General features: G+C 40.9%; 126 protein-coding genes and 2 pseudogenes (2 of these 128 running past the window's edge). 106 read left to right on the forward strand and 22 right to left on the reverse strand.

Translation table 11 applies throughout. From position 1 onward, the window contains the following. The 7 genes from IEE86_RS12235 to IEE86_RS12265 form a co-directional block, all read left to right on the forward strand. Positions 1-281 carry the 3' end of a class I SAM-dependent DNA methyltransferase gene (locus IEE86_RS12235; protein ID WP_191097466.1) on the forward strand. 361 nt of this gene lie to the left of the window's left edge, so 281 of the gene's 642 nt are visible here — the last part of the coding sequence; its start codon lies off the left edge, out of view; its stop codon occupies positions 279-281. A gap of 16 nt (positions 282-297) precedes the next feature. Further along, positions 298-993 carry a 5'-methylthioadenosine/S-adenosylhomocysteine nucleosidase gene (gene mtnN / locus IEE86_RS12240; protein WP_191097467.1) on the forward strand — a complete coding sequence of 232 codons (696 nt, stop codon included), beginning with the start codon at positions 298-300 and terminating at the stop codon, positions 991-993. Between the two features lie 46 nt (positions 994-1039). Beyond that, positions 1040-1963, forward strand: a complete 924-nt coding sequence (locus tag IEE86_RS12245; RefSeq protein WP_191097468.1) for a PLP-dependent cysteine synthase family protein — start codon at positions 1040-1042, stop codon at positions 1961-1963. A 1-nt stretch (position 1964) separates the two neighbouring features. After that, on the forward strand, positions 1965-3107 hold the full coding sequence (locus IEE86_RS12250; RefSeq protein WP_191097469.1) for a bifunctional cystathionine gamma-lyase/homocysteine desulfhydrase: 1143 nt from the start codon (positions 1965-1967) through the stop codon (positions 3105-3107). A gap of 79 nt (positions 3108-3186) precedes the next feature. Further along, the gene (locus tag IEE86_RS12255; protein WP_191097470.1) at positions 3187-3417 is read left to right on the forward strand and encodes a YrhC family protein; all 231 of its coding nucleotides are present in this window, start codon (positions 3187-3189) and stop codon (positions 3415-3417) included. 442 nt (positions 3418-3859) lie between these two features. After that, positions 3860-3994 carry a YrzI family small protein gene (locus IEE86_RS12260; RefSeq protein ID WP_191097471.1) on the forward strand — a complete coding sequence of 45 codons (135 nt, stop codon included), beginning with the start codon at positions 3860-3862 and terminating at the stop codon, positions 3992-3994. Positions 3995-4160: 166 nt separating this feature from the next. Next, positions 4161-4322: a hypothetical protein gene (locus IEE86_RS12265; protein ID WP_224740973.1), complete on the forward strand. Its 162-nt coding sequence runs from the start codon at positions 4161-4163 to the stop codon at positions 4320-4322. 43 nt (positions 4323-4365) lie between these two features. On the opposite strand, the gene IEE86_RS19685 is transcribed toward IEE86_RS12265, so the two are convergent. Then, the gene (locus IEE86_RS19685) at positions 4366-4491 is read right to left on the reverse strand and encodes a YjcZ family sporulation protein (protein ID WP_008342643.1); all 126 of its coding nucleotides are present in this window, start codon (positions 4489-4491) and stop codon (positions 4366-4368) included. A gap of 267 nt (positions 4492-4758) precedes the next feature. On the opposite strand from IEE86_RS19685, the gene IEE86_RS12275 reads away from it, so the two are divergent. The 17 genes from IEE86_RS12275 to IEE86_RS12355 all read left to right on the forward strand — a co-directional run bounded on the left by IEE86_RS12275 (position 4759) and on the right by IEE86_RS12355 (position 21307). Continuing rightward, positions 4759-5361 (forward strand): class I SAM-dependent methyltransferase, encoded by a 603-nt coding sequence (locus IEE86_RS12275; protein ID WP_191097572.1) that lies wholly within the window; start codon positions 4759-4761, stop codon positions 5359-5361. 436 nt (positions 5362-5797) lie between these two features. Then, positions 5798-7015, forward strand: a complete 1218-nt coding sequence (gene fdhA / locus IEE86_RS12280) for a formaldehyde dehydrogenase, glutathione-independent (RefSeq protein WP_191097472.1) — start codon at positions 5798-5800, stop codon at positions 7013-7015. A gap of 445 nt (positions 7016-7460) precedes the next feature. Continuing rightward, positions 7461-8081 (forward strand): ABC transporter permease, encoded by a 621-nt coding sequence (locus IEE86_RS12285; protein WP_224740960.1) that lies wholly within the window; start codon positions 7461-7463, stop codon positions 8079-8081. A gap of 82 nt (positions 8082-8163) precedes the next feature. Then, the gene (locus IEE86_RS12290; RefSeq protein ID WP_191097573.1) at positions 8164-8913 is read left to right on the forward strand and encodes an SDR family oxidoreductase; all 750 of its coding nucleotides are present in this window, start codon (positions 8164-8166) and stop codon (positions 8911-8913) included. A gap of 371 nt (positions 8914-9284) precedes the next feature. Beyond that, positions 9285-10505, forward strand: a complete 1221-nt coding sequence (locus tag IEE86_RS12295) for an MFS transporter (RefSeq protein WP_191097473.1) — start codon at positions 9285-9287, stop codon at positions 10503-10505. 70 nt (positions 10506-10575) lie between these two features. Then, the gene (locus tag IEE86_RS12300) at positions 10576-11616 is read left to right on the forward strand and encodes a 2,3-butanediol dehydrogenase (RefSeq protein WP_191097474.1); all 1041 of its coding nucleotides are present in this window, start codon (positions 10576-10578) and stop codon (positions 11614-11616) included. 139 nt (positions 11617-11755) lie between these two features. Next, a complete protein-coding gene (locus tag IEE86_RS12305; RefSeq protein WP_191097475.1) occupies positions 11756-12586 on the forward strand; it encodes a manganese catalase in 831 nt (276 codons plus the stop codon). Positions 12587-13016: 430 nt separating this feature from the next. Beyond that, positions 13017-14186 (forward strand): acyl-CoA dehydrogenase family protein, encoded by a 1170-nt coding sequence (locus tag IEE86_RS12310; protein WP_191097476.1) that lies wholly within the window; start codon positions 13017-13019, stop codon positions 14184-14186. A 118-nt stretch (positions 14187-14304) separates the two neighbouring features. Then, positions 14305-15093: a BPU family class D beta-lactamase gene (blaBPU, locus tag IEE86_RS12315; RefSeq protein WP_224740961.1), complete on the forward strand. Its 789-nt coding sequence runs from the start codon at positions 14305-14307 to the stop codon at positions 15091-15093. A 308-nt stretch (positions 15094-15401) separates the two neighbouring features. Beyond that, the gene (locus tag IEE86_RS12320; protein WP_191097477.1) at positions 15402-15749 is read left to right on the forward strand and encodes a YxiJ family protein; all 348 of its coding nucleotides are present in this window, start codon (positions 15402-15404) and stop codon (positions 15747-15749) included. Positions 15750-16042: 293 nt separating this feature from the next. After that, entirely contained in the window at positions 16043-16912 is an 870-nt protein-coding gene (locus IEE86_RS12325) for an alpha/beta hydrolase (protein WP_191097478.1), read from the forward strand. Positions 16913-16987: 75 nt separating this feature from the next. Next, on the forward strand, positions 16988-17344 hold the full coding sequence (gene hxlR, locus IEE86_RS12330) for a transcriptional activator HxlR (RefSeq protein WP_012010675.1): 357 nt from the start codon (positions 16988-16990) through the stop codon (positions 17342-17344). A gap of 344 nt (positions 17345-17688) precedes the next feature. Next, positions 17689-18321, forward strand: coding sequence for a 3-hexulose-6-phosphate synthase (gene hxlA / locus IEE86_RS12335; RefSeq protein WP_191097479.1), 633 nt, complete (start codon positions 17689-17691; stop codon positions 18319-18321). Further along, complete coding sequence (gene hxlB / locus IEE86_RS12340) at positions 18318-18875, forward strand: 6-phospho-3-hexuloisomerase (RefSeq protein WP_191097480.1); 558 nt, start codon at positions 18318-18320, stop codon at positions 18873-18875. Before hxlA ends, hxlB begins: the two co-directional genes overlap by 4 nt. A 140-nt stretch (positions 18876-19015) precedes the next feature. Further along, a complete protein-coding gene (locus tag IEE86_RS12345) occupies positions 19016-19741 on the forward strand; it encodes a DsbA family oxidoreductase (RefSeq protein ID WP_191097481.1) in 726 nt (241 codons plus the stop codon). Positions 19742-19841: 100 nt separating this feature from the next. Continuing rightward, complete coding sequence (locus IEE86_RS12350) at positions 19842-20297, forward strand: MarR family winged helix-turn-helix transcriptional regulator (protein ID WP_191097482.1); 456 nt, start codon at positions 19842-19844, stop codon at positions 20295-20297. Then, positions 20297-21307 (forward strand): serine hydrolase domain-containing protein, encoded by a 1011-nt coding sequence (locus IEE86_RS12355; protein ID WP_191097483.1) that lies wholly within the window; start codon positions 20297-20299, stop codon positions 21305-21307. Before IEE86_RS12350 ends, IEE86_RS12355 begins: the two co-directional genes overlap by 1 nt. Positions 21308-21326: 19 nt before the next feature. Here IEE86_RS12355 and IEE86_RS12360 read toward each other — a convergent pair whose 3' ends face one another. After that, positions 21327-22427, reverse strand: a complete 1101-nt coding sequence (locus tag IEE86_RS12360; protein ID WP_191097484.1) for a GntR family transcriptional regulator — start codon at positions 22425-22427, stop codon at positions 21327-21329. Between the two features lie 274 nt (positions 22428-22701). Between IEE86_RS12360 and IEE86_RS12365 the strand changes: the two genes are divergently transcribed. From IEE86_RS12365 to IEE86_RS12380, 4 genes are all read left to right on the forward strand, one after another. Continuing rightward, positions 22702-24327, forward strand: coding sequence for a xylulokinase (locus IEE86_RS12365; protein ID WP_191097485.1), 1626 nt, complete (start codon positions 22702-22704; stop codon positions 24325-24327). Further along, a complete protein-coding gene (locus tag IEE86_RS12370; RefSeq protein WP_191097486.1) occupies positions 24321-25025 on the forward strand; it encodes an L-ribulose-5-phosphate 4-epimerase in 705 nt (234 codons plus the stop codon). Before IEE86_RS12365 ends, IEE86_RS12370 begins: the two co-directional genes overlap by 7 nt. Positions 25026-25042: 17 nt before the next feature. Next, positions 25043-26464, forward strand: coding sequence for an L-arabinose isomerase (gene araA / locus IEE86_RS12375; protein WP_191097487.1), 1422 nt, complete (start codon positions 25043-25045; stop codon positions 26462-26464). Between the two features lie 84 nt (positions 26465-26548). After that, positions 26549-27889 carry a sugar porter family MFS transporter gene (locus IEE86_RS12380; protein WP_191097488.1) on the forward strand — a complete coding sequence of 447 codons (1341 nt, stop codon included), beginning with the start codon at positions 26549-26551 and terminating at the stop codon, positions 27887-27889. A 36-nt stretch (positions 27890-27925) separates the two neighbouring features. On the opposite strand, the gene IEE86_RS12385 is transcribed toward IEE86_RS12380, so the two are convergent. The 3 genes and pseudogenes from IEE86_RS12385 to IEE86_RS12390 form a co-directional block, all read right to left on the reverse strand. Beyond that, positions 27926-28120: a hypothetical protein gene (locus IEE86_RS12385; protein ID WP_191097489.1), complete on the reverse strand. Its 195-nt coding sequence runs from the start codon at positions 28118-28120 to the stop codon at positions 27926-27928. Between the two features lie 35 nt (positions 28121-28155). Beyond that, positions 28156-28455, reverse strand: a pseudogene (locus IEE86_RS19360) (hypothetical protein). Positions 28456-28499: 44 nt separating this feature from the next. Next, positions 28500-28754 carry a hypothetical protein gene (locus IEE86_RS12390; protein WP_191097490.1) on the reverse strand — a complete coding sequence of 85 codons (255 nt, stop codon included), beginning with the start codon at positions 28752-28754 and terminating at the stop codon, positions 28500-28502. A 414-nt stretch (positions 28755-29168) separates the two neighbouring features. Between IEE86_RS12390 and IEE86_RS12395 the strand changes: the two genes are divergently transcribed. The 7 genes and pseudogenes from IEE86_RS12395 to IEE86_RS12425 form a co-directional block, all read left to right on the forward strand. Beyond that, complete coding sequence (locus tag IEE86_RS12395) at positions 29169-30086, forward strand: NAD-dependent epimerase/dehydratase family protein (protein ID WP_191097491.1); 918 nt, start codon at positions 29169-29171, stop codon at positions 30084-30086. A 294-nt stretch (positions 30087-30380) separates the two neighbouring features. Next, on the forward strand, positions 30381-31634 hold the full coding sequence (locus IEE86_RS12400; protein WP_191097492.1) for a glycosyltransferase family 4 protein: 1254 nt from the start codon (positions 30381-30383) through the stop codon (positions 31632-31634). After that, positions 31609-32529: a hypothetical protein gene (locus tag IEE86_RS12405; RefSeq protein ID WP_191097493.1), complete on the forward strand. Its 921-nt coding sequence runs from the start codon at positions 31609-31611 to the stop codon at positions 32527-32529. The genes IEE86_RS12400 and IEE86_RS12405 overlap by 26 nt, the downstream gene beginning before the upstream one ends. Before the next feature lie 223 nt (positions 32530-32752). Beyond that, on the forward strand, positions 32753-33391 hold the full coding sequence (locus IEE86_RS12410) for a DUF1796 family putative cysteine peptidase (protein WP_191097494.1): 639 nt from the start codon (positions 32753-32755) through the stop codon (positions 33389-33391). Positions 33392-33413: 22 nt separating this feature from the next. Further along, positions 33414-34394: a polysaccharide biosynthesis protein gene (locus IEE86_RS12415; RefSeq protein WP_191097495.1), complete on the forward strand. Its 981-nt coding sequence runs from the start codon at positions 33414-33416 to the stop codon at positions 34392-34394. Positions 34395-34437: 43 nt separating this feature from the next. Further along, positions 34438-35340 carry an NAD-dependent epimerase/dehydratase family protein gene (locus tag IEE86_RS12420; protein ID WP_191097496.1) on the forward strand — a complete coding sequence of 301 codons (903 nt, stop codon included), beginning with the start codon at positions 34438-34440 and terminating at the stop codon, positions 35338-35340. A gap of 979 nt (positions 35341-36319) precedes the next feature. Next, a pseudogene (locus tag IEE86_RS12425) lies at positions 36320-36511 on the forward strand (CotD family spore coat protein); the annotation flags it as partial. Between the two features lie 52 nt (positions 36512-36563). On the opposite strand, the gene IEE86_RS12430 reads toward IEE86_RS12425, so the two are convergent. The 5 genes from IEE86_RS12430 to IEE86_RS12450 all read right to left on the reverse strand — a co-directional run bounded on the left by IEE86_RS12430 (position 36564) and on the right by IEE86_RS12450 (position 40459). Then, positions 36564-37232 carry an ATP-binding cassette domain-containing protein gene (locus IEE86_RS12430; protein ID WP_191097497.1) on the reverse strand — a complete coding sequence of 223 codons (669 nt, stop codon included), beginning with the start codon at positions 37230-37232 and terminating at the stop codon, positions 36564-36566. Further along, entirely contained in the window at positions 37225-37770 is a 546-nt protein-coding gene (locus IEE86_RS12435) for a hypothetical protein (protein ID WP_191097498.1), read from the reverse strand. Before IEE86_RS12435 ends, IEE86_RS12430 begins: the two co-directional genes overlap by 8 nt. A gap of 21 nt (positions 37771-37791) precedes the next feature. After that, positions 37792-38292: a stage II sporulation protein M gene (locus tag IEE86_RS12440; protein WP_191097499.1), complete on the reverse strand. Its 501-nt coding sequence runs from the start codon at positions 38290-38292 to the stop codon at positions 37792-37794. Position 38293: 1 nt separating this feature from the next. Next, complete coding sequence (locus IEE86_RS12445; RefSeq protein WP_224740962.1) at positions 38294-39904, reverse strand: hypothetical protein; 1611 nt, start codon at positions 39902-39904, stop codon at positions 38294-38296. 228 nt (positions 39905-40132) lie between these two features. Then, positions 40133-40459, reverse strand: a complete 327-nt coding sequence (locus IEE86_RS12450; protein ID WP_191097501.1) for an uberolysin/carnocyclin family circular bacteriocin — start codon at positions 40457-40459, stop codon at positions 40133-40135. Positions 40460-40797: 338 nt separating this feature from the next. Between IEE86_RS12450 and IEE86_RS12455 the strand changes: the two genes are divergently transcribed. The 10 genes from IEE86_RS12455 (at position 40798) to IEE86_RS12500 (ending at position 48896) form a co-directional block, all read left to right on the forward strand. Then, complete coding sequence (locus IEE86_RS12455) at positions 40798-41337, forward strand: delta-aminolevulinic acid dehydratase (protein WP_191097575.1); 540 nt, start codon at positions 40798-40800, stop codon at positions 41335-41337. Between the two features lie 154 nt (positions 41338-41491). Next, positions 41492-42904: a polysaccharide deacetylase family protein gene (locus tag IEE86_RS12460; RefSeq protein WP_191097502.1), complete on the forward strand. Its 1413-nt coding sequence runs from the start codon at positions 41492-41494 to the stop codon at positions 42902-42904. A 291-nt stretch (positions 42905-43195) separates the two neighbouring features. Then, positions 43196-43618 carry an NUDIX hydrolase gene (locus tag IEE86_RS12465; RefSeq protein ID WP_191097503.1) on the forward strand — a complete coding sequence of 141 codons (423 nt, stop codon included), beginning with the start codon at positions 43196-43198 and terminating at the stop codon, positions 43616-43618. Between the two features lie 106 nt (positions 43619-43724). After that, positions 43725-44072 carry an Imm1 family immunity protein gene (locus IEE86_RS12470; protein ID WP_191097504.1) on the forward strand — a complete coding sequence of 116 codons (348 nt, stop codon included), beginning with the start codon at positions 43725-43727 and terminating at the stop codon, positions 44070-44072. A 67-nt stretch (positions 44073-44139) separates the two neighbouring features. Continuing rightward, positions 44140-44253 carry a hypothetical protein gene (locus IEE86_RS19690; RefSeq protein WP_411955700.1) on the forward strand — a complete coding sequence of 38 codons (114 nt, stop codon included), beginning with the start codon at positions 44140-44142 and terminating at the stop codon, positions 44251-44253. A 405-nt stretch (positions 44254-44658) separates the two neighbouring features. Further along, on the forward strand, positions 44659-45495 hold the full coding sequence (locus IEE86_RS12480) for a transketolase (RefSeq protein ID WP_191097505.1): 837 nt from the start codon (positions 44659-44661) through the stop codon (positions 45493-45495). Further along, positions 45492-46457, forward strand: a complete 966-nt coding sequence (locus IEE86_RS12485) for a transketolase family protein (protein WP_191097506.1) — start codon at positions 45492-45494, stop codon at positions 46455-46457. Before IEE86_RS12480 ends, IEE86_RS12485 begins: the two co-directional genes overlap by 4 nt. 9 nt (positions 46458-46466) lie before the next feature. Beyond that, on the forward strand, positions 46467-47225 hold the full coding sequence (locus IEE86_RS12490) for an SDR family NAD(P)-dependent oxidoreductase (RefSeq protein ID WP_191097507.1): 759 nt from the start codon (positions 46467-46469) through the stop codon (positions 47223-47225). 125 nt (positions 47226-47350) lie between these two features. Next, entirely contained in the window at positions 47351-48718 is a 1368-nt protein-coding gene (locus IEE86_RS12495; RefSeq protein WP_191097508.1) for an MFS transporter, read from the forward strand. A 37-nt stretch (positions 48719-48755) separates the two neighbouring features. Continuing rightward, positions 48756-48896, forward strand: a complete 141-nt coding sequence (locus tag IEE86_RS12500; RefSeq protein WP_191097509.1) for a GapA-binding peptide SR1P — start codon at positions 48756-48758, stop codon at positions 48894-48896. A gap of 91 nt (positions 48897-48987) precedes the next feature. On the opposite strand, the gene IEE86_RS12505 is transcribed toward IEE86_RS12500, so the two are convergent. Continuing rightward, entirely contained in the window at positions 48988-49689 is a 702-nt protein-coding gene (locus tag IEE86_RS12505) for a FadR/GntR family transcriptional regulator (protein ID WP_191097576.1), read from the reverse strand. A 201-nt stretch (positions 49690-49890) separates the two neighbouring features. Beyond that, positions 49891-50616: an RNA polymerase sporulation sigma factor SigK gene (gene sigK / locus IEE86_RS12510; RefSeq protein WP_318010285.1), complete on the reverse strand. Its 726-nt coding sequence runs from the start codon at positions 50614-50616 to the stop codon at positions 49891-49893. 234 nt (positions 50617-50850) lie between these two features. Here sigK and IEE86_RS12515 point away from each other — a divergent pair, with 234 nt between their 5' ends. The 4 genes from IEE86_RS12515 (at position 50851) to IEE86_RS12530 (ending at position 53931) form a co-directional block, all read left to right on the forward strand. Further along, positions 50851-51972 (forward strand): response regulator aspartate phosphatase, encoded by a 1122-nt coding sequence (locus IEE86_RS12515; protein ID WP_191097511.1) that lies wholly within the window; start codon positions 50851-50853, stop codon positions 51970-51972. 177 nt (positions 51973-52149) lie between these two features. Then, the gene (locus tag IEE86_RS12520) at positions 52150-52890 is read left to right on the forward strand and encodes a polysaccharide deacetylase family protein (protein ID WP_191097512.1); all 741 of its coding nucleotides are present in this window, start codon (positions 52150-52152) and stop codon (positions 52888-52890) included. Positions 52891-52974: 84 nt separating this feature from the next. Next, entirely contained in the window at positions 52975-53703 is a 729-nt protein-coding gene (locus IEE86_RS12525) for an SGNH/GDSL hydrolase family protein (protein ID WP_191097513.1), read from the forward strand. A gap of 78 nt (positions 53704-53781) precedes the next feature. Further along, positions 53782-53931: a hypothetical protein gene (locus IEE86_RS12530; protein ID WP_003217499.1), complete on the forward strand. Its 150-nt coding sequence runs from the start codon at positions 53782-53784 to the stop codon at positions 53929-53931. A gap of 135 nt (positions 53932-54066) precedes the next feature. Here IEE86_RS12530 and IEE86_RS12535 read toward each other — a convergent pair whose 3' ends face one another. Beyond that, on the reverse strand, positions 54067-54207 hold the full coding sequence (locus IEE86_RS12535; RefSeq protein ID WP_003217327.1) for a sporulation histidine kinase inhibitor Sda: 141 nt from the start codon (positions 54205-54207) through the stop codon (positions 54067-54069). A 361-nt stretch (positions 54208-54568) separates the two neighbouring features. On the opposite strand from IEE86_RS12535, the gene IEE86_RS12540 reads away from it, so the two are divergent. From IEE86_RS12540 to IEE86_RS12575, 8 genes are read left to right on the forward strand one after another with little or no spacing between them, the layout of a single operon-like run. Next, positions 54569-55090 carry a YqeG family HAD IIIA-type phosphatase gene (locus IEE86_RS12540; RefSeq protein WP_008356191.1) on the forward strand — a complete coding sequence of 174 codons (522 nt, stop codon included), beginning with the start codon at positions 54569-54571 and terminating at the stop codon, positions 55088-55090. Positions 55091-55092: 2 nt separating this feature from the next. Further along, a complete protein-coding gene (gene yqeH / locus IEE86_RS12545) occupies positions 55093-56193 on the forward strand; it encodes a ribosome biogenesis GTPase YqeH (RefSeq protein ID WP_034319417.1) in 1101 nt (366 codons plus the stop codon). A 21-nt stretch (positions 56194-56214) separates the two neighbouring features. Next, positions 56215-57057: a shikimate dehydrogenase gene (aroE, locus tag IEE86_RS12550; RefSeq protein WP_191097514.1), complete on the forward strand. Its 843-nt coding sequence runs from the start codon at positions 56215-56217 to the stop codon at positions 57055-57057. Further along, complete coding sequence (gene yhbY, locus IEE86_RS12555; RefSeq protein WP_191097515.1) at positions 57051-57341, forward strand: ribosome assembly RNA-binding protein YhbY; 291 nt, start codon at positions 57051-57053, stop codon at positions 57339-57341. The genes aroE and yhbY overlap by 7 nt, the downstream gene beginning before the upstream one ends. Positions 57342-57354: 13 nt before the next feature. Beyond that, a complete protein-coding gene (locus IEE86_RS12560) occupies positions 57355-57924 on the forward strand; it encodes a nicotinate-nucleotide adenylyltransferase (RefSeq protein ID WP_191097516.1) in 570 nt (189 codons plus the stop codon). Then, positions 57914-58477 (forward strand): bis(5'-nucleosyl)-tetraphosphatase (symmetrical) YqeK, encoded by a 564-nt coding sequence (yqeK, locus tag IEE86_RS12565; protein WP_191097517.1) that lies wholly within the window; start codon positions 57914-57916, stop codon positions 58475-58477. The genes IEE86_RS12560 and yqeK overlap by 11 nt, the downstream gene beginning before the upstream one ends. A 13-nt stretch (positions 58478-58490) precedes the next feature. Further along, complete coding sequence (gene rsfS, locus IEE86_RS12570; protein WP_191097518.1) at positions 58491-58847, forward strand: ribosome silencing factor; 357 nt, start codon at positions 58491-58493, stop codon at positions 58845-58847. After that, positions 58844-59587 (forward strand): class I SAM-dependent DNA methyltransferase, encoded by a 744-nt coding sequence (locus tag IEE86_RS12575; protein WP_191097519.1) that lies wholly within the window; start codon positions 58844-58846, stop codon positions 59585-59587. Before rsfS ends, IEE86_RS12575 begins: the two co-directional genes overlap by 4 nt. A 48-nt stretch (positions 59588-59635) precedes the next feature. On the opposite strand, the gene comER is transcribed toward IEE86_RS12575, so the two are convergent. Then, positions 59636-60484 carry a late competence protein ComER gene (gene comER / locus IEE86_RS12580; protein ID WP_191097520.1) on the reverse strand — a complete coding sequence of 283 codons (849 nt, stop codon included), beginning with the start codon at positions 60482-60484 and terminating at the stop codon, positions 59636-59638. A 90-nt stretch (positions 60485-60574) separates the two neighbouring features. Here comER and IEE86_RS12585 point away from each other — a divergent pair, with 90 nt between their 5' ends. The 3 genes from IEE86_RS12585 to IEE86_RS12595 all read left to right on the forward strand — a co-directional run bounded on the left by IEE86_RS12585 (position 60575) and on the right by IEE86_RS12595 (position 64158). Next, on the forward strand, positions 60575-61204 hold the full coding sequence (locus IEE86_RS12585) for a helix-hairpin-helix domain-containing protein (protein ID WP_191097521.1): 630 nt from the start codon (positions 60575-60577) through the stop codon (positions 61202-61204). 64 nt (positions 61205-61268) lie between these two features. Further along, positions 61269-61838: a ComE operon protein 2 gene (locus tag IEE86_RS12590; RefSeq protein ID WP_024423045.1), complete on the forward strand. Its 570-nt coding sequence runs from the start codon at positions 61269-61271 to the stop codon at positions 61836-61838. Then, positions 61831-64158, forward strand: coding sequence for a DNA internalization-related competence protein ComEC/Rec2 (locus IEE86_RS12595; RefSeq protein ID WP_191097577.1), 2328 nt, complete (start codon positions 61831-61833; stop codon positions 64156-64158). Before IEE86_RS12590 ends, IEE86_RS12595 begins: the two co-directional genes overlap by 8 nt. A 39-nt stretch (positions 64159-64197) precedes the next feature. Here the strand turns inward: IEE86_RS12595 and IEE86_RS12600 are convergent, their stop codons facing one another. Further along, complete coding sequence (locus tag IEE86_RS12600; protein ID WP_012010638.1) at positions 64198-64332, reverse strand: YqzM family protein; 135 nt, start codon at positions 64330-64332, stop codon at positions 64198-64200. A gap of 237 nt (positions 64333-64569) precedes the next feature. On the opposite strand from IEE86_RS12600, the gene holA reads away from it, so the two are divergent. After that, on the forward strand, positions 64570-65589 hold the full coding sequence (holA, locus tag IEE86_RS12605) for a DNA polymerase III subunit delta (protein WP_191097522.1): 1020 nt from the start codon (positions 64570-64572) through the stop codon (positions 65587-65589). Positions 65590-65723: 134 nt separating this feature from the next. On the opposite strand, the gene rpsT is transcribed toward holA, so the two are convergent. Next, positions 65724-65990, reverse strand: coding sequence for a 30S ribosomal protein S20 (gene rpsT / locus IEE86_RS12610; protein ID WP_008342485.1), 267 nt, complete (start codon positions 65988-65990; stop codon positions 65724-65726). 198 nt (positions 65991-66188) lie between these two features. On the opposite strand from rpsT, the gene gpr reads away from it, so the two are divergent. From gpr to mtaB, 12 genes are all read left to right on the forward strand, one after another. Beyond that, positions 66189-67304: a GPR endopeptidase gene (gene gpr / locus IEE86_RS12615; protein WP_191097523.1), complete on the forward strand. Its 1116-nt coding sequence runs from the start codon at positions 66189-66191 to the stop codon at positions 67302-67304. Between the two features lie 66 nt (positions 67305-67370). Beyond that, the gene (locus tag IEE86_RS12620; protein ID WP_191097524.1) at positions 67371-68579 is read left to right on the forward strand and encodes a stage II sporulation protein P; all 1209 of its coding nucleotides are present in this window, start codon (positions 67371-67373) and stop codon (positions 68577-68579) included. A gap of 13 nt (positions 68580-68592) precedes the next feature. Then, positions 68593-68925, forward strand: coding sequence for a YqxA family protein (locus IEE86_RS12625; RefSeq protein ID WP_191097525.1), 333 nt, complete (start codon positions 68593-68595; stop codon positions 68923-68925). Positions 68926-69078: 153 nt separating this feature from the next. Next, positions 69079-70917, forward strand: a complete 1839-nt coding sequence (gene lepA / locus IEE86_RS12630; protein ID WP_191097526.1) for a translation elongation factor 4 — start codon at positions 69079-69081, stop codon at positions 70915-70917. Between the two features lie 114 nt (positions 70918-71031). After that, positions 71032-72171: a radical SAM family heme chaperone HemW gene (hemW, locus tag IEE86_RS12635; RefSeq protein ID WP_191097527.1), complete on the forward strand. Its 1140-nt coding sequence runs from the start codon at positions 71032-71034 to the stop codon at positions 72169-72171. Between the two features lie 81 nt (positions 72172-72252). Beyond that, positions 72253-73284, forward strand: coding sequence for a heat-inducible transcriptional repressor HrcA (gene hrcA / locus IEE86_RS12640; protein ID WP_003217350.1), 1032 nt, complete (start codon positions 72253-72255; stop codon positions 73282-73284). A gap of 63 nt (positions 73285-73347) precedes the next feature. After that, the gene (gene grpE / locus IEE86_RS12645; protein ID WP_191097528.1) at positions 73348-73905 is read left to right on the forward strand and encodes a nucleotide exchange factor GrpE; all 558 of its coding nucleotides are present in this window, start codon (positions 73348-73350) and stop codon (positions 73903-73905) included. 29 nt (positions 73906-73934) lie between these two features. Further along, entirely contained in the window at positions 73935-75773 is a 1839-nt protein-coding gene (gene dnaK / locus IEE86_RS12650; protein WP_191097529.1) for a molecular chaperone DnaK, read from the forward strand. A 165-nt stretch (positions 75774-75938) separates the two neighbouring features. Next, positions 75939-77072, forward strand: a complete 1134-nt coding sequence (dnaJ, locus tag IEE86_RS12655) for a molecular chaperone DnaJ (protein WP_191097530.1) — start codon at positions 75939-75941, stop codon at positions 77070-77072. Positions 77073-77094: 22 nt separating this feature from the next. Continuing rightward, on the forward strand, positions 77095-78030 hold the full coding sequence (gene prmA / locus IEE86_RS12660; RefSeq protein ID WP_191097531.1) for a 50S ribosomal protein L11 methyltransferase: 936 nt from the start codon (positions 77095-77097) through the stop codon (positions 78028-78030). Positions 78031-78053: 23 nt separating this feature from the next. After that, complete coding sequence (locus tag IEE86_RS12665) at positions 78054-78824, forward strand: 16S rRNA (uracil(1498)-N(3))-methyltransferase (RefSeq protein ID WP_191097532.1); 771 nt, start codon at positions 78054-78056, stop codon at positions 78822-78824. Then, positions 78824-80182 (forward strand): tRNA (N(6)-L-threonylcarbamoyladenosine(37)-C(2))-methylthiotransferase MtaB, encoded by a 1359-nt coding sequence (gene mtaB / locus IEE86_RS12670; RefSeq protein WP_191097578.1) that lies wholly within the window; start codon positions 78824-78826, stop codon positions 80180-80182. Before IEE86_RS12665 ends, mtaB begins: the two co-directional genes overlap by 1 nt. 41 nt (positions 80183-80223) lie before the next feature. Here mtaB and IEE86_RS12675 read toward each other — a convergent pair whose 3' ends face one another. Continuing rightward, a complete protein-coding gene (locus IEE86_RS12675) occupies positions 80224-81153 on the reverse strand; it encodes a Na/Pi symporter (RefSeq protein ID WP_191097533.1) in 930 nt (309 codons plus the stop codon). A 181-nt stretch (positions 81154-81334) separates the two neighbouring features. Here IEE86_RS12675 and rpsU point away from each other — a divergent pair, with 181 nt between their 5' ends. The 25 genes from rpsU (at position 81335) to IEE86_RS12800 (ending at position 104688) form a co-directional block, all read left to right on the forward strand. Then, positions 81335-81508 carry a 30S ribosomal protein S21 gene (gene rpsU / locus IEE86_RS12680; RefSeq protein WP_003152957.1) on the forward strand — a complete coding sequence of 58 codons (174 nt, stop codon included), beginning with the start codon at positions 81335-81337 and terminating at the stop codon, positions 81506-81508. Positions 81509-81522: 14 nt separating this feature from the next. Continuing rightward, positions 81523-81972 (forward strand): GatB/YqeY domain-containing protein, encoded by a 450-nt coding sequence (locus IEE86_RS12685; RefSeq protein WP_191097534.1) that lies wholly within the window; start codon positions 81523-81525, stop codon positions 81970-81972. Positions 81973-82113: 141 nt separating this feature from the next. Next, complete coding sequence (locus IEE86_RS12690; RefSeq protein ID WP_191097535.1) at positions 82114-83427, forward strand: NfeD family protein; 1314 nt, start codon at positions 82114-82116, stop codon at positions 83425-83427. A 27-nt stretch (positions 83428-83454) separates the two neighbouring features. Beyond that, the gene (gene floA / locus IEE86_RS12695; protein WP_034661354.1) at positions 83455-84447 is read left to right on the forward strand and encodes a flotillin-like protein FloA; all 993 of its coding nucleotides are present in this window, start codon (positions 83455-83457) and stop codon (positions 84445-84447) included. A gap of 31 nt (positions 84448-84478) precedes the next feature. Next, positions 84479-84979, forward strand: a complete 501-nt coding sequence (locus tag IEE86_RS12700; protein ID WP_191097536.1) for a hypothetical protein — start codon at positions 84479-84481, stop codon at positions 84977-84979. Positions 84980-85187: 208 nt separating this feature from the next. Then, a complete protein-coding gene (gene yqfC, locus IEE86_RS12705) occupies positions 85188-85469 on the forward strand; it encodes a sporulation protein YqfC (RefSeq protein WP_191097537.1) in 282 nt (93 codons plus the stop codon). 18 nt (positions 85470-85487) lie between these two features. Beyond that, complete coding sequence (gene yqfD, locus IEE86_RS12710) at positions 85488-86678, forward strand: sporulation protein YqfD (RefSeq protein WP_191097538.1); 1191 nt, start codon at positions 85488-85490, stop codon at positions 86676-86678. Positions 86679-86681: 3 nt separating this feature from the next. Further along, positions 86682-87641, forward strand: coding sequence for a PhoH family protein (locus IEE86_RS12715; RefSeq protein ID WP_191097539.1), 960 nt, complete (start codon positions 86682-86684; stop codon positions 87639-87641). A gap of 138 nt (positions 87642-87779) precedes the next feature. Further along, on the forward strand, positions 87780-89867 hold the full coding sequence (locus tag IEE86_RS12720) for an HD family phosphohydrolase (RefSeq protein ID WP_191097579.1): 2088 nt from the start codon (positions 87780-87782) through the stop codon (positions 89865-89867). Next, positions 89868-90347: an rRNA maturation RNase YbeY gene (gene ybeY, locus IEE86_RS12725; protein WP_191097540.1), complete on the forward strand. Its 480-nt coding sequence runs from the start codon at positions 89868-89870 to the stop codon at positions 90345-90347. Then, the gene (locus IEE86_RS12730) at positions 90325-90711 is read left to right on the forward strand and encodes a diacylglycerol kinase family protein (protein ID WP_099726609.1); all 387 of its coding nucleotides are present in this window, start codon (positions 90325-90327) and stop codon (positions 90709-90711) included. Before ybeY ends, IEE86_RS12730 begins: the two co-directional genes overlap by 23 nt. Before the next feature lie 113 nt (positions 90712-90824). Continuing rightward, on the forward strand, positions 90825-91223 hold the full coding sequence (locus tag IEE86_RS12735; protein WP_191097541.1) for a cytidine deaminase: 399 nt from the start codon (positions 90825-90827) through the stop codon (positions 91221-91223). Further along, positions 91216-92121 (forward strand): GTPase Era, encoded by a 906-nt coding sequence (era, locus tag IEE86_RS12740; protein WP_191097542.1) that lies wholly within the window; start codon positions 91216-91218, stop codon positions 92119-92121. Before IEE86_RS12735 ends, era begins: the two co-directional genes overlap by 8 nt. 147 nt (positions 92122-92268) lie before the next feature. Then, on the forward strand, positions 92269-92412 hold the full coding sequence (locus tag IEE86_RS12745) for a YqzL family protein (RefSeq protein WP_003217288.1): 144 nt from the start codon (positions 92269-92271) through the stop codon (positions 92410-92412). Between the two features lie 35 nt (positions 92413-92447). Next, positions 92448-93218: a DNA repair protein RecO gene (gene recO, locus IEE86_RS12750; RefSeq protein WP_191097543.1), complete on the forward strand. Its 771-nt coding sequence runs from the start codon at positions 92448-92450 to the stop codon at positions 93216-93218. A 330-nt stretch (positions 93219-93548) separates the two neighbouring features. Continuing rightward, complete coding sequence (glyQ, locus tag IEE86_RS12755) at positions 93549-94436, forward strand: glycine--tRNA ligase subunit alpha (protein ID WP_003217487.1); 888 nt, start codon at positions 93549-93551, stop codon at positions 94434-94436. Next, positions 94429-96474, forward strand: coding sequence for a glycine--tRNA ligase subunit beta (gene glyS, locus IEE86_RS12760; RefSeq protein ID WP_191097544.1), 2046 nt, complete (start codon positions 94429-94431; stop codon positions 96472-96474). Before glyQ ends, glyS begins: the two co-directional genes overlap by 8 nt. 166 nt (positions 96475-96640) lie before the next feature. Then, entirely contained in the window at positions 96641-97279 is a 639-nt protein-coding gene (gene ccpN, locus IEE86_RS12765; RefSeq protein WP_024423017.1) for a transcriptional regulator CcpN, read from the forward strand. A 25-nt stretch (positions 97280-97304) separates the two neighbouring features. Next, the gene (locus tag IEE86_RS12770) at positions 97305-98126 is read left to right on the forward strand and encodes a pyruvate, water dikinase regulatory protein (protein WP_099726612.1); all 822 of its coding nucleotides are present in this window, start codon (positions 97305-97307) and stop codon (positions 98124-98126) included. Positions 98127-98387: 261 nt separating this feature from the next. Beyond that, positions 98388-98888 (forward strand): YaiI/YqxD family protein, encoded by a 501-nt coding sequence (locus IEE86_RS12775; RefSeq protein WP_191097545.1) that lies wholly within the window; start codon positions 98388-98390, stop codon positions 98886-98888. 33 nt (positions 98889-98921) lie between these two features. After that, entirely contained in the window at positions 98922-100751 is a 1830-nt protein-coding gene (gene dnaG, locus IEE86_RS12780) for a DNA primase (protein ID WP_191097546.1), read from the forward strand. A gap of 201 nt (positions 100752-100952) precedes the next feature. Then, positions 100953-102074: an RNA polymerase sigma factor RpoD gene (gene rpoD, locus IEE86_RS12785; RefSeq protein WP_191097547.1), complete on the forward strand. Its 1122-nt coding sequence runs from the start codon at positions 100953-100955 to the stop codon at positions 102072-102074. 302 nt (positions 102075-102376) lie between these two features. After that, complete coding sequence (cccA, locus tag IEE86_RS12790; protein ID WP_191097548.1) at positions 102377-102736, forward strand: cytochrome c550; 360 nt, start codon at positions 102377-102379, stop codon at positions 102734-102736. Between the two features lie 121 nt (positions 102737-102857). After that, positions 102858-103574 (forward strand): tRNA (adenine(22)-N(1))-methyltransferase, encoded by a 717-nt coding sequence (locus IEE86_RS12795; RefSeq protein ID WP_191097549.1) that lies wholly within the window; start codon positions 102858-102860, stop codon positions 103572-103574. Further along, the gene (locus IEE86_RS12800) at positions 103567-104688 is read left to right on the forward strand and encodes a Nif3-like dinuclear metal center hexameric protein (protein ID WP_191097550.1); all 1122 of its coding nucleotides are present in this window, start codon (positions 103567-103569) and stop codon (positions 104686-104688) included. The genes IEE86_RS12795 and IEE86_RS12800 overlap by 8 nt, the downstream gene beginning before the upstream one ends. A 36-nt stretch (positions 104689-104724) precedes the next feature. Here the strand turns inward: IEE86_RS12800 and IEE86_RS12805 are convergent, their stop codons facing one another. Together IEE86_RS12805 and vrrA are read right to left on the reverse strand one after the other, a co-directional pair. Beyond that, positions 104725-105669, reverse strand: a complete 945-nt coding sequence (locus IEE86_RS12805) for a 4-hydroxy-3-methylbut-2-enyl diphosphate reductase (RefSeq protein ID WP_105925885.1) — start codon at positions 105667-105669, stop codon at positions 104725-104727. Between the two features lie 159 nt (positions 105670-105828). After that, positions 105829-106542: a VrrA/YqfQ family protein gene (gene vrrA / locus IEE86_RS12810; protein ID WP_191097551.1), complete on the reverse strand. Its 714-nt coding sequence runs from the start codon at positions 106540-106542 to the stop codon at positions 105829-105831. Positions 106543-106697: 155 nt separating this feature from the next. On the opposite strand from vrrA, the gene IEE86_RS12815 reads away from it, so the two are divergent. Beyond that, positions 106698-108017 carry a DEAD/DEAH box helicase gene (locus IEE86_RS12815; RefSeq protein WP_191097552.1) on the forward strand — a complete coding sequence of 440 codons (1320 nt, stop codon included), beginning with the start codon at positions 106698-106700 and terminating at the stop codon, positions 108015-108017. Between the two features lie 9 nt (positions 108018-108026). After that, entirely contained in the window at positions 108027-108920 is an 894-nt protein-coding gene (locus IEE86_RS12820) for a deoxyribonuclease IV (protein WP_191097553.1), read from the forward strand. A gap of 48 nt (positions 108921-108968) precedes the next feature. On the opposite strand, the gene IEE86_RS12825 is transcribed toward IEE86_RS12820, so the two are convergent. After that, entirely contained in the window at positions 108969-109223 is a 255-nt protein-coding gene (locus IEE86_RS12825; RefSeq protein WP_191097554.1) for a DUF2624 domain-containing protein, read from the reverse strand. A 140-nt stretch (positions 109224-109363) separates the two neighbouring features. Here IEE86_RS12825 and IEE86_RS12830 point away from each other — a divergent pair, with 140 nt between their 5' ends. The 5 genes from IEE86_RS12830 to IEE86_RS12850 all read left to right on the forward strand — a co-directional run bounded on the left by IEE86_RS12830 (position 109364) and on the right by IEE86_RS12850 (position 113463). Next, on the forward strand, positions 109364-110245 hold the full coding sequence (locus IEE86_RS12830) for a YitT family protein (RefSeq protein WP_099726621.1): 882 nt from the start codon (positions 109364-109366) through the stop codon (positions 110243-110245). A 134-nt stretch (positions 110246-110379) separates the two neighbouring features. Further along, positions 110380-111156, forward strand: coding sequence for a metal ABC transporter ATP-binding protein (locus tag IEE86_RS12835; protein WP_191097555.1), 777 nt, complete (start codon positions 110380-110382; stop codon positions 111154-111156). Beyond that, positions 111156-112016, forward strand: a complete 861-nt coding sequence (locus IEE86_RS12840; protein ID WP_191097556.1) for a metal ABC transporter permease — start codon at positions 111156-111158, stop codon at positions 112014-112016. The genes IEE86_RS12835 and IEE86_RS12840 overlap by 1 nt, the downstream gene beginning before the upstream one ends. Next, positions 111994-112422, forward strand: a complete 429-nt coding sequence (zur, locus tag IEE86_RS12845; protein ID WP_191097557.1) for a zinc uptake transcriptional repressor Zur — start codon at positions 111994-111996, stop codon at positions 112420-112422. The genes IEE86_RS12840 and zur overlap by 23 nt, the downstream gene beginning before the upstream one ends. Positions 112423-112563: 141 nt before the next feature. Beyond that, positions 112564-113463 (forward strand): ROK family protein, encoded by a 900-nt coding sequence (locus IEE86_RS12850; protein WP_191097558.1) that lies wholly within the window; start codon positions 112564-112566, stop codon positions 113461-113463. A 96-nt stretch (positions 113464-113559) separates the two neighbouring features. On the opposite strand, the gene IEE86_RS12855 is transcribed toward IEE86_RS12850, so the two are convergent. Beyond that, positions 113560-114138, reverse strand: a complete 579-nt coding sequence (locus tag IEE86_RS12855; protein ID WP_191097559.1) for a 5' nucleotidase, NT5C type — start codon at positions 114136-114138, stop codon at positions 113560-113562. Between the two features lie 139 nt (positions 114139-114277). Between IEE86_RS12855 and IEE86_RS12860 the strand changes: the two genes are divergently transcribed. Beyond that, positions 114278-114640 carry a DUF308 domain-containing protein gene (locus IEE86_RS12860; RefSeq protein WP_191097560.1) on the forward strand — a complete coding sequence of 121 codons (363 nt, stop codon included), beginning with the start codon at positions 114278-114280 and terminating at the stop codon, positions 114638-114640. A 43-nt stretch (positions 114641-114683) separates the two neighbouring features. Here the strand turns inward: IEE86_RS12860 and ispG are convergent, their stop codons facing one another. Beyond that, positions 114684-115343, reverse strand: the 3' portion of a protein-coding gene (ispG, locus tag IEE86_RS12865; protein WP_191097561.1) for a flavodoxin-dependent (E)-4-hydroxy-3-methylbut-2-enyl-diphosphate synthase. 453 nt of this gene lie beyond the right edge of the window; 660 of the gene's 1113 nt are visible here — the last part of the coding sequence; the start codon falls outside the window, past its right edge; it ends in the stop codon at positions 114684-114686.

Here is a 115343-nt window from a genome sequence, read left to right on the forward strand (position 1 = left end):
ACGAAGAAAAAAAACAAGCCATTCACACCTATAGCAACATCCTGCAATCAGGTGGTAAAATAGTCTTTGCTGATACAATGTTTCAAAATCAAGCAGCGCATCAAGCTGAAATCGACAAAGCGAAAGCAGCTGGGTTTGACCAACTTGCAGAGGATTTAGAAACGGAATACTATCCATCCATTGATGTGTTAAAGCAGATCTTCGAAGAAGAAGGTTTTAGCACGTCCTTTCATCAAATGAATGATTTTGTTTGGATCGTAGAGGCGAAGAAAAGGGAATGAAAGGATGTTTTTTGATTTGAAAATCGCAGTTATAGGTGCAATGGAAGAAGAAGTCACGATTTTAAGAGATCAACTAAAGAATGCCACACAAGAAAACATCGCTGGGTGTGAATTGACAACAGGTGTTTATGAAGATAAAGAAGTGATTTTATTAAAATCCGGGATTGGAAAAGTGAATGCCGCGGTCAGCACAACACTACTGCTTGACCGCTTTCAGCCAGATTATGTGATCAACACAGGGTCGGCTGGCGGTTTCCATCACTCATTAAATGTAGGTGATATTGTCATATCTACAGATGTCAGACATCATGATGTGGATGTCACCATCTTTGATTACGAATATGGACAAGTGCCAGGATTGCCAGCAGCTTTTGTTGCAGATGAAAAGCTTGTGAAACTGGCTGAGGAATCTGCTTTAGAGATCGAGCATATTCAAGTCGTAAAAGGGACGATTGCCACAGGAGATTCGTTTATGAATGATCCTGATCGAGTAGCGTTTGTGAGAGAGAAGTTTCCAGATCTATATGCGGTGGAAATGGAGGCAGCAGCCGTTGCACAAGTATGTCATCTCTTTGGAACACCATTTGTTGTCGTTCGTGCGCTATCGGATATTGCGGGGAAAGAATCCAATATCTCCTTTGATCAATTTCTTGAGCAAGCAGCGATTCACTCAACAGATCTTGTCCTGCGTATGATAAAGCAAACACAATAAAAGAAGGGGTTTCCCCCTTCTTTTCCATGCAAAGGAAGGGAAACATATGGCTGTCATAAAGGATATTACAGAATTAATTGGTCACACACCACTTCTAAAGCTGTCAGGAATTGGGGTTCCGGCAGGTGTTGACGTGTATGCAAAGCTTGAAATGATGAATCCAGGTGGAAGTATTAAGGATCGTTTAGGTGACATGCTCATAAGAGAGGCGTTGGCATCTGGCAAATTGCGGCCTGGCGGAACCATTATTGAAGCGACCGCTGGAAATACAGGAATTGGGCTTGCCTTAAACGCAAGGAAGCATCAATTGCGTACCATTTTTTGTGTACCAGAGCATTTTAGTCAAGAAAAACAACAGCTGATGAAAGCGCTTGGTGCAGAAATTATTCATACACCAAGACAAGAGGGCATGAAAGGTGCGATTGATCGAGCCCTTGAACTAGAGGCAAGCCTCGACAATGCCTATTGTGTTTTACAATTTAAAAACCAAGTAAATCCATTGACTTACTACAGAACGCTTGGCCCAGAATTATGGTCTGACTTACAAGGGAACATCGATGTTTTCGTGGCAGGAGCAGGATCTGGAGGGACTTTTCAAGGGTGCGCCGCCTATTTAAAAGAGCAACATCAGGCGTTAAAAACGGTTATTGTGGAGCCAGAAGGATCGATTTTAAATGGCGGAAACCCAGGTCCCCATAAAACGGAAGGAATTGGTCTTGAATTTATTCCAGATTATATGGAAACGTCTTTATTTGATGAGATATATACCGTCAGTGACGATGATGCTTTCCGAATGGTAAAGGAAGCCGCTGAAAAAGAAGGCATTCTGCTCGGAAGCTCTTCTGGCGCCGCGTTATATGCTGCTTTAGAGGAAGCCAAAAAGGCAGCACCTGGGACAGTCATTGTCACCATTTTTCCTGACAGCAGTGAGCGATATTTAAGTAAAGGAATTTATGAGGGAGGAAAATAAAATGAAACCAAAAACAATGATGATTCATAGCGGAACAACTGGTGATGAAAAAACAGGCGCCGTATCTGTTCCCATTTATCAAGTAAGCACCTATAAGCAGCCGAAGGCGGGCGAACATACAGGATATGAATATTCTAGAACAGCGAATCCAACAAGGACTGCACTGGAAGCAGTTATTCGTGATCTCGAAGGAGGAGCAAACGGCTACGCATTCGGTTCAGGGATGGCCGCTATTACAGCCGTGATGATGCTGTTTAACAGCGGAGATCATATTGTCCTGACAGATGACGTGTACGGTGGGACCTACCGCGTTATCACAAAGGTGCTAAACCGCATTGGCATTGAGGCGACCTTTGTTGACACAAGTGATCCTGAAGCGGTGAAAAAAGCGATTTTACCTGAAACAAAAGCCGTTTACATTGAATCACCGACCAATCCGTTACTGAAAATGACTGATCTACAAGCCATTAGTCGCATTACAAAAGAAGCCAACATTTTAATGATTGTAGATAACACGTTTTTCACACCGTATTTTCAAAAGCCGATTGAATATGGGGCTGACATTGTCCTGCACAGTGCGACAAAATATTTAGGCGGCCATAGTGATGTGGTAGGTGGACTTGTCGTGACAGCAACGAAAGAGCTTGGAGAAGAACTCCACTTCGTTCAAAACTCTACAGGGGGTATTCTTGGACCTCAGGACTCGTGGCTTCTCATGAGAGGGATGAAAACACTTGGACTAAGAATGGAAGCCCATCAGCAAAATGCGCAGAAAATTGCCGAATTTTTAGAACAACATCCAGCGGTCACACGTGTTTATTACCCAGGTTTGAGTGCACACCCAGGTCATGAACTTGCGAAAACGCAAGCATCAGGCTTCGGTGGAATGATCTCTTTTGATATTGGCAAAGAAGAACATGTCGATGTATTTTTAAGCCAGTTGAAACTGTTTACGATCGCAGAAAGCCTTGGAGCGGTTGAAAGCTTAATTTCTGTTCCTGCTCGAATGACCCATGCGTCCATTCCGAAAGACCGCCGGGAGGAGCTTGGCATCACAGATGGTTTAATTCGTATTTCCGTCGGTATTGAAGATGTTGAGGATTTACTAAATGATATGAAGCAAGGACTGAATGCACTAGCTTAATGGATAGATTTACATGCTCCTCACTTTCTCTCACTATGTTAAGCTATGAATAGACATTGAATTCGGGAAGGTGAAACAAGTGAAGGAAAAGTGGAGTGGTTTAGTGACAGATTACAAGCAGTACGCTTTTATTTTGCTTGCTGTCAGCACCTTTTTATATATTGGTACGATCTTACCTAATCAGCACATCGAAGCATCTCCAAAAATGCTGATGATGGCAGTAGATTGCGTGTTCTTATTGGCAGCTTTTCTTTGTGTAAAACGTGCGATCTTTTTTCAAAAGAAGCTACAAGAACTAGATGAAGATTAATTCGTAAAGTCTCCTCATATGTTGAGGAGGCTTTTTTGGTTGGGCAATCAGCTAAAAATGATTGTAGAAATTTAGTCAAAAACACAAAAAACACCTAAATGACTAAAAACAGGTTTACAAAATGGTGCTTGCTGGATATACTTACAAAGTAATTAAAAAACGTAAAGGAGGCTGAAGAATATGTTATTCGTATCTACTTGTGATCAATTCAACCAACAATTTCATCATGTCATCAGCCTGTGGAAGAGCTCGTGTCCTTCCTTTACCTATTACGGTTCACGCTTCAAAACTGTTTAAGTAAACGAGGATTTAATGCGCATCATCCATCGCAGGTTGAGAGACAATGTCTTTTGATCTGCATTTTTGTGTGCCCGCAGGTCAACTGATAAAGAAGATCTGCGGGCTATTTCGCATGCTGCGAACTGAAGGGAGGTGAGCGTATATGACAATCCATTTATTTTTTATTACATTGACGATTCAGCGTAAATACAAAGACATTGAGACCGTTCTTTACGAACAAGAAGTCGAATCATTTTATGAAGAAATGAAACAGAAACAACTAAAGTATATGAACTAGAGCAAAAAATGAAAAATGTGAAAAGGAGGAGATTGACATGTTTATGATGCTGGCAATGCTTGATTGTTACACTAGGGAGAAGGACCAGGTTTAGACACGCTCCACATTGATCACCTGCACATATGATAACCGTAAAAGGAGATTGTGAGGTGATCAATGAATGTCGATGTCACCATATATGAGGTTTCCGTCAGTGGGGCACGGATATACGTCTATTCCGCATTCCTTAAAGCACGGGTACGGCAATCCATACCGACTGCAAAGAGAGCAAGAGGAAATGCTCAGACGCTATATGTACAATTACAATTATCCAACTTATTGGTATTAAAGAAAAGGAGCAGGAAACGTCTTGGTTTCCTGCTTCTTTTACATTAGCAAATCCAGCTTGCACCGATGATGATTAACAAAATGAACAGTACAACAAGCAACGCGAATCCGCCTGCAAAACCGCCACCGTAGCCACCGCAGTAGCCTCCAGAATAACCGCCAAAGCCCATAATCTAGCACCACCTTTATCTAATCAAGATACATTCATAAAATATGCAGCGCATGCAGAAAACGAAATCAATCTGAGCACAATTAATGAAAACGCCTATTCGATTAAATATTTTTAACGTCTTGCGAAACATTTTCTGAAAAGGTGCCGTCTAATAAAGGACAAACAAATTAGGACTAGGTCTTAACTTTTGTTAGGTGAGAGCCGATATGAAAAGTAACAAAATTCGTAAATAGTTATATTTACTGGTGCAAAGCAGGTGTTAACATTGATTCAAAGCTGGATTGGAAAACAAATGAGGGAACCAAAAGGCTTGTTCTCAAAATGGGTTGCCCGCTATATGGAAAAAAATCATCATAATATCAATGAATGGACGATTCAACTATTAAATATACAAGAAAATGACCGAATATTAGAAATCGGTACAGGAAGAGGCATGACATTATCAAAAGTAGCAGAAAAACTTGATCGAGGAAAAGTATATGGAGTAGATGCCTCTCGTCATATGGTCAAGTATGCAAAAAGAAAACATAAAAAGCTTGTGGAACAGGACAAAGCCGTCATTACGCTTGGTCAGGCTGAGCATTTACCTTTTGAAGACAGATCATTCAATAAATTATTTACGGTGCAGACCATTTATTACTTGAAAGATATTGAGCAAGTCATGAAGGAAGTGTACCGCGTCCTTCAAGTGGATGGAGAAGTATTCTTATCTTTCCAAAGGCAAGAGCTGATAAAGGAACAAAAACGTTCACAGTCTTTTTCGTCGTACAGTGAACAAGAGATCAGCCGCCTATTTTCAGCATATCACTTTAGAGACGTCTCGGTTTATCACTATGATACATACATCTGTATCAAAGCTTTAAAATGATGAAAATATTTCCCAGGTAATGAACAAGCACTTAAAAAAGAGGCTCTTCATCGGAAGAGCCTCTTAGCGTGCGATGGAATCCATCATTCACGGCTCACAAATACAAATAAAGGCTCCTATAAGAAGAGCCTTTTGTATTTCATTCATATGTAGGGGCCAGCCAGGTGTGTAAGGAATGATAGTATATATAAGGAATTTGTTTGTCGATTAAGGATACCTGTCTGGCTTACTCATTATATCGACACCGTTCTGCAAATGTTTAGCTTTTTTATCAATATTTTCTTTTTTTATTTGACTGGAAGAACCACTTTTCTCTCACCGGTAGACAATCATTCATTTCTTTTTGTAACAATGTGTGGTTTGAAGCAGGGAAACGTCGAAAGATAGAGAAAATTGTAGAGACTTCATTTTTAAACAAAAAGGGAGGAATGAGAACATGTCGGGAAACAAAGGTGTCGTTTATAAAGGAGCAGGAAATGTAGCAGTTGAGGATATTGGATACCCTGATTTGGTCTTAAAGGATGGCCCGGGTGTCCCTAAAGCCAATGTTGGACGCAAATGTGAGCATGGCGTCATTTTAAAAGTGGTGACGACAAACATTTGTGGAAGTGACCAGCACATGGTGAGAGGGCGTACCACTGCACCTGCAGGACTTGTCCTTGGTCATGAAATTACAGGTGAAGTCGTTGAGGTTGGACGCGATGTGGAGTTTATTCATAAAGGAGACCTCGTGTCTGTTCCGTTTAATATTGCTTGTGGACGCTGCGTCATGTGTAAGGAACAAAAAACCCATGTGTGCTTAAATGTAAACCCGGATCGTCCTGGCTCCGCCTATGGATATGTGGATATGGGCGGATGGGTTGGCGGTCAATCCGAGTACGTCATGGTTCCATATGCGGATTTCCAGCTGCTCAAATTTCCGGACAAAGATCAGGCAATGGAAAAAATACTTGATCTCACGATGCTCTCTGATATTTTCCCGACAGGTTTTCACGGCGCCTATACGGCCGGAGTAAAGCCGGGCTCTACTGTATATATTGCTGGTGCAGGGCCAGTCGGTCTTGCAGCAGCACATTCCGCACAGCTTCTTGGTGCTTCTGCTGTAATTGTCGGCGATCTCAATGAACAAAGGCTGGAGCAGGCTAGAAGCTTTGGGTGCGAGACGATCAATTTACGAAAGCATGATCGAATCGGCGAACAAATCACGAACATCTTAGGAGAGCCCGAGGTCGATTGTGCCGTCGATTGTGTCGGCTTTGAAGCTTCAGGTCATGGAGATCAGGGAGAAGCACCTGCGACCGTTTTAAATACCATTATGGATATTACAAAAGTTGGTGGTAAACTTGGAATCCCAGGGCTTTACGTCACAGAAGATCCAGGTGCAGTGGATGAGGATGCAAAAGTCGGTTCACTGAAAGTGCGAATTGGACTTGGCTGGGCCAAAGCGCATACCTTTGTGACAGGCCAGACCCCAGTCATGCAATATCACCGCAGTCTCATGAAATCCATTTTAAGTGGAAGAGCACAAATCGCTAAAGCCGTCAATGCGACCGTCATTAACCTTGACCAAGCTCCTAAAGGATATAGTGACTTTGATTCGGGTGTAGCGAAGAAATTTGTGATTGACCCGCATGGGATGATTTCTAAATCATGATCCATTTCAAATAAGCTGGAGAAAAACTTACAGGAGAGAATCTCTTGTAAGTTTTTTTTGTATGTTTTATTTTAAATGACCTGTACTATTCTTCAGTATTTCATATCATGTTAAAATATATAAATTGGAAATATTATTCTTTAGTTGAAGGTCATACCATATCATTTGGTTGATAGGATAGGAATTTACTAGGGAGATTTTTAAAGAGTCGTATAATGACTTTATGTGAAGAAATAGGGGAGAGATGTTGATTGCTAAAGGTAGATGATATCAAGAAAAATTAAGAGCCCAATCAAGGTGAACTGAATCAAGAAATTTTTCAGATTCTCGAAAAGAATACCAAATTTCTTTGGATAAAGGCGACTGAAAGTGAAGCAAAAGAATTCGTATCAAATGAAAAGGCTGTTGCGTCTATTGAAATCGCAAACCAGCTGGCACCATTTCATTGGATGAAGAAAATCTAGATGGTCAAGCAAGCCAGCAGCCAAATTTAATGCCACTTGGTTTTACAATCATGTTTATGATGTTTGCAATCTCAAGCTCAGTGTCATCTATTCATTTGGAATATAAAGATTATACATGGCAACGATTGCTTTCGAGTCCTATCCATAAAATATATGTGTTACTTGGATATTTCATTGCTTATTTTCTTCTTGGTTGGATACAATTAGGTGTTTTATTGACCGTCTTATCTGTGTTCTTCAACATGTACTTAGGCAACCTCCTTCTCATTTTCTTGTTTGGGTCATTCGTTATTGGCCTTGTCGTGAGTTTAGGTTTTATGATTGCTACTTTATCTCAAACAAAAAAACAAGCTGAAATCTTTAGTGCCATTGTCATTGTAGGAACATGCATGCTAGGTGGTATTTATTGGCCTTTGGATATTGTTCCAGACATTATGCAGAAGATGTCGTTGGCCACTCCACAAACATGGATGATGTCTGGTTTTGGTGAAATCATGAGCGGCAATGTCAATCATTCAATCTTATTAATAGACACGGCGGTTTTAGTTGCTTTTACGATTGTATGTATGATCATTGGTTTGAAAAGTATTAGGTCATATTAATCCTTTTGTTTCGTTACATTTTACCGCATAAAAAATGGTATGATAAACGACAACATCTCATGGAGAAAGGATTGGATGAATGATGAATTTTCAGCATAAAACCGTCATCATCACAGGCGCGGCCAATGGAATTGGTGAAGTCATCGCATGTGGCTATGCAAAAAAAGGGGCGCGTGTGGTGCTTGCGGATATAGATGAAGAGAAGGGCAAGCGTTTGGAAGAACAGCTCAGAAAAGAATCCTTTGAAGTTTATTTTAAAAAAACAGATGTGAAACAAGAGAAGGACATTCAACACTTAATGTCGTTTGCGGCGGAGCGCTGCAAAACGATTGATATCCTTATCAATAATGCTGGTGTCATGTGCACAGTATCGCCCTATGAACTAACGGTCGATGAGTGGGATCATGTGCTGCATACAAACCTAAGAGGGACTTTTTTATGTGCAAGAGAAGCGGCACGTTATATAAAAAAGAATCAAAAAGGGGGGGCGATTGTAAACATTTCATCCACCCGCGCAACTATGTCAGAGCGTGATACGGAAGCGTATGCGGCATCAAAAGGCGGAATATCTGCGCTTACTCATGCCCTAGCGGTTTCCTTTAGTCAGGATCACATAACGGTTAATAGCATTTCCCCTGGATGGATTGAAACGAAGGATGAGAAAAGTCTTCGAGAGATCGACCATCAGCAGCATCTTTCCAATCGAGTCGGCACGCCAAAGGATATTGCGCAAGCTTGTTTTTATTTAACAGATGAAGACAATCAATTTGTGACGGGAACAGATTTAGTCGTTGATGGCGGCATGACCAAAAAGATGATCTATGCGGATTAACATGAAAAAAATATTGACGCTTTGATCAAGGCGAAGTACAATATGTAACAATTCAGCTGAAGATCGTATAAAAAGGAAAAGCGCAAATAGAGAAGAGTACATAATGGCTGCCTCATACAGAGAACTCCGTTGAGCTGAGAAGGAGCTGGGAAGCATTATGGAACCAAGCCTCTTAGCTCTGTACCGGATTCCTACCGGATGGTGGTGCAGCGACATTCTCCCGTTATAGAGAAGGGTTAATGATGACCTGATAAGGTTCATCTGGCAACAGGTGAATGAACTGAGGTGGCAACGCGGAATGAATCCCGCCCTCAAGACAGAAATGTCTTGGGGGCGGGATTTTTTTATGACAAATAATTGGGGGGACAACGATGAAAAAACATTGGCGGGATATGAGTATGTTGCTTGGAGCCATCGGGATCGCGAACTTGGGAGAATGGATTTATATGATTGCCCTCCATCTGCTCATTTTTCAGGAAACGGGCTCTGTGCTTGCTGTAACAGCTGTCTATATGATCAGGCCAGCTGCTGCTCTTTTGACAAATAGCTGGTCTGGCAGTTTGATTGACAGGCTCAATCAGCGGAATGTGATGATCAGTCTAGATATATGCCGGGCTTTTTTGATTGCATGTGTGCCCGTCGCCTTATTTTCAGGACACCTGCTGATCGTATATGTCACGGTGTTTCTCATTCATATGGCACAAGCGATGTTTCATCCAGCGTCGATGGTGTATATGACAGAGCTGATACCGGCGGATAACCGCAAGCGGTTTAATGCCATTCGATCTTTATTACAATCGGGTGGATTTTTACTAGGACCTGCAGTAGCGGGGCTTCTATTTCTAATCGGTACACCTGTCTTTTCAATTTATGTAAATGCGATCTGTCTTTTAATATCTGCTTTTTTAACGATGTGTTTACCGAATTTGTCAAAATCAGACGATGGGAAAAAGGACTTTTCTCTTTCAATATTAAAGGAGGATGTGAAGCTTGTTCTTCGATTTAGTATGACGTCAAGCCAAGTGATGACGGTGTATTTGTTATTTATTGCTGCCATGACAGTTCTGCCTACTGCCATTGATTCGCTTGAAACAGCCTTTGCAAAAGAAGTACTGATGCTAACCAATACAGAATATGGTCTTCTTGTCAGTATAGCTGGAGCGGGGATCATCGCAGGTGCCTGTCTCAATTCGGTCATTGTCGAGAGGCTGCCTGTTTCTATCATGCTTGGGGGCGGTAGTTTGTTTGTGGCTTGTGGCTATCTGATCTATGCTTTTTCTAGTACATTATTGGTAGCGGCTGTGGGCTTTTTTGTTCTAGCATTCTTTTTAGCATTTGCCAACACAGGTTTTATGACATTCTATCAAACGAACATCCCGGTAGAGGTCATGGGGAGGGTAGCGAGCTTTTATGCTTTATGTGAAGCCATTCTGACGATTGGCATGACAGCTATCTCTGGCGGACTGGCACATGTTTTATCTATACGAGCTTCTGTCATCACCGGGTGTATATGTATGCTTCTTGTCTGTCTGTTGCTATGTTTTGTCATTTTTCGTCCATTGACTGTCAAAAAGATAGTGCATCTTACTTAGAAAATTAAAAAAATTATGTTATCATTATTTAAGTAAGTTAATTAAATTGATGAGAAAAGGAGTCTTACAAATGAAAGCACTACGCTGGCACGATCAAAAGGACATTCGACTAGAGGAAATTGACGAACCAACAGTTGCTCCAGGAAAAGTGAAACTAAAAGTAAAATGGTGCGGCATTTGTGGTAGTGATTTACATGAATATCTAGGAGGACCTATCTTCATTCCAGTGAATGAGCCTCATCCACTGACAAAAGAAAAGGCACCTGTTACACTAGGACATGAATTTTCTGGTGAGGTTGTTGAGGTAGGAGAAGGCGTGAGCAATTATAAAGTAGGCGATCGAGTGGTTGTAGAACCAATTTTTGCGACTCACGGGCATCAAGGTGCTTATAACTTAGATGAAAACATGGGCTTTTTAGGACTTGCTGGAGGCGGCGGTGGCTTCTCTGAATATGTATCAGTTGATGAAGAATTACTTCATTTATTACCAGACGAAATATCATATGAGCAAGGCGCGCTTGTAGAGCCTTCTGCAGTAGCTTTATATGCAGTTCGTTCTAGTAAAGTACAAGCTGGAGATACAGCGGCTGTATTTGGCTGCGGACCAATTGGCTTACTTGTCATTGAAGCGTTAAAAGCAGCTGGTGCTACAGATATTTATGCAGTTGAATTATCAAAAGAACGCCAAGAAAAAGCAAAAGAGCTTGGAGCTATCATTGTTGATCCTTCTCAGTATGAAGATGTTGTTCAAGAAATCGCACGCCGTACAAACGGCGGGGTCGATGTTTCTTTTGAAGTGACAGGTGTACCTGTTGTATTGAAGCAAGCAATCCAATCAACTAGAATTTCAGGCGAAACAGTCATTGTGAGTATTTGGGAAAAAGGCGCAGAAATCCTGCCGAATGACATTGTCATTAAAGAACGTACAGTCAAAGGAATTATCGGCTATAGAGATGTATTCCCATCTGTATTAAACTTAATGAGAAAAGGCTATTTCTCCGCAGAAACACTCGTCACGAAAAAAATCAAGCTGGACGATGTGATCGAGGATGGCTTCCACGCTTTAATCAATGAAAAAGATCAAGTGAAAATTTTAGTCAGTGCTGAATAGTAAGACAGCAAAGGGAATGGCATAAGCAGCCATTCCCTTTTTTTTTTGCGTTTGGTGTGATGCCTGGTCATCTTCATAACGAGGGCTGCGATTGAATAGTGATAAGTGAAAAGATGTTTGTAAATAAGGAGATGACATCATGTTTTATCACATCAAAGAACTGCAATATGAAGCAAAGCCTTCTAAGCCTGATCCGCTTTATGCGAAAAAATTGCAAGAGGTATTAGGCGGTCAATATGGAGAGATCAGCGTCATGATGCAATATTTATTTCAAGGCTTTAATTGCCGAGCGGATCAAAAATATAGGGACTTATTATTTGACATTGGAACAGAGGAAATCGGTCATGTTGAAATGCTGGCGACGATGATCGCACGTTTACTTGATAAAGCGCCAGTAAAAGAACAAGAAGAGGCATATCAAAGCGATCCAGCACTTGCAGCTGTCATGGGCGGGATGAACCCTCAGCATGCAATCGTTGCAGGTTTAGGAGCGATGGCAGCAGATAGTCAAGGATATCCGTGGAATGCGAAGTACATCATTTCAAGCGGAAATTTAATGGCTGATTTTCGGGCAAATTTGAATGCAGAATCACAAGGCCGACTTCAGGTGACAAGGCTTTATGAAATGACCGATGATCGCGGCGTAAAGGATATGCTTTCCTTTCTGATTGCTCGTGATACATATCATCAAAATATGTGGCTTGCGGCAATTAAGGAATTAGAGGAACGAGAAGGAGATGTCGTCGTCCCAACCACCTTCCCGCGTTCACTGGAAAAACAGCAAGTATCCTATGATTTGTTTAATTTCTCAAGAGGGGAAGAAAGCAAGGAAGGTAGATGGGCGCATGGCCGAAGCATGGATGGAAAAGGGGAGTTCAGATATATTTCTGCACCTGTCGTGTTCGGCTCTGCACCAAAACTAAAACCGGCACCAAAAGAAATGTTTAACACGCCAAAAAAGGGTGAATAAATAGATAAAAAAAGCCGATCAGGTTTTAAGCCTGATCGGCTTTTTTTAACGTCCGAGAGATCTACCATACACGCTCACTCGTTTCTCTAACAATGCAAAAGCTAGTTCAAAGAAAATGCTAAGCAGCCAATAGATTAAAGCAGATACGAGAGATCCCCATGATTTCCAGTAAACCAATTGTAAACGCAAGGGATGTGGCTTTTAGTGGCAGGCTGAGGTCATGAAGACGACGGTGAACGAAGAAACCATATCTAGGTGAAAGTTCAAACCGAAAGTGCCGTTCATATTGATCAGAAAGTTCCTTTGACATATGTACTTAATATTGATAAAATTTAACACATTAAATCCTATAAGTAAAGTGTGTTTTATTCGTTCTGATTGGAAAAATTATCTATCATAGATTGCGAGAAACAGAGGAGTTGGAAACGTTTTGTCTAAAGCATTATTTGTCGATACAGATTTTCAAAAAACATGGCTCCATCAATTAGAGTCTCTTCGTGAAACGATTGAACAATCCGCAAAAGAACATGACGAAGGCGCTTATTTTCCTAAAAAGAATATCGAATCATTAGTAGACATGGGCTATACAGCTTTGTCTCTGCCTGTTGAATATGGAGGCGGAGGCCAATCTGTGACGGATATGGTTCTCTTTCAAGAGACGCTCGGTAGCATGGATGGAGCGACTGCCTTATCGATCGGCTGGCATCAAGGGGTTGTAGGCGAAATTTATGAAAAGAAACTATGGAGTGAAAAGCAGCTACAATTTTTTGCTGAAGAAGTGAAAAAGGGCGCTCTTGTCAACCGGGCCGTGAGCGAGGCGCAAACAGGCAGTCCAACAAGAGGGGGGAAGCCTGGGACAACCGCGACTAGATCAGGTGATCATTGGGTGATCAATGGACGTAAAATTTTCACCACGATGTCCCCGGCGCTCACATATTTTTTAGTTGGCGTATGGATCGAAGAAAAAGAAGCGCTCGGCTTCTTTTTAATTCATCGTGAGACAAAAGGAGTTTCTATAGAAGAAACGTGGGATGTTGTCGGCATGAGAGGAACAGAAAGCCATGATTTAATCTTAGATCAGGTGGTGGTCTCAGATGACATGCTTGTTGAAGTGCAAAATGGACCTCGGGGCGGTACGTTAAACCCTTGGATCGCACATATTCCGTCCTGCTATTTAGGAATTGCACAAGCGGCAAGAGACTATGCCGTTCAGTATGCCATCACCCATTCACCGAACAGTATCAGCGGGACAATTAGTGAGCTACCAAATGTCCAAACGCTTATTGGCGAAATCGACTTGTTATTAAAGCAAGCACGTCACGTCATCTATTCAACGACTAAATTGTATGAGCAGCCAGAAAAAAGAGAGCTGTTAACCAATGAATTTGGCGCTGTAAAGCATACAGTTGTCAATCATAGTCTGCAAATTGTCGATAAAGCGATGCGGTTAGTCGGCGCCAAAAGCTTAAGCCTTGGCTGCCCGCTACAACGTTATTATCGTGATGTTCGTGCTGGGCTCCATAACCCGCCAATGGATGATATGACAATTTCGAAAATGGCAAAGCAGGCGATTGAAGAGAAAAAATCGAACATACAATAAACAAGAAAGCCGGATAAATTCGGCTTTTTTTGTTGGAAAAAAGAGGACAAGTGGCTCTTATTTCTCATCAGGCAGCATGCTACAATCGATAGCAATCATGAGAAGAGGTGCGATAGTTTTGAAGAAAAAGCATATGAAATGGCTGTTTTCAGGCATCATGCTTGTGGCACTTTGTATAAGCCATCCTTCATCAAGTGAGGGAACAACACCAGCATGGTCAGTAGATGAATTGATGAAAGGCCGGGAAGGCACATTTGTGATTCAAGAAGTAAAAGAAAAGTCGCCTTGGGTGTATAACAAAAAAAGAGCGAACGAACGCTTTGCACCTCAATCGACCTTTAAGGTGGCAAATGCCTTAATCGGACTTCAAACAGGCGCAGTGAGAGATGAATACGATATCAAATATTGGGACGGAGTGAAAAGAGAAATTGACCGCTGGAATAGGGATCATACACTCGGTTCCGGCATGAGAGATTCAGTCGTCTGGTACTATCAAGCCATGGCGCGTGACATCGGGGAAGAACGCATGACTCATTGGGTGAAAGCCATTCATTATGGGAACGAAGACATATCAGGCGGAATCGATCAATTTTGGTTAAGCAGTACGTTACGCATTTCTCCGGTAGAACAAGTTCGTTTCCTGAAACAGCTATATGAAGAAAGCCTCCCATTTGATCGCTCCGCCATGAAAACTGTCAAACGAATGATGATACAAGAAGAAGAGCAGAATACCACTCTATACGGAAAAACAGGCTCCGGTTCAGGCATCGGGTGGTACGTAGGATTTATCAAGCATCACAACAAAACCTACATTTTTGCTACAAATATTGAAGGGACCGGAATAGAAGCAAAAGACATCACCTATCGTATATTGAAAAAATATCATTTGATTGAAGCATCCGTTTAGGGTGCTTTTTTATGTGAAAAAGGGTATATATTGATAAGTTGATGATATATGGATTAGTTTGAAATAATGGTATATTTATAGGGGAATATTGAAGTGAAATAGAGATAAAAAATCACTTTCTGAAACAACTATTTAGGAGATACAAAAGGTGAAAATTTGAAGAAAAATAAATTGAACACTTTGATCAAAGAATTTATCGCAGATATCGAAAAAGAATTAACAAAAATCGTACTGAAGATAGTGAAAGAAAATTAAAAATTAAAGTCTAAATAAGATTATAAAAACATTGATAGAAAGGCGAAAGGTCCATGAACATCAGCCAAGATAAACAATTCTTAATCAATGATTTGAAGAAACGCTATCAATACATTTCTCATTCCGCTTATCCAGATGATATCGTTTCTTTTGAAGAGGAAACTGGTATGTGGTCCGAAGATTTTTATGAATTTTTTGCACTTATTGCAGGCAGCTTAAGTTATGTAATCGATAACAAACGAATACCGAAAAAACAGTTAAACGTGCTGCGTCAGCCATTTGAAGAGCGGTACCCTCAAATCAAATCGTTTCAACCTATCCTTGAATCGTATCCTTTATTGCATTCCTATGTTCAATATCATGAAGAAACAAGAAAACGTATCATTGCACTTATACAATAACCTCTTGGAGGACAAGCTATGGTATGGTTTTTAGATGAAAAAATCTAGAAACAAATTCCCAATTTCGATGGCAACCATCTAAACCAAATCAATGAATTTCAATACTTTAAAGAGTATAATGAGCATGACGGCTTGATCAATTGGATTGCCCTGCATATCCCATACGAATTTGCGACCCATCAAGCAATCTAAAATTCACCAATGTATCATCTGTTCAAATGAAAGGTTAGGATTTAACAGACTAGTCTTTTCTTGAACATTTAGCCTTCTTCATCCCAACACAGAAAGGTGCAATGACATTGAATCGAATCATGAAATGGCTCTTATTTGCGGCGGTCATCGCTGGATTATTGGTATGCGCATTCTTTGTGTTCCGTTTCAACCAGCCTAAACCGACAACCAATATCCATTATGCAGACACACAAAATAAACAGCAAACACTCGATATGTACATGCCAAAGGGCAAAGATGAAGACAAAAAGAAGAAGCATCCAGTGATGATCTATCTCCATGGCGGCGGCTGGACAGGCGGCGATAAGAATAGAGTCGCTTCAAAGGCTGATTATTTTACGGGTCAAGGCTATGTGTTTGTTTCGATGAATTACCGGCTTCATCCAGATGCCCACTATGAGCAGATGGCAGATGATACGGCGAATGCCATTAAGTGGGTCAAGGATCATGCGGATGAGTATCAAATCGATTCATCAAAAATCAATGTCATGGGTCACTCAGCGGGCGGTCATTTGACGGCATTGGTGGCCACAGATTCGACTTACTTAAAACGTGTGGACCTGTCGCCAAAAACGATCAATTCCATCGTGATTTTAGATGGTCCGTTAAACATCAATCAATTTATACAAGCTATTCCATCGTATAAAAAAGTGTTTGGCAAACAGGAAAAGAACTGGACAAAGGCTTCGCCTGTCACTTATATGAACGAAGCCAACCTGCCACCTGTTTATTTGGTCACAGGCTGGGAAAATCCTGAGGTGTACCGATTTGCTGAAAAGCTGAATCATGATAAAGGCTCTCGGTTTGTTTTTCGGGTTCATACGCTGAGTCATAGTGACCTGAATAAATGGTTTGGATCAGACAGAGCGCCAAAAGAAGCACAAAAAATGACGGAGGCTGTGATGGCTTTTGTTAAAAAACAAAATCAATAACGAAGACCATATGTTCGACAATCCATTTTGTTGCAGTTATCATGAAATCTAAGTGGTTTGTTATTAAAGGAGTGTATGTCGTTGTCATCACGAATGGAAAATAAAGTGTTCAATTGCGAAAAAGAGCTGACGCTGAATATTATCGGCGGTAAGTGGAAAATGCTGATTTTATGGCACCTTGGCAGAGAAGGGACAAAACGTTTTGGTGAGTTAAAGTCGTTAATGCCTGGGATTACGCAAAGAATGCTTGTCAATCAGCTAAGAGAATTAGAGGAAGATCACATTGTGCACCGGGAGGTTTATCCTGTCGTTCCGCCAAAGGTGGAGTATTCTCTCACAGAATTAGGAGAAAGCTTAATGCCGATTTTAGAGGCGATGTATGATTGGGGAAAACAATATCTCGACAGCAATTTTTTAAAGGATGATAAATAGAAATACAAAGGGCTAAAATGACTTTATTTTAGCCCTTTGTCTTCTTTTCAGCATGATAGAAAACCTTTGAAGTCTAGGAAGGACGAGTGGAGCGAATTGTACATTCGTGAGCACTGGCACGCAGGACTGACAATGAATGCGAAGGTTTGTCTACACGCTGAGATACTGGTCGAAAGACAGTATCTTTTTTGTAACCATATGCGAAAAAGTATAGTATGTAAAAAAAAAGTGCGTACTAGGATTGCTTCATTCCTGTTGTTATACTCGTTTCATGCAACAAATATTCAAGAGGTATTATCTGCGGAGATTTTGAACATGATATAAATGAACAGGAGTGAATATTGATGAAATTACAATTAGCATTAGATTTAGTGAATATACCAGAAGCGATTGAACTAATCAAAGAAGTAGAAGCATCCATTGATGTGGTCGAGATTGGAACACCAGTTGTGATCAACGAAGGACTTCGTGCTGTAAAAGAAGTCAAACAGGCATTTCCAAATTTACGTGTCCTCGCTGATCTAAAAATTATGGATGCGGCCGGTTATGAGGTGCAGCAGGCATCTGAAGCTGGAGCAGATATCGTCACCATTCTTGCGGCAGCAGAAGATATGTCGATTCAAGGAGCGGTGAAAGAGGCGAAAGCAAGAGGCAAAGAAATTTTAGTCGATATGATTGGCATTAAAGATATCGCAGGCCGTGCAAAAGAGCTGGATGCGCTTGGAGTCGATTATATTTGTGTTCATACAGGTTATGACCTGCAAGCGGTTGGTCAAAACTCATTTGCTGACCTTATGACGATTAAACAAGTCGTCAAACAAGCAAAAACAGCGATTGCAGGCGGGATTAAGCTTGAGACTTTACCTGAAGTCGTGAAATTAAACCCTGATTTGATCATTGTCGGCGGCGGTATCGCAAGCCAGGACAATAAAGCAGAAGTGGCTGCACAAATGAAGCAGTTGATCTCGCAATCATGAACACAAGTGACTATGTGAAGGCGATTTTGAGTGAGCTTTCTGAGTCCTCCTCAGCCATTCAAGACGAACAAGCAGAGCGGCTTGTCAAAAGCCTTTTAGCTGCACGAAAGGTCTTTGTGGCAGGGGCAGGCAGATCTGGTTTGATGGGGAAATCGTTTGCCATGAGATTGACGCATATTGGCATCCGTGCCTTTGTAATTGGCGAAACAAATACGCCTTCCTTTACAGAAGAGGATCTCTTAATTGTAGGAAGCGGCTCTGGTCGAACAGAGACTTTGCTTGTGTTTGCGAAAAAGGCAAAAGCCATTGGCGGAAAAGTGGCAGCTTTCACGCTTTCGGTTGAGTCACCTATAGCTGATCTATCGGATGAAGTCATTTTACTGTCAGGTGCGCCGAAGGATCAACATGAAGGAAGCAATCATACCATTCAGCCGATGGGCTCATTATTCGAGCAATCGTTGCTTTTGATGTACGATGCGGTCATTTTGCGGTTAATGGAAATAAAAGCGCTCGACACACATACAATGTACGGTCACCATGCGAATTTAGAATAGCCATATTCAAAGCCTTTCCTTTTTTAGAAGGAAAGGCTTTTTCGTCTACATGGAGAGCAGCATCTTGACATAAGTGATCGGATGTAACTATAATAGTTACATCTTAAAAGAAAAAGCGTAAGCACGGAAGGAAGATGAAGATGAAAGTACAAATATGGTCAGATATCGCCTGTCCTTTTTGTTATATAGGAAAAAAACAGCTGGAAACAGCGCTTGAACAATTCCCTCAGAAGGAGCAGGTCGAGATAGAATTTAAAAGCTTTGAGCTTGATCCGCATGCACCTGTTGAAGTCGATTATGATGTGCATGATATGCTCGTCAAAAAATATGGGATGAGCCGCAGCAGGGCCATTGCGATGAATGAGCAGGTGAAGCAGGCGGGCAAAGAGAAAGGAATCGATTTTCAATTCGATCCGCTCGTTTTAACAAACACCTTTGTTGCCCACCAGTTGGCGCAATATGCAGGTCAAAAGGGAAAAGGCGATCTCGTCATGGGAGAGCTGTTTCAAGCGTATTTTACAGATGGAAAGCATGTAGGGGATCGTGAAACCCTTTTAGCTATAGCAGAAAAAGCTGGTCTTGATTTGAAGGAAGTGCAGCAAGTTTTAGACGGCGAAGAATTTGCAGATGATGTGCGAGAAGACGAAAAAGAGGCGAGACAGCTTGGCATTTCTGCTGTTCCTTTTTTCCTCATCAATAAAAAATATTCAGTAGCAGGAGCGCAGCCAGCCGATACCTTCCTGCGTGCACTTGAAACAGCTTGGACAGAGGAAGCAGCTCAAGCTGAGAAGGCTACTGACCATTCGTTTGAAGCGGCATGTGCAGATGGCGTATGCGCAGTGCCTTCTCCTAAAGAAGAGGCATAATAGACATTTTCCCTATCTTTATTTAAGATGGGGATTTTTTATTGATTAATCATAAAGATACCTTTATATTTAAGTTATCTTAATTATGAAGGTGATAACAGTGATATCCAAAATAGCTATGATCCAAGATATAAACAATATTGAAGCACGTATTCATCAGAAGCTCCGGTTAGAGTTTGAAGAATTATTTGTAGATGAGTTAACCGATAAGCAGCATATTGTGCTGAATTTCATTGAACAAAAAGGGGGAAGTTCTCCTATTCAAATTGCCCAGCAATTAGGGATCACTCAAAGTGCAGTCAGTCAGCTGTTAAACACGCTTGAAAAAAAGGAATGGATTCGCCGTAGCATTAACCCGAAAAACCGGAGGGAATTGCACGTTGAACTTTCTGAAAAGGCAAAGTCGTACCTCGAGAATATGCGAAAGATAGAGCTTGCGATAATTGAAAAATATTACTCAAAGTTATCCCTCGATGAGATCACCACATTGAAATCGATTTATGTAAAACTTGATCAATTGATTGCAAATAAAAATGAAGGGAAGGATGAGGATTGATGACGCTCAAACAAGAAGTTGAGCAAATTGCTGCTTCTTATACGGTGAAAAAGAAGCAGGTACTGCTTGTGATTGGACTGATTCATCAAGGGGAAACACATGTCTTTCATTTCGGAGATCATCCCATTCAAAAGCGGGTCCAGCCAGAGGATGTCATTTTTGAGATTGGCTCTATTTCAAAAGTCTTGACGACGAGTATATTGGCAAGCATGATCCAAAAAGGGCAGATGAAACTCGATGATTCGATTTCCCTGTATTGTCCTCACATTAGAAAGAATCACCCCATTCAAATAGAGCAGCTAGCAACCCACACATCTGGGCTTCCTGCGCATCGTCTTCTTAGAGACTTTCAGCTATGCTTCCTTCCTAAAGTCAAAAGAGATATGTACTGTCAATATTCACTCGATGAATTAATCAAACTGTTAAACTCGAAAAAGTGGAATCAGTCAAAAACTTTCCCATCTCGTTATTCCAATGTGGGCATGGGCCTTCTTGGTTTGGTCATGGGCTGGTCACGTAACAAAACGTATGAACAACTGCTCACTGAATATATCGCGGAAGAGCTCAATTTATCAAATACCTTTATTACCATCAAGGATGATAGAAAAGAGAACATGATCTTAGGTCATAAAGAAAATGGAAAAGAGGTTCCTCCGCTTCACATGCTTGATTATCAAGGAGCTGGCGCCATTCGTTCGACAATCACAGATTTATTGTCATTTCTCTCCGCACATTTAAATGCGGGCTCCGATTCTTCGTGGAAGATGACCCGCGAACCAAGGCTGAAAATGGGCAGAAACATGTCAATGGGACTCGGATGGGTCATAGATGACACAGGCTTGATTTGTCATAATGGCGCGACGTCTGGCTTTTCCAGCTTTATGGGCTTCAGGCCGCAATCAAAAACAGGCGTGGTCGTCTTATCCAATTATCGCAACCGAATTATACAAGATTCTCCCGATCGAATTGCGTATGATCTCATGAACATGCTTGACGCTAAAATAAAATGAGCCTTGTGCAGAAAGAGGCTCACTTTGCTTTTGCATTCATTTGTTTGATCGTTTCACCAGGAACGAGTTCAGGCTCGTAAAATGTTTGATCAGGGAGATTCTTTTTCCCTTGTACTTTTTTGATCATCCAGTCTGCTGCATCTCGGCCCATTTTCTCCTGAGGGTGGGTCAATGTTGTCAGCTTCACATGGGCATTTTTTTGAGCAATATACGAATTATCCTGTCCAATAATTGAGAGATCATCTGGAATAGACAGCCCGATTTCGCTGCATACATTGGCGACTTCTAATCCGACCTCATCGTTATAGCAAACAAGGGCGGTCAGCTCATGCTGGTGCGCCGTTAAAAATGATTTGATATGATCCCCTAAATGCTGCTTCGATTCTGTATCGAAAAAGAGCACATGCTCAGGCAGGAAATTAAGCTTGGCTTCACCAAGTGCCTGAATATAGCCTTTCATCCGGTATTTCCCCTGTAAATCATCCGTCTTTGAAATCAGTCCGATTTGCTGATGTCCAGAGGTGATCAGCTCTTTTGTGGCTAGGTAGCTGGACTTGACATCATCCAAACAGAGAAAAGGGACCTCTAACTGCTCATAATAAGCATTGATCATAATAAGGGGTACGTCCTGTTCTTTAAAGGATAGGTAGTACGAAATGTTCGGGTTATATAAGTTGCTTTTTGTCGGCTCCACAATGAGTCCGTCCACACCGAAGGACAGCATCATTTCTAACGCTTTTTTCTCCTGATCCACATCGTTATTTGTACTAGCTAGTAACAGAGAATAGTTCTCTTCATTTAAGCGGCTTTCTATGCCTCGAATGATGGAAGGAAAAATGTAATCGGATATGTATGTCGTGATAACCCCAATCGTTTTCATATGCGCATGTCCAGCAGGTTTTGTTTGATATTGATTGGTCACAAACGTACCTGAACCTTTTTCACTTCGCAAAAATCCTTCGCTCGACAATTCCAAGATGGCTTTTCGAACCGTATGTCTGCTCACTTGATACATATCCTGTAAGCTTGATTCGGTTGGAATCCGTTCCCCGATCCGGTAATCCCCTGTGAGTATTTTGCTTTTTATATCATCGATAATGATCTGGTACTTCTTTTTCATCGTTTCACTTCTTTCTCAGTTGTTCATCTACTCGGATTGAGAAGAAATTGTATGGACATATTTTAACATGGTTGTCTAATCAAAAACAGGCACTTTCCCTTTCTGCCATGTCATCTTCTGAAAAACGAAGATTTTTGTCATATTGTGTATGTACAACTATATTTATTATTGACATATGTACGTACAAATATGCTATTATATTTGTGCACAGAAAAAATCAATGAATCTAGAAAAAGAAAATTGAAACCGCTATCAACATGGGGGTGAACGCAGAATGAATCATGAAGAGACGGCCAAAACCTTGAAGGAAGGACGCACATCTTTAGGCATTGAATTTGGTTCAACACGAATTAAAGCGATTTTAATAGATGAGGAATTTCAGCCAATTGCACAAGGTGCATATGAATGGGAAAGTTTTCTCCAGGATGGAATATGGACGTACAACTTAATTGATATCATTACAGGTCTGCAAGTGGCGTATCGAGAGATGAAAGAACAGGCCGAGCAAAAGTATGGTGTGACCATTCAAACCATTGGCTCAATCGGGGTATCAGCGATGATGCATGGCTATGTGGCATGTGATCATACAGGAGAGGTTCTCGTTCCGTTCCGAACATGGCGGAATGCAACGACCATCGAGGCGAGTCAAAAGCTGACAGACGTATTTCAATTTCATATTCCAGAAAGATGGAGCATTGCCCATTTGTATCAAGCGGTATTAGAAGATGAAAAACATCTATCCCGATTAGAATATATGACCACTTTGTCTGGATATATTCACTGGCTGTTAACCGGAAAGCAGGCCATTGGTATTGGCGATGCGTCAGGGATGTTTCCAATTGATGAACAAACGAAGGACTACAATGAAGAGATGCTCCAGCAATTTGAAGCATTGATTGCAAAAAAAGGCTATCCGTGGAAGCTTCGTCATCTTTTGCCGCGGGTCTATTTAGCAGGTGAAGAAGCTGGTGTGTTAACAGCAGCAGGAGCATCCATTTTAGATCAAGGCAAGCATTTACAGCCAGGTATTCCATTTTGTCCGCCAGAAGGAGATGCGGGAACCGGAATGGTGGCGACTAACAGTATAGAAAGACGAACAGGAAATATTTCAGTTGGAACCTCTGTTTTTGCCATGATTGTGCTAGAGCAGGATCTAAAAGGTGTGTATCCAGAGGTGGATATGGTCACGACACCAGACGGACTGCCTGTCGCCATGGTTCATGCGAATAACTGTACAAGTGATCTCAATGCTTGGATGAATATATTTCGTGAAGCATTTGAAGCAATGGGCCTGCAAGTGGAGTCAGAAAGGTTATACGAAGCGTTATTGAAGCAAGCTTTAGAAGCAGATCGTGATGGCGGAGGACTCTTAAGCTACGGCTATTATTCTGGTGAAAATATTACAAGACTGCCAGAAGGAAGACCTCTTTTTGTCAGAGCTGCTGAAAGCCGATTTACCCTCGCTAATTTCATGCGTACCCACCTTTTCTCTGCATTTGGGGCAATGAAAATAGGAATGGATCGCTTAAAAGAACATGAGCATGTCGAGATTGATCGTTTACTAGGACATGGCGGTTTATTTAAAACACCGCTCGTTGGACAAAAAATGGTTGCCGCAGCACTTGATACACCTGTATCAGTGGTTTCCACTGCCGGAGAAGGCGGTGCGTTTGGGATGGCTGTCCTTGCTTCATATATGGCTCATCATCAAAAGCAAACATTGGCGGAATTTCTCACTCATCAAGTGTTTGCGAATACATCAGAAGAGCTCATCGAGCCCGACCCACTCGATGTCAAAGGCTTTGACGAATTTTTAAAGCGCTATCAAGAAGGACTCCCAATTGAAGAAGCGGCAGTAACGCATCTGATGCCAAAGAAAGGAGTGACAACGGTATGCTAGAGCGGTTAAAAGAAGAAGTGTTTCAAGCGAATTTAGATCTGCCAAAATACGGTCTTGTGAAATTTACATGGGGCAATGTCAGTGCGTGCGATCGTGACAGCGGTCTATTTGTCATTAAGCCGAGCGGCATAGCGTATGACCAATTATCAGCAAAAGACATGGTTGTGGTCGACTTTGACGGTCAAGTGGTGGAAGGGGAATTCAGTCCTTCCTCAGATACAGCTACACATGCGGTTCTTTATCAACACTTCGAGGAAATTGGTGGTATTTCACATAGCCATTCCATGTGGGCAACTGTTTGGGCCCAGGCAGGTCTTGATTTACCGGCAATGGGCACGACTCATGCGGATACATTTTACGGCCCTGTTCCATGCGCTCGATTTCTGACAGAAGAAGAAGTGAATCGCGGATATGAGGTGGAAACGGGCCGGCTGATCATTGAAACCTTTGAGAAAAGAAACATAGATGTGATGGCGGTGCCAGGTGTTTTGCTTCAAGGTCATGGTCCATTTACGTGGGGGAAAGATGCAAAAAGTGCAGTCACAAACAGTGTGGTTTTAGATGAAGTTGCCAAAATGAATCTGTTTGCCAAGCAATTGAACGAATATGCGGAGCCTCTGCCGCAGCGAATTTTAGATAAACATTACTTAAGAAAACATGGTGATCAAGCGTATTACGGACAAAAACCTTCAAGATAAAGAAAAGAGGGATTTCTATGTTAACCAGTCAGAAAAAAGAGTTTTGGTTTATCGTTGGGTCACAGCACTTATATGGAGATGAAGCACTGAAGCAAGTAAAAGCCGACGCACAAAAGATGACGGATGCTTTAAATGAGAGCGGTTTACTTCCATACCCAATGATGCTTCAGGAGCTGGCAGTCAGCGCCGATCAAATCACAAAGCTTATGAAAGAGGTCAATTATCGCGATGAAGTTGTCGGCGTGGTGACATGGATGCATACATTTTCTCCTGCAAAAATGTGGATACGCGGTACAGCTCTTTTGCAAAAGCCTCTACTGCATCTCGTCACACAATATTATGAAAAAATTCCATGGGACACGATTGATATGGATTATATGAATCTCCATCAATCTGCACATGGAGACAGAGAATATGGTTATATCAATGCGCGTTTAAATAAACAAAACCAAATTGTAGCCGGTCATTGGTCAAAGCCGGAGGTGAAGCAGCAAATTGCTGATTGGATGGATGTCGCTGCTGCCTATCAAGAAAGCTTTCACATCAAAGTCGCTCGGTTTGGTGACAATATGCGCCACGTGGCCGTGACAGAAGGCGATAAAATCGAAGCGCAGATTCAATTAGGCTGGACTGTTGATTACTTTGGGATAGGTGATCTCGTCGAATATGTTAACGCAGTAGAAGAAGCAGCGGTAGATGCATTATTTGCTGAGTATTTAACGCAATATGATGTGGATTATGGAACGTACTCGGTTGAAGAATGGGAAAGAAGCGTGAAGGTGCAAGCACGTTATGAAATTGCCATCAAACGTTTCTTAGATGAAGGCGGCTACAATGCCTTTACGACAAACTTTGAGGATTTACATGGGATGAAGCAGCTGCCTGGACTTGCGGTTCAGCGGCTGATGGCAAAGGGATACGGCTTTGCTGGTGAAGGCGATTGGAAAACTGCTGCACTGGACCGTTTACTAAAAGTGATGAGTCACCATCAATCCACGGGTTTCATGGAAGACTACACGTATGAAATGACCGCTGGACAGGAAGCTGTGCTGCAATCTCATATGTTAGAAGTAGATCCATCGCTCGCACATACGAAACCCGTCATCGTCGTGTCTCCACTTGGTATTGGAAATCGGGAAGACCCAGCCCGTCTTGTCTTTGATGGAAAAGCAGGGGAGGGCGTAGTTGTCTCCATCGCTGATTTTGGAACACATTTCAAATGGCTCATACAAGAAGTCGAAGCCTTTGAGCCGGAGGAAGCAGCACCTCATTTACCAGTTGCACGTGTGCTGTGGAAAATCAAACCGAATTTTCAGGACGGAGTCAAAGCGTGGATTAAGCAAGGCGGCGGTCATCATACAGTCGTGTCTCTCAATTTAACGGTGGATCAAATTGTTCATTTTGCCAAGCTTGTCAATGCAGAATATGTGGTGTTATAGGAGAAGGGTGAAAAGGCTTCTACTGCTTAAAGTAGAAGCATTGGGTGAAATGAAAGCGGTTTATTAAGTGAGGGGGTCATCCACTTGGAGAAAAAAGTGTCTAGTAAATTTATCTTCTTTTTCGGGTCCTTTGCAGGCATCTTATTTGGATATGATATTGGCATCATTGCAGGGGCGGAAGGGCATATTCAGGAAGAATTTCAGCTCAGCCCATTATGGCTTGGAATCGTCGTCTCATCTTTAATGGGCGGGGCCATCATCGGCTCCATTTTAAGCGGTCTTTTAGGGGATAAGTTTGGCCGTAGAAAGCTCATTTTGGTCTCATCGATCATCTTTTTTGTCGGAGCTATCGGATCAGCGATTGCACCAGAAGAGATTTCATTAACCATTGCTCGTATCTTTTTAGGAACAGCCGTAGGAACAGCTTCATCTTTGGTGCCGGCTTACATGTCAGAAATCGCACCTGCTAAAATCCGCGGGAAATTGTCCGGACTCAATCAGCTCATGATTGTGAGCGGACTATTGCTCAGCTATATTGTTGCATTTGTGTTTGAGCCCATCCCAGACAGCTGGCGCTGGATGCTCGGAAGTGCCGCTTTATTTGCTATCGTGCTGTATATTGGGATGCTGAGGCTCCCTGAATCTCCGAGGTATTTAATCAAACACGGAATGGCTCATAAAGCACGAGAAGTATTAGGATCACTGCGCTCTTCAAGTGAAGAAATCGAAGCAGAAATGCAAGAAATTTTAGAAGTCGCAAAAGAAGAACGCTCAGGTATTCGTGAATTGTTCCAAAAGAAATTCCGAATGGCCCTCTTTATTGGGGTGGGAATGGCGACCCTTCAGCAAATTCAAGGCGCAAACTCCATTGTGTATTATGCAACGAGTATCGCTCGGAATGTAGGCCTTGCTCCGCAGGTCGCCGCAGGTTTTACCGTGATTGTTGGTGTCATTTTTGTCGTGACAACCGTGATCTTTTTACAATTTGTTGACAGGTTCGACCGCCGAACGATCCTTACCGTAGGGGGAACGGGGATGGCCCTTTCTTTCTTTGCACCAGCCGCATTAGGTGCATTTGGCGTCAGTGAAGGCATTTTAAACTGGGTGACATTGATTTCACTGTGCTGTTTTATTTTGTGCTACGCCTTCTCATGGGCACCGATCACATGGATCATCATCGGCGAAATCTTCCCGCTTTCTGTTAGGGGCATCGGAGCAGGTATTTCTTCTGCCTTTAACTGGACGGGGTCGTTAGCAGTTGGACTCGTTTTTCCTATCTTAGCAGATCAATTCAGCTTTGGGGTCATCTTCTCTTCATTTGGGGTTATTTGCTTAATCGGATTACTGTTCACCCGCTTTGTACTAGTCGAAACAAAAGGACGAAGCTTAGAGCAAATCGAAACCGACATGGCTGCACGTGTATAAAGAAAACCATCTATCCCACGTGGATAGATGGTTTTTTTACTCAAGCGTCTGTTTTAGAATCAATTCATCATATGAAGATAAATCCAGCACTTCAAGCAGCGCGTAATATTTCGCGTAAATTTCACTCAGCTGATCAGGAGGATTTGTTTCATATCGATTCAAATGCAATTGAGTCAGTTCAAGTGCAATGTCTAGCTTGTTTCGTTCGATAGGTTGTGTCGTGTTCATCATATTGTTCACCTCTTATTTTAAGATCATTGCAGAAGTTACGGAGCAGTTCCGCAGCTGACCTTATATTCATGTTCTTCTATCTTTTTTGAATAGCAGACCGAAGGCGTCATCCCCGTCTCACTTTTCCAAGCCTGCCAATACACATCATAAAGCTGGCCATATTGAGAATCTACATCGTCCTTTTTTTACAAAATAGCTTTGATAAGGGTAGCCATCTTGATAAATCGCCTGCCGGATGGCTCCTCTTTCAGTCGCATTTGTAAAAACCATAGGCGACAGCAGTGGAAGTGTGATAATAACGAGAAGCAGGAAAAGAGCTTATGTCTTGTTTTCATCACTATATGTCTTTCCCCGCAGAATTGTGTTATTCCCCTTATTTCTAGCCATGTGATTTATTGCTTTCTGCGATTTTCAAAAGACTTTTAATACGTTTATTACTCATCTTATCGAAGTCAGGCTCGTGCCCCAGAACAAAATTGATTTTAGAAGCTGTTTTTAAGAGATTCTTTCTTTCGGATGCATATATGCGCTCTTTTCTCTTCTTAAAATAATCGTTTAATTCACCACTTAGTCCCTGTTCGTCCTTCTTGGTAAGGCTCCTCTTTCCAAAATCCAAGAAAGTTTGCTCCTTCATAAGCAGTCTCCCTTCAATGCATTGTTTTTGTCCTTCTGGGTGCTATAAGTAATAATGTTGTCTATAACACAAAAGGTGGTTTTCTAGTGGATCGTGCGTGCCTTTACAACTTTTCTTGGAATCATGGGGGACACCGCCAAATGAGTTTGATATCGTATTATGAGCAGGAACGACAACTGGTCCTCCATACGATAACTTAGCTGCTTTAAGTGCTGCTAATCATAATGCAACTATTTTGGACCAAAGATTTCAATAATGCAAGAAGCAGGAACCATTTTTAGGGGTTCCTGCTTTTTTATAAAAATAAAATATTTAATCACTTTCCATATTGAGGAATTAGTCTAAACAACACAGGAGCTTTATTCATAAACAGTAAGATAAAGCATTAAGAACTCCGTGAAGGAAGGTGAAGAAATGAAGGTAATGGTTATAGGAGGAGCGGGTTTTATTGGTTCTCATCTAGTTGATCGGCTTATGAAAGAAGGATTTGATACGTATGTTATTGATAATCTATCGACGGGGAACCAACAATTCCTTCATCCAAAAGCAACGTTTTATCATTCGGACATTTTAAACATACGGAAAATGAAAGAGATTTTTAAGGAAGTGCAACCAAAGTATGTGTTTCATCTTGCAGCACAAATAGATGTTCAAAAATCGATAAACAATCCAGTCTTTGATGCGCAAACGAATATTCTTGGTACACTTACCATTATAGAATTATGCAAATTGTATAACTCTAAGCTTATTTATTCCTCTTCCGCAGCCGTTTATGGAACACCACAATATTTGCCCGTGTCTGAAAACCATCCTATCCAACCTCTGTCTAATTATGGTATATCCAAATATACCCCCGAACTATATCTCCGTGTGTTTGCACAGCTTTATAACGTAAAATATACGATTTTAAGATATTCAAATGTTTATGGTCCAAGGCAAACGCCAAAGGGTGAAGGTGGTGTAATTTCCATATTTATTCATAAAATCATGAACAATGAGATTCTACAAATTTTTGGAGATGGTAACCAAACGAGGGATTTTATTTATGTAGAGGATGTCATTTCAGCCAATTTATCCGCACTTAAGGAGGGGGAAAATGGAACCTACAATATTAGCACAAATAAGCCAATATCTGTTAATGAACTATTAGATTTCATCAATAGAATCATGGGTAAAAATACTGTCCCTGAATATAAACCAAAACGATTGGGAGATATAACCCACAGTTGTCTTGATAATCGATTAGCCATAGAGGAACTGAAGTGGAACCCGAAATATTTCATTTTTGAAGGTTTAACAAAAACACTCCAATTTTATCCGAACACTTACTAGCACGCTTTTTAAAAAGAAAATAAGGCTGACTCAATTGAGTCAGCCAATCATTTTTTGCGTTGAGATTTTTTATGTGCCCATTATTGTCTTGAGTCAGTCTAGGATTAAAGTTAAAAGGAACACCAATTATTTTACAAATGGTGAAATTTAATTAAAAAACAAATAAAGGAATGTAAATAATGGATGTTTTACCCTACAAAAATAAAATAAATAGAAACTAATGCTATCGCCTATACAATATTGGCTGCCTTTCCATATGATGAGGATAAATAAATACAATAGGAGAGATATAAAATGAAAATACTACTTGCTACTTATTGGTCTATCCCACATGTAGGAGGTGTATGGAGTTATATGGTTCAACTTAGAAAAAAGCTTGAATCGCTTGGCCATGAGGTTGATATGCTTGGATATGATGAGGATAATACGTCAGTTTACATCGTTAATGAAAATCGAAAAATAGAGAGTGATAAGATTCTCCCATTATTAAATGCAAAATTAACTTCACAAACCCATCCCGCTATTTTTGCAAATGAATTAATAAAATATACGGAATTCCATCGTTATGTATTTGAGTTAAGCGCTGCCTATTTAGGTCTGGAAAAATATGATGTAATTCATACCCAAGACGTCATCTCAACGGCCTCTATAGATCGAGTAAGGCCAAAACACTCCACCCTCGTTTCTACTCTTCATGGTTCTGTTGCCCATGCAATTAGGAATCAATTAACGACGATTCATAAATCAGATACATCCTTTATGGCCAGAGTCTATTTTGATGAGTTAGAGAAAGTTGGAGCTACTTCTGCAGAAGTAACCATTGTTGCTAATGAATGGATGAAACAAATATTAACTAATGAATTCGAGGTTCCTAATGAACAAATTAAAGTTCTACACTATGGATTTGATACAGAGGACTTTATAAAAAGATTAAAGCAAAAATCGTCTATAAAACGACCGAAGGATAAAAAAGTGATAATCTTTTCTGGCAGACTAGTCGACCAAAAAGGAGTTCATCATTTGATATCTGCTTTAAATGAATTAAAAAAAGTACGTAAAGATTGGGTATGCTGGATTGTTGGTAATGGGGATTATCAATCAGAGTTAAAAGCACAAAGCAAGAATCTAAACTTGGAAGAGGATATTTTATTTTTTGGAAAAAGGGATGATACCCCCTATTTACTGGAGAATTCCGATATTTTTGTTCTTCCTAGTCTTCTAGAAAATCAGCCATTATCTGTAATCGAAGCGCAAATTGCTGGTAAAGCCATCATCGTTAGTGATGCAGGGGGATTACCTGAAATGGTTGAGGACGGAGTTACTGGGTTAATTACTCCTGCTGGAGATACTAATGCGCTCTTCAAAAAAATAAATTTATTATTGGATGATGAAAGTCTAAGACAACGGCTTGGGTCAAATGCTAAAAAATGGGGGATGACTCATTGGTCTATGGATAAGGGCGTAAAAAATTTAATCGATATTTATCTCAGCGCTATTTCTAAAAGAGGGAAGGACCAGGATAATGTCGAGCCTGAACAAAAAAATTAATCAACATTTACTCCCTTCTGTCGCCCACTTTAGGGATTGGATGAAAAAAATTTGGATAAATACCAGAAAAATGTGGAAAAGATCTGAAAAAAATTATACTGATCCTGTCAAAAATAAGCCCAAAACATTTTTCATACATTCGGATGAATATAATTCTTTGTTTTTGGACCCCATCTCAAATCCGGCTGTTTTTGTTTCTGGCGAAATATGGAATAAAATCATTGAAACCGTTCCTCCCGAATTCGTATTTCCTAACCCAGACTCGTTAAAAGGTTTAAATAAAGTAAGGGGCGATCTATTTCATCAAATTTTCCAAAAAAAAGTATCGACTTCAGATGTATTTGTAGATCCTCATATATGGGAAAAGATTGTTAAAACCACTCCTGATGTCTATAGACTGCCTAATCCTTTATTGGAGAAAACGTTTAAATCTATGGAAGCAGATTCCTATCATCACCTGTTTTCAAAGCCAATAAAATCACCTGAAATATTCGTGGATTATGAGGTTTGGGAAGCCATTAAACTTTCTGTACCTAATCATTATTTGCTTCCGAATCCCTTGACCGATTCGACGTTTAAATCAATGGATAGTGGTAAGTATCACTTTTTATTTTCAACAAAACATCCTACCCCTCATATTTTTATAGATCCTACTGCTTGGGAACCCATTAGAGAAGCTCTAACCGAAGTATTTAAGGTACCAAATCCAAAGAGTTTACAGATATTTGAGCCTATGAAAGCCGACCATTTTAATTCTTTATTTAGGTCACAGTTATCTAGTCCAGAAATCATGGTCGATCACCAAGTTTTTCAATCTATTAAAAGTACTTTGCCTGATGATTACCAAATTCCTGGCCAATTAATTATGGAGATGACGCGTAAAGAAAGAAAATAAACAAAAAAAGTGATATTGCTAAAAAGCACTTCATTCTTTTAAGACCGTTGAAACAGTAAATGTGAAAACGGTTTTTTTTCTTCCCCTATTCGAATCCTTTTTTTATTAATAAAAGTGTACATTTTTAATTGATATAGCCATATAGCCCTTACAAAAATATTATTTTAGCATTTAATATCACAGATAATATTTTTTTATTTTTATAAGGAGTTGAAATCTTTTTATGAGATTAGAAGATTTAAAAGGAAATTACGATGCGATCTATAGTTTAGGTGATTTATGTCTTGCAGCCCTTCAGTTAAGAAAAAATAATTTAAGACCTTTTGCCGGACCACTGGACTGGATGTCCTCCCCTTCATTGCCAAACGTCAGTCGTCTTTTGAAGAATCGATTTGAAGGTTATATGGACAAATCTAATTTGATTCCTTCTGGTTATTCTAAAGGTGTAGATAGTCTTGAACCGCATCTTTGTTTAACTGATATGGAATATCAGATTGTATCAAGTCATGACTTTAAAGCAAGCGAAAATACATTCTCCAATTTATCTACTTATCCCGAAGTTAAAGCCAAATTTGATAGAAGGATTAAAAGATTCCTAGAAATGCTTTCCACAGGGAAACGAATTCTGTTTATTCGGACGGAAGGAGCCTTTGACGAAGTACTAGAACTTGAGACTGTGATATCAGAATTAATAAAAAATGATTTTGCTATCCTTCTTGTTAACCATACCGATACCAAAGTATTAGTAGAAAAAGACTGGCCAGTTGAAAAAGTGTGTGCCATTGAACTCCCTAATATAGAGAAATGGCAGGGAAACGATCATTATTGGAGAGATATATTCAATGGTATCAGCATTAATTAAAATAATCAGGAGGATTTTGTAGATGTTTAAAAACACTAATATTTTAGTAACTGGCGGGACAGGTTCTTGGGGGAAAGAACTAATCCTTCAATTATTAACCCTTGATCCAAAAGAAGTTATCGTCTTTTCAAGGAGCGAGGATAGCCAAGTTAATATGAGAAGGGAAATTGAGGATCGACGATTAAGTTTTAAAATAGGTGATATTCGAGATAAAAATGCATTATATCAGGCTTTCAAGGGGATAGATTATGTTTTCCATCTTGCTGCATTGAAGCATGTTCCAATTTGCGAAGAGCACCCGATGGAAGCGCTTAAAACAAATATTACAGGTACTCAAAATGTGATTGAAGCTGCCATATTTAATGAGGTTAAAAAAGTGATTAATGTATCAACTGATAAAGCAGCAGATCCAGCTAATTTTTATGGATTTACAAAAGCGATCGGTGAAAAATTAATGATTCATGCAAATTTATTAAATAGCAACACGAAGTTCGTTTGTGTAAGAGGTGGAAATGTTTTAGGGACAAACGGAAGCGTTCTACCTGTATTCATTGAACAAATAAATAATCAAAATGAAATTACCATCACTGATAAACGAATGACAAGGTTCTTTTTAATTAAGGAAGATGCGATAAACCTTTTATTAAAAGCCGCAAGGGATGGAAAGGGCGGGGAAATTTTTGTTTTCAATATGCCGGCATGCAGGATTATCGATTTAGCGGAAGTATTAATTGACCATTTTGAAAAAGAAGTTCAGATTATTGAATCAGGTTCAAGACCAGGTGAAAAACTGCATGAGGTGCTTGTATCAAAGAATGAATTAGAAAATACAGTTCATTATAATCAAGAATATTTTGTAATTCTTCCTGACATTAACATTCCGGGTGTAAGGAAACTTTACTCAACCTTTCAACCAATAAGTGAGTCATCATATAGTTCGAAAGACCATTTAATGACTCATGAAGAAATCAGAAAAATGTTAGTTAAGTCAAAATTCTTGTAATGTTCCATTTTTAGATAAAAAAATATAAATGGGGGAAAAAATGATGAATCAAAGGCCCAAGCTGTTAATTACTGGGGCAAGTGGATTTACCGGAGAACACGCATGTGAATATTTTTCAGATTTGGGCTATGATTTAATCGCTGTAACTAGAAATCAGCCTATTATCGCAAGTAAAGGAATTCGTACAGAATACTGTGAGCTTACTAATAAAGAAAATGTTTATCAATTAATAGAAAAAACAAAGCCTGATTTCCTATTGCATCTAGCAGCAATCAATCATGTTGGTTATTCCTGGGAAGAACCAGTTGAAACAATTGAAACTAATTTGTTATCAACACTTTATATCATTGATGCTATTCGGAAGGTTAATCCAACTTGCAGAATTATCTTGGTCGGTTCTGCTCTCCAAATGAGCCCCAATAACTTATCCAATCCATTACACCCTTATAGTCTCAGTAAGACACTCCAGGTACTAGTCTCACAAGCATGGGTAAAGATGTTTGAAATGGACATCGTCATTGCAAAACCATCTAATATAATTGGACCAGGTAAATCTAATGGTGTTAATTCTATTTTTGCCAAAAAAATTGCTCAAATGGAAATGAACATGGAAGATAAAATTTTGAGGGTTAATAACATTAATGTAATGCGTAATTTCATAGATGTTAGAGATGTAGTAAGGGCGTACGAAGTACTTTTAAACAAAGGGATTGCAGGGGAAGTTTATGAGATAACTTCAAGCAAAAGTCATTCTCTTAAGGATTTGATTAACATATATAAAACCTTAACTGATATAGACTTTAAAGTTGAATCTCAATCGTCCGATGTTGATAATCTGGTCATTGGGAATCAACCTTTAACACTTGAAAAGTTAGGATGGAAACAAACATTGACGATTCATTCATCGCTAAATGATACACTTAATTATTTTCGAAACAAAAGCTAGGTGTTTGTTCTATTCATTTGAAAAAAATCATTTAGATACGTTAGGGTGAACCATAACAAATATATAATAGAATTTGGGGTACAAGGATGAGATAAAAGAGGTCTCTTGAAGCGGAGATAGAATTTACTGTGGCATTTTAACCACTAACAAAAGCCACTACATTAATTAAGGTAGCGGCTTTTGTTGTCCTCTTCAATCCAGCTTCATTTTAGCGATTTCGTTTTGTTCTTCTGCTTCATAAATGAGCTTGCCGTTGTTTTGTTTTACCATTATGCAGAGTTTACAGCTTGTCGCATGTTATATTATCTTTTTTCATTCTCTCGTAAAGGACAACAGCAAAGCTTCACATCGTAAGCGTCTTTAATAGAAGCTTTGACTATTTTCAGGGCTTTTGAATATTCCCCAGCTATATCATGATAAACACTCTTCTTTTCATCTGTACAAGCGTCAATGCACTTTGATATCTTCAGCAAGTCGATTTTAATTTGATGTTTTTTTAAATATCCGCACCTATAATTTCATACCTTGTGTCCTCTGTTTCAATTACATTTAGTTTTTTAACCTCTTGAGCGGCAGAGTGGTCGTTTATCAGGGTATCCTTCTTGATAAATGGCCTGCCGGATGGCGCCTCTTTCGGTTGCATTTGTAAAAATCATAGGTGACAGCAGTGGAAGTGTGATGATGATGACGAGTAGTATAAAGAGTGAAAAGAGCTTATGTCTTGTTTTATCGATGTCCTTTCCTTTACAAGATACCATTTGTATAATATGTTGAAATTATCCTTTTGTAAAGAAAGAGAAAAGTAGATAGCGGATTTTTTAAAAATAGACAAGCATCTAATCACGAAACGTGCCTTTTACATACGATAGAGTGAAAGTGAAAGACAACTTGATGGGGTGTTGAGATTTGATTAGACAATTTTTTCTTTGGACATCGCAGGGGGAACCAAGGAGGAGATGAAACGGTTGTTGTTAACACAACAACGAACGAACAAACGATCGGAAAAATTCATCCAACTCATATCACAAATGTTAATAAAAACATCAAGAGAATTGAAGACTACTATCCTATGACGCCAACTACTCGAAACGAGTATATTGTGGAAGAATATGATTGTGGTAGCGATATCAAGAACCCTTGCTGCCGTCCAGTGAAACGCTGTAAGTGGTAATGTGATGTTGAGGAGGAAGAGGGGCATCCTGTATGGGATGCCTTGTGTATGTTTAACGCTCCATTTCATTTAATTGTCCGTTATCAAGTTGGAAAAAACGATTTCCTAATTCTGAATAAAGGTAGTGCTGATGGCTTGTAAATAAAACACACCGATGAGAGAATTCTTCTTTTAATAAAGAAATCGATTGTATTTGAGAAGACTCATCAAGAGATGTAAACGGTTCATCAAGAATGATCAGCTCTGGCGACCTTGCCACCATACAGTTAAAGAAAAGCTTATATCTCATGCCTAGTGAATATTGTTTGACAGGCATCTTGAGTGCATGAGTTAAATCAAATGCATCACAAAGCGAGAGAAAGGTCTTTTTGTATAACTCTTTTTCTGACTTATTCATTTTCCATAACGACTGTATGAGCGCCATGTGCTCTATACCAGTCAGCGCATCATAGACTAAAGGCTTATCTGGGATGTACGCTACCAACCTTTTATAAAGAGCTGACCCAGGATGATGCTGTTCATTGAGTAAAATCGTTTCTGATACTGAAGGAAGCAGACCCGCAATGATCTTTAAAAGTGTCGATTTACCGCTGCCGTTTTTTCCGATAATACAAGCACGATCACTTTCTTTCAGATGAAAGGATACTTGATCTAGAAGGGAAGAGCTTTCTTCTGTTGTTTCATAACGAAAAGATAGCTGAGACACTTGCAAACTAGCCATTTATAAATCCTCCAATAACAAAAACAGTGGTCACCAGCATATACAAGATGACTGTCGCAAGGGCGGCCTTTTTTGTTCCTTCAGCATAGTAAATGATCCCATCATAAAGGATTCGTAAAAGATACAAGTTGATCAGAAAAGAAATCGCTTGGATGAAGATAAAATAGTGGTCTAAATGCAGCACCATCACACAATAGATCGCTGCGCTATTCACTAATAGAAGAAACGCATTATAAAGCAAGATCACAAGATACATTTTGCGCAAAATAAACGTTTTATGAAAAAAATACATATAAATCGAAGTCACGACAGTACCGAGAAAATTTAAAATGAAATAAAGCGGGATTGTCAGCAAAAAGATAAAAACAATGCTGGCTAATTGTTTCCCTGCAGATAAAGGTTCCTCTACTAACAAATCAATAATAAAAAATGTTAAAAAAACAGTCGAAACAAATAACGATAGTAAGACAAGGCCTACAATGGTTTTAATAGATTGATGTTGATTGAAAAATTGCTTAGGTCGTAGAAGTAGCTCCATGGAACCACATTCTCCTTTCTTCTATGGTAGATGTACATGGCTAACGTATTCCTCTAAAAGAGAGGCAATCAATAAGAGCACTACAGCGGCAAAGATCAACTGAAGCACAGTCCGAGTCAGCTTTTTTAGATCAATGGCATTTCCTTTAATAAACCGGTAAAGATAAATGAATGGAAAAGAACTGACGATTGAAAATAGGATCAAACCAAGAACCTCGACAAAAGCATGCGGCATGAGGCCAGTGAATAACTGTTCCACTTCGTGATTGGCCATCAAAAACTGAATGAGTTTACCGATGATATAGCCATTGTAAAACAGAATACCAGCAGACATGATGCCGCCAGTAAAAGTTCCGATACCTAGCATGGCAAGCCCAACCTGTAAATTGTTCGAAAAAATAGAGAGAAAAAACATGTCTTCATCCTTTTTTAAATAAGGAATCTGATCATAAGGAAGGAGACTTCCAATGAGCAAAGCTGCAATAAATACGCCGGCGTAAAGATAGCCGAGGCGTAGAATCAATCTATTCTCCGATAGAAAATATCTTATTTTTTTCAACATACTCAATCCCTTTATAGATGGTCTTGCGGCATAACACCCAGCAAACCATTGAAACGATCACAAAATATAAAGCAAACAGAACGTTTACGAGACCTGAGGACTGCTGCAAAATAGGTAGAAAAGAGGTCAAGATCATATAGTACATGAAAGGTAACACAAGAAAGTTTCTTGCAAAAGCCTGCCCTTTATCGATAACTTCTATTTCCTCATTGGTTGTCCCTATCTCATGCTCATGAATAAAATTGAATTTCGTTGTGAATGGAAACAAGTAAAGCTGAATCAAAGGGAAAATGAAAAAGCCAATCCCTAATACCACAATTTGAATAAGCATTTGAATATCAAAAAGCTGATATACACCCATAATTGATAGATCAATGAACAGTAGAAAGAGCACCGGTATAGAAAATAGACAATAAAATAACTGGATTTTTGATAAGAAAAACTGTAAAAGAGATGTTTGAGAAAGCTCAAAAAGCCAAATATTCTTTTTTTCAGCACTTAAAGAAAAAATAGAAGGAGTCAGCATTCTCATCTCATACGTTTGATTTGCTAAAATCATCACATTTAATGTAAAAAGCAGCTGAATTTGCAAGGCTGGATGATCAATAATAGAGATCAAACCAGTTATAACCCCGATATAAAAGAAGGCTTCATATGACATGAACATATAATTGAAAAATTCTTTAGACAGTAGCCACCTTTTTTCCTTTAGCACTTTGAGGTCTTTTTGAATCAACATATTCTTTTGAAACACCGAGCCCTGAATTTTATCAAGTACTTGAAAGTACCAATAAAATAAATCTCGAAATTGTGTTGAATTTTGATCAGAATCTTTCCCAGTTGGAATCCAGCGAACAGGGCTCTTCATAACGAGTATAGCCGCTATTATCACCACGAAAAACGTGACAGGTGAAGTGAAAAGCGCTTGAAATTGTAGAAATACAGAGTCCTTTGAAAATAAAGTGTGATGGATCTGCTGCAGATCATTCTGATATAAAGACACCAAGTTGTTGGAAAGTGTAATCCAAAACGTATCCTCTGCAAGCGATGCAATTGATTGAAAAAGTTGTTGGAAAGTGTGATAAAAAGGGAAAATCATGTTCAATACCAGGACCCTTCCAAATAAGAAGAAAAGCAAAGAGATGCTTGCAAAAAAAAGGACACGAATGATCCCAATTTTTTTCACGACAATGTTATAGATATAAGCACCAAATATTTTATTGCTGACGATAAAAAGGAAGAAACCTGTCAACATGACATTGAGATGCTTTAACCAGAATATCCACTCATGTGTTTGAGCAATGAAATATTGAAAGAGAAAGTAGATTAAATATGTACTAAAGCTCGTAAACATAAGCCAAATCAATTCTGAAAACAAAAGCGTTTGGAAAAGATGTCTTGAGGAAACAGGTGCCAGTTGTATCAATTCTTCAAAAGGAAGAATATGCGTTCTTCTATAAGATTCAATCCCTTTGACGATAGAGAAAAGAAACAAAAATATCACAAAAGCACTTTCCCATTCTATTTGATAGACTGGAGAGTAAAGAAATGAAGAAATAACAAACACAATCATGCATCCGAATATAGTATCAAGGATACAAGAAAATAAGATGTACTGTTTAGAAGAAAACGATGTGAAAAATGGAACCTTACGTATAATAAACTGAGCTAAATTTGAATATTGTTGTTGTATTCTAATTGATAGAAGTAGTGATAATAATGGATATAACATCTTCTCACCTGCATCAAAATTTAAATAGAAGGAGAACAAAGTCTCCTTCTATTGAGTCATAAAAATGAATTACCAAGCAATAACGGCTTTACGGCCTTTTTTCTGAATTTGGGCTTTAAGGTACTGACGAATTGTCTCTTTACCAGCCGCTGCAATAAGGGAAAGACCACCTGATCCTACAGCAGTTAAAATGGAGACAATAGTTGTAACAGCTCCGCCTGCTTCAACCACGTTCAGAACAACAGCGGCAACACTGCCTGGAATACCAAATTCTTTTGCTAGATCAGCAACTGGCAGCATCTGTAGCGAGAAGGAAAAAAGAGCTAGCATAAGGAATCCTACTGCTAAAGCACCAAAAAGAACATGTAGTTTGATTTCGTTTCTTGTTTCCGTCATATCAAATTCCTCCCTTTTTTGTCTTTTTATTACTATTCTATCTTATGATATCTTTTTATTCATAGCAATCCTTTTTTTGTATTTTTTTCATGAATTAGTTATAGGTTAATATAAAAAAGGTGAAAAGATAAGTGAGAAAAGAATCGTTTTTAATAGGGAAATTAAGTGAGCATGATCGGAAATACCTTGTTTTCACAGAAGGAAAAGAAAGACTAATAGCATAAAGGAAAAGAGATAAGTGCATAGGGACTAATATTCTTTGATCAAAATCTCCTTTCAAGATAAAATTGGAAGTATCAATCACTCTTTTGGAGGAGATACAAGTGGATCAACAGGCTATGCACATCACATTAGCAGCCGGACCAAATAGTGAACTGGAATCTTTTGCACTGCGTGCAGCACTTGAAAACTTCGGCGTGAAAGTCGATATGCATTGGATAGGAAGACCGAATGACCTGATCAATGTGTTATCTGGAAGGAATAGACGAGAAACGGATTACTTGCTCTTATCTTTTCACGGGGAAGAAGGCGCTTTTCTCATGCCGGAGTTAGGACAGGATGTATACGAGGAGGAGGAACCTAAAGGTGAAGCTTTTGGAGCGGATGAAATCAAGCAGTATGCTTCGTTAAAAGGAGTTCACGTCATTTCTACAGGCTGCACCCTAGGAGAGAAAAAACTTGCAGATGCCTTTTTAGCATCAGGTGCCATGTCCTATACAGCGCCAGATGATTACATTGATGGGAATGCGGCATTTATTTTTGTTCTCACTATGCTGTATGAGCGTATAAACAATGCAAAGACGGTCCGAGCAGCTTTTGACCGAGCGCGCTCTATTGATGAAGAAACAAAGTTATTTCAACTGTATATGCAAAGGTGAGGGCTGAGGGTTTCAAGCCCTTTTTTTATTCCTCTTATAAATGTGTCTAAAATGTGACAAGTGTGTTTTTTGCAAACTAAAAAGGGATCGCGCAAAGTCTATCCTACAAACACACGTCATCCAGACATGACGGCATCACGAGAGGAGAATCATTGTGTCAATCAAAGGGAAGATCAGCCTCGTCCTATGTGGACTTGCGATTGTCATCGGTATCGCTGCGTTTTATCATAATCAGCAGGCGAGCGGGACAGAGAAGAGGAAAGTAGAACAAGATGCGAGCTATAAAGAGGTTGACATTGTCACCCTCGTGAATGACGGGAGATTCATGAGATATGCTGTCAACTATCCGCTGTTTCATCAAAAAAAACTAGATCAAGAGATGAAAAGATTTGCAGAGACAGCGCTAGACAGATTCAAAACATCGTTTAGCAAAGCAAGTGACGTCAATGAAGAGAAACGATACGAATTAAATATAGATTACGAAATCATTCATTATGCCAAGCAAACCGTTGCGATCAAATTCAATACATATGAATTGAAAGGCGGAGTAAAAGGCGCACATCAAACGAAGATGTTCAACTTTGATTTCAAGAAGCAGCACTTTTTATCTATAGATGATCTATTTTTATTAAAGAAAGAAAGTCTGCAAAAACTGTCTCATATGACATTTGAGGAACTGAAAAAAGATCGCTCTCTTGCTGAAAACCAGTATTTGCTCAAACAAGGAACATCTCCTGTCGCGAAGAATTATCAGCATTTTGCTATCAAGGATCGTTATATTGAATTCTACTTCCCAGCTGGGCAAATCGCATCATACAAGCAAGGTCCTCAAGTGTTAGCGATTAAAAAAACACTGCTTAAAGGAATGCTAAAGCCTGAATACATCAATAAAGAAAAGAATAGAAATGAGAAAAAAGAGGCGATCCCAAAAAGAAAGATCGTAAAACTGCCAAAACAGGCAACTTTTAATATAAACCAAAAAGCCATTGCACTCACATTTGATGATGGGCCAAATCCATCAACGACCTCAAAAATTTTAACAGCTTTAAAAGAAAACAAAGGACATGCGACATTTTTTGTATTAGGAAGCAGGGTTCAATATTATCCCGATATGCTAAGCGAAATGAGAAAAGGTGGAAATGAAATCGGGAATCATTCCTATAGCCACCCTTTACTTACAAGACTGCCATTAAAGCAAGCCGTCAAACAAGTAGAAGAGACGCAGCAAGTCATTGAAAAAGCGGGCGGATTCACACCGACTCACTTCAGACCGCCATACGGTGGAACAAACGAGCGAATCAATGAGGCTGTCAACATGAAAGTCACCCTCTGGGATGTAGATCCTGAAGACTGGAAATACCGAAACAGCCAATACGTCGCGAGCTACATTCTCACGCATGCATCTAACGGAGAAACCATCTTAATGCACGACATCTATGACACCTCAGCAATAGCAGCTGTCACGATTATCAAGGAATTGACCAAACAAGGATATCAATTATTGACGGTGTCGGAGCTTGAGCAGTGGAAGGAGGAACGTGCGAAAAAGGGTAAAACTCCCGCTTGACAGGGGGTTTTTATTTTTTGGTTTTTGATGATATAAAAGTTGAATGATGTTCTCATTTGACTCTTTGATTTGTCTTAAAAAAGAAACGATATTCCCCATAAACCTTATTAGGAAAATAAGTAAAATGATGATCATTCACATGCGCTCCAATCGGCTGACTAATTCCTTTTTTGCTTCCGCTTCCATTCACTCGTACTAAGGTTACAGTATAATGAGAATGTATTGAAATGAACAGTTCGTTCCATATATTCGGCAATTGCTTTGAATGGAGAATGATTGAGGGAGATTCATTTGAAACGAGTAGACGTGGTATCAGCTCTTATTTATGATGAGGAAGAAAATATATTAATGGTCAATGTAAAGGGTTATTGGGAACTTCCGGGCGGTGCTGTGGAAAAAGGTGAACACTTGCAGCAGGCTGTGATTCGCGAAGTGAAAGAAGAAACAGGGTATGCTGTCAAAGTAAATCAACTTCATTCAATTCGAGAAGCATTCTTTCAAGATAAAAAGCATCATACGCTTATGATGACTTTCTTTGCTAAAATCACCGGCGGACAGATGGACATTCTAGATCCGGATCATGATATTGAAGAAGTAAAGTGGGTAAGTAATCAAACCTTTCAAAACCTAAACCCAAAGCTATATAGCATGCTAAAATTAAACCAACAAACACAAGCTTTTTATGAATTTGAAGGCAATCGAACAGTTGGTTAAGTTCCTAAAGACGAATAACAAATTGATATAGGCACGAAGGCGAGATATTGATTTTTTGTACTACGGTCCCAGAGGAGATCCAGTAGAAAATCCGAGAGAAGAATGGATGAAAGAAGTTTTCTTTCAAAAGGGTGAAGAGTATTGGAAACAAGGTAACGGGGAATCTTCCATTGAGATAGAGGGAGATTGGGAATGTGAAAGTCTAGTTTTCTTTTATACTGAACCTTATGGGTTCTTTATCATCAGATATCCAGATTTTTTGGTCCCTTTTAAAAAAGTAGAGAAGATCGAAACCATTGAGCACTTTGTTGCACGAGCACCATTGTATGTGCCGTCGTGCAGCTATGTCGATCGCAAGCAGGCGTATCAAATCGTTCAGCATTTTTTGACGACAAAAACGGTGCCTGATTTTGTTGAATGGGTTGAGTTGAGGCATATTGATTTTCAAGCATGATCTGAAAAGTTAGGAGTGCAAGATCGAAGCGTGTACAGGAGGATAAATGTGTAATTTAGACGATGCCATGCATTTCCATGTAGGGTATTATGAACATGGTTGTGATGATGAAGGCGTATTTTTAAGGGTTTATAAACATGAAGATGGTTATTGTTTTTTGATCAAAAAAGTTACGGGTTAACGCTTTTAAAAAATATGAAAAGTGGAATGGTGTAGGGCTGTTGATTGGGGAATATTCTGTTGAAGATGACCAGATCGAAGAGGAAGGTCATCAACTATTTGAGCGTTTTTTAAAAAGAAAACGGCATCGTAAAATAAATGAAGAATGCAAACATCACCAGAGTATATGGTGGTGTTTTTTATTTAGTGTAAATCGAGTGTTTGAGCTCAAGCATCGCTTTTTTCGTTTGATAAGTATTTTTGCTGAGTGTATATAAAGTGAGGACAATATTTTATTTAAAAATTCAAAAAATAGATAGACAAACGCTTTCAAGAATTGTATAGTGATCTCATAAACTAATTGTCATACAAGTGAACAAGTAACTAAGAATTCAAGTTATCCTAAAAAATCATTGAGGTGATCGGAGTGAAAGAAGTAAGTGTGGCGGAACTCAAAGCAAAAGCCATCGAGCTTAGAAAAACGGCGATAACGATGATATACGAAGCGCAATCGGGGCATCCAGGAGGTTCCTTATCAGCTGCTGATATCATCACCGCCCTTTATTTTAAAGAAATGAATATAAACCCCAAAAAACCAAATTGGGAAGATCGAGACCGTTTTGTTTTATCGAAAGGGCATGTCGCACCCATTCAATATGCAGCGTTGGCACTAAAAGGGTTTGTCCCTTTTGAAAACGTATACAAATTACGGCAGTACGGTTCACCTTTCCAAGGTCATCCTGATATGAAGAAATGTCCTGGGATCGATATTTCAACAGGTTCTTTAGGCCAAGGGCTTTCCTGCGGCGTTGGTATGGCGCTTGCAGGAAAACGGGATAAAAAAGATTATCGAGTATTTGTTATGGTGGGAGACGGTGAATGTCAAGAAGGGCAAATATGGGAAGCGGTCCAAACCGCCGTAAAATACCGCCTTGATAACTTAATTGTGTTTGTAGATAATAACCGCTTGCAAATTGATGGCTTCTGCGAGGAAATTATGCCGCTTCAAGACATTGAAAAGAAGTTTGAAGTATTCGGATTTGAAACAAAGCGAATTGATGGACACTTGATGGAAGAAATTGTAGAAACGCTCGAAGAAGTGACAAGGACGGAAAATGGCAAGCCAATATGTATTGTAGCAGACACCATTAAGGGAAAAGGTGTTTCCTACATGGAGGATATCTGCTCATGGCACGGTGTTGCGCCAAATGAGGAAGAATATGAGCAGGCATTAGAGGAACTAGCAGGAGGTTTAAGATCATGAGCCAAACTGAAAAAGCAGTAATCAAGAAAAAAGCGACACGTGAAGCTTTCGGTGATGAAATTGTTGAATTAGGAAAAGAGAACCAACAAATTTATGTGATAGATATTGATATCGGCAAGTCATGCAAAACAGGAGAATTTATAAAGCAGCTCCCAAATCAGCATGTGAACGTCGGAATTGCTGAACAAAATGCTGCTGGGCTGGCAGCAGGTCTTGCAACAACTGGCAAAATCCCATTTGTCAGCACGTACGCAGTTTTTGGCTCGCTGCGCATGGCAGAACAGATTCGACAAGAAGTATGTTATCCAAATTTGAATGTAAAGATTGCCTGCTCGCACGGTGGATTAACACCAGGAAATGATGGTGGAAGTCATCAAGCGATAGAAGATATGGGGGTTTTAAGATCGTTTCCCAACATGACGGTGATCATGGGCTCTGACTACCACTCAACAAGAAAATTGATCAAACAGGCAGCAAATACGTATGGTCCAATGTATTTGCGTTTTACCCGAGATGCTGTGCCGATGATTTATGATGAAAATGAAGAATTTATCATAGGCAAAGCTAAGAAATTAAAGTCTGGTCAAGATATTGCGATCATAGCGAATGGAGATACAGTGTACCTTGCCTTAGAAGCAGTCAAAAAATTAGAACAACAAGGTATTGATGCAACCCTTTTCGATATGCATACGATCAAGCCTTTAGATCGTGAAGCCGTGATGGAGTGTCTGGATATTGCGCGTATAATCACTGTAGAGGATCACAACATTCTGAACGGATTAGGCAGTGCTGTATGTGAAGTAGTGGCGGAAGAAGGACGGGGAAGAGTCAAACGAATCGGCGTACAAGATCGTTTTGGAGAATCCGCACCTTATGAAAAGCTTTTAGAGATTAATGGCATTACCATTGAAAATATCATCAAAACAGCCAAAGAAATGCTGAACAATTCCATAGGAAAGTAGGAGTTAGCCATGTTTACATTAAATCATCAAGTAGCGATCGTTACAGGCAGTGGTTCTGAAAAAGGAATTGGCAGAACCATTGCATTCACTCTTGCCAAACAGGGCGCTTCTGTCGTTGTAGCAGATATCAATCAAGAGGGGATTCAGTGCACAGTAGAAGCGATCAAACATGCCGGAGGAAAAGCAATTGGTATAGAAGTAAATGTCACAAATAAAGAATCAATTGACCGGATGGTGGCTAAAACGCTTGAGGCGTTCGGCCGAATCGATATATTGGTGAATAACGCAGGCATTTCTCAAAAAGTAACCGTCCAAGACATGACACTTGAGGATATAACAAAAGTATTTAATGTCAATATGTTCGGTTTGTTCTTGTGTACACAAGCAGTGCTAGAAACCATGAGAAAACAGAGATATGGCCGTATTATCAACCTGTCCTCTGTATCAGCCAAAAGGGGTGGAGGTGTATTTGGTGGAGCACATTACTCCGCTTCCAAGGCCGCGGTATTAGGCTTTTCTAAAAACCTTGCCCGTGAAGTAGGGAAGGATGGGATCACTGTAAATTGTGTAGCGCCAGGTCTTGTGAATACTGATATTTGGAAGTCGCTTCCTGACGATGAAGCAAAAAAGGTGATTGAGAGTATACCGCTTGGCCGCCCAGGTGAAACGAAGGAAATTGCAGCCGCCATCACATTCCTGGCAACGGAAGAAGCATCCTACATCACTGGTGAGGAAATTGATATTAATGGCGGTTCACATATGGATTAGAAATGTAAGGAGCTGGGCATGTGATCATGCCTCACTCCTTTCTATCAAAATCATATTTGTAAGCGCTTAATAAAATGAGGTTTCTCATTGATAGTCAGACAAAGCCATGTTAAGGGGGAATTAGATTGGATCAACAAGCATTGGAGAGGTCTACGACTCGTAAAGTTACACTTCGTCTTATCCCGTTTTTGTCATTATGTTTTGTTATTGCCATTTTAGATCGTGTAAACATCGGATTTGCTGCTCTTCAAATGAATGAAGATTTAGGGTTTTCGAATGCTGTATTTGGACTCGGGGCAGGGATTTTCTTTTTAGGTTATTTTTTACTAGAGGTTCCAGGTAGTGCCATTATGTCGAAAATAGGTGCTAGAAAATGGATCAGCCGAATTATGGTGACGTGGGCTATTATTGCAATTTTAATGGCTTTTGTACAAGAACCATGGCAGTTCTACACAGCGCGTTTCTTATTAGGTGCAGCAGAAGCTAGTTTTTATCCATGTATGGTGTTTTATTTGAGCGGTTTCTATCAAACTAAGCATCATGCCAAAGCCATTGCTGGCTTTATGTTGGCGATCCCAGGGGCAAATGCATTAGGTGCTCCGCTCTCTACCTTTCTTTTAGGTGTTGATTGGTTGGATATATCCGGATGGCAGTGGTTGTTTATTCTAGAAGCCATCCCAGCTCTGATTCTTGGCGTCATTGCATTCTTTTATCTAGATGACAAACTAGAAGATGTAAAGTGGTTGGAGAAAGATGAAAAAGAGTGGCTTATTCAAGTCACAACAAAAGAAAAGCTTGAAAAGGAACAGGTGAAGCGGTATACATTCGTCCAAGCTTTAAAGGATCGAGATGTGCTCATTTTATCGGCCGGCTATTTCTGCTGGATGGTTGGATTTTACGGTATAAATATGTTCTTGCCGACTATTTCAAAGGGGCTATCTGACACAATTTCTCTTAGCACGCAGGGAATGGGTTGGCTGTTAGGTGTTATGTATACATGTGCAATTGTGGTCATGGTGCTAGTTGGGAATCATTCTGACAAGAAAAATGAAAGACGTTGGCATGTATCTGCTTGTTTAACTGTCAGTGCTATAGCCATGATCATTAGCAGCTATATCGCCAACACAAGTGTGATCCTATCATTTGTATTTTTAACAATCGCATTGTGTGGAGCTTTTGGTGCTTATTCTCCATTCTGGGCGATACCCCCTTCTTTTTTAACAGGGGCAGCAGCCGGTGGGGCCATCGCATTAATCAATAGTATTGGAAATCTTGGCGGTTTCTTTGGGCCGTATATAGTCGGATACATTAAAGATGTAACAGGTTCTTTTCACATAAGTATGATTTTCTTAGGTGTCAGCATGATACTTGCTTCTCTTATTATCTTGTTCTTAGTGAAACAGTCAGGAAAAGCACTGGTTGTAAAAGCAAACAACAAACCCAGCATCGAAGAGTCCATTTCATTCACAAAAAACAATGGTAAAAGTGTTTAAGCGAAAACAATATCAAAACGAAGGAGCTGATATGAGGATGGAAAAGAAATCAAATGTGCCGCAAAACACGATTGTGTGCAGAGAATGTGAGGAAATGATTGATACAGCTCATGGACGTGAAAGTGTTAAGGTTTTATACGGAATATGCGAAAAATGCTTAGAATCAAAAAAACGTTGAAATGAAAAACAAAGGCGCATAACTCACAAGTTCGACTTGCAGTTAGACGCCTTTATTTGTACTTTTTTAAAAATGTGTATAAGCGGAGAGATTAGCTTTTCCAGTAGCGATCATATAGATTTTGCATATGGTCAGTCATCCGTATTACGGCTTCTGATGCGTTCCGTTCTTCTAGTGCTTCTATAATTTGTTTATGCTCCTGAAAGTTTACTTCTCGATAGTCAGAACGCGTAACGGTCCGATCACGGATAAATCTCCACATTTCCTGCTGCTTCATAGCATTCGTAATAGAAGACATAAAGGTAACAAATAAATCGTTATGTGACGCTCTTGCAATGCCCATATGTAGTTGTTCGTCGGTTTCAGGAACATATACACCCGACCGTGTTTCTTCTTCCATTTTTTTTATCGTCTGTTTAAGCTCCTGAATCTCTTGATCGGTCGCTCTCAAAGCGGCAAAATGGATAATTAAAGGTTCAATGTGTATTCGGGCTTCCACAATATCTTCAGGAGATGCTGATTTCATAGAAAGAGTCCCTTCAGTGGTGATGGTCGTATTTTTAACGAACACACCTTCTCCTTGACGGGAGTAAATGACACCATTCATTTCTAATGCACTGAGAGCTTGCCTGACGGGTGCACGGCTGACGCCAAATTGTTCACATAGTTCTCTTTCAGAAGGAAGTTTATCTCCGACTTTAAAAGAGCCTAACTGTATTTCTGAAAGGATTTGATTATAAATCTGTATATATAATTTTTTATTAGAAACAGGATTGAATTTAATAAAAATCACTCCTTTCAATAGGTATTGTTATTTGTCATAGTATATTAATTATATACTTTTCAGTTTTGAAGGGCAAAATAATATACAAAGCAAATCTAATTTGAGAAGCCGAAAGATTTACAGATTTAAAGTAAGTGAAGGTGCAAAATAAAAACAGACCTTATGAGGGCCTGTTTTTGTTGAAAAGTAGTTCTCTATGAAGTTTTCCACTCACTTCTCCTTCTCCCGCTTTCGTTTTTCCTTCTCTGCCCGGTAAAACTCATGAAACATCTTCATCAGCGCCCGTTTCTCAATCCGCGACACATAGCTCCGCGAAATCCCGAGCTCCTTCGCGATTTCGCGCTGCGTTTTTTCTTTCTTCAAATCAAGGCCGAAGCGGCCGACGATGACTTCTTTTTCTCTGCCGTCCAGGATGTCGATGTATTTTTTGACTTTTTCAAGCTCCATGTTGAGCTGGATGGTGTCGATGACGTCTTCGTTTTCCGATTTGAGGACATCGATCAAACTGATTTCGTTGCCTTCTTTATCCTGACCGATGGGGTCGTGCAAAGAGACATCCTTTTTTGTTTTTTTGAGCGCGCGTAAATGCATGAGGATTTCGTTCTCAATACACCGCGCAGCATACGTTGCCAGCTTTGTTCCTTTTCCAGAGGAATAGCTTTCGATGGCTTTAATGAGTCCGATCGTCCCGATGGAGATGAGGTCTTCAGCGTCTTCCCCGGTATTTTCAAATTTCTTTACAATATGGGCGACGAGCCGAAGGTTATGTTCAATCAGCATGTTTCTCGCGTGTTCATCGCCCTGTGCCATGAGGGCTAAGTATTTTTTTTCATCATCTCCTGAAAGGGGCTGTGGAAAGGCATTGTTTTTGACATAGGATACTAAAAACACTAATTCTTTGACCATCAATCCCATCGCTGTAAATACTCCTGCCACGATTTTCACCTCCACCATGTTTAGGTCTCTGCCTATATCCTCAAATGTATGTGAGGGAGGGATTGTCTGTGTCTGTACGATGAAAAAATCATCTTTTTCGCAAAAAGCATGCTTCTATTCGTATGATTTTGCTACCCTTCTCATATGTTTGCGGTTTCTTTGCGGTGCTTGGCGGTCAAGAAGCGTGCTAAAATATGTAATATTAGACCGAAAAGGAAGGGGTTTTTTCGGAACATGGGGAAGGTTCTTTCTTCACATGTAGGTATGAAAATTAATGAATGGTATCGAATGATACGGCAGTTCAGTGTGCCAGATGCTGAAATCCTGAAAGCGGAAGTAGAAGCAGAAATTGAACATATGGAAGAGGACCAGCATTTACTGATTTATTATCAGCTCATGTGTTTTCGGCACCAAATCATGCTTGACTATATACACCCTTCAAAATATCAACCTTTCTCAGTATCTAACCTAGTCGATAAAATCGAAAATTCCAATCATGAGTTATCTGATATGCTGCATTATTACCATGCATTTTTTCGTGGCATGCATGAATTTAGTCAAAAAGAATATTTAGAAGCCGTCAAATATTATCGAGTGGCAGAAAAGCAGCTGTCCCTGGTGTTTGATGATATTGAGCAGGCTGAGTTTCATTTTAAAGTAGCAGAAGCCTACTATATTATGAAACAAACGCATGTCTCCATGCACCATATTTTAAAGGCGCTGGAAATATACGATCAGCATGATGCCTATTCCATTCGCATTATTCAATGCCTCTTTGTCATCTCAGGAAATTATCAAGATTTAAAACGAAAAGACCGGGCACTGCCTCATTTGAAAAAAGCAAAACAGCTCGCATCTCAAATTGATCACCCGCGCATCTACAGTTCAGCGCTCTATAATTTAGGGAAATGTTATGGAGAGCTAGGCTATAGAGAGGAAGCAGAACGATACTTAACTGAATCGGCTGACCTTGCCCGAAAAGAGGTGCTTCCTACGCTTCCGCATACGCTCTATACGCTGGCGAAGCTGCTTTTTAGACAAAACGAACAGGCAGATGCGTTGCGTATATTAGAAGATGGAAAATTAGCCGCAAAGAAGCATGAAGACCAGTTGTTCTGTCATATGTTTGATTATCTGGATGCTTTATATGTTCAGGGAATCAATGAAGAACAACTACAAAAAACCATTGATTATTTGGAAAAACTTAGCCTATACTCTTATATAGAGGATATCTCACTAGAAATTGCGACAGCCTTAGAAGCCTCTCAACAATACAAGAAGTCCAACCAGTATTATCGGAAATTATTATGGGCTCAAAATCAAATCCAAGAAGGAGAGTGTCTGTATGAATTCTAAGCAACGTTCGACAGTTGAAGAGAGAAACCAAACGTGAAACAAAAAGCGGGCCTGCGTGGCCGGCTTTTTTTATGTAATAAAGGAGTCGGCGAGGCGCAAACATCATCATGAACCTTGCATGAATTCATGAGAAAGCGGGCATTTTAATCGGTAATGATGTTCTGTGGAGGCGGTCTGATGAAAGGGTTGCATGTCTGTGTGTGTATCTTGTTATTATGCACTTTTATTCCTAATAAAATAGAGGCAAGAACGTTAAAAAGAGTCGATCTGGAAAAAACGGGGCGGGCCTTTTGGGATATGAGAGAGGAACGGAAAAAGATTGCGTTAACCTTTGATGATGGGCCTCATCCAGTGTACACAAATCAAATATTGGATGTGCTGAGAGAGCATAAAGTGAATGCCAGCTTTTTTGTCGTAGGGAGCCGAATTCATGCGTATCCAGAAATTGCCGAGCGGATTGTAGGCGAAGGAAATGAGCTTGGCAATCATACGATGAATCATACGTATTTTGACCTTTTGTCATCAAAGAAGATCAAGCAGGAACTAAAAGAATCAGCGGCTCAAATTGCTTCCCTCCAGCCAGGCGGGCCCTTATTATTTCGACCTCCTGGTGGACGCTTGACGATGAAGTCATTTCGTATTCTTTCAAAGCAAGGATATGATGTGGTCATGTGGTCCTTCACGCAAGATCCGAAGGACTGGTCAAGACCAGGCGCGCATAAAATTGCAAGCCGTATTATAGATCATATTCAGGGCGGCGATATCATCCTTTTACATGATGGCGGTGGAAACCGGAAGCAAACGGTAGAAGCGCTCAAACAAGTGATTCCTGAATTAAAGGAGAGAGGCTATGAATTTGTGAAAGTAAGCGAACTGCTACATCATGACAAAGCATATCTACCTGTTCAGTTAAAATAGGAAGCATTCGTCAAAAACAGTCATTCATTGAAACCAAAAGTCTTGTCGTTTACTATATGAAGAGGGCTTTTGGAGGTGAATGTTGTGAAGAAATATGTTGTCCTTTTCATCCTGTTATGTGTCGCAGCTGGGTGCTCAAAACCCGCACAAGAAAGCGTTATTGCATTCGGTGACAGCAATACAAGAGGATCAAACTGGGACTTTCGAGATTATCCAACATCTGAAAAATGGGTGAATCTCATGAAGAACGTCGAGCGCGGCCAAATTCAAGTAAAGAATGCAGGAATTGGTGGGCAGACGACTGAAGATGCGAAGCTTCGCTTTGAGCAGGATATTTTAAAGCAGAAACCAACTTACGTCCTCATCATGTTCGGTACGAATGATGCGGCAATTTTAGACGGGAAACATCCCCGAGTGACAAAAAAACGATTTAAAGAAAATATATCCTACTTCATTTCTGAAAGTAGGAAAGAAGGAATTACCCCGATTCTCATGACGTGTGTACCTGTCGTGGAAGGAGGGAAAAAGGGCTTATATTATTACTCCCGGTATAAGTCATCATATTTTGCTGAGAGAGGCGGGGCAAGAGCTTGGCAAAACTCATATAACGACATCACAAGAGAAGTGGCTAAGGATCAGCAAGTTCCGCTTGTCGACAATTGGAAAGCGTTCATCCGTGAAGCTGGTGAAGATAGTGACAACGCCCTGATTCAGTCAGGTTTAATCGACCCTTCTGGCAATCATATGACACCAAAAGGGGCGAGAATCATTTATAACGAAATCAAAGAGCGTGATGTCATTAAACATTTTTAAATGATGGTCATTTGCCTAAACAAGACGATTCATTCAGCATAGTCTAACAGTATATCTTCTTAGAAGGAGGTAACTGATATGTGGGGATGCCCCTATCCTTACCCTGCGTGTTCGCCTTATCCAGCTCAAGGAGCAGGAATCGGTTACGCTTTTCTTGTTGTGTTCCTTGTCGTCATTTTGGTCGTAGGCGGAGGGTTATGGTTTTGGAATGAACAGCCTTGTAAATAAGACACCTCTTCTTTGATAAGAAGGGGTGTTTTTTACGGAAAATAGTAGTAAGCCTATAGCGCAAGTGATATAATATCAGTCACCTGAGTTTCAAAAAGGAGAGTGCTCGGGAGGCATGGTTCCTGTGATATGGAATTAAGAGGAAACAGAGAGCATATGCCCGAGCGAACGTCTTTTCATTTCTGTCTCAATTAATTCAATGAAGTCGCGATTTAAGTTCATTTCATTTGCTTTATAATACGATTCTATAAGTAAATCATCTGACAGCTTTTTCATACTAGAAACCCATATGATGGGAAAAACACCTCCCCTGAAAAAGTTGGCATAAAACTTGAGGAAAAGACATATCATCATAGGTTGATCGAATGTCTTTGAAGTACCTTTAATCTACCATGAATGGGAAACAAGAACAATCGTTCTGTTATCCACATGGTTAAGTGGATAACTTGTGGGTAGAGTGTTTATAATTGAATGAAAGCGTGATGGAATATAGGTGGATAATGTGTGTAAAATTATCCACACCTGTTGAAGGTCCTCATCATATGTCGAAAACTTTTTCATTGTATTCGATAGACAGACAAATTATGATTTGATTCGACACATCGCTGAAAAACCAATGGAAGAAAGGGTGCAAGTTGTGCTAAAGAAGTATTTCTTGCCGGATGAATTTGTGAAAAGTATTTTTCACATTTCGCCGCAAAAACTAAAAGAACGAAATGTAAAAGGGATTATTACCGATTTAGATAACACACTAGTAGAATGGGATCGCCCAAGTGCGACACCCCGCTTAATTGAATGGTTTCAAGAGATGAAAGATCACGGGATACAAGTGACGATTGTATCGAACAATAATGAAAAAAGGGTCAAGCTTTTTTCTGAGCCGGTTCATATCCCGTTTATTTATAAAGCGAGAAAGCCTATGGGAAGAGCCTTTAATAAGGCAGTCGCTGATATGCAATTGAAAAAAGAAGATGTGGTTGTCATTGGGGATCAGCTCATGACAGATGTGCTGGGCGGGAATCGTCATGGCTTCCATACAATTTTGGTCGTTCCTGTTGCTGCCTCGGACGGATTTTTCACAAAGTTTAACAGGCAGATTGAACGCAGAATTTTAGGAGCCTTAAAGCGTAAGGGCCACATTCAGTGGGAGGAAGAGTAATAATGGAAAAGGTTGTTTGTATTGGCTGCGGTGTAGCCATTCAGACCGAAGATAAAGATCAATTAGGATATGCGCCGGCAGCATCTCTATTGAAAGAAGATGTGATCTGCCAGCGCTGTTTTAGGTTAAAGAACTACAATGAAATACAAGATGTTTCTTTAACAGAAGACGACTTTTTAAATATATTGCATAGCATTGGTGAGACAGATTCTCTTATTGTAAAGGTCGTTGATATTTTTGACTTTAACGGAAGCTGGATCAACGGGCTGAGCCGTATTGTCGGTGGGAATCCGATTTTACTTGTCGGCAACAAAGTGGATATTTTACCGAAATCAGTGAAAAAAGATCGTCTTGTTCATTGGATGAAGCGGGAAGCAAAAGAAAATGGACTAAACCCAATTGATGTTTTCTTAATCAGTGCAAGCAGAGGACAGGGCGTGCCTGAGGTGATGGAAGCAATCGACCATTACCGAGAGGGAAGAAATGTCTATGTCGTCGGCTGTACGAATGTTGGGAAGTCAACATTTATCAATCGAATCATCAAAGAAGTTTCTGGCGAAGAGAATGTGATCACCACATCCCAATATCCAGGAACAACACTTGATGCTATTGAAATTCCGCTTGATGACGGGTCTGCTTTGTTCGATACGCCAGGCATTATCAATCGTCATCAAATGGCGCACTATGTGAGCAAAAATGACTTGAAGATCTTAACGCCGAAAAAAGAATTGAAACCGAGAACGTTCCAATTAAATGAAGCTCAAACGCTTTATTTTGGCGGGCTTGCTCGATTTGATTATGTAAAAGGCGGCAGAACATCCTTTGTCTGCTATATGCCAAATGAGCTCAATATTCACCGGACTAAGCTGGAGAACGCAGATGACCTATATGAAAAGCATGCAGGAGAGCTGCTTTCACCGCCCTCAAAAGAGGGAATGGAAGATTTTCCTCCGCTCGTTCCGCATACCTTTACCATTGATCAGCCGAAAATGGACATCGTCTTTTCAGGTTTAGGCTGGGTGACAGCAAATGAAGCGGATAAACAAATAAAAGTCTATGCGCCAAAAGGTGTTCATGTCTTTGTTAGACGTTCGTTAATTTAAAAGTTCAAAGGGGGAGAGACCTTGAAACCTTTATACGGATTAATCGCAAACCCTGTTGGTCATTCAATGTCTCCGGATATTCATAATGCAGCATTAAAGGATGCTGGGATTGATGGACATTATCATGGCTTTCAAGTAGAAGAACACGACCTTGCGGATGCCATCAGCGGCATAAAAGCGTTAGGAATCAGCGGCTTTAACGTCACTGTTCCGCACAAGGTAGAGATCATGCAGTACCTTGACAAAATTGATGTGACAGCTGAACGTTTGGGAGCAGTGAATACGGTGCGGCTTGAAGGAGATCAACTCGTCGGGTACAACACAGATGGAGAGGGCTTTCTTCAGTCATTGCTTGAAGCCTTGGATCAGCCGTTATCAGAGCTGTCCTTTCTTATGATCGGTGCTGGCGGAGCGGCAAGAGCGATTTATACGACAATTGCTGATTATGCACCAAAAAGCTTTGATATCACCAATCGCACCATTGAAAAAGCTGAGGCTTTAATTCAAAGTGCGGATGGAAAAGTGACATCAAGTGCAATCGCATTAAATACAGCAGAAGGCCGGCTTGGAGATTATGATGTCATCATCCATACGACCTCGATCGGCATGTATCCAAATGTTGAAGAAACCCCAATTTCTTTAACAAACGCAAAAAAAACAGCGGTCGTTTGTGATATTGTGTATAATCCAATAGAAACAAAGCTGCTTAGTGAGGCAGATCGGTTAGGCTTGAAAACAGTAGATGGTGTTGGCATGTTTGTAGGTCAAGCGGCAAGAGCCTTTGAACTGTGGACAGGCATCACGCCTGACGCTGGAAAAATGAAGTCAATTGTGATAGAGAAATTAGGAGGAACACCATGTTAAAAGGTAAGCAAAAACGTTTTTTACGTGCACAAGCACATCATTTATCACCCATTTTTCAAGTTGGAAAAGGCGGGGTAAATGACAATATGGTCAAGCAAATTTCCGAGGCGCTTGAAGCAAGAGAACTGTTAAAAGTCAGCATATTGCAAAACTGCGATGAGGACAAAACAGAGGTTGCGAAAGCACTTGTAAAGGGTGCAAAAGCGGAACTCGTTCAAACGATCGGAAATGTGATTGTCCTTTATAAAGAATCTAAGGAAAATAAACAAATTAAGCTGCCGTAAAGGTGGATGTGATATGAAAAAAATAGGGTTGTTCGGCGGTACGTTTGATCCCCTGCATAATGGACATTTACTGATGGCGAATGAGGTGCGTTTTCAAGTGGGGCTTGATGAAATTTGGTTTATCCCAAATCACAAGCCTCCTCATAAAACAGGCGGGAAACGAGCAGATAGTCATCACCGGGTGAAAATGGTAGAAGAGGCGATTCAGTCTAATCCGCATTTTCAGCTAGAGCTCATTGAAATGGAGCGAGAGGGTCCATCTTATACAGTAGATACAGTGGAGCTGTTAAAGAAGCGCCATCCTGAAGATGAGTTCTTTTTTATGATTGGAGCGGACATGGTCGAGTATTTGCCAAAATGGCACCGGATTGATGATTTGCTTCAGATGATCACCTTTATTGGGATGAAACGACCAGGTTACGTTGGAAGCACGACATATCCTCTTTTATTTGCAGATGTTCCAGCTTTTGATGTATCATCGACAATGATTAGGCAGCGAATAGAGCAGGGAAAACCTGTCGATTATTTGATTCCGAAAGCTGTTGAGCGTTATATAAAGGAGCATCATTTATATGAATCGTGAAGAAGCATTGAACTGTGTCAAAGAGCAGTTAACAGAGCATAGATATACTCATACACTTGGGGTTATGAATACGGCCATTTCATTAGCGGAACGGTTCGGTGCAGATGTGAAAAAAGCAGAGATCGCCGCTATTTTTCATGATTATGCCAAATTTAGACCAAAGGAAGAAATGAAGGGGATTATCGAGCAAGAACAGATGAACCCGCTATTGCTTGAATATTCACCCGAGCTTTGGCATGCCCCAGTTGGTGCCTATTTGGTCAAAAAGGAAGCTGGAATTGACGATCAAGACATTTTAACTGCCATTGAATTTCATACATCCGGCAGACCAGACATGACATTACTTGAAAAAGTCATTTATGTCGCTGATTATATCGAACCAGGACGTCATTTCCCTGGTGTCGAAGAAGTAAGGGAGTTAGCAGAGCAAGATTTGGACCATGCATTGATTCAATCGTTAAAAAACACCATCAGCTTTTTAATGAAAAAGAATCAGCCAGTCTTTCCAGATACACTTGCTACTTACAACTCGCTTGTGCATAAGAACAACTAAGGAGGAATTTTGGATGGATTCATCATCAATTTTAACCATCGCAGCAGGAGCGTGCGATGATAAGCGGGCTGAGGATATTATTGCCCTTAATATGCAAGGAGTCTCACTTGTAGCAGATTATTTTCTCATTTGTCACGGGAATTCTGACAAACAAGTGCAGGCCATTGCAAGAGAAGTGAAACATCTTGCAGAGGAAAGTGGAATCGAAGTGAAGAAGATGGAAGGCTTTGATGAGGCAAGATGGGTATTGATTGATTTAGGTGATGTCATTGCCCATGTGTTCCATAAAGAAGAAAGAGGATACTATAACCTAGAGAAGTTATGGGGAGATGCGCCGAGAGAAACGCTTTCACTTGGCATTAACTCATGATTTATCAAGGGTTTGCAGGTGTGTATGACGAGCTCATGACACATGCCCCTTATGATGAATGGGTTCAGTGGATCCAGCAGTACACCAAGCCAAAGGCTACAATCATTGATGTAGGCTGTGGAACTGGGGAGATTTCTCTTCGGTTAGCTGAAAAGGGTCACAACGTCACAGGGATTGATCTAAGTGAAGAGATGCTGGCCTTCGCGCAGCAAAAAGCGCAAGCTCACAAACAGTCCATTCAATTTTTACATCAAGATATGAGAGAGCTTACAGGTTTTGACCAAGCCTTTCAAGCAGCCGTTATTTGCTGTGATTCCTTAAACTACTTAAAAAACGAAAATGACGTCAAAAAAACCTTTAAAAACATGTTTCAGCTTTTAGAGGCAGAAGGGGTTTTACTCTTTGATGTTCATACGCCTTATAAAATGGAAGAGGTATTCCCAGGCTCTACTTATGCAGATCAAGATGAAGAGATCAGCTACATTTGGCAGAGCGATAAAGGGGATGATATGTATTCGGTCATTCATGATTTAAGCTTTTTTGTAAAGGACGGAGATGTGTATCAGCGTTATGATGAGACACATGAACAGCGTACATTTCCATTTGAGACATATGCAGCGTTTCTTGAATCCGCTGGCTTCGAAAAGATTGAAGTGACGGCTGATTTTACAAATAAAGCTCCCGGGGAATTTGCCGAAAGATATTTTATCTCAGCCAAGAAACCAAAAACCATCGTTTAATGGAACGATGGTTTTTTAAAACCCTTTTTTCGCTTATTGCAAAGAGCATTAATTTCTGCGATCATCAGTAAACACACTTGGCGGGTATTGATGCGCAACCGCTTCAAGATCCTCATTGAACTTTTCATGGGTGTTCTGAAAAAGGCGGTGGAACATATCTTGAACACCTGCTTCAAGAGCTTTAATGCCTTCACCAGTGACGCCGCCTTTCACACACACTTTCTCTTGCAGTGTAGGAAGGGTATAGACTCTTTTTTCAATCAAACGGCCAAGACCTACAAGCATATCCTCTGATAAGGTGGTGGCTTCTTCTTTTGAAATGTCGGTTTCTTCAACGGCTGCTTCAATCATTTTCTGAACGAGAAAGCTAATAAAAGCAGGTCCGCAGCTGACAATATCTGACGCCGCTCTTGTAATGGAATGATGGATCTCGATTGGTGTTGAGATGCGCGAAGCTAGCTGTCTTAACGCTGTTTTTGTCGCAACATTGCATGATGAACCGAAAGTTAAAAGGGATGCGCCTGATAAAGCGCGGTTTGTAATGCTTGGGATGAGTCTAGCTGTTTGACAAGGAACGAGATCCTGAAGCTGTTCAGGATGAACTGGACTTGTGATGATGACAATCGTTTGCTGCTCTGTTAAAAGAGGGCTTAGCTCTTTTAATAGTGGATAAATATCAAGTGGTTTCACACAAACAAAGATGAAATCTTTATTTGTGACAGCCCCTGAAAGCTGTTTTGTTACCTCAAGCTCTGGATGGTTCTTTTTTATATTGAACGCTTTTTCAATGGTTCGGTTTGTGATGGTGATGGATGAGGGATTGACTGCCTTTGATTCAATAAATGCCTCAGTAAGTATGGTACCCATGTTTCCTGTACCGATTAACCCTATATTCAAACGTTCTCCCTCCTTAGACGTATAGGATCTGTTATCTTCTAAACAGTATGTTGAGCAGTAGAAAAATATGATTGAAAGAAGCGTGAGCAAGTGAAGCGACTCATTCCATTGAAAAAATACAGTCTTTATATTGCTATCGGGATCATGATTGTGATCACCATCAGTTTCTTCTTTTTAGCAGGTAAAGGGGGGAAAAATGCAGAGCCGGGTGTATTGAAGGAAAATATAGAAAGCCCAGTCACATTGGAAGAAAAAGAAGAGGGGGCAGAAAGTGAACCCTCATCCATTGTTGTAGAGGTCAAAGGAGCTGTAAGGAAGCCGGGTGTTTATACGTTTCGATCAGAGGACCGGGTGGAGGAAGCAATTAAAAGAGCAGGGGGCTTTACAAAAAAAGCGGATACGTATGAGATCAATCAAGCGGCCAAATTAGAGGATAGTATGATGATTTATGTCAGGAAGCAGGGAGAAACGGAGAGGCAGACGCAATCAACAGCAGCTGTCGCGTCATCCCGGAATGAAAAGAGTCAAAGTGTCAATGTCAATCAAGCTGATGCAGCAGAATTGCAGACAATTAACGGAATCGGACCAGCCAAAGCAGAAGCCATCATTGCCTATAGAGAGGAACATGGAGATTTTCAACAAATTGAAGATTTGCGGAACATTTCGGGCTTTGGAGAAAAGACAGTTGAACGGCTGAAAAGTCAATTGACCGTGAAGTAGAATTGACGGTATAGAAGAAACGCATGTACACTTAATAACAACATCATTCTGGAGGGATCAACTCGTGGAAAGAATTTCATGGAATCAATATTTTATGGCACAAAGCCATTTGCTTGCCTTGCGAAGCACCTGTGAGCGGCTAGCTGTTGGGGCGACCATCGTAAGAGACAAGCGCATCATTGCAGGAGGATACAATGGCTCCATTGCTGGTGATGTCCATTGTGCAGATGTAGGATGCTATGTCATTGATCATCACTGTGTACGCACCATCCATGCGGAAATGAACGCCATTTTACAATGTGCCAAATTCGGCGCACCGACGGCTGATGCTGAAATATATGTCACGCATTTTCCTTGTTTGCAGTGCTGTAAAGCCATTATTCAAGCGGGCATTCGAACAGTGTATTATGCAAAGGATTATAAAAATCATCCATATGCTATCGATTTATTTGAGCAGGCCGGCGTTCAAACGGAACAGGTCGAGCTAGATGAAATGATCATTGACTTAAAAAATCAAGAAAAATTAGCCTTTGTTGCAGATTTAATCGGCAAGCTGAGTGAATCAGGACTTAGCGAAACAGAAATACGAGACATGCATGAAAAGGCGAATCAATTATTTACTTCCTATGTTTAACTATTTGCCGTTCGGGGCGATTTCAGCAGCAGTCGGAATTGCCCTGGCCGCATTTCATCTTCATATGTATTTCCTTCTCTTTCTTCTCATGATATTACTTCTTAGCCTACTGAAAAAAACACCCCAGCTCTTTCTGATGGTTAGCTTGTGCGGAACTGTCTATACACTCATCTTTATGGTTCATCAGTCTCTTGAGGCGGATCATGTGATAAAAGAAAAACCATTTTCTGGTTCAGTTGTGATTGAAAGTATTCCGAAAATAGATGGCAATCGTTTTTCAGCGACCGTGTCAGCAGAGAAGGATCGGCTGGCGGCTTTTTATACAATTCAAACTGAGCATGAAAAAGTAGCGCTGAAAGATATAGAGCCAGGTATGAGCTGCCATTTGGCAGGTGATGTTCGACTACCTAAACACGCAACCGTTCCTAACGGGTTTCAATACGATCAATTTCTAAAAACAAAAGGAATTGATGCTATTTTCTTACCGCAGTCGATCAAAAACTGTACAAAAAAAGACAGTTCTTCCTATTTCCTTCAAGCGATGAGGCAAAAGGGCTTAAAATTCATAGAAGATCATGTGCCAAAAAACTCTGCTGGAATTGTACAAGCACTCATTTTTGGAGATCGTGAATTGATTGATCCTGAAACGTTAAGAGATTATCAAATGCTCGGCATTATTCATTTACTAGCGATTTCAGGACTGCATGTGCAAACGCTTCTTGCTTGTTTATTTTGGTGTCTGCTTCGTGCCGGCGTGACAAGAGAGACTGCACGTATTCTTTTATTATGCTTTCTACCGATTTATGCTTGTTTAACAGGTGCTGCACCATCTGTTTTAAGAGCTTGTCTCATGGCAGGAATCTATTTAGTGATGACTAGCCTGCCAAAAGAAATGAAACAGCCTTCAGTGGTGGTATTAAGCGCGACGTTTTTGCTCTTATTAGCGATTCATCCCCTTTATTTATTTGATATCGGCTTTCAGCTTTCATTTGTGGTGACGATTTTTATTTTGTTATCGGTTAGGATCTTATCAAAAGCGAAAAGTGCAGTGATGCAATTATTCCTTATTTCCTTTGTTGCGCAGCTTGCCTCGCTTCCTGTTCTTTTATATCATTTTCAGCAATTTTCTTTGCTAAGCGTCCCTTTGAATATGATATTTGTCCCTTTTTATACAACCGTTGTCATGCCTTTCTCTTTACTCTTTTTTCTTTTATCTATGGTTTACCTCCCGCTTGGTCAAACATTATTTCAACTGCTTGATTCAGTGATTCAGCTGAGTCATCAGTTGTCAGCACATATGGCTGTTTATGATGGATTTAACCTCATTTTTATGAAATCTACTTGGTGGCATGTTCTTCTTGAAGTGAGTGCCGTTATTTTTTTGTTATATATGCTGGAGTGCAAAACCTCCGTGAAATCTTATGCTGTAGCGATTCTTTTTCTCGCTTGTGTGCTGAGTGTACACTATGTTACGCCGAATTTTTTTCAAAAAGGTGAGGTCACGATGCTGGATGTAGGGCAGGGGGATAGTTTGTTTATTCAATTGCCCTATCGCAAGGGGCATTTATTAGTAGATACAGGAGGCAGACTATCCTTCGAAGAAGAGCCGTGGAAAAAAAGACGTAAAGTGTCTACAATTGGTGATCAAACGCTCATACCGTTTCTGCATTCTAAAGGAATAGCAAAACTTGATGTCCTCATCCTCACACATGCGGATCAAGACCACATGGGAGAAGCGGTTCGTTTAATCAAGCGGAATAAAGTGAAGCGGCTGGCCGTGCCAAAAGGCTTTGCCCGAAGCCCAGAGGATGCACAGCTATTAAAAGAAGCAGCTGATCAAGGGATACATGTTGATGAATTAGAGAGAGGAGATAAGCTTCAGGTGGGAGGGCAAGAATTTGAGGTTCTTCATCCGGCGCGAGGCCGGGTAACAAGTAAGAATAATGATTCACTTGTGCTTACCTTTACTCTTGGCGGGAAGCGTTTTATCTTCACAGGAGACCTTGAACAAGAAGGTGAGCGAGACATCATAGAAGCGTATCCTCATCTTCGTGCGGATGTATTGAAGGTTGGACATCACGGCAGTAAAGGATCAACAAGTGAGGAATGGCTTCAGCATCTACGGCCGTCGTATGCATTGATTTCATCAGGTGAAGGAAATCGTTATCAGCACCCTCATCAAGAAGTTTTAAAAAAATTAAAGGACCAGCAAACGCTGGTGTACCGTACCGATATCCACGGGAGTGTGAGCTATGAATTTCTCGAAGAGGCTGGAACGTTTTACGCTCATCCTCCATATGATATCTTACAAAATCAATAAAAAAACTGCCAAAACGGCAGTCATCGTACATTCATGAAGTTAAGATCCAACGAGGTGTATAATTGTTGCCAAAATAAACATTGAGGCGAAAAATCCGAATGTGACGATAAAACCAACGGCTGAGTCGGTCACATCATTCCGCTTGCTTTGAACATTTTTTTCAAATTCATTCATTTTCATCCCTCCTGGCTAATTTTAGTATACTTGAACTCTTTTGGAATTGCTATAAGGTAAAGTAACCGTTTTCCTTTTTCATGATCATTTTATGAATATCGTCTGACAGCGAGCTGACCCGGGAGCTTGCGCCAGACGTTTACTATAAATGAGGAGGCGGCACTTTCAGCTTCCTCTTTACTAATGTCTTCGCACACTTTAGGATAGAGGAGGAAGTGAAAGAGAGGGATTCAATTTATGGTCTTTGAGATATGGAACAATTTTAAAAAAGGGGATATCCATCCCGTTTATTGCTTATATGGAAAAGAAACGTATTTACTACAAGAAACAGCTGCTAAACTGAGACAAGCTGTCGTTGACGAGGAAGCAAAGGATTTTAATTACTCCGTCTTCGATATGGAAGAGGTGCCGCTGGAACAGGCTGTGACGGACGCAGAAACCTTTCCGTTTATGGGAGAACGACGTCTCGTTGTGATCAAGAATCCTTATTTTCTTACAGCAGAAAAGAAAAAGGAGAAGATCGAGCATCAGCTTTCCGTATTAGAAGCTTACTTAGAAAAGCCAGCACCCTATACTGTTCTCGTGTTATTAGCGCCATATGAAAAACTGGATGAACGTAAAAAAATCACGAAATTACTGAAAAAGAAAGCGGCTGTCGTTGAGGCGAAAGAGTTAAACCCTAAAGAAACAACTGATTTCACCATCACCTTGGTGAAGACAGAAGGAAAGGCGATCTCGGCTGAAGCGGCAGGGCAGCTTGTCATGCTGTGCGGCGGGAGTCTGTCCTCACTTTTTCAAGAGGTTCGAAAGCTAAGTACATATATTGGAGAGCGAGAGGAAATTGAGCTAGCGGATGTCAATCAGCTTGTTGCGCGCAGCTTAGAGCAGAATATTTTCGAATTGATTAACCAAATTGTAAACAGACGCCGCTCAGAAGCCATGCAAATGTTTTATGACCTTTTAAAGCAAAATGAGGAACCCATTAAAATATTGGCGCTCATTTCAAATCAATTTCGTTTGATTTTGCAGACAAAGTACTTTGCTCAGCAAGGATACGGGCAAAAACAAATTGCGTCAAACCTAAAGGTCCATCCATTCCGCGTTAAACTCGCCATGGACCAGGCAAAACTGTTTTCAGAAGAAGAACTAAAGCAGATCGTCAAAGAGCTCTCAACGATCGATTATGAAATGAAAACGGGTAAAAAAGACAAGCAGCTATTACTAGAATTGTTCCTGCTTCGATTATTAGGCGCTTGAACATAAAAAAACGACCTTCTAAAAAGAGGGTCGTTTTTGTTTAGATGTATAATTGCCAGTCTGTCCTTATGGCTGAGCCGGTCAGGACGGACGTACAGTTAAACAGGTGCCTCATCACTGAGGCGTTGCAAGCATTATGCAGAAAGTCCGTTTACTTGTTTAGCAAGTCTTGATTTGTAACGCGCAGCTGCGTTTTTGTGTACAAGACCAGTTTTAACGGCTTTGTCAATGCGTTTTGCAGCAGAAGAAAGAGCAGCTTTTGCTTGCTCAGCATCGTTGTTAGCTACAGAAACTTCAACTTGTTTAATCGCAGTACGCATCGCAGATTTGATTGTTGCGTTGTGTGCACGGCGCTCGTTATTCGTTTTTGTACGTTTGATCGCTGATTTAATATTTGGCATGTGTTTCACCTCCTAAGATACAACCTAAACACAATTGTCTTAAGGTTAAATCTTCACAATAGAACAAGTTGTATTCTATCAAACACACCTTTAGAATGCAATATAAATGTAAAGTATTTTTCATTGATGAAGCGCTCGAATGTTTCTTTATAGAGATGGAAAGACTACTGTTAATTACTTGGTGGAAGGAGCCTTTTTATGAAGAAACAGAAACTCGATTTAAGCGCTTATCAAATCCGGACAGACTTGGCCGTTGAAACAAAAGAGATACTAGAACAAGAGAACGATCCGAATGTCGTCAAAAAGGACGGCATTCAAGGGATTGTCGAGAAGGAAAAGGAAGAGCACGGCATCCGCATCCGCACTGTGGAGATCACGAAAGAAGGAGAGGAGCTGACAGGAAAAAAGGCAGGTACATACTTGACACTTGAGGCGCAGGGTATTCGGGAGAAGGATTCTGAGATGCAAGAAAAAGTAGTCGAGGTCTTCGCCCGTCATTTTGCCCAGTTTTTAAAGGACCGAGGAATTGAGGCAGATGCGAGCTGTCTTGTAGTGGGACTCGGAAACTGGAATGTCACGCCAGATGCGTTAGGACCACTCACAGTTGAAAACCTGCTTGTGACCCGTCATCTATTTGAATTACAGCCGGAAAATGTACAGGAAGGCTATCGCCCAGTGTCCTCTTTATCACCTGGTGTCATGGGACTGACTGGAATTGAAACAAGTGACATTATACAAGGTGTGATCGAGCGATCCAAACCTGATTTTGTCATCGCCATAGATGCACTTGCTGCTCGTGCAGTGGAACGTGTGAATACAACGATTCAAATGTCTGATACAGGCATCCATCCAGGATCTGGTGTAGGGAATAAGCGCAAGGAGTTAAGCAAAGAAACCTTAGGGATTCCAGTGATTGCAATTGGCGTCCCAACAGTAGTTGATGCAGTGACGATCGCAAGTGACACCATTGATTATGTTTTAAAGCATTTTGGTAGAGAACTGAAAGATGATAGACCGTCTCGTTCTCTTGTGCCAGCTGGTCTGACATTTGGGAAGAAAAAGGTGCTAAACGAAGAAGACTTGCCAGATGAAGAAACGCGTCAATCCTTTTTAGGCATCGTAGGAACGCTTCCTGATGAAGAGAAAAGGCAGCTAATTCATGAAGTACTTGCGCCGCTAGGGCAAAATTTAATGGTGACGCCTAAGGAAGTGGATACATTTATTGACGATATGTCAAACGTTCTCGCCAATGGATTAAACACAGCACTTCATCAAAAAATCTCTCAAGATAACAAAGGTTCTTATAATCATTAATCGGTTCTACTTTCTCTAGCTCGCTCATAGTGTAATTACTAGAAAGCGTGCTGGAGGGAGTAAATCATGAAAAAAAGACCCCGCCGTCCTCGACAGTTGGTCGTTGCGATTAATGGTACCAAAGTAGTGAAAAGTATTTTCTTGTTTATTGCCTCTCTTGTTGTCGTATTCGTGATGTCAGGGGCTTTGACGTCTTTAAAACCTGAGCTTAGACCTCAAGCCACGTTATATGGTGTAGCTGATGAGCTGTCAGGAGCGTTCTTTGCCACACTGATGGGAATGGAAAACCAATATTTCGCCTCAGCGGTTCCCGATGATCAAAAAGGGTTCAATTTCTCTGGACTGTCACTCAAGCTTGCGACAAGTATCAATTTAGAAGATCCACGCAGTTTTCTTGGAAGAGAGCTGCCAGGCTTTGAACATTTTGATACAAAAATCATCTTAGCAGGTGAAGGAACAGACTATACCAACATGCCAATGGAATCACCGCCGCCAAGTGAAGTCATCCAAGATGAGAAAGAAGCGAATTTAGCTGAACTGGACAAGCTCGATGAGGATGAGCCGAAAAAGCCTGCGAAAGAGCCGGACCGATCGACAGGAAAACGAAAAGCTGTGTACATTTATCACACACATAATACGGAATCATATTTACCATTTTTAAAAGGAGAAACGAACCCAAACAATGCACGACATTCAAAAGTAAACGTCACCCTTGTCGGCGACATGTTTGGAAAAGCACTCGATCAACAGGGAATCGGCAACACAGTGGACAAAACGGAAATTGAAAAAAGGCTCCTGCAAAAAGGGTTAAAGTATCCGTCGTCGTATAATGAATCCAGATTGGTCGTGAAAGAAGCCCTTGCTGCAAATGACGACCTCGAATATTTAATCGATATTCACCGTGACTCAAGAAGGAAGAAAGATACCACTGTCGACATCAAAGGAAAGAAATATGCGAGAATTGCGTTTGTTGTCGGAAAGAAGAATCAAAGCTATGAGAAAAATTTACAGCTGGCAACGGAGTTTCATCATTTGATGGAGAAGAAATATAAAGGCCTCAGCGTCGGTGTGTTTGCCAAAGGAGAAATTGGCGATAATGGAATCTATAATCAAGATTTATCTGATAAAGCCCTTCTTTTAGAATTTGGCGGAGTGGATAATAATATGGAAGAATTGAAAAATGCATCCAATGCAGCAGCCGATGTGTTCAGTGAGATCTTCTGGGACGCTGAAAAAGTAAATGGCAAAGCAAAGGATGAGAAAAAACGTTCTTAAGGTGGTGACGGGCATGGGCTCATTTATTGGAAAAACCATTATTTTAGGATTGGTTTTACTGTTTGGTGTCTTTTTAGGAATGCAGCAAGCGAATAATGGGATGTTGCAAATGAAGGGCTACCATGATCCGCAATTAAAGGGGGCTTTCTCTATTCAAATGAATGACGAAGAAGAAAGGGAAGCCTCTATCTTAGGAACGGCTGTTACAGAAAAGGATCTAGCTGAAAAGCAAAAGCAGCTTGAAGAAATAGAGAGCTTTAATGCCTTCTCCAAGGCCGGAAAAGCCTTATCTGATGGCATGACACATGCAGCCCGTTCTCTTTATGATTGGGTGAAGGGCAAATAACGATTCAATGTATTTCAATTCATGAGATATCACCCTTTTGATAAAAGCCGCTGACGGATGAGCGGCTTTTCTTGATTTCGATTGAATCTTTACATCCCTATTGATATAATCTAACCTAGCGCAACCCGCGTTTTATAGTAGGAGTGATAGATTGTGACAGATAATGAAAAACGATTAGAACGGCAATCAAGAATTCGAAATTTCTCCATTATCGCCCATATTGACCATGGAAAATCCACATTGGCGGACCGTATTTTGGAAAAAACTGCGGCGATTACTCAACGAGAAATGAAAGAACAATTGCTTGATTCCATGGACTTAGAGCGTGAACGCGGCATTACGATTAAATTAAACTCTGTCCAGCTGAAATATCAGGCGAAGGATGGAGAAGAATATATTATGCACCTGATCGATACACCAGGGCATGTCGACTTCACCTATGAGGTATCCCGAAGCCTAGCTGCCTGTGAGGGAGCAATTCTTGTTGTCGATGCAGCACAAGGAATTGAAGCCCAGACACTTGCAAATGTCTATTTAGCTCTTGATAACAATTTAGAAATTCTACCGATTATCAATAAAATCGATCTGCCAAGTGCAGAGCCTGAGCGTGTAAGAGAAGAAATTGAAGATGTCATCGGGCTAGATGCGTCTGAAGCAGTTCTGACCTCTGCTAAGGCAGGCATTGGGATCGAGGATATTTTAGAACAAATCGTAGAAAAAGTGCCGGCTCCAGCTGGAGATCCAGAAGCACCACTTCAAGCCCTCATTTTTGACTCTCTTTATGATGCGTATCGAGGCGTTATTGCGTACATACGAATTGTTGAAGGAACAGTAAAGCCAGGTCAGAAAATCAAAATGATGGCGACAGGCAAAGAATTTGAAGTGCTTGAAGTCGGCGTTTTCACACCGAAAGCCATGGCAACAGACGAGCTCACCGTTGGAGATGTTGGTTACTTAACAGCTGCGATTAAAAATGTCGGTGATACACGAGTAGGGGATACGATCACAAGTGCGGAGAACCCTGCAAAAGAAGCACTGCCAGGATACAGAAAGCTGAACCCTATGGTGTACTGCGGACTTTATCCAATTGACACAGCGAAATATAATGACTTACGTGAAGCGTTAGAAAAGCTTGAACTAAATGACTCTTCACTTCAATATGAGGCAGAGACATCCCAAGCACTTGGCTTCGGCTTCCGCTGCGGGTTCCTTGGAATGCTTCATATGGAAATCATCCAAGAACGGATTGAGCGTGAATTTAAAATTGACCTCATTACAACAGCGCCAAGTGTTATTTACGATGTGTATATGACAGACGGTGAAAAAATCGTTGTAGATAACCCGTCCAATCTGCCTGACCCGCAAAAGATTGAGCGAATTGAAGAACCATACGTGAAGGCAACAATGATGGTGCCGAATGATTACGTCGGCTCTGTGATGGAGCTTTGCCAAGGAAAACGCGGTAATTTCATTGATATGCAATATCTTGATGCGAACCGCGTTAGCATTGTGTACGAAATTCCTTTGGCAGAGATCGTATACGAATTCTTTGACCAGCTAAAATCCAATACAAAAGGGTATGCGTCCTTTGATTACGAGCTGATTGGCTATCGTCCATCTACTCTAGTGAAAATGGATATCATGCTAAATGGCGAAAAGATCGATGCCCTTTCCTTTATTGTTCACCGTGATTATGCGTATGAACGAGGAAAGATCATCGTAGAAAAGTTGAAAGAACTCATTCCGCGTCAGCACTTTGAAGTACCAGTTCAGGCGGCCATTGGTCAAAAAATCGTGGCTCGTTCTACCATTAAAGCGATGCGTAAAAACGTACTTGCTAAGTGTTATGGTGGAGACATTTCCCGGAAAAGAAAGCTTCTTGAGAAGCAAAAAGAAGGGAAAAAGCGCATGAAGCAAGTGGGCTCTGTTGAAGTCCCGCAGGAAGCTTTTATGGCTGTACTGAAAATGGACGACAGCACGCCGAAAAAATAACATCCTCAAGGCAACCTGCTTTACAATGTAAGCCTTGACGTTTATAGTCGAAAACAAACAAAGTTGCCGCAGCGATAAACTGCGGCTCTTTACCTGTAAAGAAGGTGTCATCAAATGAAAGCAGCATACATTCACATTCCATTTTGTGAGCACATTTGTCACTATTGTGATTTCAATAAATTTTTCATTAAAACGCAGCCAGTCGATGAATACTTAGCCGCTCTTGAAAAAGAGATGCAGCACACGATCGAGCAAAAAGGCGAGCAGGAACTAAAGACAATCTTTATTGGCGGGGGAACCCCGACATCACTGACCGTTAGCCAGCTAGACCAGCTCATGACCAGCATTCACCGCGTATTAAAACCGACCAAACATCTGATTGAATTTGCCGTTGAAGCGAACCCAGATGAACTATCGCTTGAGAAGCTTCATGTGTTAAAAGAAGCCGGCGTGAATCGGCTGAGCTTTGGCGTCCAAACCTTTGAAGACGATCTACTCAAAAAAATCGGACGAGTTCATCAAAAGAAAGATGTCCTCACGTCTTTCGAGCGAGCAAGAGCGGTTGGGTTTGACAACATTAGTCTAGACCTCATGTTTGGTTTGCCTCATCAAGAAAAACACCATGTCATGAATTCGCTTGAGACGGCTTTTTCATTAGGTGCAGAGCATTATTCTGTCTACTCACTCATTGTGGAGCCGAAAACGGTTTTTTACAACTTAATGCAAAAAGGAAAACTGCATTTACCACCGCAAGAACGAGAGGCTGAAATGTATGAGCTTGTGATGGATGAAATGGAACGCCACGGATTAAAGCAATATGAAATTAGCAATTACGCCAAACCGGGCTTTGAAAGCCAGCACAACCTCACCTATTGGAGCAATGAAGATTACTTCGGTTTTGGTGCAGGAGCACACGGCTATATAGATGGCATCCGAAACGTAAACGCTGGACCAGTGAAGCATTATTTGGAGCTGATTGAACAAACAGGTTTTCCATATAAAGAAACACATCAGGTCACAAAAGCAGAACAGATCGAAGAAGAAATGTTTTTAGGTCTCAGAAAAATCGAAGGTATTCAAAACGCCCATTTCCAAGCGAAATATGGAGTAACGCCAAAGTCGCTCTTTTCCTCTGTTCTTGAAGAATTAGAAGAAAAAGGTCTCATTGTACAAGATGACATTGGGATTCGTTTAACAAGAAAAGGAAAATTGTTAGGGAATGAAGTATTTCAAGCGTTTCTCGGTGAGTTATAATTGACATTTTAATTTGAGTTTGGTAATTTTGTTTATACAATTAGCACTCATTGAAAGAGAGTGCTAACAGGGGTGATGATGATGTTAACAAATCGTCAGCTTTTGATTCTGCAAGTCATTATTAATGACTTTATTCGTTCGGCGCAGCCAGTTGGATCAAGGACTCTTTCCAAAAAAGAAGACATCACATTCAGCTCTGCGACGATTAGAAACGAAATGGCTGATTTGGAGGAACTAGGGTTTATTGAAAAGACTCATTCTTCATCAGGAAGAATTCCTTCCGAAAAAGGATATCGTTATTATGTAGATCATTTGCTCTCTCCACGAAAGCTGTCATCTAAAGAGCTTGTGCTCATCCAGTCAGCTTTTCAGGAGAAAATTTTTGAGCTGGAAAAAACAGTTCAAAAATCGGCGGAAATTTTATCAGATCTCACAAACTATACATCGATTGTGCTTGGACCAAAGCTAAGTGAAAATCGATTAAAACAAATTCAGCTTGTCCCTGTTCAGCCAAACAAAGCAGTGGCGATCATGATTACAGACAGCGGGCATGTTGAAAACAAAACCATTACCTTCTCAGAGCATCTCGATGTCTCCGATATTGAGAAGCTGATGAATATTTTAAACAGCCGCCTAGCCGGAGTCCCGATGGATCAGCTGAAGGACAGAATGTATAAAGAAGTGGTCATGCTACTTCGCACGCATTTAAAAGATTATGATCATATTTTAGATGCGCTGGGCAATACATTCACATCGACTCAAAATGAATCAAAACTTTTCTTTGGCGGGAAGATTAATATGTTGAATCAGCCGGAGTTTCATGACATTGACCGTATTCGTTCACTCATGATGCTGATTGAACAAAAGAATGATGTCATGCAGTTGTTTCATCCAAATCAGCAAGGAATCACGATCAAAATTGGCTCAGAAAACAATTTGGAAGCAATGGAGAATTGCAGCTTAATTACAGCAACGTATTCGATTGATCAAAAATCACTCGGCTCCATTGCCGTCATCGGTCCAACCCGCATGGATTATGGCAGGGTCGTCAGTCTCTTACATCATGTATCAAAAGACTTGTCAAACGCACTTTCCAATTTGTATGATGAGTAGGGTGATGAAAAGCGGGGGCACAGCCCCTTCGTATTCTTGAATCTTTTGAGGGAGGTGAACACAATGTCAGAAGAAAAACAGACACCTGAGCAAGAAGCAGAGGTTGAAGCACAAGAAGAAGCAGTTCAAGCAGATACTGAGGAAGTAAAGCATGATGAACAGTCTGCCTTCCAAGAGAAAATTGATGAATTGCAGCAGCTTCTAGATGAAAAAGAAAACAAAATTCTGCGTGTTCAAGCAGACTTTGAAAACTATAAACGCCGTGCTCGAACTGAAGTGGAGACCGTGCAAAAATATCGTTCTCAACATGTCGTCAGCGATCTTCTCCCAGCTCTTGATAACTTTGAAAGAGCGCTTGGAATTGATCCAGATAATGAGCAGACGAAAAGTTTGTTAGAAGGAATGCAAATGGTTTATCGCCAGCTGGTAGAGGCGCTGAAAAACGAAGGCCTTGAACCAATTGAAGCTGTCGGCAAAGAGTTCGATCCAAACCTTCATCAAGCCGTCATGCAAGTTGAAGATGAAAACTTCGATTCAAATATCGTAGTAGAAGAATTGCAAAAGGGCTATAAACTCAAAGACCGAGTTATTCGTCCATCAATGGTAAAAGTAAATCAATAACTACATAACATAATGGGAGGTCATCGAATATGAGTAAAATCATTGGGATTGACTTAGGAACAACAAACTCATGTGTAGCAGTACTTGAAGGCGGCGAGCCAAAAGTCATTGCCAACGCTGAAGGAGCACGTACAACACCATCTGTTGTCGCTTTTAAAAACGGAGAGCGCCAAGTTGGAGAAGTAGCGAAACGTCAATCAATTACAAACCCGAACACAATCATGTCTGTCAAAAGACATATGGGAACAGATTATAAAGTAGAGGTTGAAGGCAAGAACTATACACCGCAGGAAATCTCTGCAATCATTCTACAACACCTTAAATCTTACGCTGAAGCCTATCTTGGCGAAGAAGTAACTAAAGCTGTCATCACAGTTCCTGCTTACTTCAACGATGCAGAACGCCAAGCAACAAAAGATGCAGGTAAAATTGCTGGTCTTGAAGTAGAACGTATCATCAACGAACCTACAGCAGCTGCACTTGCTTATGGTTTAGATAAAACAGAAGAAGATCAAACAATTCTTGTATACGACCTTGGCGGCGGTACATTTGACGTGTCCATCCTTGAGCTTGGAGACGGCGTCTTTGAAGTACGCTCAACTGCTGGGGACAACCGTCTAGGTGGAGACGATTTTGACCAAGTCATCATTGATCATCTAGTGGCAGAATTCAAAAAAGAAAATGGCATTGACCTTTCAAAAGATAAAATGGCACTTCAGCGTTTAAAAGATGCTGCTGAAAAAGCGAAAAAAGATCTTTCTGGTGTATCATCTACACAAATTTCACTGCCATTTATCACTGCTGGGGAAGCAGGACCTCTTCACCTTGAATTAACATTAACGCGTGCTAAATTCGAAGAGCTTTCTTCTGAGCTTGTTGAGCGTACAATGACACCTGTACGTCAAGCACTGAAAGATGCTGGTTTATCTGCTAGTGAGATTGATAAAGTCATCCTTGTTGGTGGATCAACTCGTATTCCTGCAGTGCAAGAAGCGATCAAAAAGGAAACAGGCAAAGACCCTCATAAAGGCGTAAACCCTGATGAAGTGGTTGCACTTGGTGCGGCGATCCAAGGTGGCGTCATCACAGGAGATGTGAAAGACGTTGTTCTTCTTGACGTGACACCACTTTCTTTAGGAATTGAAACAATGGGCGGCGTATTCACGAAGCTGATTGAACGTAATACAACGATTCCAACAAGTAAATCTCAAGTATTCTCAACGGCTGCTGACAACCAAACAGCTGTAGACATCCACGTCTTGCAAGGTGAGCGTCCAATGGCAGCGGATAACAAAACATTAGGCCGCTTCCAATTAACTGATATCCCGCCAGCACCACGCGGCGTACCGCAAATCGAAGTATCTTTTGATATCGATAAAAACGGTATTGTGAACGTACGTGCGAAAGATATGGGTACTGGAAAAGAACAAAACATTACAATCAAATCTTCTTCAGGTCTTTCTGATGAAGAGATCGAAAAAATGGTCAAAGAAGCAGAAGAAAATGCTGAAGCAGATGCAAAGAAAAAAGAAGAAATCGAAGTGCGCAATGAAGCAGATCAATTAGTGTTTACAACTGAAAAAACATTAAAAGATCTAGAAGGCAAAATCGATGAAGAGCAAGTGAAAAAAGCAAATGAGGCGAAAGATGCACTAAAAGCTGCGATCGAAAAAGGCGAGCTTGAGGACATCAAAGCGAAAAAAGATGAGCTGCAAACAATCGTTCAAGAATTAACGACAAAGCTCTATGAAGAAGCTGCAAAGCAAGCACAAGCTCAGCAAGAAGGCGCTGAAGGTGCTCAAAAAGCAGATGACAATGTAGTGGATGCAGAATACGAAGAAGTAAACGACGATCAAGAGAAAAAATAATCACCTTTACTTTTGAAAAAGACTGCTGAAACGTACTCGTCAGAAAGTCAAAGTCAGGATCTCTTGGCTTTGACTTTTTTTCTTTTCAACGATGAAAGGAATTGAAAAAGGTCAAATCAAAATGATACAATCGTATTTATGTGAGAAAATCGGGAGTGTGAAGAGATGAGTAAGCGTGATTACTATGAAGTGCTTGGCGTGAGTAAGAGCGCCTCAAAGGACGAAATTAAAAAGGCATACCGCAAGCTTTCAAAAAAGTATCACCCTGATATTAATAAAGAAGCTGGCTCAGATGAGAAATTCAAAGAAGTAAAAGAAGCCTATGAAACCCTTTCTGACGATCAAAAACGTGCGCATTATGATCAGTTCGGTCATACCGATCCAAATCAAGGCTTTGGCGGTGGCGGTTTTGGTGGAGGGGGAGACTTTGGCGGCTTCGGTGGCTTTGATGACATCTTCTCTAGTATTTTTGGCGGCGGGGCCAGAAGAAGAGATCCAAATGCACCACGTCAAGGAGCAGACCTTCAATATACAATGACGCTTTCGTTTGAAGAAGCCGCATTTGGGAAAGAAACAACGATTGAAATTCCTCGCGAGGAATCATGTGAAACATGTCATGGATCAGGTGCAAAGCCTGGAACGCAGGCAAAGACATGCTCACATTGCGGTGGTTCTGGCCAATTAAATGTTGAGCAGTCAACCCCGTTTGGTAAAGTCGTTAACCGCAGAGTATGTAACTACTGTAGCGGAACAGGAAAACAAATTGATCACAAATGTTCAACATGCGGCGGATCTGGTAAAGTGCGTAAGCGTAAGAAAATCAACGTGACGATCCCAGCGGGGGTTGACGATGGTCAGCAGCTGAGAGTATCTGGTCAAGGTGAACCAGGTGTTAATGGAGGTCCTCCAGGCGATCTATTCGTTGTGTTCCATGTGCGTGCGCATGAATTCTTCGAACGTGACGGAGACGACATTTATTGTGAAATGCCACTAACCTTCGCGCAGGCTGCATTAGGTGACGAAATTGAAGTGCCGACATTACACGGAAAAGTAAAATTAAAAGTTCCTGCTGGTACTCAAACTGGAACAAAGTTTAGACTCAAAGGAAAAGGTGTGAAGAATGTACGCGGCTATGGTCAAGGCGATCAGCACATCGTTGTACGTGTGGTCACACCGACAAATTTAACGGACAATCAAAAAGATATCATTAGAAAATTTGCTGAAGTGAGCGGAAATAAACCGGACGAACAAGAAATGAGCTTCTTCGATAAGGTAAAACGCGCATTTAAAGGCGAGTAAGACGGATAAGGAGTTGGTAGTATTGAAGTGGTCAGAAATTAGCGTCCATACAACAAATGAAGCGGTGGAACCAATCACCAATATTTTGCATGAAGCAGGTGCAAGTGGTGTCGTGATTGAGGACCCGCTTGATTTAGTCAAGGAACGTGAAAATGTATACGGTGAGATCTACCAGCTCGATCCGAATGATTATCCGGATGAAGGGGTTATTGTGAAAGCCTATCTTCCGATGAATAGCTTTTTGATGGAAACGGTAGATGAGATCAAAGAAGCCATCAACAATCTTCTTCTATACGATATTGACCTTGGACGAAATACGCTGTCCATTTGTGAAGTAAATGAAGAAGAATGGGCAACCGCATGGAAGAAATACTATCATCCTGTGAAAATTTCTGAAAAATTCACCATCGTTCCAACGTGGGAAGAATATACACCAGTTCATTCTGATGAACTGATCATTGAAATGGACCCTGGGATGGCATTTGGAACAGGTACGCATCCAACAACTGTCCTTTGCATTCAGGCGCTTGAGCGCTATGTGAAGGAAAACGATACGGTGATTGATGTTGGAACAGGATCTGGGATTTTAAGTGTGGCAGCAGCGATGCTTGGTGCAAAGGACATTCAAGCCTTTGATCTCGACACCGTTGCGGTTGAAAGTGCGAAGCAAAACATCGAACTCAATGGTGTGAGCGAACAAGTCACTGTGAAGCAAAACAATCTACTTGATGGGATTTCAGGTGAACGTGATGTGATCGTTGCCAACATTCTGGCAGAGGTCATCTTACGCTTTACAGATCAAGCCTATGACTTATTGAAGAAAGATGGCTATTTCATTACATCAGGCATCATTGGACAAAAGAAATTACAAGTCAAAACGGCTTTAGAAGAAGCTGGCTTTGACATTGTTGAAGTGCTGTCAATGGAAGATTGGGTCAGTATCATAGCGAAAAAATAAAGCGAGTAGGTGTCAGGACACGTATGCAACGATATTTTATCGACCTCACGAAAGAAGAAGTAATGGCAAAGGGAGCCATCGTTATAAAAGGTGAAGATGTACATCACCTTTCAAATGTCATGCGAATGAAAGCAGGAGAGGAAATCCTTTGCTTAACGACAGACGGCTTTGAAGCGCTGAGTAAAATTGATACAATAACAAAGGAAGAAGTGATTTGCCGCCTCGAAGACTGGACAAATCAAAACAGAGAACTTCCAATCAGTGTGACGATAGCGAGTGGTCTGCCAAAAGGAGATAAGCTTGAGCTGATCATTCAAAAAGGCACCGAGCTTGGCGCAAGTGCCTTTGTCCCCTTTCAAGCGGCTCGTTCCATTACAAAACTTGACCAAAAAAAGTCACATAAAAAACGAGAGCGCTGGGAGAAAATTGCGAAAGAAGCAGCCGAGCAGTCCTACCGGAATATCATTCCACATGTTCATCCGGTATCAACGTTTAAAGAGCTGACTCAGCTCGCTAGTGAATTCGATAAATGTGTCGTTGCATACGAAGAATCATCGAAAGAAGGCGAGCAAAGCCGATTTCAAACTGTGCTTCAACAGATGAAACGCGGACAAACCTTATTAGTGGTTTTTGGCCCTGAAGGCGGTTTGGCAGAAAAGGAGATTGAAGAGCTTGAAACGCTTGGTGCAGTCATTTGCGGGCTCGGACCACGCATTTTAAGAACAGAAACAGCTCCTCTTTACGCGCTTTCTGCTATATCTTATCAAACAGAGTTATTAAGAGGTGAATCATGATGGGAACAGTAGCGTTCCATACACTTGGCTGTAAGGTCAATCACTATGAAACAGAAGCGATCTGGCAGCTGTTTAAAGAAGTTGGCTATGAAAGAAAAGATTATGAATCAAAAGCTGACGTATATGTCATTAATACATGTACAGTCACAAATACAGGCGATAAAAAAAGCCGCCAAGTCATTAGAAGAGCCATTCGGCATAACCCAGACGGTGTCATTTGTGTCACAGGCTGTTATGCGCAAACGTCTCCAGCAGAAATCATGGCGATTCCTGGCGTTGATATTGTGGTTGGAACACAAGACAGACATAAACTGCTTGGTTATATTGAAGAATACAGAAGAGAAAGACAGCCGATTAACGGGGTTGGCAATATCATGAAAGCACGGGTCTTTGAAGAGCTGGATGTTCCTGCCTTTACAGACAGAACGCGTGCTTCATTGAAAATCCAAGAAGGCTGTAACAATTTCTGTACATTCTGCATCATCCCTTGGGCTCGCGGACTACTTCGTTCTCGTGATCCTGAAGAGGTCATCAATCAAGCGCAGCAGCTTGTTGATGCCGGCTATAAAGAAATTGTGTTAACTGGTATTCACACAGGCGGATACGGTGAAGACTTAAAGGATTATAACTTCGCGAAGCTTCTAAAAGAATTAGATGAACGTGTCACCGGTTTAAAACGAATCCGCATTTCATCAATTGAAGCAAGTCAAATCACAGACGAAGTGATTGAAGTGCTGGATCAGTCAGATAAAATTGTCAGACACCTGCACATTCCGCTTCAATCTGGATCTAATACTGTGCTGAAAAGAATGCGCCGTAAATATACGATGGAATTCTTTGCAGAGCGTTTAACAAAGCTGAAAAAAGCATTGCCAGGCCTTGCTGTGACCTCTGATGTCATCGTTGGATTCCCTGGGGAAACAGAAGAAGAGTTTTTAGAAACATACAATTTTGTCAAAGACCATCAATTCTCTGAGCTGCACGTATTCCCTTACAGCAAACGTACAGGCACACCAGCTGCAAGAATGGAAGATCAAGTGGATGAAAATGTGAAAAACGAACGCGTTCACCGTTTGATTGCTCTTTCTGACCAACTTGCGAAAGAATATGCATCAGCATATGAAGGGGATGTCCTAGAGATTATTCCAGAAGAATCCTTCAAAGAACAAGACGGAAAGCATAATCTTTATGTAGGATATACGGATAACTATATGAAGGTTGTATTTGAAGGGACCGAGGACATGATCGGCCGTTTGGTCAAGGTGAAAGTGACGAAAGCGGGCTATCCTTATAACGAAGGACAATTCGTCCGTATCAGCGATGACTTGCAAACAGACAAAGTGAGAATGACTTCATAATAGACCAAAAACCGGCAGCCATGAGGGCAAGCCGGTTTCTTTTATTTCGACTGGTTCGGTAAAAGACATAAGATCAAGGCGTGAAAAGGACGAATGAAAGGGAAGAAGAGTAGAGAGCTTGCGACATTAAACAGGAGACTAAAATGCGCAATTTGCTGGGCGGGAGAGCTCGCAAGAAGTGCGACGAACTCTGTGATCATAGCGAGAAATGGGAGGCATAAAAGAACCCCGAGAACATTAAACACGACGTGCGCGTAAGCTGTTTGACGTGCCGCACAGCCGCCAGATATAGCAGCCATCACAGCGGTAATACATGTCCCGATATTGGACCCTAAAACAAAGCTAATGCCCTCTTGAAGTGCCACAGTCCCTTCATTCATAAACCCCATTAAAATGCCGATACAGACGGAACTTGAATGAACAATCGCTGTGAAAATGGTACCCGAAAGCAGCGCTGTCCAGTCAGAGTGCTGCATCATTTCAAGAAAACGCAAAGTCTCTGGCTGGCTTGTCATCATACCCGCAATTTTTGAAAAGCCTTGTATACAAAAAAAGATCATCCCAAGCCCAAATAGACTCTTTCCTGCATGCCTGAAGGACCTTTGACCAAAAATGATACAGATAAGACCAGACGCAATTAAAACCCACATGAACACGTCCATTTTAATCGCTATAAATTCTGTCGTAAACGTGGATCCGATATTAGTCCCAAGGATCATTGGAATTGATTTTTTGAAAGTTAGGATGCCTGTACTCACAAAGCCGATGACAATGACCATAAACGCCGAACTGCTTTGAAGCACGCCGGTAAACACAATACTGACCAAGAATGCCTTCACCGGATGATCTGTAAAGAGAAGAAGCGATTTCTCAATACGAGACGACGCCAGCGCCATTAATCCTTTTCTCAGCAAGCCCATTGACCATAAAAAAATGAAAATAAGTGCACAAAAATAAATGATCGCCATCATAGAAAAGTCCTCCTCTTACCAATGAATATATGGACTTGTCTACCTGCTCATGACGAAAATATATTTCCAAATCACTTAGTTGACCTCGCACTGGGCTTATATTATAATGTCTAGGTACATGTTTGCATGTATATCTTTTTTTAATGCAGTCGATTGGTGTATTCGGAGGGAGGGAAAGAGAATGTCAAAAACGGTCGTTAGAAAAAACGAATCGCTTGAAGATGCTCTTCGTCGCTTTAAACGCAGTGTATCCAAAACTGGAACATTGCAAGAAGCAAGAAAGCGTGAATTTTATGAAAAGCCTAGCGTAAAGCGCAAGAAAAAGTCTGAAGCTGCTAGAAAACGTAAATTCTAAAGAGGGTGGATTTTATGAGTCTTCTTGAGCAATTAAATTCTGATATGAAGCATTTTATGAAAAACCGTGAGAAAGACAAGCTTATTGTCATTCGTATGGTAAAGGCTTCGCTCCAAAATGAAGCAATAAAGCTTAAGAAAGACAGTTTGACCGGCGATGAGGAACTAACCGTCCTTTCCCGCGAGATTAAGCAACGTAAAGACTCCCTCCATGAATTTTCGAAAGCTAATCGCTTAGATTTAGTAGATAAAGTTCAAAAAGAGATTGACATTTTAGACGTTTATTTACCTGAACAGCTTTCTGAAGAAGAACTGCATGCGGTTGTGAAAGAAACGATCGCTGAAACAGGTGCTTCTTCGAAGGCTGAAATGGGTAAAGTGATGAGCGCTATTATGCCAAAAGTAAAAGGTAAAGCTGATGGTGCTGTCATTAACAGACTTGTCAGCGAGCAGCTGTCTCAATAAAAAAGTATCCTTCTATTGTTAGAAGGGTACTTTTTTTGTGCCGCCATCATTCAGTCATATAAAAATGAAACCTATGATACATTTGTAACGTATGTAAAGGAACGGTAAAATAAAAGAAAGAGAGGAGGGATCACCAAATAGATGAAAAAAATAAAAATTTCTATTGCTCTCTTCAGTTGTTTTATAATATGCTTGTTATTAGGGGTTCAATTGACCGCGAAATCGGCAGATCAGAAAGTTCATGTCATCCCAATTGAAGATACAGTAGAAAAGGGACTTTCTAAATTCGTTGAACGATCATTTGAGCAAGCAAAGTCCGAGCGGGCGAAACATATTATTCTCGACATCAACACACCAGGTGGTGCAGTTGATGCAGCGCTTGAGATCGCAGATACCATTCGTGCGTCTGATATTCCTGTGACAGCGTTTGTCAATCATAGAGCGCTTTCAGCCGGGGCCTTCCTTGCATTAAATACCGATCAGATTTATATGACCCCAAGCGGAAAGATGGGGGCTGCTGCGATCATTGATGGCGAAGGCAATGCGGCCGATCAAAAATCTGAATCTCTATGGCTTGCTGAAATGAGTGATGCTGCAAAAAAGCAGGGGCGTGATCCAAAATATGCTCTTGCGATGGCAGATGTAGATATAGATGCAAAAGAAGCTGGTGCACCAAAAGGAGAATTGCTCACCTTCAGCACAGACCGGGCGCTTCAATTCGGTTATGCAGAAGGGGAAGCGAAAAATATGGATGACTTGCTTCAGCAGCTAAACTTAGCAGACACCTCGGTTCAATACGATGAAGTAAGTTTTGCTGAAAAGGTTGCGCGTTTTCTCACGCACCCAATCGTCATTCCGATCCTTTTATCCATCGCAAGCTTAGGGTTGATTGTTGAGCTCTATTCTCCAGGCTTTGGGGTCCCTGGTACCATGGGCGTGACAGCGCTTCTTCTATTCTTTTATGGTCATCTCGTGGCAGGCTTTGCAGGATATGAGACGTTGTTCCTGTTTTTAGCAGGCATTGCACTCATTATTTTGGAATTGTTTTTGCCAGGGGGAATCGTAGGTGTCATTGGACTAATCTGTGTTGTTGTCAGCTTATTTTTAGCAGCTGGAAGCTTTACAGAAATGGCGATTTCCATCTTGATTGCCACTGCTGTTTCAATCATAGCAGTTATTTTATTGACAAAGGTGTTGGGGAAACGTATGAAATTTTTTAAAAAGTTCATTTTAACCGATTCGACCAATAAAGAAAGTGGTTATGTCTCAAATGAAACAAGAGAAGACCTTGTTGGGCAAATCGCAGTGACAGCAACAGCACTTCGTCCATCCGGTACGATTGTACTCGGAGATGAGCGCATTGATGTTGTGTCAGAAGGTGCATTTATCGGCAAGGATGAACAAGTAAAAATTGTCAAAGCGGAAGGCTCACGCATTGTCGTGAGGAAAGTATAGATATACTGAATTTATAGGAGGAATAAAATGGATCCATCTACTTTACTATTATTTGTGATTATCGCAGCAGGTTTGATCGTTCTATCGATCTTCTTCACCTTTGTACCGGTGATGCTGTGGATTTCTGCCCTAGCGGCTGGCGTAAGAGTGAGCATTTTTACACTTGTAGGAATGAGACTTCGTCGAGTCATTCCAAACCGAGTGGTCAATCCGCTTATCAAAGCACATAAAGCAGGTCTTGATGTGACGATTAATCAATTAGAAAGTCACTACCTGGCAGGTGGTAACGTTGACCGTGTTGTGAATGCATTGATCGCGGCTCAACGTGCGAATATTGAATTGAACTTTGCACGCTGTGCAGCGATCGACCTAGCAGGCCGTGACGTACTTGAAGCTGTACAAATGAGTGTAAACCCTAAAGTGATTGAAACACCATTTATCTCAGGTGTTGCGATGGACGGGATTGAAGTAAAAGCAAAAGCACGTATTACAGTTCGCGCAAACATCGAACGACTTGTCGGTGGTGCAGGGGAAGAAACAATCATTGCTCGTGTAGGTGAAGGGATTGTCTCTACAATCGGTTCTTCAAATAATCATAAAAAGGTTCTAGAAAATCCTGATATGATTTCTCAAACGGTTCTTGGTAAAGGATTAGATTCAGGTACTGCGTTTGAAATTCTATCGATTGATATCGCAGATGTGGATATCGGTAAAAACATTGGAGCGATTCTGCAAACGGACCAAGCAGAAGCCGACAAAAACATCGCACAAGCGAAAGCGGAAGAACGCCGCGCAATGGCTGTTGCACAAGAACAAGAAATGCGTGCGAGAGTTGAAGAAATGCGCGCGAAAGTCGTAGAAGCAGAGGCTGAAGTACCACTTGCAATGGCCGAAGCATTACGCGAAGGTAACATTGGAGTCATGGACTACATGAACATTAAGAATATCGATGCTGATACGGATATGAGAGATTCATTTGGTAAAATGACAAAAGGTCCATCTGATAATGAAAACAAATAAGCATCCTCTCACGCTTTAAGGAGGGAGCCCATTGGATATTCTATTTGAAAATCCGCTATTAATCGCGATTATCATCGGTATCATCTCTGCGGTTTTTGGGAAAATCGGCAAACAAGAGGAGAACGAACAAAAGAATCAGCAAAACAAGCCGGCTCCTCAGAATAAGCAGGTGCCCCAAAAGCAGCAAACAAAACAAAAAAGTCCAGATCTCGTTGTGACGGACCAGCTAGACGATTTCGGCGATGTACATGATCATGGCGGGATGAAGAAAAACACATCACAGTCCTTACAAGATCGCTATACGGATACACTTGCTGAAATGGAAGATAGAAAAAATAAGCTGAGCAAAGAGTTTCAATCGCTTGAAAGGCAGCTCACGAGGCCAAAATCAGCATCTGCTGAAGTAAAGCCAAAAATCATTGAAAAGCTCAATCAAGATACGGTTGTTCAAGGCATGATTCTTGGAGAAGTATTTGGAGAGCCGCGTGCGAAAAAGCCGCATCGAACGATGAAACGGCCATATAAAAGATAACGAAGAAAGCTCCCTTGACGCGAAAGGGAGCTTTTTTGTGTGATCTGAGGGCATTCTTTCATAGCAAAATGATGAACAGGCTGTTTTACGGGATTCATTAGCATGATATGAACCGCTGAGGAATAGGATGATATAGAGGCTTTCTCATCAGTCTCACCATCTTTCAGTTTGATCTTATACACATGAGGTGGGAAGGGGTTCTTATTGAATGGGAAAAAGAAAAAATCGACTTAAAGCATGGCTGACAAGAACACTTGAAATCCCTCCAGACGTGATGATGGATCTTCCCCGTATTACGATGGTTGGCAGACTCCACATTTACATAGAGAACCATAAAGGGCTTTTACTTTTCAGTGATCAAGAGGTAAGGCTGATGCTCAAACAAGGACAATGCATTATTTCAGGGAACGACTTTGTGATTAAAACGATTTTGCCAGAAGAGATTTTATTAGAAGGGAAAATCGATGAGGTCCGTTATATTGATTCTTAACTGACGGAGGGGAGAAGCGTGAAGAATAAATGGTTCGCCTATTTTATCGGCAAAGTGGAAGTGGAGATCAAAGGAAACGGCATTGAGCGGCTCATGAATGAGTGCACGAGACAGGGGATCACAATGTTTCAAGTGAGCCGCCGTCAAGACAGCGTGCGCTTATTTATTCGCTTATCAGATGTACATGCCTTTAGAAAATTGCGCAGACATCATGAGGTGAAATGCTTATTTCATCAAAAGAAGGGTTTTCCATTTCTTCTCATGTGGTCAAAGAAGAATATTGGGTTTACCCTTGGAATGGTTTTCTTTCTCGTGACGATATTGGCTCTTTCAAACATGGTATGGAAAATTGATATCACAGGTGCAAATCCAGAGACAGAACATCAAATGAGGAAGCATTTAGACGATATTGGGGTACAAAAAGGCCGCTTTCAGTTCCTTATGGGGACACCTGAAAAAATTCAAAAATCCCTGACAACCAACATTCCAAGCATTACATGGGTCGGTGTTGAATTAAACGGCACGACCTTTCAAATGAAAGTCGTTGAAAAAAACGAGCCGCAAAAAGAGAAATATACGAGTCCACAGCACATCGTCGCCAAGAAAAAGGCAGTCATTACGAGGATGTATGTAGAAAAAGGGGAGCCGCTTGCCGCGGTTGATGAACATGTGAAAAAGGGGCAGATGCTTGTCTCTGGACTCATTGGCAGCGAAGATCAACAAAAAACGGTAGGAGCCAAAGCGAAAATCTACGGTGAAACATGGTATCGTTCTGAAATTTCCGTCCCTCTTCGAACATCATTTGACGTCTTTACGGGTAAAATGAAGACAAAGCACAAGCTCTCCGCATTTGGAGGCTCGCTGCCATTTTGGGGCTTTTCCTTTAAAAAAGATAATTTCCAGCAGCCAAAAACAGAAACAGAAGTACACCCACTTCATTTTTTAAACTTTCAGCTGCCATTCTCCTATGAAAAGGAAATCACTCGTGAAAGTGAAAAAATAAATCGAGAATACACAAATAAAGAAGCCGTTCAAGCAGGGATTAAAATGGGTAAAAAAGAATTAGAAGAGAAGCTAGGTCAATCAGGTGAGGTGAAAAGTGAAAAAGTTTTGCACGAGACAACAGGGAATGGTAAAGTTAAGTTAATCATCCTTTACCAAGTAATAGAAGATATTGTTCAACCAACACCTATTGTTCAGGGAGACTAGAGAATGACAGAACATTTACTTGAGATTCAACAAAAATTGGATAGTCCGAATGAAGCGATTGCTTTATTTGGTAATCAAGATGCTTATTTGAAACTGATGGAAAACGAGCTGAATGTCTCCATTATTACGCGTGGAGAGAAAGTGTATGTTTCTGGTCAGGAAGCATCAAGAGAGACAGTGAGCCGTTTGATCACATCCCTTTTGCATCTCATCCGTAAAGGAATAGAGATTTCTGAACGGGATGTCGTCTATGCGATTAAAATGGCGCAAAAAAATAAGCTGAATTATTTTGAAAATATGTATGAAGATGAAATCACGAAAAATGCCAAAGGAAAATCGATCAGAGTGAAAACGATCGGCCAGCGGGAATATGCTGCAGCGATGAAAAAAGATGACCTCGTCTTTGGGATTGGGCCAGCTGGTACAGGTAAAACGTATTTAGCAGTCGTCAACGCGGTACATGCGCTGAAAAATGGCCATGTGAAACGCATTATCCTGACAAGACCAGCTGTTGAAGCAGGAGAGAGTCTTGGCTTTTTACCAGGCGATTTAAAGGAAAAAGTAGATCCTTATTTAAGACCACTATATGATGCCTTGCATGATGTGCTTGGCAGTGATCATACGGAACGATTAATTGAGCGCGGTGTGATTGAAATAGCGCCTCTCGCCTATATGAGAGGGCGGACGCTCGATGATGCATTTGTTATTTTAGATGAAGCGCAGAATACGACGCCAGCCCAAATGAAAATGTTTTTGACGAGACTAGGGTTTGGCTCTAAAATGGTCATTACAGGCGATATTACACAAATTGATCTGCCAAAGGGCATGAAGTCCGGCCTTGCGGCTGCAAAGGACATGCTTGCAGAGATCAAGGGCATCTCGTTTATTGAATTAGACCAGACAGATGTGGTCAGACACCCGCTTGTGGCGAAGATCATTGGAGCATACGAAAAGCAAAAATGAACTGAGTGACCCGATCGTCTTCATCGGGTCATTTTGTTTCGATCGTGGTTTAAAGTAAAAAAGGAGGTACTTTCCTTGAGAAAGAATCAGAAAGGCAGTAAGCGCAAAAGACTGCTATCTAAAAAAGAACCTCAGAAAATGGAGCGCTCACGTTATTTAAACGTTTTGCTATACGCTGGCTTAGCAGCCATTCTGTTCGTGGTGCTCTTCTTCCATGTAAAGCCTGAATCGCTCGATTTAGATTTGTTTTCAGTGAGCGAACAGACCATCTATTCTCCGTCAACCGTCGATGATCAAGAAGCGACAGAAGAAAAAAAGCAAGAAGCAACAGATCAAGTAGAAGATCAATATACGCTCAAAAAAGCGTATTCTGACAATCGTGTTGACCTCATCTCATCCCTCTTTGAAGCCATTAAAGAAGAGAAGAAAGCCGCTGATGAAAAAGAGAACCCGCCAACAGATCAAGAAATGGTCAAGCGTGTAAAAGAAAAACTCACAACAGATATGCAGGAAGCTGTTTCGGATAAATCCATCAAAGCACTTCTCCAAGCAAGTGACGAAAATCTCTCTTTTACTAAGGATTCCATCATCACAGTGGTGAATTCATTGATGAGCAAAGAAATCACAGCAGCGAAGCTACAAAACGAGAAAAAACAAGTGAAAACAGAGCTTGAAAACAATTCGATTCCTTCAAAATATTTAAATGCAGCGAAAGAAATCGGTGAATTTGCGATTATTCCAAACTATGTATTTGACCCGGTGGCAACAGAGAAGAAAAGACAAGAAGCAGCTGACAATATTCAGCCTGTTCAAATCAAACAAGGGCAAATTTTAGTGGAAGAAGGGGAACTCATCGACCGTGAAGTTTATCGTAAATTAGAACTGACCGGCCTGTTGAACAGCTCAAATTTGTTTAAACCTGTAAGCGGTCTTATGATATTGATTGGTCTTTTCTTAGCGGCGATTATTCACACATTAGAAACGAGGAAAAAATCGCTTGTCCATAAAAATAAATCGTTGCTACTCTACTCGCTGATTTTCACTATTATTTTAATCATCATGGAAGTATTCAGTCTCTTCCAGGAAACGAAGTATACGACGATAGGCTATGTCGTGCCAGTTGCACTTGGGACGATGCTGATCAAGCTGCTGATCAACGAGCGGTTAGCGATCTTCTCTGGCCTTGTATTTGCCCTTTGCGGCAGCATGATGTTTAATCAAGGAGTAACCGGCGTCTTTAATTATGTCATCTGCGCTTATTACCTTATTAGCGGGATGGCGGGTATTTTGTTTTTGAGAAAACATAATGCAAGATCGAAAATTTTGCAGGCAGGGCTTTTGGTGGCTTTGACGAATGTTCTTGTGGTTTTATCGATCACGCTGATCCAAAACTCCTCTCCGTCAGGACTTGAAATCGGTGTGAACCTGATGATGGCGATTGTGTCAGGGTTTGCATCAGCTATTTTGGTTATTGGATTAATGCCAGTCTTTGAAAGCATGTTTGGCATTCTTTCGACAATGAAGCTGATTGAATTATCGAATCCAAATCATCCGCTGCTCAAAAAGATTTTAACAGAGACACCAGGTACATATCATCATAGTGTCATGGTGGCGAATTTAGCGGATGCTGCATGTGAAGCAGTCGGCGCAAACGGGCTTTTAGCAAGGGTCGGCGCTTATTATCATGACATTGGAAAAACGAAAAGACCACATTACTTTATTGAAAACCAAATGAACATTGATAATCCGCATGACAAGCTTTCCCCTCAGCTCAGTAAAAATATTATTATTGCCCATACGACAGATGGTGCTGATATGCTGAGAGAAAAGAAATTTCCTGAAGAGCTTGTCGATATTGCAGAACAGCACCACGGAAAATCGCTTTTAAAATTCTTCTACTACAAAGCAAAAGAGCGGGATGATCAGGTGACAGAAGAAGAATTTCGCTATCCTGGTCCAAAACCGCAATCAAAAGAAGCGGCGATCATTTCTGTGGCTGACAGTGTTGAAGCTGCGGTTCGGTCGATGCATAATCCAAATCCAGAGCGAATTGAAAAGCTTGTCAAAGGCATTATTTCAGATAAAATGCAGGATGGGCAATTTAGTGAATGTGATTTGACATTTAAAGAATTGAATATTATTAGCCAAACGATTTGTACAACATTAAAGGGGATTTTCCATTCTCGGATTGAATATCCAGATGCCCCGAAGCAGAAGGTGAAGTAAATGACATTGTTAATCGATTTAATAGATGAAACAGGACAAGTATCAAAAGAGCAGCTTGAAGAAATGGAAAAGCTTCTTCAATTTGCTGCGGATGTCCTTGAGGTAAAGGATCAAGCGGAAGTATCCGTGTCGATCGTCTCCAATGAAGAAATTCATCAAATCAATAAAGAATACCGGGGCAAGGACGCGCCAACGGACGTGATTTCCTTTGCGCTTGAGGAAGAAGGAGAAGGAGAGATCGAGATCATTGGCGCGGATGATATCCCGCCAGTACTCGGTGACATTATCATTAGTGTTGATCGAACGAAAGAGCAGGCAGAAGAGTATGGACATTCCTTTATGAGAGAGCTTGGTTTCTTAACGATTCATGGTTTCCTTCATTTACTTGGTTATGATCATATGACAGAGGAAGATGAGAAAGAAATGTTCGCCAAACAGACAAAAATTCTGGATGATTATGGCCTTTCGAGATCATCGTAAGAAACGCAGCCCGCTTGCCCGTTTTTTTCGGAGTTTTTATTATGCATTTAGAGGAATCTGGCGAACTTTCTTGAATGAACGGAATTTTCGATTTCATACAGTCGCAGCCATCATCGTGGTGATCTGCGGCTTTTGGTTTCACATTGAACCGGTCGAATGGATGATCGTGCTGCTTTTGTGCGGGGGAATCTTTGCACTTGAACTTGTCAACACAGCCATTGAACATACAGTGGATCTTATGACAGAAGAAAAACACCCGCTTGCAGAAAGAGCAAAGGACGCAGCAGCAGGCGCTGTTTGCGTTTACGCCGCGATTTCGGTTATGATTGGGTTGATGATCTTCTTACCGAAGATCATGCAATAGAACGATATTACTATTTATTAACATTTTTAGAAATGGGCGTGAAAATGTCACGTGAATTATGTAAAATATAAATGTGACAGAGGGTCCATTTCTTCTGAAAGTGGGAACTAGGAATGAACAAACAAGAGTTGATTTCAGAAGCAGTCAAAGCAAGAGATTTTGCATATGTACCCTATTCTAAATTCAAAGTCGGTGCAGCATTATTGTCGAATGATGGAAAAGTGTATGGCGGCTGCAACATTGAAAATGCAGCATATGGTATGTGTAACTGTGCGGAAAGAACAGCACTTTTTAAAGCCTATTCAGAAGGCATCACATCTTTTCAAATGCTTGCAGTAGTGGCTGATACAGACCGACCTGTTTCACCGTGCGGCGCATGCAGACAGGTCATTTCAGAGCTATGTGCACCTAATATGCCAGTGATCCTAACAAACTTAAAAGGACATATATACGAAACAACAGTAAACGAACTATTGCCAGGCGCATTTTCACCGGAGGATTTAAATGACTAACGAAAGCTTCAAATCAGGATTTGTATCAATTATTGGAAGACCAAATGTAGGGAAATCTACCTTTCTTAATCGTGTCATTGGACAAAAAATTGCCATTATGAGTGATAAGCCCCAAACGACGCGAAACAAAGTGCAAGGTGTTCTGACGACAAATACGTCACAAACGATTTTTATCGATACACCAGGAATTCATAAACCTAAGCATAAGCTAGGCGATTTTATGATGAAGGTGGCTCAAAATACACTGAAGGAAGTCGACCTGATCTTGTTTATGATCAACGCAAAGGAAGGCTATGGCAAAGGTGATGAGTTCATCATTGAACGACTAAAGCAAACAACTACACCGGTGTTCCTTGTCGTCAATAAAATTGACCAAATTCATCCAGATGAACTGTTCCTTTTAATTGATGAATACCGCACACGTTATCCGTTTAAGGAAATTGTGCCAATTTCAGCGCTTGAAGGAAACAACATTGATACGCTTCTTCAGCAAATTGAAGGTTATCTACCAGAGGGCCCTCAATTTTATCCGGCAGATCAAGTAACAGATCATCCAGAGCGGTTTATTATTTCTGAATTAATCCGTGAGAAAGTGCTGCATTTAACGAGAGAAGAAATTCCTCACAGTATTGCGGTTGCGATTGAATCGATTAAGCCAGATGAAAATGGCAAGATCCATGTTGCGGCGACCATTGTCGTAGAACGTGATTCACAAAAAGGAATTGTCATTGGTAAACGAGGCAGCTTATTAAAAGAAGTGGGACAAAAAGCGCGCAGAGATATTGAAGCACTTCTAGGCTCAAAAGTATACCTAGAGCTTTGGGTTAAGGTTCAGAAGGACTGGCGTAATAAATCCACTCACCTGCGTGACTTCGGATTTAGAGAAGACGAATATTAAAAAACGCTGCACTTGTCATCAATTCTGACAATGGTGCGGTTCGATTAGTAAAAATTGTTTATCATGAAATGGAGGTCGTCTGGTCAAGCTAAAATTATTATGTTGGATGTAGCGTTGCTGCTTCTAATAAAGAAAGGTGGGGTTTTTATGTTGAATTTTACATGGAACGTATTTTCACAAACAGGAAGCGTTGACACGTATCTGCTTTTCAAGGAGTTAGAAAAGGAGAACCTGGAAAGACCCGATGTACTTGAAGAAGAAATAGCACGATTTGATTTTCCAATCTTATAATTCTTGACCCCCTCCAACGCTCGGAGTGTAGACAAATGCTCATTAAAAGTGAAGGAATCGTCCTTAGAACAACAGATTATGGCGAAACAAACAAAATTGTCACGCTGCTCACTAGAGAGCATGGGAAAATTGGTGTGATGGCAAGAGGCGCTAAAAAGTCAAACAGCCGCCTGTCAGCCATAAGCCAGCCGTTTTTATACGGAACCTTCCTCATCCAATCATCAACAGGACTTGGAACGCTCCAGCAAGGTGAAATGATCGAAAGCATGCGGGCGATTCGGGAAGATTTATTTCTGACCGCATATGCCGCATATATGACAGAGTTACTTGATAAAGGAACAGAAGAAAAAAAGCCAAACCCTTATTTGTTTGAGCTCCTTCTTCAATCTTTACGTCATCTCAATGAAGGTACAGATGCTGATATTATTTTATTTATTGTAGAGGTCAAAATGTTATCAGTGATGGGGCTAAAGCCTGAACTGGATCAATGTGTGCACTGCGGTCAAAAAGAAGGGCAGTTCCATTTCTCGATTAGAGATAACGGATTTATTTGCCAAAATTGCTTTTCTAAAGATCCATATAAACTGCCCTTATCCCCAGCAGCTGCAAGACTGCTTCGTTTGTTTCATTATTTTGATTTATCAAGGCTTGGTCAAGTTGACGTGAAACCGCAGACGAAACAGGAAATTCGCCAAGTGCTGGATCACTACTATGATGAGTATTCAGGCCTTTATTTAAAATCAAAAAAATTCATGAATCAGATGGAATCCATGAAAAAGCTAATGGGTGACGAAAACAAAAGTTGACATCTCTCAAGACTTTTTGTAAGATCATCTAAGATCAAATATGTTGCATTGACAGAAAGAAGTACTTACGTATAGTCCATAAAAGCGACCTTAGGACGGTGTGAGCTAAGGATGGAGGCGTAACGAAAGGCATTCTTGAGCAACGTAAAACAAAGCGGCTGGATGCTACGACACCAGCAAATAGGGTGGAACCGCGGGAAAAACTCTCGTCCCTATGTTTGCAAGGAATCTTGCGAGCATAGAGACGGGAGTTTTTATGTTTTCTTGCGAGGTTCTAGTCCCCACCCGCCATACATAACGGCTGGTATAGAAAAGACGGAGGTGCGATCATTGAATATTCAAGACATGATTTTGACACTGCAAAAGCATTGGTCAAATGAAGGCTGCGTATTAATGCAGGCGTATGACACAGAAAAAGGTGCTGGAACGATGAGTCCATACACGTTCCTCAGAAGCATCGGACCAGAGCCATGGAAGGTAGCGTATGTAGAGCCTTCTAGACGCCCGGCTGATGGTAGATATGGAGAAAACCCTAATAGATTGTATCAGCATCACCAATTTCAAGTGATCATTAAGCCATCACCTGACAATATTCAAGAGCTGTATCTTGAATCATTGAAGGCACTTGGCATTGACCCGCTTAAACATGATATTCGTTTTGTTGAGGACAATTGGGAGAATCCATCTCTTGGCTGTGCAGGACTTGGCTGGGAAGTATGGCTTGATGGCATGGAAATTACACAATTCACGTATTTCCAGCAAGTCGGCGGCTTAGAATGTAAGCCAGTTTCCGTTGAGATCACATACGGTATTGAACGTCTTGCTTCTTATATCCAGGACAAAGAAAATGTCTTTGATCTCGAATGGACAGACGGATTTACGGTAAGAGATTTATTCTTAATGGCTGAATATGAGCACTCTGTGTATACATTTGAAACATCTAATACTGACATGCTGTTTGATTTATTTACGACGTATGAGAAAGAAGCACATAGCCAAATGGACAAAGGTCTTGTTCACCCGGCATACGATTATGTACTCAAATGCTCTCATACTTTTAACTTGCTTGATGCAAAGGGCGCTATTTCTGTTACTGAGCGAACTGGCTATATCGGAAGAGTACGTCAATTAGCGCGAAAAGTGGCTAAAACCTATTACGAAGAACGAGAAAAACTTGGATTCCCTATGTTAAAAGAGGAGGCGGCTTCTCATGAATAAACAAGATGTATTACTTGAAATCGGCTTAGAAGAGATGCCGGCTCGTTTCATGCCAGAGAGCACAAAGCAGCTAGGTGAGAAAGTAAAAGCTTGGTTTGAAGCGCAGAATATTTCATTTGAAGATGTTACTTTATTTAATTCACCAAGACGTCTTGCTGTACTCGTGAAAGGTGTCGCAGAAAAACAAGAAGACATCAAAGAAGAAGCAAAAGGCCCAGCTAAAAAGATTGCACAAGACGCTGAAGGCAATTGGACAAAAGCGGCCGAAGGTTTTGCCCGCGGACAAGGTGCTTCAACAGAGGATCTCTATTTCAAAGAGATCAAAGGAGTGGATTATGTCCATGTCCAAAAGTTTCAAGAAGGAAAGCAAGTCAAAGACCTTCTCCCGGCGCTAGGTGAGATCGCCGCTTCATTAAGCTTTCCAAAGAATATGAGATGGGGAAGCGAAGATTTACGCTATATTCGTCCGATTAAATGGATTGTTTGTTTATTTGGAGAAGAGATTGTACCTGTTGAAATTGCAGGCGTGAAAAGCGGACGGGAGACTAGAGGACATCGCTTCCTCGGGACGACAGCCAGCATTGACTCACCTGCTTCTTATGAGCAAACATTACGCGATCAATTTGTCATTGCAGATTCAGATAAAAGAAAACAATTAATTACTGAGCAGCTAGATGCGCTATCTTCAGAAAAAGGATGGGTCATTCCAGTTGATCCTGAGCTTTTAGAGGAAGTCAACGATCTTGTAGAATACCCAACCGTACTATCCGGTTCCTTTGAAGAAGAGTTCCTTGCATTGCCGGAAGAGGTATTGGTGACGACAATGAAAGAGCATCAGCGCTATTTCCCTGTGAAAAATGAGCAAGGGGAATTGTTGCCTCATTTTATTACGGTGAGAAACGGAAACAGTGAGGCGCTGGAAAATGTCGCAAGAGGAAACGAAAAAGTACTTCGTGCGCGTTTATCAGATGCTGCATTCTTCTATAAAGAAGATGAAAAGCTAGTCATTGAAGACAATATTAAAAAGCTTGATAAGGTTGTATTTCATGAGAAGCTTGGAACAATTGGTGACAAACTGAAGAGAGTCACAGACATTGCGACCCGCCTTGCAGCGCATGTCGGAGCAGATGACGACACAACAAAACGTGTCGCAAGAGCAGCAAGCATTTCTAAGTTTGATCTTGTGACTCAAATGGTCTATGAGTTCCCAGAATTACAAGGAATCATGGGTGAAAAATATGCAAAAGCCCTTGGCGAACACGAAGAAGTCGCAAAGAGCATCAACGAACACTACATGCCGCGTTTTGCCGGCGACAAAGCACCATCGACTCTAATTGGTGCGATTGTCGCAGTAGCAGATAAGCTGGATTCTATTTGTTCATTCTTTTCAATTGATGTGATTCCAACGGGTTCTCAAGATCCTTATGGACTCAGAAGGCAAGCGAGCGGTATCGTTCAAATTCTGCTCGATCGTCATTGGAATCTTTCATTTAAAGAGCTGTTAGGACTTGCTCAAGTAGAGACAGCACATGAAGCTGCTCTGATTGAATTTTTGACGCAGCGTTTAAAATATGTCCTTCAAGCTGAGCATATTCGTCACGATGTAGTCGATGCAGTGCTTGATGTTGAAAATATTGAGCCTTATGCAGTCGTGAAAAAAGCAGCTGTTCTTGAAGAGAGCGTGAAACAAGAAAGCTTTAAAGAAACGGCTGAAGCCTTAGGACGCGTCATTTCGATCAGTAAAAAAGGGGAAGATAGAGAAATTCAGCCTGCACTGTTTGAAAATGAGCATGAGCAAAAGCTATTTGAGGCGTATCAGCAAGTAGAACAAGCTGTTAAGGAGCATGTAGCAGCAGGACAATACAGCTCAGCACTTGAGGCGTTAGATACGTTAAAAACACCGATTGTTCATTATTTCGATCATACAATGGTTCATGCGGATGATGAAAAACTGAAGCAAAATCGTTTGGCGCAAATGGTCAAATTAGCGAAAGTCATTCAATCATTTGCGAATATGAACAATTTAATAGTAAAATAAATATCTAAAAGCGGTTGCCTTTTCTAAAGGGCAATCGTTTTTTACTCATTTAATTCACTCTTTTTGAGCGGATTTTTGTTTCATTCGGACAAAGATGCGCTATAATATGATGAGTTATGAAAATGATATACATATAGTAAAGATTCGCTCTCTCTATTTAAAGGTGGTGAGTACAATCGAGTTAAATAAACGGCAAGAGCAGATTTTACAGATTGTCAAAGAGAATGGCCCGATCACTGGAGAGCATATCGCCGATCGGCTGAACTTAACAAGGGCTACGCTCAGACCAGATTTAGCCATTTTAACGATGTCTGGCTTTTTAGAAGCAAGACCAAGGGTCGGCTACTTTTTTACAGGAAAAACAGGAACGCAGCTTCTGGCAGATAAGCTGAAAAAACTTCAAGTGAAAGATTTCCAATCCATTCCAGTGGTGATACATGAGAATGTTTCGGTTTATGATGCGATTTGTACGATGTTTTTAGAGGATGTGGGCACATTATTCGTTGTGGACGATCACTCTATTTTAACAGGCGTGTTATCAAGAAAAGACCTCCTTCGCGCAAGTATTGGAAAACAAGAGCTTCCATCTATACCTGTTCATATTATTATGACAAGAATGCCGAATATCACCGTTTGCCGCAAGGAAGATTTCATCATGGATGTGGCCAAGCACTTGATTGAAAAGCAAATAGATGCACTTCCTGTCATAAAAGATACGGATAAAGGCTTTGAAGTTGTCGGCAGAATTACGAAAACAAACATGACGAAAATACTTGTTAGCTTATCGGAGAATGAAATTATTTAATTACAGAAGACTGCGAGGGGATGTTATGAGTAATCGCGTAATTTTTGTTGTATCAGATTCAGTAGGAGAAACGGCAGAGCTCGTGGTCAAAGCGGCACTTAGCCAATTTGATGGCGGTTCATCAGACCATTCAAATATTAGAAGAATCCCATATGTGGAGGATATCGGTACGATTAAAGAAGTCATTTCGCTGGCAAAAGCAGATAACGGGATTGTCTGCTTTACGCTTGTTGTGCCAGAAATGCGTCAATTCTTAATCGAAGAGGCAGAAGCAAACGGAGTCGTTTACTATGACATCATCGGTCCACTGATTGATAAAATGGAGACCGCATATGGAAATGAAGCGAAACATGAGCCGGGTCGTGTGCGTCAATTAGATGAGGACTATTTTAAAAAGGTAGAAGCCATTGAGTTCGCTGTAAAGTATGACGATGGCAGAGACCCAAGAGGCATTCTAAAGGCTGATATTGTGCTCATTGGTGTATCACGCACGTCGAAGACACCGCTCTCTCAATATTTGGCGCATAAGCGGCTGAAGGTAGCGAACGTTCCGATCGTTCCTGAAGTAGATCCGCCAGAGGAATTATTTTCAGTTGATCCAAAGAAATGCATTGGATTGAAAATTAGTCCAGACAAACTCAATCATATACGTAAAGAACGCTTAAAATCTCTAGGTTTAAATGATCGCGCCATTTATGCGAACATCGAGCGGATTAAAGAGGAACTAGAGTATTTTGAAAAAGTGGTTGACCGAATTAACTGTCAAGTTGTCGATGTATCGAATAAAGCAGTTGAGGAAACGGCAAATGTCATTCATCAAATGTTGACCAAAAGAGGTTCCGAATAAACTCAGGATGCTCCTCCTGGGTTTTTCCTATGGTGGGAAACGGGTAAACAAAAACAATAGCATATTTGCTGCATTTGTATTATAATAAAAAATTGTGATAAAATGATTGATTTTAGGTTTAAGTTAAGTCAAGAACGAATAAACTAATATTGGCAGAAGTCAAGTGATTCTGAACATAACTTTTCGACAAAATGAGTTTTACTGTTGATGGCTTTATGGGGGAAAAGTATGGTCTTTTTGCTTCTTTAAAGCAGGAATAAGGTGGAGGGATGGAGAATTAGTCACCTGAATGAACGTAAAAGGAAGAGGGCGATTTATGTCGATGCAGATGCTTGTCCTGTAAAAGACGAAATCCTTTCTGTCGCATCTCAATTTGAAGTACCTGTGACGTTCATTGCTTCATATGAGCATTTTCAAACCAAACGATCACCACTTGAAGATTGGCGGTTTGTTGATACACATAAGGAAGCAGCGGATTTAGTCATTGCGAACTCAGCTGTCGCCCATGATATTGTCGTCACCCAAGATATTGGTCTTGCCTCCTTACTGCTTCCAAGACGTGTCATTGTTCTCTCTGAAAGAGGACGGATGTACACAAACGAAACAATTGATTTTGATTTGGAACGCAGGCATGTTTCCAGTAAACAGCGAAGAAAAGGTGTATACGGAAAAGGTCCCAAAAAGCTTTTAGAAGAGGATAAAAAGCGATTTATTGCGCAACTACAAAAAATCCTGTCGAATCATGAAGGATTTTTAAATTAAAAGGCGAATAATGTACGACGGAGTGTTATTAGGATGAGCAAACGTATACCAGATGAACTTTTGGAGCAGATTCAAAAAAACGCAGACATTGTCGAAGTGATTGGAGAATACGTACAGCTTAGAAAGCAAGGTCGAAATTACTTCGGTCTTTGTCCATTCCATGGTGAAAATACTCCTTCATTCTCTGTTTCAGCAGATAAGCAAATCTTCCATTGTTTTGGCTGTGGTGCTGGAGGTAATGTGTTTTCGTTCCTCAGACAAATGGAAGGCTACTCATTTATTGAAGCCGTTTCACATGTTGCTGATAAGTACCATATTGATTTGCCTGATCATGTAGCGAATGCTCAGATCAGTTCCTCACAGCAAGAGGATACAGTAAATCATAAAATGATTGAGGCACATGAGCTTCTTAAGAAATTTTACCACCATTTGCTGGTAAATACAAAGGAAGGTCAAAACGCACTCGATTATTTACGGTCCAGAGGCTTTACGGATGAAACAATTGCCAAGTTTGAGATCGGATATGCTCTTGATTCTTGGGATTTCATGACCAAGTTTTTAGAAAAACGAGGGTTTGATCCTGTGATGATGGAGAAAGCTGGTCTTTTAATTCAACGTGAAAACGGCACAGGCTTTTTTGACCGCTTTAGGGATCGTGTCATGTTTCCCATTCATGATCATCACGGAACGGTCGTTGCTTTTTCTGGAAGGTCACTTGGTCATCAGCAGCCTAAGTATATGAATAGTCCTGAAACGCCACTTTTTCATAAAAGTAAGCTGCTCTATCACTTTCATGACGCGCGGATGCATATTAGAAAACGCGAACGGGCGGTCCTTTTCGAAGGATTTGCTGATGTCATTTCAGCTGTCACATCGGGTGTTGGCGAAAGTGTTGCAACAATGGGTACGTCTTTAACAGAAGAGCATGTAAAACTTCTCCGGCGGAACGTAGAAGAGGTTATCCTTTGTTATGACTCTGATACGGCTGGATATGAAGCGACCATGAAAGCGTCAGATTTGCTTGGAAAAAGAGGATGTAAAGTTCGCGTTGCCATGATACCAGATGGACTCGATCCAGATGATTACATCCGTAAATATGGCGGCGAGAAATTTAGGAATGACATCATAGATGCCAGTGTGACATTCATGACATTTAAGATGAATTTTTTCCGAAGAGGAAAGAATTTATCAGACGAAGGAGACCGTCTTGCTTATATGAAGCAAGTTCTCCGAGAAATCAGCCGATTAAACGGCTCCTTGGAACAAGAGATTTACATGAAACAGCTTGCTGGAGAGTTCTCGATCTCACTTGACTCATTAAAGGAACAACTAGAGCTGTTTGAAAAGCAGCAGCGGCAAGAAGCCAAAAGCACGCAAGAAGAAAGCGGGCTTGAAAAACGGCGTGCACATCTGTCAACACAGGTGAGAAGAAAGCGTCTACGCCCGGCATATGAAAATGCAGAGAGAATGCTACTTGCTCATATGTTAAAAAGCGATGATGTGATCCGCAAGGTGCTTGACAGAGTAGGGATTGAATTTAATATAGATACGCACAGGGCGCTGGCAACGTACATTTATGCATTGTATGAAGAAGGCAAAGAACCGACGCCGCAGCACCTGATGAATCGTTTGGAAGATGATATGATGAATCAGCTTCTGACGGATATATTAATGATTCAAGTTGGAGACGAACTAAGTGAAGCTGAATTAAGTGATTATGTAAAAAAAGTGTTGAATCATCGGAATTTGTCAATGATAAAGGAAAAAGAACGAGCACGTGCAGAAGCGGAGAGGCAAAAAGATTTCTTCAAAGCGGCAACACTTGCAAAAGAAATTATTCAGTTGAACCGTTCGCTGAAGTAATACGTCTAATATTTATGACAAGGCTTACGGCTGGCAATGAATCCTTTAGGGGAGGAGCATAAGACCGCAAGCATCTTGCCTTCATCATTATTTATTTTATTCCTATTTGCTCATCTGTTTGATAGAGAGAGAAAAGCAGAGCGGAAGCAAATCGCAAGTTACTTTAGAATTCGTTGCAAGCTTTGGAAGGAGGGATCCATAATGGCTGATAAACAAGCCCACGAAACCGAAACTGAATTAACCTTTGAACAGGTGAGAGATAAGCTCACTGAAGCGGGTAAAAAACGGGGCGTTTTAACATACGAAGAAATTGCAGAGCGTATGTCTAGCTTTGAAATTGAATCAGACCAAATGGATGAATACTATGAATACTTAGGCGAACAGGGTGTAGAGCTCATCAGTGAAAATGAAGAGACAGAGGACCCAAATGTTCAGCAGCTGGCTAAAGCAGAAGAGGAATTTGACCTGAATGATTTAAGCGTACCACCAGGTGTCAAAATTAATGATCCTGTTCGTATGTACTTAAAAGAAATCGGACGCGTCAATTTGTTATCTGCTAAGGAAGAAATTACGTATGCTCAAAAGATCGAAGAAGGCGATGAGGAATCAAAAAGAAGATTAGCGGAAGCGAACCTTCGTCTCGTTGTCAGTATTGCAAAACGCTACGTCGGTCGTGGTATGCTGTTCCTTGACTTGATTCAAGAAGGAAACATGGGGCTCATGAAGGCAGTTGAGAAGTTTGATTACCGTAAAGGTTATAAATTCTCAACATATGCAACTTGGTGGATTAGACAGGCGATCACGCGTGCCATTGCCGATCAGGCAAGAACGATCCGTATCCCAGTTCATATGGTGGAAACCATTAATAAATTGATCCGTGTTCAAAGACAGCTTCTTCAAGACCTAGGCAGAGAACCAACGCCAGAGGAAATTGCAGAAGATATGGATCTAACCCCAGAAAAGGTAAGAGAAATTCTTAAAATTGCGCAAGAGCCTGTATCTTTAGAGACACCTATTGGTGAAGAAGATGACTCGCATCTTGGTGATTTTATTGAAGACCAAGAGGCGACCTCTCCATCTGACCATGCTGCATACGAATTGTTAAAAGAGCAGCTGGAAGATGTATTAGACACGCTAACGGACCGTGAAGAAAATGTGCTGAGACTACGTTTCGGACTAGATGACGGAAGAACACGCACGTTAGAAGAGGTTGGAAAGGTGTTTGGCGTAACAAGAGAGCGTATCCGCCAAATTGAAGCGAAAGCTCTTCGTAAATTAAGACACCCAAGCAGAAGTAAACGTTTAAAAGACTTCTTAGAATAGAAACCGGACGGATCTTGAAAGAGATCCGTTCTTTCTTCATCAAAATGAAAACGCTTTTTTCAATCTGATTATATTTTACTGAATAACAAATGAATTTGCAACGTTCTTAGAGAAAAGATGTATAAAAAATACATCAAAATGTGCTGAAGGCTTCATTTCTCATCTTGATTCATTTTTGTCTAATCTGTGAACTTGACCAAAGTTTTGTATCATAATTCGTTTACTTTTTGTAAAATTAAAGTAGAATTAGAATTGTTTGCATAGTCTTAAAGGGGTTTTTCACAAAGGGGAGGATGAAAGAAATGAAACGGAATCCACTTATACCATTTTTATTGATTGCCATTTTAGGTATTGGACTCACTTTTTTCTTATCAATGAAGGGGCTGAAAGATGAAGAAAAAATTGCCTCTGGTGGCGAAGAGCAAAAGCAAGAAGAGACAGCAAATGCGACGCCGGAAGAATTGTATAAGCAAAACTGTCTGAGCTGTCATGGGGAAAACTATGAGGGCGGCGCAGGTCCTGCATTAAAAGGTGTTGGCGACAAGCTTGAAGTCGCAGACATCAAGAAGAAAATTCAAGAAGGCGGAAACGGGATGCCAGGCGGGCTGATCCCGAATGAAAAGCTAGATGAAATGGCGGAATGGGTGTCCAAAATTAAATAATGTTACGCAAAAAGCTCTTTTTCATCAGAAGAGCTTTTTTCATTTGAAAACGACTTTTAAAAAGTTCATAATTTATATAAGATAGACAAGGGATGAACATTAAAGAAAAGTAGTGATACGTATGAATGAAATGAATTTATCGAAACGATTAAAAAGAGTCGCAGACTTTTTACCACATGAGGCTGTCTTCGCTGATATTGGCTCAGATCATGCCTATTTGCCATGCTATGCGATCCTGCATCAAAAAGCAGTGAAAGCCATTGCTGGTGAAATTACAGATGGACCGCTTCAATCGGCGAAGCAGCAAGTACATAGACTTGAATTAGATGAACAGATCTCGGTCAGAAAAGGAAACGGTCTTGAAGTCATTGAACAAGGCGAAGTGAATGCTGTAACGATTGCCGGTATGGGCGGAGCACTTATCGCAAGCATTCTAAATGAAGGCAAGCACAAGCTCGCAGGCCATGAGCGGCTCATTCTTCAGCCGAATATCCATGCTCACCATATTCGTTTATGGCTCTATCAAGAGGGGTATGAATTGATGGATGAAGTCATTTTAGAAGAGGATGGTAAAATATACGAAATCATCATCGCAGAAAAAGGCGACAAAGATAAGGCCTATGAAGGGATGTCAATTGAAACAGGCATGCTCGTTGGTCCGTTTCTTGCCAAAGAGCAAAATGACGTCTTCCGGCGCAAGTGGCTGCAAGAGCTTCAGCATATGGAAAACATAAAAGATCAAATTCAAAAGGCAGCGCGTGCAGAAGAGAACAAAGAGCGCCTGCAAGAGCTGAATGCGAAAATAAAGATTCTAAAGGAGGTTTTGACTGTTGGCTAAAACAGTAAACGGGCATGAAATTATTCAATTGTTCGAACAATTTTCTCCAAAGGCTTATGCCATGGAAGGTGATAAAATCGGTCTCCAAATTGGGACATTAAATAAAAAAGTAACCAATGTCATGATCACTTTGGATGTATTAGAAAATGTGGTAGATGAGGCGATTGAGCGGAAGGTAGATCTCATCATTGCACACCATCCGCCGATTTTCCGTCCATTAAAACATGTAGCGACAGATCAGCCGGCTGGTCGGATCATTGAGAAATGTATCAAACATGATATTGCGGTATATGTTGCCCATACGAATCTAGATGTAGCGGATGGAGGAGTCAATGACTTGCTTGCTGAAGCTTTAGAGCTCGAAAAAACCAATGTGTTAGTGCCGACATATGAAGATCAAATCAAGCAGCTTGCCTTGTATGTTCCAGAGGAATTTGAAGAGGCCATTAGAACAGCTTTAGGAAATGCGGGAGCTGGTCATATTGGCAACTACAGCCATTGTGCATTTTCAAATGAAGGGACAGGCAGCTTCCTTCCATCAGAAGAAGCTGATCCATTTATTGGTGAGGCGGGTAAGCTGGAATTTGTGAAAGAAGTGCGGATTGAAACCATTTTTCCAGCAAGTATTGAAAAACAAGTGATTCGTGAAATGATCAAAGCACATCCTTATGAAGAGGTGGCTTACAGTGTACATACGACGGATCTTCCTCCTGTTCAAAAAGGCCTCGGCCGCATTGGAGAGCTAAGGGAGCCTATGACACTTTTAGAGTTTACACAATTTGTGAAAACAAAGCTAGATGTGAATGGTGCTCGTTTTGTAGGAGATCAGGAAGCGGTTGTGAAAAAGGTGGCTGTGCTTGGCGGAGACGGAAATAAATACATCCATCAAGCAAAAAGAATGGGTGCTGATGTGTATGTGACAGGAGACCTTTATTTCCATGTCGCCCACGATGCAATGATGCTCGGACTGAACGTAGTGGACCCAGGTCATTACGCAGAAAAGATTATGAAAGAGGGCGTCAGAGCGAAGCTTCAATCGCTGTGTACGGATCAAAAGTATGATGTACAGCTCTTTGTATCAGAATCAAACACAAACCCATTTCAGTTTATATAAACAACAAACGTCAGAGCACAGCGCTCTGACGTTTGTTTATTTTTTCGTTTTTACGCGAGGTAATATTTTAGAAAGAGGAACAGCGTGTTCAACCTTCCAAGTCGACTCATCATCTGGTTCATAGTTTTCTAGGAAGCGAATGACTTCTTTTGTAATAGGTGTCGGCGTGGAAGCACCTGCGGTAACGGCAACGGTTTTTACGCCTTGCAGCCACTCCAGCTTGAGCTCACTTAGGTCACCAATACGGTAAGCCTGCGTTCCGGCAATCTCCATTGAGACTTGCGCGAGACGGTTAGAGTTATTACTTTTCGGATCGCCGACCACAATGGTGAGATCGGCTTGGCCAGCTTGCTGTGAAACTGCCTCCTGACGTACCTGTGTCGCAAGGCAAATTTCTTGATGGTATTCGACGTGAGGGTATTTCTCCTTAATGAGCTCCATCAAATCATAGACATCCCACTGTGACATCGTCGTCTGATTGGTAATGAGCAGTTTATCAGACGTTAAATCCAGCGCCTCAATGTCAGCTTCTGTTTCGACAAGGTGCACCTTGTCTGGTGCGACTCCGACTGCTCCTTCTGGCTCAGGATGACCTTTTTTCCCGATATAAATAATGTCATAGCCATCGGCTGTTTTTTCTGAAATGAGTTCATGTGTTTTTGTTACATCTGGACAGGTTGCATCAATGGCGACAAGGCCTTTTTCTTCAGCAATTTGGCGAACCTCGGGAGAAACGCCATGAGCGGTGAAAATCACTGTTCCGCTTTCAACCTGCTTTAAGATGTCCAAGCGGTTGGGTCCGTCTAGTGTGTAGATCCCATCTTCTTCAAAGGCATCTGTTACATGTTTGTTGTGCACAATCATACCTAATATATAAATTGGGCGTGGCAAGTTTTTATCCAGTGCGGCATTTTTAGCAATGACCATTGCATCCACAACGCCATAGCAATAGCCACGCGGCGATATTTTAATCACATTCATTTATTCGTCCTCCTGTAGGGAAGTGCTGCTAGAGAAGAACAATATAAAAAGCCGCATATAAAACGGCTTTTTATCATTCTCTTGCTTCCATTATAGCCAAAGTAAGCGCATATATCAAAGATTGTTATACGCGGTAGCCGCTTCGCCTTTCAAAGGTCACTAGACATATAGTTTTGGAACAGAACTGCCAGATCTTTTTTTCGGCTTAGCTTCAGGAGCAGGGGATGTGTGTGGGGCTGTTTTTTTGACAAGAATGTCCTCTAGTTTTTCATTTTCTTCTATTTCCTCTGCCTTATCAATTGGTGCTGCCTCTTCATGCACCGCTTCTGTTTCCCCGCCGAGCTCTTTTGGTTCTTCGTCTGTATCGTTTGCATTTGTTTCATCATCATCTGCACTGCCAAGCTGGCTGTAGAGCTTAATCATCGCCGGCAGATTTCTCACTAAAGGGCCGTATTGCTGAATCATTGGTGTGAATTGCTGCGCCATTCCGAGCACTTTTTGAACATTTCCTAACATGCTTGAGAGGGTCGCAGGATTTGTGAAGCTCTGGATTCCTTGTAACCCCGCGCCACCTCCAGAAACGCCTGCTCCTCCGGCTCCAGGAAGAAATTTAGCGAGCATGCCCTTAATTCCGGTGCCGCCTAGTGCACGGCTCTCGCCCCCTGGAATACCGCCCATCCCTCGTAAACCGCCTCCCTGTACAGACGGGGAGCGAGGCATCAGTTGCTGAAATTGATTCCCCTGCCCTTGGAAAGGCTGTGCGATAGGAGCCTGCTGTCTCCTTTGAAAAATCCCGGGCTGTCCGCCATTTCCAAGGTGCCGGCGTGAGGGACGATGCGGCTGAAAATCGCCCATAGGCCTTTGCCCTAACATACTTGTACCTCCCTTACTGCATTCTCTTTCTCTTCATAGGTTATGCAAGGAAGCATCAATTGGTTTCCTGTAAGAAAAGCGGACATGGTTTTTTTATTGAAAATCAGCTATAATGAGGAGATGAGCAAAAAGGCATTGCCTTAAGGAGTGAAAACATGAAAGAAACGAAATTTACGACATATGAATTAAAGCCATTTATTATAGATGCTATTCATGAACTGGGCTTTTATGAGCCAACTGATATTCAAAAAAGAATTATCCCTGCTGTTTTAAAAGGAGAAAGCGTGATTGGTCAATCACAAACAGGAACTGGAAAAACCCATGCGTACTTATTGCCGCTGATTCATTCAATCGATCCAAGCAAAGAACAAGTACAAGTAGTGATTACGGCACCAACACGTGAATTAGCTAATCAAATTTTCAAAGAAGCCCAAACCATCTTAAAGAATACTTCTCCAGAGGAAGAGATTAAAGCAAAGCTTTACATTGGAGGAACGGACAAGCAGAAATCCATTCAAAAGCTTAAGAACCAGCCACATTTGGTTGTCGGCACACCTGGTCGTATTGCTGATCTCATTCATGAGCAGGCGCTGAATGTTTACAAAGCGACTTCTCTTGTCATTGATGAAGCGGATTTAATGCTGGATATGGGATTTTTAGAAGATGTGGACCGTATTGGCGCACAAATGCCAGAGAAGCTGCAAATGCTTGTGTTCTCTGCAACCATTCCGGAAAAACTAAAGCCTTTTCTGAAAAAATATATGGACAATCCAAAGTATGCGCATGTTGAACCAAGACGTATTACCGCTGAAAACATTCAGCATATATTAGTCCCGTCTAAACAGCGTGACAAATTAAAATTACTGCATGAGATGGTGACAAATGTACAGCCTTATTTAGGAATCATCTTTGCCAATACAAAATCAACCGTTGATGAAATTGCTTCCTTCCTTCAAGAAAAAGGAATGAAAATTGGTGTGCTTCATGGCGGATTAACGCCGCGTGAGCGTAAAAAAGTCATGAAACAAATTGAAGATCTGGAGTTCACCTATATTGTGGCATCTGATCTTGCAGCCCGCGGTATTGATATCAAGGGTATCAGCCACGTGATCAACTATGAACTTCCATCTGATCTGGATTTTTATGTTCACCGCGTGGGAAGAACAGCTCGAGCTGGTTCTTCAGGAATTGCGATGACTATTTATGACCTCGCTGATGAGGATGCACTTGTTCAGATTGAGAAAATGGGCGTTGTGTTTGAGAACAAAACCATTGTTCATGGAGAATGGCGAGATGCAGATGACCGTCTGAAGCGTCAAAGACGTAAAAAAGCACCAAATGAAATTGAAGAAAAAGCAAAGCGTCTTGTGAAAAAACCGAAAGCCGTCAAGCCTGGATATAAAAAGAAAATGACACGTGAGATGGATAAAATCAAAAAACAAGAACGTAGAAAGTCAAAGCGTAACGGAAAGTAGGGGGAAACATTGTTGAAGATTGGATCACATGTATCCATGAGCGGAAAACATATGCTTCTTGCAGCGAGTCAAGAAGCTGCCTCTTATGGCTCGAATACTTTTATGATTTATACAGGTGCACCGCAAAATACGCGCCGCAAAAAAATTGAAGACCTTAATATTGAAGCTGGACAAGCGCATATGAAAGAGCATGGCATGACAGATATTGTCGTTCATGCACCGTATATTATCAATATTGGGAACACGGTCAATCCAGCGACATTCGAGCTTGGCGTGGACTTCCTTCGTTCAGAAATAGAGCGTACGGAAGCACTTGGTGCAAAACAAATTGTTCTCCATCCAGGTGCGCATGTCGGCGCAGGGACAGAAGCGGGAATTCAAAAAATCATCGAAGGTTTAAACGAAGTCATTGTGAAAGGGCAAGAGGTTCAAATTGCACTTGAAACAATGGCAGGCAAAGGCTCAGAATGCGGAAGAAGCTTTGAAGAGCTTGCCCAAATTATTGAGGGTGTGACACATAACGAAGCACTTTCTGTCTGCTTTGATACGTGTCACACGCACGATGCTGGTTACCCGATTGTGAGTGACTTTGATGGTGTGTTAGAAGAATTTGATCGAATCGTCGGTATTGACCGAATCAAGGTTCTTCATATTAATGATAGTAAAAACGTACAAGGCGCAAGAAAAGACCGACATGAAAATATCGGTTTTGGTGAAATTGGTTTCGATGCATTGAGCTATATTGTGCATCACCCGCAGCTTCAAGATGTACCAAAAATTCTAGAAACGCCTTATGTAGGTGAAGATAAAAAGAACAAAAAACCACCTTACAAATTCGAAATTGCGATGCTGAAAGAAAAGCAGTTTGATGAAGGCTTACGAGAAAAAATAACGGGTCAGTAAAAAAACATGCAATGTGATGAGGTGCCGCTAAATGCGGCCCTTTTTTGCCTAGTTTGTAAATTGGTTAAACAGATCATTGACAGTTTGCGCTGTCTGTTTAGAAGTAATCGCTTCCACTTGTTTAAGAAGCCGGTTACGCTCTGCATCATTAAAAATATTGACGTTTTTCCCATTCATGAGTTTGGCGACTTCAGCAGCCTGAGTTGATGTTAAGCTGACCCCATACTGCTTCGCATACCTTAACAGATCGTTTGCTGTGATCTGATTGAGTCGTTGTAGGACAATTTTTTGAATTAAAATCAATTCCATTCCTCCCCTCTGTAACAATGTATGGGGGAAAACGGAAAATGTGCAAAAAATTTTATTTTACTCTATGAAATGATAAAATAGTAAAGTGAATAAAATGTTCATTGAAAATTTAACAAGTGTAGAAGGGAGAACGTATGGCAAATAGTAAACAGCATAGAAAGGAATCAGTGCCTCATTTTATTATGAGAATTTTTCTGATTCTAGTAGGAGCTGCATGTGCAGCAGTCAGCATTGAATTATTTTTAGTGCCAAACAATATTATTGATGGGGGCATCATCGGTATTTCGCTTATTTTGGATTATCTCTTTACAGATAACCCATTCATTAATTTTGCGACGATTGTTGTCATTTTGAATATTCCATTTATGATATCAGGATACAAACATATTGGGAAAACCTTTCTCATTTCCACTGTGATTGGGATTGTCAGCTTAGCCGTGATTGAATCTTCACTCCATCATGTAGAGGCATTTACAAATCAGCCGATTTTAGCGACTGTATTTGGCGGGCTGTTACTTGGATTTGGCGTTGGACTCGTCATTCGGAATGGGGGCTCAATGGACGGAACAGAGATCTTAGGAATTCTTTTAACGAAAAAAATTCCTTTCTCCGTCGGCGAGTTTGTCATGATCGTCAATGTGTTCATTTTCATTTGGGCGGGCTTTGTCTTCGGACCAGAGCAGGCTATGTATTCTGTCATGACATATTATTTGGCAATGAAAACAATTGATGCTGTGATTCAAGGGCTTGATGAAACAAAAGCTGTCATTATCGTGTCGGATTATTATGATGAAATTTCAGATGCGATTCTTCATCGTCTTGGCAGGGGAACGACAAAGCTTAGAGGAAAAGGCGGCTATACAGATGAAGAAAAAGATGTCATCTATGCCGTTGTCACAAGGCTTGAAATTACAAAGCTAAAATCCATTGTGTTTGAAATTGATGGTCAAGCCTTTATTACGATTATGGATACACATGAAACAAAAGGCGGTAAGTTCAAAACAGCCATTCATTAGCTTTTATTTTACTTTTTTATTGTTCTTTTATATAATGAGATACATGTATGGACAAAGAAAATGGCTCTTGCCATTTTCTTTTTGTTGTATAAATCGTAATCATTCTTTTATATTGATTAAAGGTGGAAAGATTCATGGCAAAGCCAATTATTGAAATGAAAGACATTTCGTACTCGTATGGACAGCGAAATGTCATAGATCACATTCATTTAACAGTAGAGGAAGGGAACTTTCTGGCACTCGTTGGACCGAATGGATCTGGTAAAACAACCTTATTAAAATGCCTGCTTGGGCTCATTAAACCGCAACAAGGTGAATTAAAGCTATTTGGCACGCCTGCTTCTAAATTTAGAGACTGGGATCAAATTGGATTTGTTTCTCAAAAGGCGAATAGCTTTAATACTGGTTTTCCTGCTTCTGTGTACGAAGTCGTCGCAAGTGGATTGACGTCGAAAATCGGTTTATTCAAACGAATGAGTAAGCAGGATAAATGGCAAGTTGAAGAGGCCATTCGCTCAGTTGGCATACAAGATTTAAAGCACCAAAACATCGGTGAGCTTTCAGGGGGGCAGCAGCAGCGTGCATTTATTGCCCGGGCGCTCGTCAGTCAGCCAAAGCTGCTCATTTTAGATGAACCGACTGTTGGAGTAGATCAACGAACAGTAGAGGGCTTTTATCAGCTGCTCGAAACATTGAACAAAGAAAAAGGAATGTCTTTAATTCTCGTCACACATGATGTTGGAACCGTCTCTGATAAAGTCACCCATGTGGCTTGCTTAAATCAGACCCTTCATTTTCATGGAGATGCGGAAACGTTTGATTCAATGGATGATCAGGCGTTATCTCAATTTTACGGACATGACATTCAAGTGATTCATCACGACCATCACCATCATGGGGGACATGAATAATGCTATTTCCATTTTTTCATTATGAATTTTTACAAAATGCGTTTATCGCAGGAATGCTGATTGGTTTTATTGCGCCCTTACTAGGTGTATTTATTGTCGTGAGGAGGCTCTCCCTTATTGCGGATGCTCTCAGTCACGTGTCACTAGCAGGGATTGCCGCAAGTCTATTCCTTGATAAAAAGTTTGGCCTCTTGACAGGGGTTAGCCCGCTGTACCTAGGAATGGCATTTTCTGTTGCCGGTTCATTGTTTATTGAACGCCTACGCTCAGTGTATAAGCATTATCAGGAACTGGCGATTCCCATTATTTTATCGGGTGGTATTGGGATTTCCGTCATTTTCATTTCACTTGCTAATGGCTTTAATACAGATTTGTTTAGTTATTTGTTTGGTAGCGTCAGTGCGGTTTCGAGACTGGATCTTTGGATTATTGTTGGAATCTCACTCGTCGTTGTGTTAGTGGTCGTGCTTTTATATAAAGAATTGTTTTTGCTCTCATTTGATGAAGAGCATGCAAAGGCTTCTGGTATTTCAGCTAAATGGATTCATTTTATTTTTATCTTAGTCGTCGCACTTGTCATTGCGGCATCGATGCGTATCGTAGGTACACTTCTTGTGTCGGCGCTTATGACGCTTCCTGTTGCGGCAAGTATCCGTATTGCCAAAGGATTCAAACAGGCGATTTTCCTTTCGATCTTGTTCGGTGAATTGTCTGTCATGGCCGGATTGATCTTAAGCTATTATCTCGATTTAGCGCCAGGCGGAACCATTGTGATGCTGTCCATTTTGATTTTAATCGGGTGTATTAGTATTGGCAAATTCAGAAGGGGGAATCATCATGAACGTACAAGAAGCGCTTGATTTATTAAAGGAAAAAGGCTACAAATATACAAGCAAACGAGAAGATATGCTTCAATTGTTTTCTGATTCTGACAAATACTTGACCGCTAAAAATGTGTTAATTGCATTAAGTGAAGATTACCCAGGTCTTAGCTTTGATACGATTTATCGAAACCTGTCCTTATATGAAGACCTCGGAATATTAGAGACAACGGAATTGTCAGGGGAGAAACTATTTCGTTTTAAATGTTCTTTTTCCCATCACCACCACCACTTTATTTGTCTTGCATGTGGTAAAACAAAGGAGATCGATGCCTGTCCTATGGACAAGCTTGAAGCCGATCTAGAGGATTATCACATTAGCGGACATAAATTTGAAATATACGGAACGTGTCCTACCTGCGAACCGAAGGAAGTTCACTCATGAAAAAGCCAGCTGCATAGCTGGTTTTTTTGTTTTGTCTTTTTGAAAACGTTTTACAAAGGGCAGCTGTTTCATTAGAATGAGATCAGGCAGGTAATAACAGAGGCAATCTTGAGTCTTTTGGAATATAGGGAGGGGTCAAAAGTGTCATATTATGTCGTGTTCGATGTAGGCGGGACGAGAACAAAATATGGATTAATGGATGAGGATGGAGAGCTGATCACTAGCGGCGACTATCAAACGAATTGCCGGCAGCTTGAACCGTTTTTGGAGGCAATGGAGAATGTCGTGCAGCAATATCAAAAGACGTCGGATGTCAGCGGAATCGCCATTAGCCTTCCGGGGTTTGTGGACAGTGAATCAGGTTATACAGAATTTGCAGGAGCGATCATCGCTTTAAATGGTCAAAATGTGAAAGCGCTTTTAGAAGAAAAAACTTCTCTTCGAGTTGAAGTGGAAAATGATGCGAATTGTGCAGCGCTTGCAGAAAAATATAGTGGTCATGCGAAAAGCTGTGACAGCTTTATTTGTATGACGATTGGCACAGGGGTTGGTGGTGGTATTTTTGCTGGCGGTCAGCTTGTGCGCGGGGCATCCTTTCGCGGCGGTGAATTTGGCATGATGCTGACGGAAACGGAAAACGGTCAGTTTACGACGCTCAACAGCAGTGCTTCAACGGCTGGATTAATTCGAAGCTATAAAGAAAAGCAAGGAATTCCGCAAAGTAAACAAATAGACGGTCAAGAGATATTTGAAAAGGCAATGCACGACCCGGCTATTGAGAAGCTGGTGGATCAGTGGTACAAACGAATAGCCATTGGTATTTACAATGTAGCCACTGTCCTTAATCCAGAGAAAATTCTCATTGGCGGCGGCGTGAGTGCAAGGCAGGATTTAATTCCGTGTATTGAGAAACATTTACATACACTGCATGCCTGGAAGAACATTCAGGTGAAGCTGGAAACGTGCTACTACTTGAATCAGGCAGGCATGAAGGGGGCACTGTATCATTTTTTAATGAAAGAAGGGCAACTCGGTACATGAAAAGAAGACAAAGGGCTAAAATAAACATCATTTCAGCCCTTTGTCAACCATCTGAAGCTGATACATGAAGGGTATCAGCTTTTTATATTTACTACATTAATATGTAGTTTGCAGACGCTGTTCGTATTGTTTGATCCATTGAGACGCTTCTTGCCAGTTGTTAACGCGAATGATTCTGTCGTCAATAGGCATTTGGTTATAAGGTGAGTTAAAAAGAATGACCGGGATGTCCGCCTCTTTTGCAATCATTGTGGCATTACCATGATGGTCCTCAAAAAACACATCAATTTTGTGCTTCTGAACAGCTTCCAGCTTATGATGACTGCCAACTAGTTCAATGTCATCATAGTGCACGTGATTTTCCTGAAACCACGTGTAGGTGACATCCGTGTGATGCTGCCTTCTTGCTGTGATATAAATCAGTTTGTGGTGATGTTTCATTTGATCGAGGATCTCTTTTGCACCCTCGGCAGGCTTCGCCTGTTTATAAATAAGAGACTCATGCTGATCCATCCAGCCCCAAAATTCTTCGTTTGAAATCTTTAAAAGCTTCGTCAAATCATATTCTGTCATATCTTCTAGTGTGATCGCACATTGAAACGACTCATTTAAGTAGGGAACAAAGGTGTCCTGTGCCGTCACTGTGCCATCAATATCAATTCCTAAACGTAACATGCCCACACTCCTCATATTTATACTCTTAAAGTGTAACATAAACAATTCACAATTCCAGCAAGTTTTAGCAAACATGAAACAGACATTTTTGCTCATACTAAAAAAGCTCCTTTCTATTAACCACAAGGGGGAATTGATCATGGAAAGAGACGAGGATTTCAGAAGAAATGATCGTGAAATCGACACACACTTTAGTAATGATGATGGCTATTTAGAAGAAACAGCTGCTGAAATTGCAGAGCCATATCAGGCATCAAGAGATCGAGAAGATAGACGAGAACGTGACCGTGCAAGTGACGATTCAGGCAGTAAGGGGATAGGCTATACAGCACTCGCGATTGCGATTATCTCGTTATTTGTCTTGCCGGTGCTATTAGGGGTAGCGGCAATCGTCGTTGGTTATATTGCAAGAAGAAAAGGAGCACATGCGCTTGGCGCGTGGTCAATCGGGATCGGAATTGTTTCCGTCATCCTAGGCATATTTATCACCCCGTTCTTTTAACAAGAACAGAAAAACGCCTGACAGTGATGTCAGGCGTTTTTTGTTATGCGTTGGCTTTTGCTTTTTCAGCTTCCATTTTTGCATAGTGCTCTTCAGCAATTTTATCGATTTCTTTTTTCAGTTCTTCAACCATCGTTTCTTCTGGCACTTTACGAACAATTTCACCTTTACGGAACAATAGGCCTTCGCCTCTAGCACCGGCAATTCCGATGTCAGCCTCACGCGCTTCACCTGGACCGTTTACAGCGCAGCCTAGAACAGCTACTTTAATCGGTGCTTTGATTTTAGAAATATATTCTTCAACTTCATTTGCAATGCTGATGAGGTCAATTTCGATTCGTCCACAGGTTGGGCAAGAGATCAGTGTTGCTGCATTTGCTGCAAGACCAAATGATTTCAACAGTTCGCGTGCTACTTTTACTTCCTCAACTGGGTCAGCACTTAATGAGATGCGGAGTGTGTTTCCAATCCCCATATTCAAAATTGCGCCAAGTCCAGCTGCACTTTTGACTGTACCTGCAAATAAAGTACCTGATTCTGTAATCCCAAGGTGAAGAGGGTAATCAAAGGCTTTTGCTGCTTTTTCATACGCCTCAATAGCTAGGTTTACATCAGATGCTTTCATGCTGACGATAATGTCATGAAAGTCTAGGTCTTCTAGAATTTTAATGTGATGTAGTGCACTTTCGACCATACCATCTGC

It is taken from the genome of Bacillus crepusculi, from assembly GCF_014764715.1.
GTDB lineage: Bacteria > Bacillota > Bacilli > Bacillales > Bacillaceae > Bacillus.

Coding starts and splice junctions, on each gene's coding strand:
- IEE86_RS12245 (WP_191097468.1), top strand. CDS start 1,040: ATGGCTGTCATAAAGGATATTACAGAATTAATTGGTCACACACCACTT.
- IEE86_RS12250 (WP_191097469.1), top strand. CDS start 1,965: ATGAAACCAAAAACAATGATGATTCATAGCGGAACAACTGGTGATGAA.
- IEE86_RS12260 (WP_191097471.1), top strand. CDS start 3,860: ATGACAATCCATTTATTTTTTATTACATTGACGATTCAGCGTAAATAC.
- IEE86_RS12265 (WP_224740973.1), top strand. CDS start 4,161: ATGTCACCATATATGAGGTTTCCGTCAGTGGGGCACGGATATACGTCT.
- IEE86_RS19685 (WP_008342643.1), bottom strand. CDS start 4,491: ATGGGCTTTGGCGGTTATTCTGGAGGCTACTGCGGTGGCTACGGTGGC.
- fdhA (WP_191097472.1), top strand. CDS start 5,798: ATGTCGGGAAACAAAGGTGTCGTTTATAAAGGAGCAGGAAATGTAGCA.
- IEE86_RS12290 (WP_191097573.1), top strand. CDS start 8,164: ATGAATTTTCAGCATAAAACCGTCATCATCACAGGCGCGGCCAATGGA.
- IEE86_RS12295 (WP_191097473.1), top strand. CDS start 9,285: ATGAAAAAACATTGGCGGGATATGAGTATGTTGCTTGGAGCCATCGGG.
- IEE86_RS12300 (WP_191097474.1), top strand. CDS start 10,576: ATGAAAGCACTACGCTGGCACGATCAAAAGGACATTCGACTAGAGGAA.
- IEE86_RS12305 (WP_191097475.1), top strand. CDS start 11,756: ATGTTTTATCACATCAAAGAACTGCAATATGAAGCAAAGCCTTCTAAG.
- IEE86_RS12320 (WP_191097477.1), top strand. CDS start 15,402: ATGAACATCAGCCAAGATAAACAATTCTTAATCAATGATTTGAAGAAA.
- IEE86_RS12325 (WP_191097478.1), top strand. CDS start 16,043: ATGACATTGAATCGAATCATGAAATGGCTCTTATTTGCGGCGGTCATC.
- hxlR (WP_012010675.1), top strand. CDS start 16,988: ATGTCGTTGTCATCACGAATGGAAAATAAAGTGTTCAATTGCGAAAAA.
- hxlA (WP_191097479.1), top strand. CDS start 17,689: ATGAAATTACAATTAGCATTAGATTTAGTGAATATACCAGAAGCGATT.
- hxlB (WP_191097480.1), top strand. CDS start 18,318: ATGAACACAAGTGACTATGTGAAGGCGATTTTGAGTGAGCTTTCTGAG.
- IEE86_RS12345 (WP_191097481.1), top strand. CDS start 19,016: ATGAAAGTACAAATATGGTCAGATATCGCCTGTCCTTTTTGTTATATA.
- IEE86_RS12355 (WP_191097483.1), top strand. CDS start 20,297: ATGACGCTCAAACAAGAAGTTGAGCAAATTGCTGCTTCTTATACGGTG.
- IEE86_RS12360 (WP_191097484.1), bottom strand. CDS start 22,427: ATGAAAAAGAAGTACCAGATCATTATCGATGATATAAAAAGCAAAATA.
- IEE86_RS12365 (WP_191097485.1), top strand. CDS start 22,702: ATGAATCATGAAGAGACGGCCAAAACCTTGAAGGAAGGACGCACATCT.
- IEE86_RS12370 (WP_191097486.1), top strand. CDS start 24,321: ATGCTAGAGCGGTTAAAAGAAGAAGTGTTTCAAGCGAATTTAGATCTG.
- araA (WP_191097487.1), top strand. CDS start 25,043: ATGTTAACCAGTCAGAAAAAAGAGTTTTGGTTTATCGTTGGGTCACAG.
- IEE86_RS12385 (WP_191097489.1), bottom strand. CDS start 28,120: ATGATGAACACGACACAACCTATCGAACGAAACAAGCTAGACATTGCA.
- IEE86_RS12390 (WP_191097490.1), bottom strand. CDS start 28,754: ATGAAGGAGCAAACTTTCTTGGATTTTGGAAAGAGGAGCCTTACCAAG.
- IEE86_RS12395 (WP_191097491.1), top strand. CDS start 29,169: ATGAAGGTAATGGTTATAGGAGGAGCGGGTTTTATTGGTTCTCATCTA.
- IEE86_RS12400 (WP_191097492.1), top strand. CDS start 30,381: ATGAAAATACTACTTGCTACTTATTGGTCTATCCCACATGTAGGAGGT.
- IEE86_RS12405 (WP_191097493.1), top strand. CDS start 31,609: ATGTCGAGCCTGAACAAAAAAATTAATCAACATTTACTCCCTTCTGTC.
- IEE86_RS12410 (WP_191097494.1), top strand. CDS start 32,753: ATGAGATTAGAAGATTTAAAAGGAAATTACGATGCGATCTATAGTTTA.
- IEE86_RS12415 (WP_191097495.1), top strand. CDS start 33,414: ATGTTTAAAAACACTAATATTTTAGTAACTGGCGGGACAGGTTCTTGG.
- IEE86_RS12420 (WP_191097496.1), top strand. CDS start 34,438: ATGAATCAAAGGCCCAAGCTGTTAATTACTGGGGCAAGTGGATTTACC.
- IEE86_RS12430 (WP_191097497.1), bottom strand. CDS start 37,232: ATGGCTAGTTTGCAAGTGTCTCAGCTATCTTTTCGTTATGAAACAACA.
- IEE86_RS12435 (WP_191097498.1), bottom strand. CDS start 37,770: ATGGAGCTACTTCTACGACCTAAGCAATTTTTCAATCAACATCAATCT.
- IEE86_RS12445 (WP_224740962.1), bottom strand. CDS start 39,904: ATGATTGTGTTTGTTATTTCTTCATTTCTTTACTCTCCAGTCTATCAA.
- IEE86_RS12450 (WP_191097501.1), bottom strand. CDS start 40,459: ATGACGGAAACAAGAAACGAAATCAAACTACATGTTCTTTTTGGTGCT.
- IEE86_RS12455 (WP_191097575.1), top strand. CDS start 40,798: ATGCACATCACATTAGCAGCCGGACCAAATAGTGAACTGGAATCTTTT.
- IEE86_RS12470 (WP_191097504.1), top strand. CDS start 43,725: ATGAAAGAAGTTTTCTTTCAAAAGGGTGAAGAGTATTGGAAACAAGGT.
- IEE86_RS19690 (WP_411955700.1), top strand. CDS start 44,140: ATGCATTTCCATGTAGGGTATTATGAACATGGTTGTGATGATGAAGGC.
- IEE86_RS12485 (WP_191097506.1), top strand. CDS start 45,492: ATGAGCCAAACTGAAAAAGCAGTAATCAAGAAAAAAGCGACACGTGAA.
- IEE86_RS12490 (WP_191097507.1), top strand. CDS start 46,467: ATGTTTACATTAAATCATCAAGTAGCGATCGTTACAGGCAGTGGTTCT.
- IEE86_RS12500 (WP_191097509.1), top strand. CDS start 48,756: ATGGAAAAGAAATCAAATGTGCCGCAAAACACGATTGTGTGCAGAGAA.
- IEE86_RS12515 (WP_191097511.1), top strand. CDS start 50,851: ATGGGGAAGGTTCTTTCTTCACATGTAGGTATGAAAATTAATGAATGG.
- IEE86_RS12520 (WP_191097512.1), top strand. CDS start 52,150: ATGAAAGGGTTGCATGTCTGTGTGTGTATCTTGTTATTATGCACTTTT.
- IEE86_RS12530 (WP_003217499.1), top strand. CDS start 53,782: ATGTGGGGATGCCCCTATCCTTACCCTGCGTGTTCGCCTTATCCAGCT.
- IEE86_RS12535 (WP_003217327.1), bottom strand. CDS start 54,207: ATGAAAAAGCTGTCAGATGATTTACTTATAGAATCGTATTATAAAGCA.
- yqeH (WP_034319417.1), top strand. CDS start 55,093: ATGGAAAAGGTTGTTTGTATTGGCTGCGGTGTAGCCATTCAGACCGAA.
- yhbY (WP_191097515.1), top strand. CDS start 57,051: ATGTTAAAAGGTAAGCAAAAACGTTTTTTACGTGCACAAGCACATCAT.
- IEE86_RS12560 (WP_191097516.1), top strand. CDS start 57,355: ATGAAAAAAATAGGGTTGTTCGGCGGTACGTTTGATCCCCTGCATAAT.
- yqeK (WP_191097517.1), top strand. CDS start 57,914: ATGAATCGTGAAGAAGCATTGAACTGTGTCAAAGAGCAGTTAACAGAG.
- rsfS (WP_191097518.1), top strand. CDS start 58,491: ATGGATTCATCATCAATTTTAACCATCGCAGCAGGAGCGTGCGATGAT.
- IEE86_RS12575 (WP_191097519.1), top strand. CDS start 58,844: ATGATTTATCAAGGGTTTGCAGGTGTGTATGACGAGCTCATGACACAT.
- IEE86_RS12595 (WP_191097577.1), top strand. CDS start 61,831: ATGTTTAACTATTTGCCGTTCGGGGCGATTTCAGCAGCAGTCGGAATT.
- IEE86_RS12600 (WP_012010638.1), bottom strand. CDS start 64,332: ATGAATGAATTTGAAAAAAATGTTCAAAGCAAGCGGAATGATGTGACC.
- holA (WP_191097522.1), top strand. CDS start 64,570: ATGGTCTTTGAGATATGGAACAATTTTAAAAAAGGGGATATCCATCCC.
- rpsT (WP_008342485.1), bottom strand. CDS start 65,990: ATGCCAAATATTAAATCAGCGATCAAACGTACAAAAACGAATAACGAG.
- gpr (WP_191097523.1), top strand. CDS start 66,189: ATGAAGAAACAGAAACTCGATTTAAGCGCTTATCAAATCCGGACAGAC.
- IEE86_RS12620 (WP_191097524.1), top strand. CDS start 67,371: ATGAAAAAAAGACCCCGCCGTCCTCGACAGTTGGTCGTTGCGATTAAT.
- IEE86_RS12625 (WP_191097525.1), top strand. CDS start 68,593: ATGGGCTCATTTATTGGAAAAACCATTATTTTAGGATTGGTTTTACTG.
- hemW (WP_191097527.1), top strand. CDS start 71,032: ATGAAAGCAGCATACATTCACATTCCATTTTGTGAGCACATTTGTCAC.
- hrcA (WP_003217350.1), top strand. CDS start 72,253: ATGTTAACAAATCGTCAGCTTTTGATTCTGCAAGTCATTATTAATGAC.
- grpE (WP_191097528.1), top strand. CDS start 73,348: ATGTCAGAAGAAAAACAGACACCTGAGCAAGAAGCAGAGGTTGAAGCA.
- dnaK (WP_191097529.1), top strand. CDS start 73,935: ATGAGTAAAATCATTGGGATTGACTTAGGAACAACAAACTCATGTGTA.
- dnaJ (WP_191097530.1), top strand. CDS start 75,939: ATGAGTAAGCGTGATTACTATGAAGTGCTTGGCGTGAGTAAGAGCGCC.
- IEE86_RS12665 (WP_191097532.1), top strand. CDS start 78,054: ATGCAACGATATTTTATCGACCTCACGAAAGAAGAAGTAATGGCAAAG.
- mtaB (WP_191097578.1), top strand. CDS start 78,824: ATGGGAACAGTAGCGTTCCATACACTTGGCTGTAAGGTCAATCACTAT.
- IEE86_RS12675 (WP_191097533.1), bottom strand. CDS start 81,153: ATGATGGCGATCATTTATTTTTGTGCACTTATTTTCATTTTTTTATGG.
- rpsU (WP_003152957.1), top strand. CDS start 81,335: ATGTCAAAAACGGTCGTTAGAAAAAACGAATCGCTTGAAGATGCTCTT.
- IEE86_RS12685 (WP_191097534.1), top strand. CDS start 81,523: ATGAGTCTTCTTGAGCAATTAAATTCTGATATGAAGCATTTTATGAAA.
- IEE86_RS12690 (WP_191097535.1), top strand. CDS start 82,114: ATGAAAAAAATAAAAATTTCTATTGCTCTCTTCAGTTGTTTTATAATA.
- floA (WP_034661354.1), top strand. CDS start 83,455: ATGGATCCATCTACTTTACTATTATTTGTGATTATCGCAGCAGGTTTG.
- yqfC (WP_191097537.1), top strand. CDS start 85,188: ATGGGAAAAAGAAAAAATCGACTTAAAGCATGGCTGACAAGAACACTT.
- IEE86_RS12715 (WP_191097539.1), top strand. CDS start 86,682: ATGACAGAACATTTACTTGAGATTCAACAAAAATTGGATAGTCCGAAT.
- IEE86_RS12720 (WP_191097579.1), top strand. CDS start 87,780: ATGGAGCGCTCACGTTATTTAAACGTTTTGCTATACGCTGGCTTAGCA.
- ybeY (WP_191097540.1), top strand. CDS start 89,868: ATGACATTGTTAATCGATTTAATAGATGAAACAGGACAAGTATCAAAA.
- IEE86_RS12730 (WP_099726609.1), top strand. CDS start 90,325: ATGGCCTTTCGAGATCATCGTAAGAAACGCAGCCCGCTTGCCCGTTTT.
- IEE86_RS12735 (WP_191097541.1), top strand. CDS start 90,825: ATGAACAAACAAGAGTTGATTTCAGAAGCAGTCAAAGCAAGAGATTTT.
- era (WP_191097542.1), top strand. CDS start 91,216: ATGACTAACGAAAGCTTCAAATCAGGATTTGTATCAATTATTGGAAGA.
- IEE86_RS12745 (WP_003217288.1), top strand. CDS start 92,269: ATGTTGAATTTTACATGGAACGTATTTTCACAAACAGGAAGCGTTGAC.
- recO (WP_191097543.1), top strand. CDS start 92,448: ATGCTCATTAAAAGTGAAGGAATCGTCCTTAGAACAACAGATTATGGC.
- glyS (WP_191097544.1), top strand. CDS start 94,429: ATGAATAAACAAGATGTATTACTTGAAATCGGCTTAGAAGAGATGCCG.
- IEE86_RS12770 (WP_099726612.1), top strand. CDS start 97,305: ATGAGTAATCGCGTAATTTTTGTTGTATCAGATTCAGTAGGAGAAACG.
- dnaG (WP_191097546.1), top strand. CDS start 98,922: ATGAGCAAACGTATACCAGATGAACTTTTGGAGCAGATTCAAAAAAAC.
- rpoD (WP_191097547.1), top strand. CDS start 100,953: ATGGCTGATAAACAAGCCCACGAAACCGAAACTGAATTAACCTTTGAA.
- cccA (WP_191097548.1), top strand. CDS start 102,377: ATGAAACGGAATCCACTTATACCATTTTTATTGATTGCCATTTTAGGT.
- IEE86_RS12795 (WP_191097549.1), top strand. CDS start 102,858: ATGAATGAAATGAATTTATCGAAACGATTAAAAAGAGTCGCAGACTTT.
- IEE86_RS12805 (WP_105925885.1), bottom strand. CDS start 105,669: ATGAATGTGATTAAAATATCGCCGCGTGGCTATTGCTATGGCGTTGTG.
- vrrA (WP_191097551.1), bottom strand. CDS start 106,542: ATGTTAGGGCAAAGGCCTATGGGCGATTTTCAGCCGCATCGTCCCTCA.
- IEE86_RS12815 (WP_191097552.1), top strand. CDS start 106,698: ATGAAAGAAACGAAATTTACGACATATGAATTAAAGCCATTTATTATA.
- IEE86_RS12830 (WP_099726621.1), top strand. CDS start 109,364: ATGGCAAATAGTAAACAGCATAGAAAGGAATCAGTGCCTCATTTTATT.
- IEE86_RS12835 (WP_191097555.1), top strand. CDS start 110,380: ATGGCAAAGCCAATTATTGAAATGAAAGACATTTCGTACTCGTATGGA.
- IEE86_RS12840 (WP_191097556.1), top strand. CDS start 111,156: ATGCTATTTCCATTTTTTCATTATGAATTTTTACAAAATGCGTTTATC.
- zur (WP_191097557.1), top strand. CDS start 111,994: ATGAACGTACAAGAAGCGCTTGATTTATTAAAGGAAAAAGGCTACAAA.
- IEE86_RS12855 (WP_191097559.1), bottom strand. CDS start 114,138: ATGTTACGTTTAGGAATTGATATTGATGGCACAGTGACGGCACAGGAC.
- IEE86_RS12860 (WP_191097560.1), top strand. CDS start 114,278: ATGGAAAGAGACGAGGATTTCAGAAGAAATGATCGTGAAATCGACACA.